Here is a 115343-nt window from a genome sequence, read left to right as displayed (position 1 = left end):
GGAAATTGTTGTCTACTCTCTCCATTTCATCATCTATTTTTTGTTCTCCATCATAGCCTTGTTCAGAAAAAAATGGATCATTCATATACGAATCCCAGTTATTCATATTCCTCTCCCCTTCATTTTTCTTCAGGTATGCCTATGATACATACCCATCCATATTGTATGTGAGAACAAACAAAGGGTGTTTACCTAAACAAAAATGGGTATTTATCCTAAATCGTTATTGCGCTATGATAATGTCTGTCATCACATTCATCGATTGAGGTGGGCAAACGATGGATGAAGCATTAGCAGCTAAGCTTCTTGATGAATTGCGTCACGGGAAGATTTCGGAGCTGCTAGTAAAAAAAGAAGATTTTCTTACCTTTCGCAACGTTCTTGTAAGGCAAAGCGACTTTAAACATTTCCGCGGCATTGCCCAGCGGGGGGGAGACGTTATTTATCACTATCTTCAAACCCCACGAAGCTAACTGTTCATCCATTTCCAATGAATGCCGATTTCCTTATGTGGAAATCGGCTTTTTTTCGTGACGGAGAAATTTCCAGCATGTCTATCAAACTAGTAATATCAATGGATGACGCGATTTTCCAACATTTAGATAATGATAGAATCAAAAATCCTTGTTACTCTAGTAACGAACTCACAAGAAGGAGGGAATTTTATGAAAAAGATAAGGAAATGGATATTAGCTCCTGTTCTCTGCGGCGCCTTTCTATTTGGAGGCCATGCGGATGCAGCGACTACACATACAGTAAAACCAGGGGAAACGCTCTGGAAGATTGCCAAACAACATGGGGTTCCACTAAAACAGTTGCAAAAGCAGAATAATAAGTATACTGATTTGCTATTCCCTGGCGAAAAGCTAGTTATTCCGAATTCCACCATTTCTACGAGTGAAAAAGATTTATTGGCCCGCCTTGTTCACGCTGAGGCGAAAGGAGAGCCGTATGCAGGAAAGGTTGCTGTAGCAACCGTTGTGTTAAACCGTGTCGACCATCCGGATTTTCCGGATACGATTCGTGCTGTCATTTATGAGCGCTCTGGCGGCCATTATGCATTCACGCCGGTCCAAAATGGAACGATTAATGAACCAGCCGACCGTGAATCATATCGCGCCGTTGAAGAAGCCCTTGCTTTTCGCGGTTTAGGAAATGGTTCCTTGTACTTTTATAATCCAAAAACGGCGAAAAGCAAATGGGTAAGCTCAAGACAAGTCACTGTTGTAATTGGAAACCACGTATTTGCCAAATAAGAAAGGAGCTTTTTTGCGAGCTCCTTTCTTTTTTCATAAAAAACTTTACTTAAACAAGAAAATAAGGCAAACTATAACAAAAGAAAAAATATGAAAAGGAGAATATGGATGATGAAAAAAGCGAAAATTGGCGATATTATCGAGTTTAAAAACGGATTGCGCGGGATTGTGGAAAAGGTAAATGAAAACTCTGTCATCGTGGATCTAACGTACATGAAAAATTATCGGGAATTAGATTTGCAAGAACGAACTGTCGTCAATCATAAGAATTACAAAATTATTGAAGAGGCTGCTTTCTAAAACAGCCTCTTTTCGCTTTTAGTTAAAAAATACAAGCTAACTGATCTGATTCATATATATGCGTACCGGCTTGGCAAGAAATCGCGCTGTAAAACATCGCGAGAGCAAGCCGTTTGGCATTGACCTGCTTATATTTTTTCCATTTCCCGGGCTTGCCCCAAGCAATTAAAGCCGTCCTGCGCTCCAAAGCCAATACCTCTAACCAAAAACTTCAATGTTCATTATATATAACTTTGGCCAAAAAGACTACTATTTTTTTCTTGCACAAATTGGCATAACGCTTTATGAATGGAAAATGCCGATCAACGGTTATCGACTTTTTCCGGATACAAATCGTGGTTCATTAAGCGATATTCTGCCATTTTCTCATACTTTGTTCCAGGACGGCCCCAGTTGCAATACGGATCGATCGAAATGCCGCCGCGCGGCGTGAATTTCCCCCACACTTCAATATAGCGCGGCTCCATCACTTTAATTAAATCGTTCATAATAATATTGACGCAGTCTTCATGGAAATCGCCATGATTGCGGAAGCTGAATAAATACAGTTTCAAAGATTTGCTTTCGACGCATTTTTTATCGGGAATATAGCTAATGTAAATCGTCGCGAAGTCCGGTTGTCCGGTTTTTGGACATAGAGATGTGAACTCCGGACAATTGAACTTCACGAAATAATCACGGTCAGGGTGTTTATTTTCGAATACTTCTAACACCTCTGGGCTGTATTCGAATAAATATTTCGTGCCTTGGTTGCCTAATAGCGTAAGATCCTTTAATTCTTCCTCTTTTCTGCCTGACATCGTTTTTCCCCTTTCCTCATCGTTCTTTGAATTTACACGCCACGTTTGTTTCCCCACAGGAGGGTGTGCAACTGCGGCAAGACGCGCACGTCATTCAGTTCGTTCGACTGCGCCACTTTTTCCACGAGCCACTCCAGCCTTGCCAAAAGCTGTGTGCGTAGCGCGGCATCGTCCGCTTCTGCTGTATCGGCATTTCCGACTTGCAAATAAAACGGGATGCCCGGATAGCGCCGGTGCACCCTTTTCGCATAGTCGAAATCGATGTCATCGAACACGACGACCTTTAAGCTCATATGAGACGCCCGTCCCGCGTCCGCCAACTTTTTCACGATGTGATCGAGCATGGCAAAATCAGTATCCATGCCTGAACTTGGCGGTTTTGGCGAAATGGTTACCTCATCGATATGGTACAGCCAGTCCTGCCAACGGCTTCCTTGCGTTTCGACGGCAAGACGAATCCCTTTCTTTTTTAAAAGCAAAACGAGTTCTTCTAGCGCTGAAATAAGAACAGGATTTCCTCCCGAGATGGTCACATGGCTGAAGCGGTCACCGCCAAGTTCATACAGCCGTTCCCAAATTTGCTCCGCCGTCATTGGCCGAATTTCCTCTTTTGCCGACCCGTCCCATGTAAAAGCGGAATCGCACCAGCGGCAGCGGTAATCGCAGCCGGCGGTGCGGACGAACATCGTTTTTTGCCCGATCACCATCCCTTCGCCTTGGATCGTCGGTCCAAAAATTTCAAGCACGGGAATCGTTTTCGCCATTATTGTTCCCCCGCTTTTGGCCGATACACAACATAGCTTGTCGGCGTTTCCCTCACGAACACTTGCAAACACGTTGGTTTATTCGGCAGTGTATCAAGATACGCTTGCACCGTTTCATATATTTTGCGGGCGATGACCTCGCTTGTCGGAAAATCGTTGCTGTTTTTATCATTGAACCAATCTTGGTGTTCATTCATTAACGAATGATCCAGTTTCCCATGAATAAGCTTTTTCAACTCTTGAAAATTTACTAAAAACCCCGCATCATCGAGTTCGTCGCCTGCCACCGTAATGTTCACGGTGTATATATGGCCATGCATGTTTGCGCATTTTCCCGCTTTCTCATGAGGAATAAAATGAGCGGCAGCAATATGCATATCTTTATTCAATTCGTATCGGTAATTGTGAAATACTTGCGGATAAAGTTGATGTATCATAATTGAGTTATCCCTTCCTTTTCTTTCATATACTCTTCAAGCCCTCGTCTTCGCAACACGCAAGCTGGACATTCCCCGCAGCCGTCAGCGATGATCCCGTTATAACAAGTTAACGTTTTTGTTCGCACAAATTCAAACGCGCCAAGCTCATCGGCGAGCTTCCACGTCTGCGCTTTCGTCAGCCACATTAATGGCGTATGGATGACAAATTGGTAATCCATCGCTAAATTCAATGTTACGTTTAATGATTTAATAAATATATCGCGGCAATCTGGATAGCCGCTGAAATCCGTTTCACATACGCCTGTGACAAGATGGCGCGCATCTTTTTGCTTTGCGAGCACCGCGGCAAACGACAAAAACAATAAATTTCGCCCATCGACGAACGTCGACGGCAATTGCCCCTCCTTTTGTTCAATGGCGATCTCGCTTCTTGTCAAGGCGTTTGGCGCTAATTGATTCAATAGCGACATATCGAGCACCGTGTGAGGAACATGAAGCTCCTTGGCAATCGCAGACGCCACTTCAATCTCCAAGCGATGGCGCTGTCCGTAATCAAACGTCACCGCTTCAACTTCCGCAAATTGCTTTAGCGCCCAAAATAAACATGTCGTGCTATCCTGGCCGCCGCTAAAGACGACTACCGCTTTTTCCATTTTCATTTTTCTTTGCACTCCCTTCCGCTTTTTCCAGAAGAAGAGGCATTCTAAAACAAAAAGACTATACCCCCAAGGATATAGCCATCCCTAGTTTTTTATAGAGGGTTGTTCTAGAAACCTCTCCCGTACGTTCGTACGGATTTTTTCTTCTGTTTTCCCTCTTAACTATACCACATTTAGCTTTTTGGTTGCATTATTTTTTTATTTTATTGGCTGCCGTCACATATATATATAAAGCAGGAATATAGAAAACGACGATATACAGGCCGATCGTAGAGATCCATTTGTTTAACCGTTCGATTTGTTCTTTTTCTTCGAACCACAGCGTCCCAATAAATAATAATAACAAAACCATAGGAACAAAACGGCGCTGCTTGATGGAAAACAATTTTTTCGCAATGCGCGAAGCCGACCATACCGCGATGCAAATAATCGGAAATACCACCAACACATAAACGGAAATGATAATGTATTCCATCCTTTCAATAAACGGTACTTCCGGAATTTTCGCCAGTGTTAATGTAGGCCAAGTGATATGCTGGATTTGTTCCTCATTATAAAAAGTAATCGCGATCAGCATCACACTTAAATAGAGAAGAGTCGTAAACGCATTGCCCCATTGCGCCCATTTACGCGACTTTTCCGGCTGTTTGATAAACGGGTAATATACAAGCAGCATTTCCATTCCCAAATATTGCAGTGACATTGCTTTCGCGCCCGAAAAAATTTCACTGATAGAATGATCAAATATCGGCAGCAAATTGCGATAATGGGCGTATTCAAGCGGGAAAAACAACATTGGGAAAATGGTGAGCAACGGAATCACAACGCTCCAAAAACATAACCCCGTGACAACGCGAAATCCTCCTAATACGGCGTAATAAGTCAGCACTAAAAAAATAAGGCTGAACTGCCATGCCCCCATCAGGGGAAACATCCAAATTTTGATAATCTCAATATAGGTTTGCAATACCGTAAACGCCAATAAAGAAAAATAAACAAGCAAAGCGAAACTAAAGACAAAGCCGGCCCATTTGCCGAAATAGCGTTGGTGTATAGAAACGATATCTTCAGCGTTAGGGGAATGAGCGAAAAGTTTATACATGACCCAAATTAATAAATGGGCAATGATTCCTGTTAGGATAACAGCTATCCATGCATCGTGTCCCGCCTCTTTCATCACCAAGCGTTGAAAACTGAGCATTCCAATTCCTACTTGAGTGCCACTGATGAGAAAAAACACCAAAAAGGGCGAGACAAGAAATCGTTCTTTCGTCGCCTGGCTCATATAAATACCTCCCTATCCGCTCGTGTCACTCACCGATCCCTGTTTGTATAATGTCGACAGTTACATGTGGTTTGATTTCTAAATCTTTATATTCACGATAAAACTCGACTGCATTCCAATTTCTTGTTTCGCTGCGAACAAATTCGCCAATGCCAAGCGGATCAATCTCTTTTTCTTGAAAATAACGGAGCAGGCGGCGAATATCGTGCTCCATTTCGTCTTCCATCTTCTTTTTCACCATAGAAAAAATCCTTTTATGCGGTACATCTAGCCAAGATGGATAATCTCTGACAGAAGCGTGAATATGGACAAAAATATGCAGAACATGGCGGTGGCCTTTCCTTTTCCACTCATATTTGGATGTCGCAAATAAATTTTGCAGCATCACCCGGTCTTCGCCTTGTTTTCCCCGATTCCCTACTTTTAACTGATATACTCCATTTTTTGTTTCATTTAATAAAATTTTTACCAAAAAAGAATCACGCAAACTCACTTTTCCCACATATTTCCCATCTTTAAACAACGCAAGCCCTTCTAGTTTTACAAAATTCCCCTTTTTCTCAAAATAAGGCAAAAACGGATCGCTTCCTTTTGAAAAATAGTTGTATAAAAACAAATGTAAATTCGTTTTTGGCAAATTCATCGAACTGGCATTTTGTTCGACTAGATTAGGCAAGTAGAGAGTATCGCTTAAAGTAGTGTTCGTCGTAATATCCAATAGCTCACGTGCGCTTCCTGCTGATACGCCTAACAGCAAATGGCTTCCTACCTTATTGTTGCGGGCCAAACTATGGGCGATTTGCGTAATTCCCCGTTTCGCAAATTCTTTGCCAAACAAAATTAGGCGAAGCTGCCCTTCCTCAATCGGCAATGCCGACTTGGAAGAAAGGCGGGGAATTAAATCATAAACGGTTGGCGAAGACGTCGTTAATAAATTTGGCTTCGTCATCGGCCCTTGTTTAAACGTCGGGTATACCGCCGTTCCCACATATTTTCCGTCATGAAAGTCATAGCCCATTTCTTGAATAATTTGAACTTCATCAATAACGCGCGAGCTTTTGCAGCCGGCAAGCAAGAGCAGCGATGCGGCAATGACCAAAGGCAGCCTCATATTTGACCCCTTTCTTACTCATCGATATCGTCCTTTTGTTTCGCTTTCAACGGATTATAACGGAACAAAGCAAGCGGGCGAAGAAACGTCGGTCGCTCTGCTGTTTGGCTGTATGAGGAACGAATAATACTATCTTTGAAATTGCGAACGCGCAGCGGATAAAACGGAACTAAATATGGATTGCCAAATGATTGAAGCCTTCCTAAATGAATTAATAAGAAACAAACGGCGAAAATAATCCCGACTCCACCCCAAAGCGCCGCAAATAAAATAATTGGAAAGCGGATGAAGCGGATTGTATTAGACATTTTAAAAATCGGCGTCGTAAAGGAAGCTAAAGCGGCGAGTGAAACGATAATAAGCATGATGGTGCTTGTCAACCCCGCTTCCACTGAAGCTTGTCCGATAACAATACCGCCGACAATCCCGAGCGTTTGCGCTACTTTTGTCGGCAGACGCGCCCCTGCTTCACGAAGCAGCTCGATGGTGATTTCTAAAAATAATACTTCCAATATCGGCGGAAACGGCACGTTAGAACGGGAAAAGATAATCGGCCCAAGCAAATCTTTCGGAATCATTTCATAGTGATACGTTAATACCGCAATATAAACCGGCGAGGCCAGCACAGAAAACATAACGCCAAAAAAACGGATCAGCCGGAAAAAGGAGCCAAGCACCCACGGCAAATAATAATCTTCCGGCGAGGTAAAAAAATCGAAAAAAGTCGACGGGCCGATGACAACATACGGCGAGCCGTCGCAAAGAATAACAACTTGACCAGATGCGAGCGCATAAATGGCACGGTCAACCCGTTCCGTTGAGATAAAAAGCGGAAACGGAGAATTCGAGTTATCGGAAAGTATTTGATCAATAAGGGAATTGTCAAAAATGATGTCAAAATTGATATTTTCGAGCCGCTGGATCACGGTTTCAATCGTCTGCTTATTCGTAATGCCATCGATATACGCGACGACAACTTTCGTTTTTGACATCGTACCAAGCAGCATTTCCCGAAACACTAAATTTGGGGTTGCAATTTGCCTTCTGATTAAATGCAAGTTAGTCCCAACGTTTTCGACAAATCCAACTTTCGGGCCGACGACACTAAATTCATTTTCTGAATCATTGTTCGGCCGCAACCCTAAATTTTCATTCGCTACATTAATGAGTGCGACACGGTTATCTGTCTTTTGAAACTGAACAGCCACAAACCCTTTTAATATTTTTTCTTCGATCATCTGCACATCGTTCGTTACTTCAATTCGCTGAATTGGAATGATTTTTTGCAAATCCTCGAGCGTAATAGTTGGATGCTTCGGCACGTCATTTTGCAGATGGCAGAGAATGTGTTGCTGCAGCACCTTCGGATCCACTAGCGAATCAAAATAGTAAATGGCAAGCAAATGTCCGTTTACGTCAAACTCGACTGTTACGAAATCACTAGATTGCCGCAGCTTATTCAATAATTGCTGCAGTGTTTTTTCCTCACCGTTTGTCTTCGTTTCTTTAAAAAAGGAAAAAATGGACATAACGATCCCCTCGTACTTGCCGTTTAAGAGATAGTCTTCCAATCGGACTTGTGTTTTATTCGCTTCATATATATCTAAATATTCTGGATGTATTGAAAGAAACAGATACTAGGAGGAGAGCAATGGTGAGCCAGCTGACAAAACGACGACGGGCGAAACAAGGCTAGAAAAAATCGTACATCGCTTTCATGAATCCTTGGCAAAACAGCCGTTTTCCCGCATGATTGGTGCGGAAAAACGGCTGCTGTTACGGACGCGGCACTTTGCGCGCCCATAATAGAAAAAGAAACGCAAAACTAATGTAGCCAAATAGCGGATACAAAAACGATAAGAGCTCACTGTAGCGGAACAAACTGACAATATATAGAACGATAAACAGCACGGCAAGAAACAAGGTGTTAGGAATAGAAACGAGCGTGCGCGCCTGCCGCTGCAGGCCAAAAATGCCGCCGATAATGGACGTAAAAATTTCCCCGTAAATCACAACGATATACACCCAGTAAAAAACGGCAAAGAACGAACGGATCACTTCCGCCATCGGAATATCGTAATTTATTACATACGGAAACGATAAGAGCACAAGGTGGCTACTTAATAAAATGCCGGTAAGCAGCAGCCCGCCAAGCACCGCGCCACGCCGCACTGTGCGTTCGTCTTCCACCTCGCAAGCCAGCGGCACGAGCACAGGCTGCGCCATCGCCAAGTTAAACGCCGCATACGAAAATGGGGAAAGAAATGCTTTTAATGAATAGTCTGCCGCTTCCAGCCCCCTTCCGTACCATTCGCCCATGGTGATCAGCTTTCCAAGCGCAATGGCGCTAAATAGCACCATCATCGGAACAATCAAGGCGTTTACGCCAAATAGCCCTTTTATATCGTACATCATGACCAGCAGCGATAAACATAACGTCGTTACAATTCCGATTTGCCGCGGCAGCCCAAGCTGCTCCTCAAACACCGCCCCTGCTCCGGCCATCATCACGGCGGTGACTCCGATAATCATCAACGTCATCATGATAGAAATAACAGGGCTCATTGCCTTGCCAAATAAATAGCGGTTAAACTGTTGATAAGAAGCCGCCTTCACTTTCCGCGCCATTACCATCATGCGCGCGCCGCCCCACGTAAACAAGCTGCCGCTAATGATAATGCCGATCGTTCCGGACGTTCCGTATTGCGTAAAAAATTCAATAATCTCTTTTCCCGTGGCAAATCCCGCGCCAACGACGGTGCCGACGTAAACAGCGGCGATTTGCCAAGCATCCGACCATTTTCCAGCCACTTCTGCCATTCCCCTCTCCTTGTCCACTATTCACTCCCATATATATGTCGGCATGATCCAATAAAGACGGGATGACAGTAAAAAAGGATGCCGCTATATGGGCATCCCTTTATTGCACCGTAATTTGCTCTACTTGATGTTCGTGCAGATGTTCCGTTTCCACATGGATTTTTACAGAATATGTCCCTTTTTCTTGAAACGATGTTGCTGCTTCGTATTGGCCTGCTTGTTTTTCGCTTGCCTCGATAAGCTCGTGCTTTCCGTCCCCCTTCCAAATTTCGAAGCGAACCGTCGCTTTCGTCAGCGGCCGGCCGTCATGAGTAATATGCACCGTTAAATGCGCCTCTTTATTGACAGAAAATTGTTTTTCATGAAGCATCATCATGACGTCGGCATGATGGTGTTCATCGCCGTGATGTTCCTCTGCATGATGTTGCGACTGATCGCTTGGTGTGCCAACAACGATATCTTTTTTCGGCATATTATGCATATTGCGCGCTGTCACGTGGCTGACGACGGAATACGTCCCAGGCTCGGTAAACGTTTTTTTCACAGCATATTTGCCATCTCCAACATTTTTGGCGGTTAACATCTCATGCTTCTCGCTTCCGTGTTTCCACACTTCAAACTTTACTTCGTCCGCGTCATCCACTTTTTCCCCACCGTATGTCACGATACAAGAAAGTGTCGTTTCCTTATTTAATTCAATATGATCCGGTGTTTGAAGTTGAACTTCAAGTATTGCAGGTTTGTCCTCTTGCTTTTCCTGGCTGCAGGCGGCAAATAAAAACAATATTAACATCAATGCCAAAAACAGCGAAAGCTTTTTCATTTTTCTATTCCCCTTTACTCTATTTTTCTAGACTTAACTATATCATAGCTTTACCTTATCCATAGCATTATTCACTATTCTTTCAAAAACATTTCACGGTTACAACAATTTTTTATAAAAAACACTTGAAAGTCAAAAAAGGTCAAAGTATAATAAAATCAGAAAGTCAAAGTTAGTCAAAGTCAATTGACAAAAAGGAGGTTATGCCTCATGCTTTGTCAAGTATGCCATCAAAACAAAGCGACGGTATTTGTCAATTTGCAATTCAATCATGAGAAAAAGCAATTGCATCTTTGCCACGAATGTTATGAAAAACAAAAACAAGAGCTTTCCATCCCAATAAACTTCGGGTTTGGAGGCTTTTCGCCATTCCCATTTGATGATTTCTTTATGGATGGATTTTCGCCAATTTCGGAAATGGACACGCCATCCACAAATATGGCGCAACCATCCAAATGGAATCGGAAAGGTAAAAGAGGCGGCGGTTTCTTAGATCAATTCGGCCGCAACTTAACACAGCTTGCCAAAGCCGGTCTCATCGACCCGGTCATCGGCCGTGATAAAGAAATAGAACGCGTCATCGAAATTTTAAACCGCCGCAATAAAAACAACCCGGTATTAATCGGGGAACCTGGTGTCGGGAAAACAGCGATTGTCGAAGGGCTTGCCTTAAAAATTGCGGAAGGGCAAGTTCCAGAAAAACTATTAAATAAAGAAGTATATTTGCTTGATGTCGCCTCACTTGTCGCCAATACAGGCATTCGCGGCCAATTTGAAGAACGCATGAAACGGCTCATTTCTGAATTGCAGCGCCGGAAAAACGTCATTTTGTTTATCGACGAAATTCACTTGCTCGTCGGCGCTGGTGCGGCAGAAGGCTCGATGGACGCCGGCAACATTTTAAAACCAGCGCTTGCGCGTGGGGAATTGCAAGTTGTCGGTGCTACAACGTTAAAAGAATATCGACAAATTGAAAAAGACGCCGCGCTTGAACGCCGTTTCCAACCTGTCATCGTCCATGAACCAACAGTCGAAGAAGCGATTACGATTTTAAAAGGCATTCAACCGAAATATGAACAATTCCATCACGTCAAATATACGGACGAAGCGATTGAAGCGTGCGTTAAATTGTCGCACCGTTACATTCAAGACCGCTTCTTGCCGGACAAAGCGATCGACTTGTTAGACGAAGCCGGCTCCAAAGCGAACTTGCGCATCGGTCCGACAGATGAAAAACAAATTCAAGAACGCCTTGCGCAAATCGCCAAAGAAAAAGCAAAAGCAGCGCAAGAAGAAAATTACGAACTGGCGGCAAAATTACGTGACGAAGAGTTGAAATTGGAAAAACAATTACAAAACGGCGTAAACCAAGAACGCCCAGTCGTCGATGTTGCCGATATCGAGCGCATCATCGAAGAAAAAACAGGCATTCCTGTCGGCAAACTGCAAGCTGATGAAAAAGAGAAAATGAAACATTTAGAAGAAAACTTGGCGAAAAAAGTGATCGGCCAGGATGAAGCAGTCAAAAAAGTCGCAAAAGCAATCCGCCGCAGCCGCGCAGGCTTAAAAGCAAAACATCGTCCAGTCGGTTCGTTCTTATTCGTCGGTCCAACTGGCGTCGGGAAAACGGAGCTGGCGAAAACGTTGGCGGAAGAATTGTTCGGCTCAAAAGACGCGATGATTCGTCTCGACATGAGCGAATACATGGAAAAACATTCGGTATCGAAATTAATTGGTTCGCCTCCTGGCTATGTCGGTCACGAGGAAGCCGGTCAGCTTACAGAAAAAGTGCGCCGCAATCCATACAGCATTATCTTGCTTGACGAGATTGAAAAAGCGCACCCGGATGTTCAACATATTTTCCTGCAAATTTTAGAAGACGGCCGTCTCACTGACAGCCAAGGCCGTACCGTAAGCTTTAAAGATACCGTTATTATCGCAACAAGCAACGCCGGTGTAACGGACAAAAAAATTACGGTCGGCTTTGAAAAACAAGGGACAACGCACACAAGCATTCTTGATTCGTTAAACGCCTACTTCAAGCCAGAGTTTTTAAACCGTTTCGATGCGATTATCGAATTTAAATCGCTGAAAAAAGAACATATGCTGCAAATTGTTGACCTCATGCTCAACGACGTAAAAGCAGCAATGCGCGAACAACATATCGACCTTGACGTTTCGCAGGCAGCGAAAGAAAAATTGGCGGAACTCGGCTACCATCCAGCGTTCGGCGCTCGTCCGCTCCGCCGCGTCATCCAAGAACACGTCGAAGACAAAATCGCCGATGTCTTGCTTGACACAAGTGAACAAGTCCAAGCGATTCGCATCGATGTCGAAAACGATGCGATCGTCGCAAAACCTTTGCATAAACAAACCGCCTAATCCCTTAATGGGAAAGGCGGTTTTTTTTGGCGCAAAGCGAAATAAATTTTTTCAGGTGTTCAATCCAGTCCCTGCGGCTCAGCCGCTCTCCGCAAACCGATTGGCGTTATGCAGCGTCCCTTCGCTTACCAGCTTTTTCTTATAAACCATGCCGGACAGTGCTACGCTCACTTCATAAAGCACCAGCAAAGGAATGATAACAAGAATATCCGAAAGCAAATCCGGAGGCGTGATAAGGACGGAGATGACAACCAGAAAAAAATAGGATATTTTCCTTGCCTTTGCCAGTCTTTTCGGATTTAGGATTCCTAGTCTCGTTAGAAACATGACCGCAAGCGGCATTTCAAAGAGAAAGCCAAATGGAAGTGTCAGATGGATCATGAACCGAAAATATTTTTCCGCTGTGAATATTGTTTCGAATTGCCCTACTGACAGGTTTGTTAAAAAACTGAGCACGGCCGGGAAAAGCACAAAGAAACCAAATGAAATCCCCGCTATAAATAATAGAAACAACCATGGGATAAACCGCAAAGATACTTTCCGTTCTTCGGGATTCAGCGCCGGAGAGACAAACCGCCATGTCTGGAAAGCAGCGACAGGTATCGTTGCTGCGATCGCAAACACGGCTGCGATCATCATGTATACCCAAAGGATGTCACTCGGGCCGAGAATCGCAAGTTTCCCATCGAAGTCCTTGACAAGCCATTTATAAATATCCTGTACAAAAACGAAACTCCCAACGAAGAATGCAATAAACGCTAATAACGTAATAATCACCCGTTTGCGAAGCTCTTCTAAATGATCTATCAGACGCAAATCTTTGTTTTTCATGCTGGCTGCCTCCTTTTTTGGAAACAAATGCTGTTAGTTTGTAGTTACTAAACTTTTGGGAAATTGGACAGAAGCTATATTTAACAAATCAACTTTTTCACGAAAAAATTTTTCGATACCACATCATTTCAAGCGGTCATCTGCTAACCAAGGCGGGACTTTTTCTTTCCGAGCCGTGTCGTCCATAAAATGAAGATTTTTTGTCCATGAATGGAAAGTTGAATCTTTTTACCAAAAAAAGAACCCGAAAAACCTTATGCAATGCCAGAACAACTGTTAAAAAGAAGTTTCTGACCCACTTGAAGCAAAAAACTTTATGAATTCCCCTCTGAAAAAATTCGTTGATCGGTGGGTCCATAAAGCCGATAAGAAGAAGCAGACAGGCTGCCCCGTCTGCTCTCTTTTTTACTAAACCGCCAATTCAGCTGTCTTTTTTCACAGCCGATAATGCAGGTTTTTTCGTTTCCTCATTATGATCATCAGACACCAGTTCCTTCGTGGCACTTTTGAATTCAAACAGCGTGCGGCCAAATGCGCGGCCGATTTCCGGCAGCTTGGAAGGCCCAAAGATGACCAGAGCAATGACGAGTATTAAAATTAAACCTGGTATACCGATATTGTTTAACATTGTAGGTTCATCTCCTTTGCGGAAAATTTGGCATCCAGACCGGTAAAGATGCCCGGATGCCAAATGCGGCATTGATATCGTTCAGCATGCGTGGACGGAATTAATTCGTAACCTTTCCTCTCTTTTTCTCCATTTGTTTTTCACGGGCGCGTCTGTGGGCACGGTGGCGGTCTTCTTCCACTTCCCTTGACATTTGGACACCCATCGGCACCATAGTGGATGATACTTCTTTTAGTCCTTTCTGATCTTTTTCATAAACCAATGATGCTCTCGTCCAAATATCCGCTCCCGGCTGAGTCACATACGGAACGACACGGTAATCCGCACGCCACTGTTCCGGAGTAACTTGACAACGGACATAGCCACGGTAATTGTTAAAAAATTTGATGTGCGGGTTTTGCGCTAAAATTTTCTCCGTGTCTGCACGCCAATCAGAACCATTTCCCCCAGAAGTAATCGAAGTGCCGACAAACTCAGCGCCAAAAATCGGGGCATCAGGATCGTTATAATCAGTCGTCAAGTTAGAGGCCCAGTTCGCATGGACATCCCCGGTTAGAACAATCAAGTTGTTAATATTCTTGGCTGCAACAAAATCCATAATGCGTTGGCGCGCGGCCGGATATCCGTCCCAGGCATCCATGCTGTATTTTGGCGCTTGGCTTGTCCCAAAGTTCCGCTGGGAAAAGAAAATCTGCTGTACCAGCACGTTCCATTGCGTTTTGGAGCTTCCAAGACTGTCAAGAAGCCATTTCTCCTGTTCTGCACCGAGAAGAGTGCGCTTAGGATCCAAAGATGCCGGGGAATGCGGCTTGATTCCATCACCGTTCGCCTGGTCATCGCGGTACTGGCGCGTATCAAGAACAAAGAAAGAGGCTAAATCTCCATAAGCGAAAGCCCGGTATAATTGCATGCCGCCTTCGTGCGGAAGCGACGATCTGCGGAGCGGCATATGCTCGTAGTAAGCCTGGTACGCGGCGGCACGGCGCTTGATAAACGCTTCGACCGATTGGCCGTTTTCTGGAATAGTGCCCGCATAATTGTTTTCCACTTCATGGTCATCCCATGTGACAACCCACGGGAAGGCAGCATGAGCTGCTCTCAGATCTGCGTCAGATCGGTATTGGGCATAACGGTTTCGGTAATCCTCAAGTGTGACAGTTTCCGGACCGCTATGGGTGCGGACATTACCAGTGAATGAAACATATTCGTTCGGTCCGTATTCATATATGTAATCGCCAAGGTGGAAAACTAGATCAAGATCCTCTTTCGCCATGTGCTTATACGCCGTGTAGTAGCCGTGCTCAAACTGCTGACAGGAGGCGAAAGCGAACGCCATTCCAGATATCTTTGAGCCTGCTATCGGAATGGTTTTTGTTTTTCCAACAGGGCTTAATTCATTTCCGCATTTAAACCGATAAAAATAAACGGTGTTCGGTTTCAGGCCATTCACTTCCACATGGACCGAATGCGCGAGGTCAGGCGAAGCCATTTCGGTACCGCGCCGAATCACATTGCGGAAATGTTCATCTGTTGCAAGCTCCCAATGGACAGGAACGATATGGGGAGGCATTCCGCCGCCATTTAGCGGATCCGGGGCCAATCTTGCCCATAACACAACACTGTTTGCTAAAGGATCTCCGGAAGCAACGCCGAGTTTAAATGGATAATCGCTGAATTTTGGGGCGGCATCCACTTTAAATCCTCCTAGGGATTGGGCGATGGCTAGACCGAGCGAGAGCCCCGCAATCTTGCCGGCTCCATGAAGAAGGCTGCGGCGGTCTATATTCTTTTTCAAGATTTCTTCATTAAAATTCTTGATTAATTCGTCTAAAAGCCTCTCATTTCTCATGATTTTTTCCCTCCCTGAATAAAATCTTTCACTGAGCGTGATTATAAATGGAAATTTTTAACTCACTGTAAAGATATGTAAAGAGGAAAAATAGCATAAACGTAGAGTATAAGCATTTGTTAATAGATCTAAAGAAATAGTGAAGAGGTAATTTTCAGAATATTACCGATTATTTTTTTAACCCCTCGACAAATTACCCGTATGATCATAGTTCTTTTTTCCTTCGTTTTGTTACATTTTCTTCATGCAAATTTTACAAACAAAAACTTGAGGGGAATTTTTTCTATCGTATAAACGCAGCTGTTTTTAGAGAAAAAATGGTATTCGTTTGAAAAAGGCATATAGATTTGCGATAAAAGCCGGCCTTAGGCCTTCTTCCAAATAGCTGATCGATGAACTTCACTCGATTTTGGATAGACTGGTCCCGTAAAAATTTTTATATTGAAGGTTGGACTTTTTCCATGATAAAATGGTTACTTCCGTAAACGCCTAAAATTCGGACCACGGACGGATTACATCGACACATATACTAGGCGTGTGCGTCACAAAAAAACCGCCTAATCCGTCAGTGGATAGGCGGTGCTTTTTTATTTTTTTGCTAATCCGTGCATTAAACATTGAACCGTCCGCTCCATTTCCGCTTCATCATCCCATTCATAATCCGGCAGCACGATAAACCGTGCCGCCAAAAATCCGGCAATCGCTATAATCGTCATACGGATGACCGAATCAGCGGGAATCGCGGCAAGTTCCCCGTTTTCTTGAAAATACTCCACGATTCGCTTAAATTTTTGATATACGTGTGCTGTGAAAATGCGCTGAAGTTGCTCCTTAATTTCCGCATGAAACGCGATCTCCTGCCAGAAAACGCGAATTGCCGGCAGGTATTTTTTCACAAATTCATAACGGTTTTTCAAAAGAGCGCGAATGAAATCTTCATAGCTTTCATATTGGCTTTCGAACACTTCTTTGACAAACTCTTTCGCTAAAAATGGGGCGACGGACTTAAATAGCGTCGGAGTGACAATCGCTAGCAGCAAATCTTTTTTCGTTTTATAATGGCGGAAAATCGTCCCTTCGGCTACGCCAGCCTTCTTGGCGATTTCGCTTGTCGAAGTGGCGGCATATCCTTTTTCCGCAAACATTTCAATCGCCGCTTCTAAAATTTTGATTTGTTTTTCACTAAGCTTCACATCTTCCCCATTTAGTTGTAACAGTTCTTTCAGCCACTGTTCCTCATTCATCATGTGACAACTCCTTACTCACTGCTAAATTTTTCGGTATTTTTTCAAGGCAAACACGTTTAGGGTAATAAAAAGAAAGGCAAATCCGAACAAGACGAACAAATCCATGCGTATGTCGCCAAGCCCCACTCCTTTATACATTACACTTTTAAGGGCATCTCCACCATAATACATTGGCATCGCTTTGGCAATCATCTGCAGCCAATTGGCCATTCCTTCAACTGGAAGGATGCCTGCAAAAAACACTTGCGGGATGATGACAATCGGAATAAACTGCATCATTTGGAACTCTGAATTTGCAAATGCGGATAACAAAATTCCTAAAGATAACGCAACAAGCGCCAGCAGCAAATTAATGATAATCACGTGCCATAAAGACCCTACCAGCATAATACCTAATACTTTCACGGCAAAAATGACAACAATCACTGTTTGAATCACGGCAAACAATCCATACCCTAACAAATATCCAAAAACAATGTCGCTTCGTCGTATAGGCGTTGCCATTAACCGTTCGAGCGTGCCTGTTGTGCGTTCGCGCAATAAAGCAATTCCAGAGATAAGAAAGACGAAGAAAAAGACAAAAAATCCAACTAATACAGGGCTCAATACATCAAAAAAGGAAGTGTCTTTATTACCGTATACATAAGCGATGTGCGTTTTTGGCGATGATATTTGTTCCATTTTTATTTTCGGAGCATTCAACGTCTTTTGCAAATGCTGAATCCACTCTTTCATGACGGATGCTTGCTTTTTTGCTGATTGTGCTGCGATCACTTGCTGTATTTTCATTTGTAATGCTTTTGTTTTGGATGGATCTGAATTTTCAAACGTTAATTGGATGTTTTCTCCTTTGATTTGCATAAATCCATCCAGTTGATCATCCACAATCGTTTTTTTGACATTTCCCACTCGTTCATATGTTATAACGGTAATATCTTTGTCTTTTAATTGCTTTACTAAGGCATCATCGGCATTGACAACGCCTAGTTTTGGATTCTCGGCTGTGTCGCTAGTAAATAAAAAATAAAACAACGTTAAGATCAATAACGGAGCAACGAACATCAATGCAAGTGTCCGCTTGTCGCGCAGCATTTGCTGAAAAATTCGTCTGACAACAGCGATCGTTCTCATATATTTTTTCCTCCCGCCTTGACAAATACTTCTTCTAAATGGTTAACAGCATATTGATTTTTCAGTTCGAATGGCGATCCGCCTGTAATTATTTTTCCATCCCTCACCATAGACAGGCGGTCGCATTTTTCCGCTTCATCCATCACATGGGTTGTTACGACAATCGTTTTTCCCTCGTTTTTTAATCGGGATAATTCGTGCCAAATCGATAATCGTAATTCTGGGTCAATCCCTACTGTCGGCTCGTCTAATACGAGTATTTGCGGATTGTGAATGAGAGCGATCGCAAGGGATAAACGGCGCTTCATTCCTCCTGAATAAGCCATCACTTTTTTCGAAAGATGAGGAGTAAGCTTCACTAAGTCTGCCGCATAAGCGATGCGCTGTTTCCGTTCTTCTTTTTTTAACTTATAGAGTGAAGCGAAAAATTGTAAATTTTCTTCTCCCGTTAATTCTGGATATAAAGCATCCGATTGCGCCATATATCCAATTTTTGACAAAACACTCATATTTGGCATCGCAGCGCCCAACACTTCCACTTCTCCTTGAAAATCGCTGTCCATTCCTACTAAGATTTTCACTAACGTTGTTTTTCCCGAACCAGAAGGACCTATTAAACCGTATATTTCTCCTTCCTTCACCGTTAGATTGATGTTGCTCAATACTTCTTTCTTCCCGAACGATTTACTTACTCGCTTAGCGACAATGATGGAACCCATGGGAACCCCCCTCTATCAATGTTGACTTTTATAAAAAATCTAACCCCCAAGGACTAAGTTGCATAAATTTCCCAGAGGGTGTTTCCATTAGCTTCCCTGAACCTTCTATTCTTGCAGGCTGCCTATTTCTTGTTTCGCATTGTTTTTAACACGGAAATCAATCATAGAACCATGAGCCGGTTCATGTGGCGACAGGAGAATTTCAACTGATCCCTTTCCCTTTATCAAAATCAAAGAAAAAGAGTTCTCGAAGCCCAGCAACCATGAAACGCCGCGGTAGCCAAGAGTCAATTCAATCGCGGCAAAATGGCAGCATAAGCTCTGGCACCATTGTGAATAATGGTGCTCCAAAGAAAACGAGGAGAACAAAAATCGTCATCTATAAATATGAGTGATTACTCACATCAATTATATACGGAAATAACCTTCCGTTTCAAGTGAGTAATCACTCATTTTACACTTTTTTTAGCTGTCCCCCTTTGCACTGCGGACAGCCGGAATTTCTTTTTCCTATATTTCATCTATACATACATAGTTGAAAGCCATAGCACCATTCCGTCAGCTTTTTCCCGCCGATGTCAATGATCCCCTCGGCAATTTTCTCGCCCCCTAGCCGCTCATAAAACAGGCGTGACGGATTATCTGCAAGCACCCAGACGACCATCGAACGAACTCCATCACATTGAAAATCATCAACCAGCGCTTTGACGAGCTTTGTTCCGTATCCTTTTCCCTGTACTTCTTTTAATAAATAGATGGCGTATATTTCCCCTTCATACTTCGCTTCTTTTCCATGTGTGGCGCGGTTTTTTCCCCCGGAAATAAACCCGCATACCTTTCCATCTTCTTCAACGACAAAAATCGAATGTTTTGGTTGATTTAATCCGCGTTGCCAGAGCTGTTCTTTTTCGCTTACGCTTAATTGTGCCAAATACTCTGCAGGCACAATGCCTTGATACGTTGTCTTCCAGCTTTCCACATGAACGGTCGCAATGGCTTTTGCATCCTTCATCGTTGCTTTCCGAATATTCATCATTTCACCCCTCATTCGTACGATAATGCTATTTTATTCAACAAAAGAGGAAGAAGCCCTTCGTTGACTTCTTCCTTTTGGTTGTTAAAGTTGTTTGTCATCGACGCTATTCAGCCACCGCTCAATCTCGCCGACTACCGATCGGACGCAACCGTCTTCAAACGGCGAAATAAGGTTGGCGGCACGGACTAATTCGGTAAATGGCTTGCTTCCGCCTTGACGGCATAATGTCAAATAATCGTTCCACGCCTCTTCATAGTTTTCACGCGAACGTTTCCAAAATTGGAAGGCGCAAATTTGTGCTAATGTGTAGTCAATATAATAAAACGCCGTCGTGTAAATATGGCTTTGCCGCTGCCAAAATCCGCCGCGTTCCAAATAAGCGTTGCCATCATAGTCTCTTGTCGGCATATATTTCCGTTCGATTGACCGCCATGCCTGCTTCCGTTCCGCCGGCGTCGCGTTCGGATTTTCGTATACGAAGTGCTGAAATTCATCCACTGCTACGCCATACGGCAAAAATAACAGTGCATCGCTTAAATGATAAAATTTATATTTTTCCGCATCTTCTTGGAAGAATAACTTCATCCACGGCCATGTGAAAAACTCCATGCTCATCGAATGAATTTCGCACGCCTCCAAGGTCGGCCAGTTATATTCCGGAATTTCGTAATGGCGGCTTTCGTAAACTTGAAACGCGTGCCCCGCTTCATGGGTAAGCACATCGATGTCTCCGGATGTGCCGGTAAAGTTCGAGAAAATAAACGGCGCTTTATAATTTTCGATATATGTACAATAGCCCCCGCTTGCTTTTCCTTTTTTCGCGATAAGGTCCATTAGTTCATGCTCGATCATATATCGGAAAAATTCGCCCGTTTCCGGCGACAGTTCTTCATACATCTTTTTCCCATTTTCAATAATCCAGCTTGCGTCCCCTTTTGGCGTTGGATTCCCTGTTGGAAAAACAAATGCTTCATCATAATATTTCAATTTCTCGACGCCAATGCGCTCCCGTTGCCGCTCGCGGAGCTTGACAGCAATCGGAACGATGTGCTTTTCGACTTGCTTGCGGAATTTCGCAACCATCTTGGCGTTATAATCCGTTCTACCTAAACGGGCATAGCCAAGTTCCACGAAGTTTTTAAATCCGAGCTTTTGCGCAATGGCGGTGCGCACTTTCACAAGCTGATCGTAAATCTCGTCAAACTTTTCTTCATGCTCTTGGAAAAACGCAAAGCGCGCTTCGCTTGCCCGTTTGCGCATCTCGCGGTCCGGTGATTCGACAAACGGCTGCAGCTGCGCTAACGTCCGCTCTTCTCCTTCAAAGAAAATTTTCGCCGACGCGACCAATTTCGTATATTCGCTCGTCAGCTTATTTTCCAGCTGCAGATCTTCCACCACGTCCGGAGAATATGTTTTTAATTCCGTCTCGGCGAGCGCAAACAATTGTTTCCCCCATTTTTCCTCGAGCTGTGAGCGGAACGGGGACGAAACAAGCACCCGGTAATAATCGTTCACAAGCCCTTTGACAATTGGCTCGACTTCATCGAAAAAGTCTTGTTCTTGTTTATAAAATTCATCGTTCGTATCAATCGTATGGCGGATATAACAAATGTTTGCCATCGTGCTGAAATGGTTGCGAAGCCGATTGATTTCCTGCATCGCCTCATTCTGTTTTTCCGCGCTGTTTGCCTTCTGAAACGATTGCAACGCTTGTTGAAACGATGCTTTTAACTTCTCCACATCTGGCCGTTCATAGCGAAACTCGGAAAATTTCAATGAAATCCCTTCCTTTTCTTTCAATTTCCTTATCTTAGTTTGTATTCCATCTTAGCACGGAAAATCCTTTTTTTCTATCGAGAAAGGCTGTTGACGGTTTTTGTCGAAAAACGTATAATAATAACGTCAATTGAATATTTTTTCTTCTCATCCACATCGATGAGATAGAGGTTGCAATGAACAAGAGTAGTAGAAACGAGACACATAGAATCGACGAGTTTCCACGTTAGGGCTCATGGCCAAAGTTTGTGGCGAACTCTGACGCCATAAGCCGTGCCTGTATCCGAACAAGGACAGGACTGTCATCGTTGTAACAAACGATAAGAAGTTGGATACGATGTCTCATGCACCCGTTAAAACTTTTGGGTGTATTTTTTTTGAAAAAAAACAAACTAAAGCAAATCAGCATCAGGAAGGAGCTATCAACTGTGCAACAGCAAAAACTCGGACTATGGTTATTAACGGCGCTTGTCGTTGGCAATATGGTTGGTTCAGGCATTTTCATGCTGCCGCGCTCGCTTGCGGAAGCGGCAAGCCCGCTCGGTGTTATTTTCGCATGGCTGTTAACGGGCGCAGGCGTCTTAATGACGGCGCTTGTCTTTGGCAACTTAGCGATCCGCAAGCCGGAATTAAACGGCGGGCCGCAAATTTATGCAAAAGAATTGTTTCCAAAAGGATCGAACATCTCGATTCTATCTGGCTTTATGTCCTCATGGGGATATTGGATCGGCAACTTCGCCGGCAACGTGGCGATTATTACGACATTCACCAGCTATTTATCGACGTTTTTCCCCATTTTAACAAGCAAACAAACGCTATTTGCCATCGGTTCGCTTGACGTAAAACTAGGAAACTTGCTCACCTTTGCCGTTTGCACGGCGCTGCTTTGGGGCATGCATTTCATCATTTTGCGCGGCATTGAAGATGCAGGAAAACTGAACTTTCTTGCTACGGCGGCAAAAGTGCTTGGATTTTCCCTATTTATCGTCATTGCTTTATTTGCGTTTGAAAAAAGCAACATCGGCTCGTTCGTTGCTCCGCGTTATGATGAAGCTGGCCATTCTATTGGTTTGTTAGGGCAAATTAATAACGCGGCGGTATCGACATTATGGGCGTTTATCGGCGTCGAATCAGCGATTGTTTTTGCATCGCGTGCGCGCAAACAAGCCGACGTCAAACGTGCGACAATCCTTGGCTTGTTGATTGCCCTTGCGATTTATATCGGCATTAGTGTGCTTGTCATGGGTGTATTGCCGCAAAAAGAACTCATTCAGTCGGAAAAACCGCTTGTTGACGCGATTGTTACGATTTTAGGCCCAAGCGGCGGCTACATTCTTGCGGGGCTCGGTTTAATCAGCTTGCTTGGCTCCACGCTTGGCTGGGTGCTGCTAAGTGCTGAAGTGCCATACCAGGCGGCAAAGCAAGGTTTGTTTATTCCAGCATTTTTAAAGGAAAATAAAAAGAGAGTGCCAAGCTTTTCTTTAGTTCTTTCGAATGGATTAGCACAAATCTTTATTTTTTCAACAGTTTCCAACTCGATGTCAGCGGCGTTTGACTTTGTCATTTACATCGCGACATTAGCGTATCTCGTCCCGTATTTTATCGCCTCTGTCTTCCAATTAAAGCTGACGCTGACTGGCGAAACGTACAAAGATGCGGCACGGGGCCGCATGATCGATGGGATCGTTGCCGTTCTGGCAACCATTTATTCCATCTGGGTCATCATCGCCGGCACCGCCGATATCAAAACGTTTATGCTTGGGGTTGCCCTGCTTTTAAGCGGCATCATCTTCTACCCGCAAGTGAAAAAAGCGGCGCAGCAAACAAAAGAAAAACAAAAAATGTCGGCATAACGAAAGCGAACGTCCGAAAGCCGCGGGCGTTCGCTTTTTATATTTTTCTCTTTTCTTCTCCATCAATCACTATTACCTCCGAATCTATCAGCCTTGTCACGCGGCATGAAATTTGTGCTTCAAATGTTTGCAGCCGCTCTTCTATGGAGCAATCGACCGGAAACACATCCTCTCGGCCTAATGCGGAAAGATTATTCGTCCGTTAGGTGGTTACCTTATCATACCATTATTTTGCCATGTTTTAGAAGGAAAAGTAGTTCGTTTATCGAAATACTATAGAGAAAATTTTTAAAAAAGGAAGTGTCTTCGATGACTGTACGGGACGCAAAGAAAAAACATCGCGGCATCACCTCAGAAGATTTGTTTCGCATCCGCTTTGTGAGAGACCCACAATTCTCCCCAGATGGCGAGAAAGTCATCTTTGTGCAAAAAACGATTGATGACGAACGGGAATATCGCTCCCACCTTTTTCTCCTGACATTAGCGGATGGCAAAGTGAGACAATGGACGTTTGGAAAAGTAAAAGACTCTTTTCCGCGTTGGTCCCCAAATGGAAAAATAATCGCGTTTCTTTCCAACCGCTCCGGCAAAACACAAATTTGGATTCTTCCGACAGACGGCGGGGAAGCGCGCCAGTTAACCGCATTAAAAAACGGAGTGCGCCACTACTGCTGGTCGCCGGATGGGCGGTTTCTCGTAGCACTCATTTCGCTTGGCAAGGAAGAAACGCCGGAAGAGCGCGAGGAGCAAAACAAAAAAGAGAAAGAAAAACACGAGCTGACACCGCTTGTCGTAGAGCGGCTGCAATATAAATCCGATACAGCAGGATTTCGCGATGATAAACAGGATTTGCTTGTCCGCATCGATGTAGAAGCAGGCAAGATTCAAGCTCTGACAGACGGCGATGACGAAATCAGTTCATTCGCCATCTCTCCTGACGGCAAAACAGTCGCATTTGTCGCCAATCGGAGCGATGAACCTGATTTTACGTTTGCGCGCGATATATTTCTTCTTGACATCGACAGCGGAAAAACAACAAAAATCACAGATGGAAACGGGTTTTTCACTTCGCTGTCCTGGTCTCCGGACGGAAAAACGCTCGCGGCGATTGGACATGAACTCGAATATTTAGGCGCTACGCTAAATCGAGTGTGGATTTTCGATCTCGCTGGTGGAAAAAAACGGCCGCTTACCGCCAATTGGGATGTCCATGTCGGTGATGCGATGGTAGGTGACATGCATTCCGATGCGCCAGGTCCTGGACTCATTTGGGATAAAGAAGGAAACGGTGTGTATTTTCTTGCTTCCGAACGAGGGCGCGTTAACCTTTATCATGTAGCGTTGGACGGAACCATTACACCATCTGTAGTCGGCGAATTCCATCTGTATGGATTAACGATTCACCCGCATCAACATATAGCGATTGCGGCAATTAGCGATCCAACACATATTGGTGACTTACATACTATTTCTCTTCATGATGGGAAACGAAACAAGCTGACAAATGTGAATAAGGAGTTGGAAGAAGAGATTATCCTTTCCAAACCGGAGACATTCACCTATCCATCCCGTGATGGCTGGACCATTCAGGGCTGGCTGATGAAGCCCCCTCATCTCGAACAAGGGCAAGAAGTGCCGCTCATCGTCGAAATTCACGGCGGTCCGCACGCAATGTACGGTTTTACTTTTTTCCATGAAATGCAGGTGCTTGCGGACAAAGGATATGCGGTGCTGTTTACGAATCCGCGCGGCAGCCATGGCTATGGGCAAACGTTTGTCAACGCGGTGCGCGGCGATTACGGCGGGATGGACTATGCAGATATTATGAGCGGCGTCGATTATGTGCTTGAGCATTTTGATTTTATCGATGAAACGCGCCTGGGCGTCACTGGCGGAAGCTATGGAGGATTTATGACCAACTGGATCGTCGGACATACGGACCGCTTTAAAGCAGCGGTAACGCAGCGCTCGATTTCAAACTGGCTCAGCTTCTATGGTGTGAGCGACATCGGTTATTTCTTCACAGAATGGGAAGTCGGCTGCAATGTGTGGGACGATCCGGAACGGCTTTGGCATCATTCTCCGCTGAAATACGTAAAAAACATTCAAACTCCGTTATTGATTCTCCATAGCGAAAAAGATTACCGCTGCCCGATCGAACAAGCTGAGCAGCTGTTTATCGCGCTGAAACATTTAAAGCGGGAAACGAAGCTCGTCCGCTTCCCGGAAGCAAACCATGATCTTTCCCGCAGCGGCCCTCCGGCGCTTCGCCTTGAGCGGCTCAATCATATTGTCGAGTGGTTTGAACAACATTTGACATAAAACAAGAGTCCCGTAACTGGGACTCTTTATGGCGATGAATATTTATGGAATTAACTCGACATAATCCCCTGTCTTCAGCCCTGCCGCATTCGCTTCATCTGTATCAATATGCATATCGAGCGCAAAGTTTCCACTGACGCGGACGATGACTTCATCAAAAATTAAGGCTCGCTTCCCTTGTGTTTTTACTTTTACCCAGATTTTTGAAAATAAGTGGCTGCTTATGGCAGCCACTTCCACTTATGTTAAACGATCGCAAATTATTCCCTTTTTGCTCCGTATCCCAACTTTTTCAATAACGAAATCGCCTGTTCCTTTTCTTCCGCAGTTAAGCCGGAAACGGTTTCGTGAATCGTCTGCGCATGCTCCGGAAAAACCTTTTCGATAAACGCTCTTCCCTTTTCCGTGATCGAAGCATACGTGACGCGACGGTCTCTCTCGCATGCTCTTCGTACAATCAACCCTTTGCTTTCGAGCTTATCGACCACATAGGTAATGCTTCCGCTCGCGAGCAAAATTTTCTCCCCGATTTGCTGCAGCGGCTGATCCCCTTTATGGTAAAGCAGCTCTAATACGGCAAACTCGGTTGGATTGACGCCGAACGATTGAATCGATTTATTCACTTGGTCATTAACAGACCGATAGGCTCTTGATAAAACGATAAACAATTTTAATGATTGTTTAATGTCCTTCTCCCTCGCCATTTGCAATCAAATCCTTTTGTCGCTAAATATTTATAAAGGCATGTCCCGTTGCTTTCCGCAAAACACCGTTTTCTTACTTGCATTATACTTTAACTATTTGATACGGCGCAAATGTTTTTTAAAGCAACATGGGCGGTATCATACTCGTAACTTGGTGACTTTTGTTTATTATATTAATGTATGAATATGTTCTGTTTATGGTTTGGGCGGTTATCACATTCGAGCGGAAAACGCATATGGTAAAAATACAGGAGGCACGGAAAGGGTGATTCGATGAAACAAGTATTAATCGGCAGTATATTGTCGGCGTTATCGACTGGGCTGGGAGCAGTACCGATTTTATTTTTGGCGAAATCGATTACCCACCGCTGGCGCGATATATTGCTGGCGTTTTCGGCAGGCATTATGACAGCGGCTTCGATGATGAGTTTAATCCCCGGAGCATTGCAGGCAGGAGGCTTTGCCGCCTTAACGGTTGGACTTTTTCTTGGCGTTCTTATTTTAACAGTTTTAGAAATGACCGTGCCGCATATCGATTTAGAGCATACGCAAAAAGAAATCCAGTTTGATGAAAAGGCGTTGCTGATTATCGCGGCGATTACGCTACATAACCTTCCCGAAGGATTGTCGGTCGGGGTCAGCTACGCCTCCAATGCAGCGGAGACTGGTAATTTAATTGCGCTGGCGATTGGCTTGCAAAACGCGCCGGAAGGATTTTTAGTCGCTCTTTTTTTGATTAACCAGCAAATCGGAAAATGGAAAGCGTTTATTATCGCCACGTTAACCGGTGCAGTGGAAATTGTCACTTCTTTGCTCGGCTTTTATTTAACCTCCATCTTTCACGGGCTGGTTCCGTATGGACTTGCCTTTGCCGCGGGGGCGATGCTGTTTATTATTTATAAAGAATTGATTCCGGAAAGCCACGGGGACGGACATGAGCGAACATCCACCTATTCGTTTATCATCGGCATATTATTTATGATTTTTTTAGTCGAATCGTTTTAGTCAACTACCCCTCCACTTAAAGCCTAGAGGCTTTTGAAGAGGGGGCTTGTAACTCCCCAGAAGTGCAATGCTTTACTCAAAAGAAAGGAGGAAGGCGCATTCCTTCCCCACTTACTCATTTCATTCATTAAAGTGGGGTCTCCTGCGCTAAAACGATGAAACACCCCCCTGTCTAAAGAAGACAGGGGGAGATCGCCATTACTGGCCTACCTCTTCTTTTTCTTCATACGGATGGGCGACCCAGCCGGACGGATCGATAAACAGGCGGACGGCGACGACTTGGCGGTCGTCCATTAAGGTGAAATAATGCGGGTTTCCTTCCGGCACGGAAATGACATCACCCGCTTCAAGTTCGACATCAAAATAACCCGTTTCACTGTCCCCTTTGATGATAAAAATGCCATGGCCAGCAGTAATAGCGCGCACTTCGTCTTCCGTATGAATGTGCACTTGTTCAAACTTTTTCAACAGTTCATCCAAATTCGGCGTCGCATCCGATAAGGCGACGATATCCCACGTTTTGTAGCCTCTTCTCGCCGCCAAATCTTCAATTTCTTCTTTAAACGTCGCCAAAATTTCCTCTTTTTCTTCGTCGGTCAATACATATTTGTCGCGCAAATGTTCCGGCAGTTTGTTAATGTCCCAATGCTCATACAACACGCCTTGTTTATTTAAAAAGCTGCGGACATTTTCATCCCCTTCAATCACTTCTCCCGTTTTTTTCACTTTGATTACTGCCATTGGAATTTCCCCCTCTATCAATTTTATGATTTAATCAACCGGCAGCACAGCGGTCTGCTTCAGCAGCAGCCACTTGACGTGCCAGCTGAACAAAAACTCCCACGCTTCTAAAAACTTCTTTGCCTCAAACGCATCCCGCCCCCAGACGGTAATGCCGTGATTGCGGATCAACACTGCGCCGGCATCCTCGTTGACATGCTTGGCGAATTCCTTAGCCAGCGTCGGAATGTGTGCGTAATTTGGAATAATCGGGATGCGGATCATCGCATCTTCTTCCCACAGCCCGAACGCTTTAATGATTTCTTGGCCGGAAAATGCGGCTTCCCCTTTATTTCCGTACAGCTCGGAAATAATATTATTGTCAACTGTATGGACGTGGAGGATGCAGCCGGCATTGGTCCGATTATAAATTTCCACATGCAGCAGCGTTTCTGCGGACGGCTTTAAATTTGTATTCTCGACTGGCTTTCCAAATGCGTCAACAAGCAAAAAATCCTCGTCGGTCTGCTTGCGCTTGTCTTTGCCGCTTGCGGTGACGAGGAAAGTAAGCGGCTCATCCGTCACCTTGATGGACAAGTTGCCGCTCGTAGCGAAAAACCAATCGCGCTCTGCCAGCTCTGCCTTGACTTCGGCCAGCTCCCTCCATTTTTTTACAACGATGCTCATACGTTTACCTCCATCGTCTGCAAAAAATGAATGACATCGAAAAACGTTGTAAACGGCGTGTGCGGAAGATCGAGCTCCTGACACTTGTCTAGCAGGAAATCGCGGGCAAAGACGTGGTCAGCCCGCTTCGCTACTTCCAAATCCGTAATCGAATCGCCGATCACGATATGAAATGCATCCGGCACCGCCAGTTTTCTCAACAAAGACGGCTTGCAGCAGCCGCAGCCGTTTTGACACTGGTCATCGCACGCATGCGGCCAGGTGATGCGGATCGTCTCGCCGCTGAAATCAGAGCCGTTGCAAAAGATGCGCTCTTTGTCGACCAGCCCTTTTAATAGCGGATAGACAAAGAAGTCGATGCCGCCGCTGACGACATAAAGCGGAATATCATGCTCCTTCGTAAATGCGACAAATTCGCGAAACCCGTCGCGAAGACGGGCGGTCTGCAAAATGAAATCCGTAATTTCTTCCTTCCGACTCGATGGGAGCAGGGAAAACATTTTCCCCACCCCTTCCTGCACGGAGATGCGCTGCGCCAATATATCGTCTTTTAACGTTTCCCACTCGGGCGGCGCAAACTGCTTCATAATCGCGATAATGTTATCATTGTCCGTAATCGTTCCGTCAAAATCGCAAAAGATCACTCGTTTAGTCATGATGTCACCTCTACTGCACCCCATAAGTCGATCGCTTTTTGCAACGCCTCATTTTCGCGGGCTGCCTCGTGCAAAGATTTGCCGGCAAGTGCCGCATCGATGGCAGCTCGGAACGCTTTGCCGCCGCCTGCCGCTCCGTCTGGATGGCCGTGGATGCCGCCGCCGGCGTTGACGATGCTATTGACGCCGAAATCGCGGAACAGAAGCGGCACCAGCCCTGGGTGAATGCCCGCTGACGGCACCGGAAACGCCTGTTTCAACGGCTCCTTCTCATCCGTTAATTCTTTGGCGATGCCAAGCGCCTCTTCTTTGTCGAGCGCGACGCTTCCGTACGGCGATGGGAAAAGGACAAAGTCGGCCCCGGCAAGACGAAGCAGCTTGCCAAGCAGTAAGGACGCTTTAACACCGTAAAATTCCGACGGGGTAAGCGCGCCGCTGAACGCCGGATGAGCCATAATCGGAATGGCGATCTCTTCATCCTCGCGCAATCCTTGCAATACGTCCAAACCATAGGTAAAGACGTTAAACAGCAATACATCGGCGCCTAGCTCCACCGCACGCTTTGCTTTTTCTTTCAATTCGAACGTTTTGCCGGTTAAATTGACGGCATATAACGTCCGTTTCCCCGTCTGTTCGTACACTTCGTTGAGCACCGCTTTGCCTGCTGTAATCCGTTTTTCAAACGGCAGCAAATCGCTGTCAAATACAATTTCATCATCCTTGACAAGATCGACACCGCCAAGAGCCTGCTGCTTCAGCTGTTCGGTTAAATACGCTAAATCGCGGCCGATAATGCCTTTAAAAATGCTCATGAGAAGTGGACGGTCATATACATTGGCTTTTCGGCGAATCCCGTCGATGCCAAAGCGCGGTCCCGGAAATTGTTTCTTCCAAGCGTCAGGGAGCGTTACATCTAGCAATTTTACCTCACCGTCTAAAGACAGCTTGCCGAACACCGTTGCCAAAAGCGCCGGAATGTCAGCGCTGAAATTGACTGTCGGATAAGCGATTTGCACGATCGCGCGCTTCAGCCGTTTGCCAAAATACTGATTTGCCCGTTCGCTTTCTTCCAGCTCTTGTATATGGACGACTTCCCCCTTGTGTTTGCGCAGCTGCTCTTGTTCCAGCAGAGGCAGGTCGGTCCATGTTCCGACCGTTAAGCCAAGAGCGATTCCTTCTGCTTTTTTCTTTATGTCTTTCTCGTCATGAATAACATAGGTGGCAATGACTTGACTCATGTTCATCCCTCTTTCTCTTCATCAAAAAAGCCTCTTCATAAGAAGAGGCATTGAAATGGACACTCTTCTTATCTCTCAGCGTTTCCGCTGCAAGAATTAGCACCGTGCTTCGCGATCACCGCCAAGCCGGTTGCCGGGCTTCATTGGGCTTGTCCCTCCGCCTACTCTTGATAAGAATGCTTTGCAATATTGTATTCACTTTTCAAACAATTCGTGCTCACAAATTTTCACAAATTTTATAGTAAGAATGCTTACAATATTGTATTCGCTTTTCAAACAATTCGTGCTTGCAAATTTAATTTGAATTATGACAGTATTTTTTGACGTTGTCAATCACTTTTTTCGCTTTTGAAAAGACAAAGCTTGCCAATCCGCTCCGCTGCTTCCTGCAGACGGGCTTCGCTCGTCAATAAGCCGACGCGCACGTAGCCTTCCCCATGCTCGCCAAATCCGATTCCCGGCGCGACAGCCACATGCGCTTTTTCAAGCAAATAATCGGAAAAACGTTCCGACGTCCACCCATGTGGCACCGGCAGCCACGCGAAAAATGAGCCTTTTGGAGGCGCAACATCCCAGCCGATTTGCCGCAATGCCGCTATAAACGTATTGCGCCGCGATTCATACAAGGAGACAAGCTCTTCAACGCAGCGCTGTGAGGAAAGAAGGGCGGTTGCTGCCGCTTCCTGAATCGCACCAAACAGGCTGACGTATAAATGATCCTGAAGCAAATTAATCGCCGCAATCACGCTTTCATTCCCGACGGCAAATGCGACACGCCAGCCCGCCATATTATACGTTTTCGAAAACGTATAAATTTCCACGCCGATGTCTTTTGCCCCTTCTGCTTGAAGGAAGCTAACCGGTTTTCTTCCATCAAAGCCAATCGCACCGTAAGCAAAATCATGGACGACGCAAATCCCGTGCTTGGCGGCAAACGACACCGTTTCCTCGAAAAATTCCTGCGAAGCAGTCGCTCCGGTTGGATTATTTGGGTAATTTAAAAACATAAGTTTGGCTTTTTCTGCAATATGGCGAGGAATGTCACTATAATCAGGCAAAAATTCGTGTTCGGCACGCAATGGCATCATCACCATTTTTGCACGCGCCAGCGCAATCCCCGACCAATAGTCAGGATACCCCGGGTCAGGAACGAGCACGATATCACCAGGATTCACGAGGCATTGCGGAATCTCGACAAGCCCCGCTTTACCGCCGAACAAAACGGCGACTTCTTTTTTGGGGTCAACGGTCACGCCGTATTCCCGTTTGTAAAACTCGGCAACTGCCTGTTTCAAAAAAGAATACCCTTGAAACGGCGAATATTTGTGATATTTCGGGTTTGCCACCGCCTTTTGCATCGCTTCGACGATATGCGGCGGTGTCGGCTGATCCGGATTTCCTTGCCCTAAATTGATGACATCGTATCCTTCCGCGATTTTTTTGGCTACTTTCGCGACTAATGAGGCGAAAAACTGCTTTGGAAGCCCTTCTAACAGGTCGGATAACGGAAATTGTTTTGTCATGCTTAACACCTTCTCAAAAATTTCTTGAAATTCTAGTGCAACATCATATATCGTAAAAATCAAAATGTAAAGTAAAATTTTTTGAGGTGAATACGAATGACATTAAAAATTGCCTGCCTGCAGCTGGATATTGCCTTTGGCAACCCGCACGAAAACGAACAGGTTGTAGAAAGAGAAATAGAAAAAATTGCAAAAGAACGTCCGGATGTCATCGTTCTTCCTGAACTATGGACGACCGGTTATGACTTAACCCGCCTCGATGAAATCGCCGATGAAAACGGCGAACGCGCGAAAACGTTCATGACAAAACTGGCAAAATCGTACCGCGTCCATCTTGTCGCCGGTTCAGTCGCCAAAAAAACGGCAAAAGGCGTGACAAACACGATGTATATCGTCGACCGAAACGGCACGGTCGTTGGCGAATACAGCAAACTGCACCTCTTTCAGTTGATGGATGAGCATCTTTACCTCCAGCCTGGGGAGGATACCGGCTTATTTACGCTCGAAAACACCTTATGCGCCGGTGTCATTTGCTATGACATTCGTTTTCCGGAATGGATCCGCGTCCATGCGGTCCAAGGGGCGGAAGTGTTGTTTGTCGTTGCCCAGTGGCCGCTTCCTCGCCTTTCCCATTGGCGCACGCTGCTCGTGGCGCGCGCCATTGAAAACCAATGCTACGTCGTCGCTTGCAACCGCGCCGGCAGCGACCCGAACAACGTGTTTGCCGGCCATTCCATGATCATCGATCCATGGGGAGAAATCATTGCCGAGGCGGGCGAGGAGCCTTGCGCACTCACCGCGCAAATCGATTTGCAAAAAGTGCAGGAAGTGCGGGCGCGCATCCCGATTTTTGCCGATCGCCGTCCCGAATATTATCAGACAGCAGAAAAAAATTTTTTAAAAAAGTATTGACAAATGAATTCGTTAGCGTGTATGATTCGAATCAAACGCACAAATATTTTCTAACATGAGCAAAAATTCGAAAAATGAATATACTGAAAATACTCTTATCAAGAGTTGGCTGAGGGAATTGGCCCAATGAAGCCCAGCAACCGACCGTAATACTATCGTGAGATAGGGCGCACGTTTTTTCGGCGCCGGAAGTTTCATCTTCCGCAGGGCACGGTGCTAAGTCCAACAGAAAGACTTGTTCTTTCTGGAAGATAAGAGGTGCGAAGACTTGGAATCTTCAAGCCTCTTTCTATCTATGCAGAAAGAGGCTTTTTAATTTATTTGCTGAAGGGGGATTTTATTCCAATGTCGATCTCACATTCATCCGTTTATGAACCATTAACAGAACAAGGAGCCGTTTCTTTAGCCGTGCGCCTCGGCCTCTTCCGCGAAGGAGCGCCGCTTGTCTGCAGGGAAATCGGGGACGGCAACCTTAATCTCGTTTTCCGCATCGTCGATAAAGAAGCGAAAAAAGGGATTATCATCAAACAAGCCCTTCCATATGCAAAAGTAGTTGGAGAAAGCTGGCCGCTCACCTTAAAACGCGCGGTAATCGAAAGCAATGCACTACGCACATTTGCCGGCTATGCGCCGCAATATGTACCAAAAGTTTACTATTCCGATGAATCTTTAGCTATTACCGTGATGGAAGACTTGTCGCGTTTGCAAATTGCCCGCAAAGGCTTGATTGAAGGGAAAACATATCCGCTTCTATCCCAGCATATCGGCGAATTTATCGCAAAAACGTTATTTTACACGTCGGATTTCGGCATGAATCAGCAAGAAAAAAAACAGCTGGCGCAAAGCTTTGTCAATCCGGAACTGTGCAAAATCACGGAAGATCTTGTATTTACTGATCCGTTTTTTAATCATGAAACGAACAACTTTGAAGAAGAACTGCGCGATGATGTCGAATCGCTTTGGAACGATGACAAACTTCACTTAGAGGTTGCCAAATTAAAGCGCAAGTTTTTAACCGAAGGGGATGCGCTCATTCACGGTGACTTGCACACAGGCAGCATTTTCGCCAGCGACAAAGAAACGAAAATCATTGATCCAGAGTTTGCGTTTTACGGCCCATTTGGATTTGACATCGGCCAGTTTTTCGCAAACTTGCTGTTAAATGCGTTGTCCCGCCCTGAATCGCAGCAAGAGCCGTTATTTGCCCATATCGACAACACATGGAAAGTATTTACAACCGTCTTTTCTGAACTTTGGCATACGCACAATGTCGAACCGTATGCGAAAACGAAAGGGTTATTAGAAGAGGTGCTGCATCATACCTTTGTCGATGCGATCGGCTTTGCCGGCTGCGAAGTGATCCGCCGCACAATTGGCTTGGCACATGTCGCCGACCTGGACGGCATCGAAAATAAAGAGGAACGTTTGCAAGCAAAACGCCACGCGCTTCGCCTTGGCAGAAACCTTATCTTGCGACGTGAAACATTATCTAGCATCAAAGAAATTCGTTCTCTTTTCGCACAAACAGCGCTAGCACCAACGAATTAACACAATGAAAGGAAGAACCATATGACAGAACCATTTGCAATCCCACGCTCTGTAGAGTGGAACGACACGCATATTACGATTTTAAATCAACAAAAGCTGCCGTTAGTGACGGAATATTTGCAATTGGAAAATATTAGGGACGTTTGGGAGGCGATTGCGTCGCTGAAAGTGCGCGGCGCCCCGGCAATCGGCATTGCTGCCGCTTACGGCCTCGCGCTTGCCGCCCGGCAATATGAAACAGAATCACTGGAACATTTTAAAAAACAGCTGCAAAAAGACCGTGACTACTTAGCAAGCGCCCGGCCAACAGCAGTCAATCTGTTTTGGGCGCTGGACCGCCTTGTTGCCAGCATCGCCCATGCTTCCTCTGTCAATGAAGCAAAAACAACGCTCGTCCATGAAGCGATTCGCATTCAAATTGAAGATGAGGACGTTTGCCGGCGAATCGGGGAACATGCGCTTTCCTTGTTTCAAAACGGCGACCGCATTTTAACGATTTGCAACGCCGGATCGATCGCCACCGCCCGTTACGGCACGGCGCTTGCCCCGTTTTATTTGGCGAAAGAAAAAGGAATGAATCTGCACGTGTACGCGTCGGAAACACGCCCTGTCCTGCAAGGGGCAAGATTGACGACGTGGGAATTAATGCAGGCTGGCGTAGATGTAACGCTTATTACCGATAATATGGCGGCACAAACGATCAAGGCGAAAAACATTACCGCCGTCATCGTCGGCGCTGACCGCATTGCCGCCAACGGCGATACAGCCAATAAAATTGGTACGTTTGGCCTTGCCTTGCTGGCTAAAGCATTCGGCATTCCGTTTTATGTAGCCGCGCCGCTGTCAACGATCGATTTAGCGACAAAAACAGGAGAAGAAATTCCAATCGAGGAACGCAAACCAGAGGAAGTGACACATATCGCCGGAACGCCGATCGCCCCGGAAGGAGTAAACGTCTATAATCCGGCCTTTGACGTTACGCCGCACCATCTCATTACGGCTATCATTACCGAACATGGCATCATTCGCGGCAATTATGAAACGGAACTTCCAGCACTATTTGCAAAGGAGGAACAGCATGAAGCGATTTAGACTTAACTATTTATTGGCACTTCTTTTTTCCGTTATCGTCATCCTTAGCGGCTGCATGAACGAACAAGATGCCGTCAGTCCGAAACCGGCCAAACAAGAAAACGGCACGGCTGAGAAAGCAGCCGAAACGACGGCGGCAACCGAACAAGCAGAAATCCCTGATAAATTAAAGAAACCGATTAAAATCGCCGCCATTATGCAAATGTCGATTGGCACCTTTTCTTCGCAATATATCGCCGGCGTAAAAGAACAAGTGCAAAAATTTGGCGGCGAAGTGCAAATTTACAATGCGGACAACGATTTAACGAAAATGGCTTCTTATGTCGAAACAGCGATTACGCAAAACGTTGATGCGATTCTATTAGACCATGGCCGGGCGGATGCGCTCGAAGGACCGGTGAAAAAGGCGGTCGCGAAAGGCATTCCTGTCGTCGCGTTTGACAACGATTTAAACATCCCAGGCGTAACGGTCATTGACCAAGACGACTACAGCCTCGCCTGGAAGACGTTAAAAACGTTGGCTGAAGACTTAAACGGCGAAGGAAACATCGTCACGATTTGGGTCGGCGGATTTACACCGATGGAGCGGCGCCATGTGATTTACGATGCGTTTAAAAAACGCTATCCGAACATCAAAGAAGTGGCGAAATTCGGTACAGCCAGCGCCAATACCGCCTTGGACACGCAAACGCAAATGGAAGCGATTTTGAAAAAATATCCGAATAAAGGCGATATTGATGCGGTGTTTGCGACTTGGGACGAATTTGCCAAAGGCGCAACGCGAGCGATCGAACAAGCAGGACGCAATGAAATTAAAGTATATGGCATCGATTTAAGCGATGAAGATTTGCAAATAATGCAAAAGCCAAACAGCCCGTGGGTCGCTACGACCGCAACAGACCCGGCGGAAGTCGGCCGCGCCCAAGTCCGCTTTGCTTATCAAAAAATCGCCGGGGAAAGAACGCCAAACATTTATTCGCTAGAACCACATTTAGTCAAACGATCCGATTTGCCTAACCAACAAGTATCGATGAAAGACCTTCACCAATACATCGCCGGATGGGGACAGTCGAATGTGGCGGTTTCCCCTTGGATGAAAACGCTGGAAGCACAGGTGAAGAACAAATGAGCGGTCTTTATATGAATCATATTTATAAATCGTTTGGAACTATCAACGTTTTAAACGGCGTGAGCCTCCATGTTCGACCTGGGGAAGTTCACGCCCTTTTAGGGATGAATGGCGCCGGCAAAAGCACATTAATGAAAATTCTGGCAGGCGATCTTTCCCCTGATCAAGGTACGATTACCATTGATGGGAAAGAGCATCAGTTTTCCTCGCCTGCTGATGCCAAAAAGGCGGGCATTGGTTTAGTGGTTCAGGAAGTCGATACGGCTCTCTTTCCCGCCTTGACTGTCTATGAAAATATTGCCGCCGATGAGATCGCAAAGACAAAACAAAAGCCACTGCTTTCATGGAAACAACAAAAAGAACGGGCTTCAGAGCTGTTGCGCCGAGTCGGCCTGTCGATTTCGCCGGCCAAACTCATTCGCGAATGTTCCCTGCATGAAAAACAGCTGATTGTTCTGGCAAAAGTCCTGTCTTCTTCAGCACGCTACATCATTTTGGATGAGCCGACCGCCGCGCTGAGCGAGACGGAAACAAAGCGGCTGTTTACGATTATCAATGAACTTAAAGCGCAAGGCGTTTCCTTTATCTATATTTCCCACAAATTAAAGGAAATTAAAGAAATTTGCGACCGCGTCACGATTTTGCGCGATGGGAACGTCGTCCACCATGGCGATGTTGCCCCTCTTTCTCTAGAAGAAATGATCCGCTATATGGTAGGACGCTCTTACACAACGGCGCAAAGGGAAACCCGCACATACGGGGATGATCGTCTTTTTGAAGTGAAACAGCTTCATATCGCTAAAACAAATACAACGGTCGACCTTTACGTTCATAAAGGGGAAATTGTTGGCATCGCCGGACTTGTCGGAGCGGGAAAAACGGAGCTGGCGGAAAGTTTAATTGCCAGCAGCAAAACAACCGGCGAATGGTGGATCGACGGAAAACGTTATGCATTTGCTTCCCCAAAAGAGGCGATTGCGGCCGGCATTTGTTTAATTCCGGAAGAACGGAGAAAACAAGGACTTTTTCTTCAGGAACCAGTTCGCACCAATCTTACTGTCCGGCTACTATCTTCATTAACGAAATGGCTGTGGGTGCGGCAAAAAAAAGAAACATCCGTTGCCAAACAGCTTGTCGATTCCTTGCAAATTCACCCTCCTTTCCTGTCGACGAGCGTGCGGCAATTAAGCGGCGGCAACCAGCAAAAAGTCGTGATCGGGAAATGGTTAAAAACCGATGCGCGCATATTCATTTTTGACGAACCGACAAAAGGAATTGACATCAACGCCAAGCAAGAAGTATTTTCAATCATCCGTTCCCTTGCCGACGAAGGGAAAGCGATTTTGTATTTAACAAGCGAATTTCAAGAACTGCTTGATATTGCCGATACGATTTACATCATGGTGGACGGCAAGCTGATCAAACGCGTGCCCGCCCATGACATCACCTATGAACAACTCATTTATTACTGCAGCGGAGGTGAGATGGATGGCACAGCCAGCCGTTTCGGTCGCCAAGAAAAAGCAAGCGCCATCTCTTCTTGAATTTTTATATAAACATGGCACATTGCTTGCCATTCTCGTTGTCATCGCCTATTTTGGCATCACGCAAGACCGCTTTTTTACGTACGAAAATTTCAGCGATATTTTGCGCTCGATTTCCATCGTCACGCTCGTTGCGATTGGCATTACGTTTTCCCTTATTGTCGATGGATTTGATTTATCCGTCGGCTCGACCGTCAGCCTGGCAACCATCGCCAGCGCCGCGGCGCTCGTATTATACCGCCAGGAAATTCTCGTTACTTTGCTTGTTCCGCTTTTACTGGGAATTGCCGTCGGCTTGTTAAACTCGTTATTAATTGTGAAATTAAAATTGCCGGATTTATTGGCTACACTGGCAACGATGTACGCGATTAACGGTGTGCAGCTGACATATACGAAAGGATTTTCCATTTACAACGACATGCCGCTTCCAGACGGAGGAACGGCGCCGGGCAAATTTATTCCTTCCTTTTTATTTATCGGTCAAGGGGAAGTGTTCGGCATTCCGTTTTCCGTTTTGCTTATGTTAATCATTGTCATTGCTTCCCATTTGTTTTTGACGTACACCAAACCAGGGAGATTGTTTTATATGACGGGGGAAAATCTTGAAGCAGCACGGCTTTCGGGTATTCCTGTCAACCGCTATCGCACGTATGCATATGTCATCAGCGGTTTTTTCGCGGCGCTTGGCGGCATTGTTCTCGCCTCTCGCATCGGAACCGGGCAAGTATCGGCCGGAGCTTCCTTTTTAATGGACGGCGTAGCGGCCGCATATATCGGCTTTTCTGTATTTGGCGCCGGAAAGCCGAATGTCATCGGCACGCTGTTTGGCTCGATTCTAATGGGGGTTTTGCTCAACGGATTGACGATGATGAACGTTCCATATTACGCTCAGGATATTATTAAAGGGGTTATTTTAGTAGGAGCGCTCGCTTTATCGCATATACAAAAAAAATAGGAATGTTTCATTCATGCGCATAAAAAACTAGAAGCGGACCGCAGCTTCTAGTTTTTTTCTGTCATACTATACCGTTGCTCGAGCTTGAGCAGCTTCGCCTTGACATCGATGCGGCTGCCAGCGTATCCCGTCAGCGCACGGTTTTTTCCGATCACACGATGGCAAGGAACGATAATGGCCAGCTCGTTGGCGCGGTTTGCTTGTCCTACCGCCCGCACCGCTTTAGGGCGGCCGATTTTACTCGCAATATCACTGTAGCTAACCGTCGTTCCGTACGGAATTTCACAAAGCGCCTGCCATACTTGTTCTTGAAAATCCGTTCCTTTCCATTTCAAAGGCAGGTTAAACGTTTTCCGTCTGCCCCGAAAATATTCATCGAGCTGTAAGACAGCATTTTCTAATAAGGAAGAACGGCTTTTTATCATTTCATATTGCTGGCAAAGCTCGCGCCAATCTTCCTCAAACAGCTGGACACTGACGATCGCTTCACCGTCGGAAACGACATAGATATTTCCGAGCAAATCAGATGGATAGATGCTGAATTCAAATTTCATCATGATCGTCCTCTTTCTCTACTCTTTTGATCGGGAGGGTAATATGGAATGTTGTACCGACACCAACTTCGCTTTCTACATCAATTTTTCCTTGGTGTTCCTCTATGATTTTATAGCTAACCATCAATCCTAGTCCAGTACCGCGCTCTTTTGTGGTATAAAACGGCTCGCCGAGCTTTTTAATTTTATCTTGCGGGATGCCGCAACCTTGGTCAGTAATGGAAATGCGAATGTGGTTGTCGTCGCTCTGCCGGATGCGAACGGTAACATCTCCGCCTTTTGGCATCACTTCAATCGCATTTTTTAATATATTGATAAACACTTGCTTTAGTTGGTTTGGCTCGCAATAAATAGGCGGGAGCTGCGGGACGAAATCCGCGATAATCTGCACGCTGTGCATCATTGCTTGCACGTTGATTAAATCGATCGTATCCTGCATGATTTTGCATATGTCGTTTTGCTGGTATTGAATCGCCTGTGGCTTGGCAAGAACGAGAAATTCGGTAATAATGGATTCAATCCGTTTTAATTCAGACATAATGACGTTAAAATACATCGAATAATCTTCTTTAATGCTTCCTTGCAATAACTGAATAAATCCTTTCAGCGCTGTCATCGGATTGCGGATTTCATGAGCAATGCCTGCGGCCAGTTCTCCCACTACATTCAAGGTATCTGATTTTCTTAGCTGCAGCTCCATCTCCTTTCTTTCGGTAATATCGCGGAGCATCATCATTCCGACGCCAGGGATGATTTCTTTTTTGAGTGCAAATTCGATAATTTTCTGCTTGCCATCATTGGAAAAGTCGACCTCGGCATACGCTTCGCCAACACGCTCGCTTTGTTGAATCAACTTACGGAAATGCTTGCGCGCCTTTTCCGGTATAAATTCTGTAATCGGCCGGTGAAGCAGTTGTTCTTTCCCCGCTTGGAATATTTCGCAGGCAATCGGGTTTACGTCCAAAATACGATACCCTTGGCCCCATAACAATATTCCATCCATCGCATGGTCAAAAATGCTGCGGAATTTTTGCTCGCTTTCGCGCAGTTCCCTTTCTATTTTTCTTCGTTCCGTCACGTTGCGGAAAATCGTCAAATGATATCCATCTATTGCCCCTTTTTTCATCGTAAATTCCAGCTGCTTGTCTTCTCCGTTAGGCATATGAAACGTCAGTTCATCGCGGATTTCTCCATTTTTGCGAAATTCTGCAAAAATGCGCTTTACTTTTTCGTCGTTATGATCAAGGAAATCAAGCAGATTTTTCCGCACAAGCAAATTCAGCGGCAGTTCGAACGTCCGGCTTGCGGCACGGTTGGCATTCAAAATATACCCATAGTCATCCCATATTAAAATCGCCTCGTGCGCCTGCTCGAAAATGGCGCGAAACCTTTCTTCGCTTTTTTGCAGTTTAATCTCCATGTTTTTCCGATCAGTCACATCGCGCATAATTGCCATATAAAAACCGCTATATACATTGGATGTCGTTGTCAGCTCAAACATTTTGACCGTGCCGTCCAAACGGACAAGCGACAGCTCCCCTTTTGCCGTTCCTTTTTCCTTCAGCTCGGCAAGCAGGCGGACAAAATCATCGACATCTTCTTTGGCGATGAACTGCTGAAACGACAAATTCAACAATTTCGCCTTCTCTAGATTTAAACTCATGCAAAAAGCGGGATTCACATCGATAAACCGGCCGAATTCGTCAAAAATAACAATGCTGTCCACAGCCCGGTTAAACACGTCTTTAAACAAAAACTCATGCATAATCCGTTCCCGCTCCAACGCTTTATGTGCGGAAATATCGCGCATAATCACCAAATCGTATTCGTTAAACGCATCTTTTTTCATGGAAAACTCAATATGCTTCACTTTTCCGTTCGCCAGCTTGATCAACAGCTCGTCGCTGAATGCCCCAAACTTATGTAACATCGACTGCTGAAACATTAAAATATCCGGTGGGACTAACTCGAGAAACATCGACAATTTTTTGCCAATAAGCTCGCATTTATCCATTTCAAACAGTTTGCAAGCCGCTTCATTCACATCAACAAACTCACCGTGTTTATTAAAAATGACAATCGCGTCTAATGAACGTTCAAAAATGATTGAATAGCTGTTTAACCGTTCCTTTAACCGTCTATTTTCTTCTTCTAACAATCTTACGTCCACTACTACGTTTTTTTCTTCACGGGGAGAAAGGTTACGGCTCATATTGATCTCTCCTTCTCCATACCATATCAAATTAATATATATTCTCTATGGAAAATTTTACTCCTTCCCTATTTTTTAAAAATTCCACACAAATAAATTTTTGCAATGTTCGACAAGTTTTTTTCCTTTTTCTTTTGTCTAAAATATGATATATTAAAGTGTTGTTTTTTTATGCATTGGCAAAGGGGTTTGTTCCGATGAAAATTATTTGTACAACGCTAAACTCGAAATATATTCATATGAACTTAGCGATTCGTTACTTAAAAGCGTATGCCCAGCCGGAATTTGATATAGAGCTTGTCGAATATACCATTAAGGATCCGGCAATGAATATTGTGACCGACCTTTATCGAAGAAAGCCGGATATTATCGGATTCAGCTGTTATATTTGGAACATTGAAGAAACGATTAAAGTGGTGAAAATACTAAAAAAAGTCGCTCCCGATGTTACGATCGTGGTGGGCGGACCGGAAGTATCCTATGATGTGAGCGAATGGATGAAGACGGTACCGGAGTTTGATTTTATTGTCATCGGCGAAGGAGAAGAGACGTTTAAACAGTTCTTGCTGGAGATGCAAGGAAACCGTGATTTCCGTCATATTCATGGACTCGCGTTCCGCGATAATGGAAACATCGTAATTAACCCGCAGCGAAATAAGATTCGCTTAACGAACATGCCTTCGCCGTTTCGCTTTCCGGAGGATATTCCACATTTGCCGAAACGCATCGTCTATGTCGAAACAAGCCGCGGCTGCCCGTTCAGCTGCCAGTTTTGCCTATCTTCCATCGAGGTCGGCGTGCGCTATTTCGACCGTGAAAAAATTAAAGAAGATATCCGCTATTTAATGAAGCATGGCGCGCGCACGATTAAATTCGTCGACCGCACTTTCAACATCAGCCGCAGCTACGCGATGGATATGTTTCAATTTCTTATTGACGAACATGTTCCTGGGACGGTGTTTCAATTTGAAATTACCGCCGATATTATGCGCCCCGAGGTCATTGAGTTTTTAAATAAAGAAGCGCCGCCGGGGCTGTTCCGCTTTGAGATCGGTGTACAATCGACAAACGATGAAGTCAACCGGCTGATTATGCGCAAGCAAAATTTTGCCAAGCTAACGCGCACGGTCACGATGATTAAAGAAGGCGGAAAGATTGCGCAGCACCTCGATTTAATTGCCGGTCTTCCGGAAGAAGACTATACATCATTCCGCAAAACGTTTAACGACGTTTTCGCTCTCCGTCCCGAAGAATTGCAGCTCGGCTTTTTAAAAATGCTTCGCGGCACCGGTCTTCGCCTTCGCGCGAAAGACTACGGCTACGTATTTATGGACCATGCCCCATACGAAGTCTTGCAAAATAATGTGCTTTCTTTTGATGACATCATCCGCATTAAACAAGTGGAAGATGTGTTAGAGAAATATTGGAACGCGCATCGGATGGATGAGACGATCGAATATTTGGTAACAAGCGTATTCCCATCGCCGTTTGATTTCTTCCAAGAATTCGGCACATATTGGGAGGAACGCGGCTGGGCGAAAATCGGACATCAGCTCGAAGACTTATTTCGCCGTCTATATGAATTTTTGCAGACCAAAAAACTGGATGAACTTCCAATCATTGAAGCGTTAATGAAATATGACTATTTACGCAACCAAAAACATAAACCGCGCAAACCATGGTGGGAAGAAAAAACAGACAAATCGCTACGTTCCTCCCTTTATCGCCAGCTGCTTGAACATCCGGAACAGTTGGGGAACGAATTCGTATCACTGGAACTGAATGAAAAAGAATTATTTAAACATACGGTCATGGAAATGATCGAATTTGACATCGGCCATTATAAAAAAACAAAAGAAATACGTCTTATTCCAACGGTGATGATTGCTTATTTTGATCCCGTTCAATTGCAGACGAAAATTTTTTCCGCACCGCTATCTTCCTTTTCGAATGTGGCAATAAAAAAGTAGGGAGGCGCTTCCCTACTTTTTCTTTTGCTTTTTCTGTTGTTTCATTTCTTCCATTAGCTGAAACGGTTGGTGGGCGTTAAAGTCGCCAAATTCAAACGCCATTTCCTCGCGTGCTTCGTTATATGGACGCTCTCGTTTTTCTTCTCCCGACTTCATTGTCCGTCTCCTTGGCGCCCTTTTTTCGAATTGCGGTTCGCCCCGCGGATCATGTCTTCTTCTCCCGCATACTGGGCGGCAAATTCCGTATCCGGCAAGCTTTCTGTCGGTGTCTTATTATTGTTTTTCGCCGCATCAAATTTCACTTTCCTCTTCATTCTTGATCTCCCTCCTGAGAAGTTTTCTCATGTTTATAAGCGATTAAAACGATTTCTTCCCCTGTTTCTTCACGCAACTGTTTTTCCAGCTCTTGCACTTTTTTTAATGTCCGCTCTTGCAGGCGAGCAACTGGAAATGAACTGCTTTTCATGGGCATCCCCCTTTACCATTTTTCTTATTTTCCCTTAAACACGGCATGGTTTATTCATAAAAAATATATTTTCGTTCACACTACAATAGAGGTGATCAACATGGATAAAGATAAAAAAGCCGAATCGCCAATTCTTGATGAGACCATGCCTCATCAAATCCATGCTCCATCATTCAAAGGAACTGGTATAAACATGCAGGCTCCATTTGTCAATAAATATGGTGTTGTGATTGGCGACAGCAAATATAACTCGCCAAATTCGCCGCTGAATCACTGGAGCGATGATATCGATCCAAGCATGATGGCAGGCGAGGAATGGGTGCATCCAACCAACGACATCGGCTGGAATGCCGAGGAAAATCGCGAGCTTCTCGAAGCAAAACGTCAGTCACAAGGGGTTCCATCATTTATGCACCCAAGCCTTGATACAAGCTATGGGCAAGATTAGCCTAAAGCCTCGCTTTCCTTTTCTCGTTTCGCGACAAAATTTATTGACGTTTTTCAAAAAGCCAAAAAGGGATATCCTCACTATTGTGATATCCCTTTTTCTATGCTTGTGTTGCTATATTTAATCCGTTTACGGGTTTACATCGCTCTTTTCATTAAAAAGTTCTATGCATGTTTCGCGTCATCGAAAGGAAGCCGATGAGTAATCGTATCAAGTCATTGCTTTGCTTTTACATCTTTGCCCCTGGAAATATTACTGCTTTCCTGTTGCTTTCTCTCCTTCATTTTCTGGTTGAATCGCTATGAATGTGATGGCACCGGCAAGAAAACATAATGCAACTAACAGAAACAGCAGCGTGGACGTCTCCCTTTTCATCAGCAGTGCAGCAAGCGGCGGCCCCGCAGCGACACCGATAAATCTTAGTGAACTATAAAACGAGGTCACCGTTCCCCGTTCTTTTTTTTCAATTCCTTCCGTAATCAGCGCATCCAAACACGGCAGCATTACGCCAATGCCAATGCCGGCAAGCGAAAAAAAAGCAACCATCCACCAAAGAGACGGAAAAAACTTGACAGCCATGATCGCCGCTCCGGCAAGCACACCGCCAGCAGCAATTACCCATTTCATTAACGTTTTATTTTCACCGATTTTCTTTCCCGTAATAAACGATGCCGCACAAAGCGCGCCAAGCGGAATGGCGAGCACCCATCCTTTTTTTATTCCATCGATGCCGTAATCTTCAAGACGGCTGGATAAGAAAAAAAGAAACGCAAATAAAACGAGCATTGACAGACCTCCAATAGCAAAAATCGCATATAGCCAACGCCCTTCTCTTTGAAAAATCATTTTTACATTTCGTAAAAATTGCCGAAACGGAAGGGGATGATCCTGTTTCGAAGAAGATTTTATAAAAAAAAGCATCATCGCAAGCGAAAGAGCACAAAATAGCGGAAAGGCGAAAAACGGCAAAAACCAAACGATGCTTGCAAACATCGCCCCTAAGATCGGACTTAATACTTTTCCAAACGTATTTGCTGTTTCAATGGTTCCTAGACAGCTGCTTGCCTCACTATCATTGGGAAATAAATCGCCGACAAGCGGCAGTACAATCGGGAATGCTCCCGCTGCCCCAAGCCCTTGCAACATCCTTCCTGCCACAATCATCCCGTACGGCTCATTCATTCTCCATGATGCCCATCCCGAAATAAGCCCTCCAATAGCCGCCAGCAATAAACTTGGAATAATCACTTTCTTTCTCCCAATCCGGTCGCTTATATATCCAGCAATCGGGATAAAAACAATTGCGACAACCGAATACATCGTAATGAGCAGACTCGATTGGAATGAAGTAATATGCAGTTGCTTTTCGATGGTCGGTAACACTGGTATTAACATCGAATTTCCAAGCGTCATTACCAGCGGTATCGATGCGAGCGATGCAATCATCCATCCTTTTCCTAACGATTTTCTTGCTGGTTTTGGCACTTGCTCTATCCACTCCATTGTTCATTCCTGCCTCTTATTTCATTAATGTTGTATGCTTATCATTTCCGTTTTTTCATGAAGCATGCAAATAAAAAAAGCCTTGCCCCCGGTATTGGACAAGGATATGAAAAATAAATAGTGCAAAAATCAGCTTTCAAAGCGCTTTTTTAAATTGGAAAAACCTTTCCCTTATTGAGAACCCTGAAAAATCCATTCAATGATGGCTGATTCATGATTATAAAGAGGATAACTACAATTCATCGAATAGAAGTAAACCGCCTTCTTCTGTGCAGAAGCTTCTTCGATGGAGATGGTAAGAAACTCCCACCTCTTCATGCAATGAAGGTGGGAGAGGTTCATCGAAAGTCGCTTATATAAGCCGATAAATACGCGCCTCATGCGGCCGCATGTGCAACAAACTGCTATTTTCTTGGATATCCGGATAATTACCAAGCACTATTTCCCCGCTTGTATGCAGCGAGCGATACAGGCAGCTTATAGTCATTTGCATGGCCACAATGGTTAAGAACGATAAACCAGCGAACGTCATCTAGTTCACGTATGTATGCATAAATATACGGCTCGTTTTCCGTATAGTCGTGGAATGTGCCATAATTTCGATAACTCCCTGCAAATCGCCAACACCATCTCCGTTCGAGTCGTAAAAACTGCGTCAATATACCTGATATACAACGCTTCTTTCCACCATGTCCGCTTCATCGTTTTCCCCTTCCGCACTAGGAACTTTACATTCAACATATGCTCCCTTACTTTTGCCGTTGAAACACTGAATGAAAGGCACCAAAATAACTATACAGCTTATCGACTTTGTAGATGGAACGAAAGCCTTTTCCATTAGCAAACAAGATATATAGATTATTTTCCACCTGTAAATGAAATACCTTTGATAAAGTAACGATTGAAAAACGCATAAATGACTAACACTGGTAATGTAAATACCATTGAGGCTGCCATAATATAGTTCCAATAACTGATGTATTGGCCCTTAAAGCTGTTTAAACCGAGCGGCAAGGTGAAAAGTTGCGGATCCGACAAAATAATCAGCGGCCGCATAAAATCATTCCACGAGCCCATAAAGACAAAAATCGCTTGTGCCGCCAAGGCAGGACGGGCAAGCGGCAAAACAATGCGGAAAAAAATGCCGAGCCGGCTCAGTCCATCTAATGCTGCCGCTTCTTCTAATTCTTTCGGGAAGTTAATAAAGAACTGCCGCATCATGAAAATAAAGGTGGCGTTAATCATCGTTGGTATAATCATTCCTTGATATGAATTCAGCCAGCCAAGCTGTTTTAAAATTAAATAGTTTGGAATCATCGTTACTTGTGCTGGAATCATTAATACCGCCAAAATAATGATAAACAACGACTTCTTCCCAGGAAATTGCAACCGCGCTAATGCATAACCTGCCATCGAGTTGAATAATAAATTCAGTATGGTTACGGTCACTGCAATGACGACGCTGTTCAAAAGCCAGCGTGGAAACATTTTTTGTTCAATGAAAATTTGTTTGTAATTATCAAGCGTAAAATGTTTCGGAATAAAGGAAATCGTTCCGCTAACGATTTCCTCCAGCGTTTTAAATGAAGAAGATAACGCCCATAAAAATGGGATTAATGTAATAACAGCATAAGCAATAAGAACTACGTACAAAAACGCTTTTCCAATTCCGATTTTCTTTTTCATTCCCCTTCCCCCTCCTTAATAAAGAGACTCTTCCTTCGAAAATTTTCGCTGCAATAACGTCGCGATTAAAATAATAATCGCTAAAGCAAACGCTAATGCCGCCGCATATCCCATCGTTCCTAACGTTTTAAAAGCGTATTGATAAATGAGAAGAACAACGGTAAGGGTAGAGTTGTTTGGCCCGCCTGAACCAGCGGAAAAAATATATGACTGGTCGAATAATTGGAATGTACCGATAAGCCCCATGATGACGACAAATGATGTCACTGGCCGCAAATATGGTACAGTTACGTACCAAAATTTTTGCAACACATTGGCTCCATCCAGCTCCGCGGCTTCATAAAGCGAATCTGGGATATCTTGTAGTGCTGCCAAGTAAATCACCATGAAGTATGGAGCAGTAGACCAAATGTTCATGATCATAATTGCGTTCAGTGCTACATCTGGATCACCTATCCAGTTATAAGTTGGCAATCCCAACACTTTCAAGACATGATTAATAAGTCCGTTTTGATTATACATCCACATAAAAATAAGGGTTAATACCGCAGAGGAGGTAAGCGTTGGCAAAAAGTATACGATTCGAAAAAACTTTTGTCCTTTCAATCCTGCGTTTAATGTTGCAGCTAACACAAGCGCCAATATGGTCTGACACGGGACTACAATTACAACATACTTAAGTGTATTCCAAAACGCGATTTTTGCCCGTGTATCATGTACAATGCGCTGAAAATTATCCAGGCCGACAAACTCAAATGTTGTTGTTCCAAGCATTTGCACTTTATGAAACGCAAGGAAAATCGCAAAAATAATAGGGCCAACGATGAATAAAAGCAAAACAAATAACGTTGGTGACATTAATAAATAGCCTGCTCCTGTTTCTCTCCACATTTTCTTTGAAAATGTTCGTTTCATCTCTCACATCTCCTTGCAGAGAATCTATTAAGCTATTCCCCTCTTTCTAGTATGGCAAACTTATCGTTACTAGAAAGAAGGGAACAGCCCAATAGGTATATTGGTTCTGGTAGAAGAAATGCCTTCTACCAGAACCTTAACTTTGATTACTTACTTTTGATTTCTTTATTTGCGGTTTTTTCTGCTTCTTTTAGCGCCTTATCCAACGGCCGTTCTCCCAAAAAGGCACTGACAAATTGGTTATTAAAGTTGTTGACGATAATTGGCAAGTTCTTTCCTTTTTGCCATACCGTTGCATAAGAAGCCCCCGCTACCAATGGGGCACGCAATGGATCTTTATCATATCCCAATTCTGCAGCAACGGATTTGCGTGTCGGCAGCGCATATCCTTTGCTGGTCCATGTTTTCATACCTTCTTTTCCTGTCAAATAGGAGATGAGTTCCCAAGCCGCCTTTTTCTTTTTCGAGTCTTTATTCATGACGTACGCCACCGTATAGGCCATCGTCGCCTTTTTGCCGTTAATCATTGGCACTTCAGCCGTTCCAAATTCTAAGTTCGGGAATGTATCTTGTAAAAACGGAATCGCCCAGTTTCCTTCAATCACCATTGCCGCCTTTCCTTGCCCAAACATCTCTCCGCCCCAAGTCGCGCCGACTTCATTAGGCTGTGCCGCTGATTTATCTTTTAAATGCATATCGATAATTGGCTGTAAAGCCTCTACTACTTTCGGATCAGCAAAGCTTGCTTTGTCATTTGTAACAACTTTTCCGCCTTTTGATTCAGCGATATAGTAAAGACGCGCTAACTCCGGCGCTACGCCAAAACCGTATACTTTTGTTCCTTTTGTTAATTTTTTGGCTACCTCGCGCAATTCATCCCATGTTTTTGGCACATCTACGCCTGCTTCTTTAAACATTTTTTTGTTATAAAATAATGCTAATGTGGAATAATCTTTAGGGAATCCGTAAATATGTCCATCTTTTCCTTTAAACGCATCAAGTAACGGTTTTTCGAAATCATTAATGTCAAAATCATCGGTAACATATTTATCAAGCGGTTCTAACGCTCCTGTTTCAATTAAGGCAGGTGCTTCAAAGGCGTCAAGATAGAAAACGTCTGGACCTTCGCCGCCGATTAAACGGGTTTTAATGACATCCATATACTGTTCCGAAATGACTTCCAGCTTCACTTTGATGTTCGGATGTTTCTTTTCAAATTCGTCTAGCGTTTGTTGCAATAGTTTTTGTTCACTCGGATTGCCGCCCCATCCGGCAAGCGTAACCTCTACTTTCTTCCCGCTGTTCCCGCTCGCATCTTGATTTGCGGCTTTCTCATTTCCTCCACCACAGCCAGCCAATACGCTTCCCATCAATACGAACGTAATGCCTAGAGCGGTTAACCACTTTTTCCCTTTCATGCCTTCCTACTCCCTTCCTTAAATTATTGATTTTCTATATAGACAGGGACGGCAATCCCACCCCTGCTATCAAACAATCACATCGTATCCTGTTGTGTTTTCATGAATGTCTACCTTTATCTCTTTTCCTTCACGGAAAACGGTTAATGACAGCCGTCCATTTCCAATCGCCATATTTTCTACTTTGAGAACATTCATAGAGTCAAGCAAGGTTGGAGAAAGATGAATCTCCTTGCGCAGACCATTTGGAAACAGACCTAGCATCGCCTGAATAAAAACAAGTGGCGTTCCTGCCGCCCATGCTTGCGGTGAACAAGCAACTGGATACGGGATCGGTTTTCCAAACGAACGACTATATCCACAAAATAATTCAGGAAGGCGATCATATTCGAAATGGGACGCCGCTTCGATTAGCCCTTCCATTATCGTCAGCGCTTCCTTTGATTTTCCCAGTTTGCTTAGTCCTAATAAAATAATGCTGTTGTCATGTGGCCAGACGCTGCCGTTGTGATAACTCATCGGATTGTATCCTGCTTCTCCTTCCGCCATCGTCCGAATCCCATATCCGGAAAACATGTTCGGTGAGAGAAGCATTTGAATAACAGCATTTTGTCGCTGCGTATCTAACATACCAGCAAACAATACATGACCTGGGTTCGAAGTGATCGTGCCAACTTGTTGTTTTTTTCCGTCTAATGCAATTGCGTAAAATTGCACCTCTTCCATCCAAAATGCCTCATCAAACTTTTCTTTTAATTCCGCTGCCTGTCGGCGAAGCAGAGACGCGCGATCCGGCTCACCAAGCTTCTCAAAAATATCAGCTAATCCTATTTTTGCCTGATACACGTATCCTTGGACTTCTACAAGCGCAATCGGAGGTTTTGCATACTCCCCATTTCGATGCACAATCGAATCCCTGGAATCCTTCCATCCTTGGTTGGCAATTCCTTTGCTTGACTCTTGATGATACTCGACAAATCCGTCTCCGTCGCGGTCTCCGTATTTATCAATCCATTGAAGTGCCGCCTCAATATGGGATTTCAACTGGCGAACCATATGATAATCTCCCGTCCATTTGACATATTCCGTAAGTAGAACTAAAAATAACGGAGTCGCATCAATCGTGCCATAATACGGCGTGAACGGAATTTGATTGGTGTTTGCCAATTCACCGAAACGAAGCTCATGCATAATTTTTCCCGGCTGTTCATCGCGCCAAGGATCCAATTTTTTTCCTTGATACTGTGCCATCGTTATTAAAGTTCCTTTTGCCACTTGCGGATAAAATGGCAGCATTTGCAACGCGGCGATGAGACTATCACGACCAAACGGAACGCCAAACCATGGGAGTCCGGCGACAGGAAACGGTCCATATCCCAAATCGGTTAATAATACCCGCAAATCAGCAATACCACGGTCTATCAAGCGTTGAAGCGGTTTATAATCCGTTGTTACTTTCGTAATTTTTTGGTGCCATTCATGGTAGGAAGCCTTAAGCCGGCGCAGCGCATCGTCTTTATCTATCATGATTTTTTGTGCAGTTTGCCCACCGATTTGCGGTTGAATCATGAAAGTAACCGCCTGTTCTTCGCCATGGCGAAGTGAAAAAGAAAAGACTACTTCTCCTCTATCATCAACGGATACGGCGGGACGATCCCATGTAATAACCGTTGCCCGATGAATGTTATCCGCCCCTATGTAATGAAACGTCAATTTATTTCCATCAATGGTTTGGCCTGTACGATTGCCGACTTTTCCCGTTTGGAAGCCGCGGACAATAAACATATCCGCGAAGTCGACATCGAATGAAACACTCATTTCAAATGCAATTGGTTTCGGAAAATAATTATTCAATTTGATCGTTTCATATAACACACCGTTATAAATAAAGCGTTTTCGTTCAATCTGTACGGATTCCCGCCATAAAACTGTTTGTCCTTCTTTTTCGATAGGCGGGTTGGTTAGCAAAATGGTTGCCATATAATTTTCAGCAGCGTCCGAGGAAAGTAATACTGGCTCTTCTCCATTGATACACAGCGAAAATTCACTTAAAAATCTTGTGTCTTTTGTATATAGACCTAACCCATAAGGATGGGATTTAGGAATATTCCCTTTTTCGTCTGTCAAAAAAAATACGTCGTTTTCTTTAATCACTCGATAGTCCATAGCAATCCCCCATTTGATCCGAAACGTTTTGGATTTTAGGTAAATCCAAAACGTTTTCATTTTTGGCACTCCTCTGCGAAACGAAACAAAGTGGATATATTCTGAATCCAAAACGTTTCCGATTATGCGCGGTGAAAAACCACAATGAAATTAATCGTAGTTTTTCACCGTCGACTCACGTATTTTTAATTCTGTTTCTAAAATCTTCACATGGGATGTCGCTTTCCCCTCAAGCATATGAATAAGCAGCTTCGCCGCTTCATATCCCATGGCAAATTTATTTTGGGCAATCGTTGACAATGGCGGGGTAGCATACGAAGCAAGAATAATATCATCATATCCGATGATTGCAACATCATTCGGAATCCGCTTTCCAAGCCGTTTTGCCGCTTTTATCACGCCCAGAGCCATTAAGTCACTGGCGCAAAAAAACGCGGTAATATGCGGATAGTTTGTTAACAAACGCAACGCTTCCCGTTCTGCATTATCCTCGCGAAATTCCCCATCTGCAATCCATTCTTCATGAATTGGCAATCCTGCTTCCAACAATGCCTCTTTAAATCCTTTTAGCCGCTGTTCGCTAACAAATGCATAACTGTATCCATTGATCATTGCAATGTTCTTATGTCCCAATGATATTAAATGCTCTACCGCCTTTTTTGCACCAAGCACGTTGTCAGTTGTCACGTATCCAACTGTTTCGGACTCAATTGGAATATCAATTAAAACACACGGAATATCACTTTCTACTACTTCTTGCAAATATGGATCGTCGCTGCGAATTCCTTGCAAAATCGCCCCATCTACTCGCCTTTCCCGGCATAGCTGTGTGTATGTTTTTTCCCTCTGTTTCGTTGAAGTGGTACTGAATAGTACCATATCATAATCAACTTCGCTGACATATTGGTTAACTCCAGCCAGCACTTCAAATGTGAAATTATCCTTCGCGCTTTCCCTTGTTAATCCTGAAACAAGCAAGCCAATCGTTTTGGACTTGTTCATGACAAGACCGCGGGCAAGCGTATTTGGACTATAGTTTAACTGTTTAGCAATTTCAATGATTTTTTGTCTTGTTTTTTCATTAACGTCCGAATATCCATTTAGTGCACGCGAAACTGTCGTAATGGAAACTCCGGCAACTTTAGCAATATCTTTAATCGTTGTCACAACTCTTCCTCCAAAACGTTTTGGATTGTTTTGCTGATTAAATTATAACCCACATCAGAAAGCGCTTGCAATATATTTTTTTGCCGACTCATGTCAAAAACTCACAGCAACCACTTCAATTCCCATCTATATAGGATTTGCAATCTACATATACTAAACTTGCCAAACAAATTACATTATGTTAGGAGGCTAAAAACAATGGCAAGATCGAGCAATAAACTTCTTGTTCCAGGAATTGAACAGGCATTAGAACAAATCAAATATGAAATTGCTCAGGAATTTGGTGTGCAATTAGGAGCAAATACAGTTTCTCGTGCAAACGGATCTGTTGGCGGCGAAATTACAAAACGCTTGGTTGCTCAAGCACAAAGCCAACTTTCTGGATCTGGCTTCCAAAAAACAGAATAACGTGGCACTCAAAGCCGAGTGGATTCACTCGGCTTTATTACATGGATTTGTTATTTCTCTTTTCGTAGTGATCACGTTCGGATGATTTTTGGAAGTTCTTATCATCCTTTCGTTTTCCATAATGTTCGTTCCGGCTATTGTTCTTTTTTTGATAATGTTTCAAGTGATCATCATAGGATCGATGAAAGTGATGATATTGACTGTTTTTTGTGGGTAATTTGCTATTTTTTTCAAATTCCTCATCGTTACTTTTTTTTTGTTCATCTTTTTCTTCAAATGGATAATGATGGTTTCGTGTTACTTTTTTTTCATTACTATTATTTTCTTCCCATTTCTGTTCATCTTTATCTTTCTTTTGTAATGAATGGTTGATCGCCTGTTGTTCATTTTTTTCATGGCCACTATCTTTATTTTTTTTGTCATTCTGTTCATCTAATGAGTGATCGTTCGCCTGCTGTTCATTCTTTTCACGGCCAATATTTTTGTGATCCTGCACATCTTTTTTGTTTGAAGAATGGTTCGTCTGCTGTTCATTTTTTTTATTCCCATCTTTTTGTTTCAGCGGTTTTTCTAATTTTTTCGCTTTTGGCGGCTTTGGTGAAACTGCTTTCATTTTTTGTTCCATTTGCAACAGTTTTCCCGTTGTCATTCCCTTTTCTACCGCTTTATTTCGTACTTCCATCGTGCTTTCTTCTGTCTTTACGATAATGTTTTTCTGCTGATACGAATGTTGAATTTTCATTAACTCTGTAGAAAGTTTCCGTGAAGATGCAGCACGGTGTTTTCTCTCCACCGTTGTAATCAATACTTGTCCACCTTTTTGCAAATATCCTTTTTTCATACTTAATTCGATAATTTCCTTGGTAATGACAACAAACGCTTCATTCTTCCAACGAGAAAGCTGTGAAGCAATCTTCTCTCCTTCCTCGTTATATGCCTTTAATTTTAGCACCTTTAGCTGTTCATCCACTCCAACCTCAATGCTTGGATTAATGTCAATGGACATATAAGCGTATACTTCATTGGAAGGAAAACGAAACAATGTGGCAATTAAAAGTACCGCTGCCGCAATGAGACTCACCGCAGCATATCGAAATGAACGGTGACGAACATAGGGTTTTTTCACCATCTTCGCTTCGATTTCTTCTCCTATTTCATACTCATCCTCTTTCTTTACTTGAATAAATTCCCCCTCTGGCGTCAATAATGTTACAAATTCTTCGTCTAGTTCTAATACAATCCCTTTTTTCACGATGGAAGCACCCCTTTTATATAATCCTTTAAATAAACGTAATCTCCCGCTAAAATAATGGCCACCGCAATAATGTATTTTCTGTTTCTCTCTATTGTCTTGCGGCTCACTTCGGCCATATTTTCCAATTGCTTAATGGGCAATTGCTTTTTTTGAAAAAGCTGCTTTAACAGCTCCTCATTATCAACCAACAACTTCGCGACGTTGATCGCGTTAATGCGGGCATCTTTATGCTTCGGCGATTGCTCAACAAGGTCGTGAAAATGAATGCCAAATTCCTTGAGCACTTGCTGGTAATGGATAATTTCCTCGCGGCGTTGCTCCTGCTCGATTTGTTTGTAAAATTCGTCTATCGACAATTTTGTATCTAAATATGTTTGCACAGCATTTTCATCTTCCTCATCCGTATGTAATACAACCTCCCTAACCTTGGCTTCTTTGCGGATGTAATCAATTAAACGTCTTTTAATAAGCAGCTCGGCGAAAGAAATGAAAGAGCCGCCTTTATGCGGCGAATATTTTTCAATCGCTTCATTAAACGCAATCAATCCGATACTCAGCTCATCATCTTCCTCACGAATAAACCGCTTGCACACGCTGGAAACGGTTTTTATAATAAATGGTTTATATTGCTGAATAAGCTGATTATGCAGCGTTTGATTACCTTTTTGAATTTCACATACCTGCTGTTCGATCGTTCTCTCCTTTTTTAACGAAAATAATATGCTAAACATGGATTTCACCCCATTTATCCAAGAGACGAACTAACGCTCCCTAGAATATCATTCGTAAATGTTAACGAAAATCTGATGGTTATTCAATCGGAAATTTGTTACATTTTTAGCCCCGCGTATAAGAAAAAAGACCTTTGCTGTAGGACAAAGGTCTTTGTCGCCCGATCGATTATCCCGCTTTTTCCTCCGACGATTTCTCTATATAGTTGAGCGTGCTGTGTTTGCGACCGTATACAAAGTAAATGACAAGACCGATTGCAAGCCATGATACGAAGCCAATCCATGTCAATCGCGGAAGCTGAAGAATTAAATACCCGCAAAAGGCAACAGCCAATAATGGAACAACCGGAACGAACGGTACGCGGAACGCACGTTTTAAATGAGGCTGTGTTTTTCGTAAAACAAGAATACCGATAGAAACAGTGATGAAAGCAAATAATGTGCCGATATTAGTAAGTTCTGCAAGTTTATTCAAAGGAATTACTCCTGCAAATACCGCAACAATAGCGCCTGTAATCCAAGTATTTACAAACGGCACTTGACGAGTCTGATTCACTTTCGAGAACACCTTCGGCAACAAGCCATCGCGGCTGATTGCGTAAAACAGACGGGTTTGCCCATACATCATTACAAGCAATACCGTTGTGATCCCAGCAATCGCTCCTAATGAAATAAAACCCGCAACCCAATCTTGGTGAATATAGTTTAACGCAAACGCAACAGGGTTTTTCACATCCAATTGTTCATATGGAACAATTCCAGTCAACACTAATGAAACCGCGATATATAATAACGTACAAACAAGCAGTGAAACAATGATTCCGATCGGCATATGCCGCTGCGGGTTACGCACTTCTTCCGCCGCAGTCGACACCGCGTCAAAACCGATGTATGCAAAGAAGACAGTCGCCGCACCGGTTGCTACCCCGGAAAACCCAAACGGCATAAATGGCGACCAGTTTTCCGGCTTCACGTACCATATACCAACAGCCAGAAACAGTAATACGACAGCGATTTTAATCACAACAATAATGGCATTAAAACGAGCTGATTTTTTTACACCAAGGTTTAACAAAAAGGCAATAAAAAGAACAATCAAAATTGCCGGTAGATCAATAAACGTTCCCTTCACCGGATCATAGGCATTCGTCAACACCTTTGGAAGCTCAATGCCAAATCCCGAAAGCAGTCCTTGGAAGTAGCCGGACCAGCCGACCGCAACGGCTGAAGAGGCTATACCATATTCTAAAATTAAATCCCAGCCTAAAATCCAGGCGATTAATTCTCCAAATGTCGCGTAACTATATGTGTAAGCGCTTCCAGATACCGGAACCGTTGAAGCAAACTCCGCATAACAAAGCGCCGCAAACACACAAGCAAGACCAGAAAGAACGAAAGAAAGAACCAATGCCGGACCGGCATGCTCTGCCGCTGCAACTCCAGTTAATACAAAAATTCCCGTACCAATAATCGCCCCAATACCGAGCATTGTTAAATCAAACGCACCCAAATCCTTTTTTAAGGAAGCGCCTTTTTGATCAGCCCCACTTAAAAGCATTTGTATCGTCTTTTTTCTAAATAAATTCATATAATGTCTCTCCTTGTCGTTTTTTGCGGAAAATTGTCGAAGAATACAATTAGGATTTTACATGATTCATTAATTTTTGTAAAGTTAGAAAATAATAAAAACGACAAAAAATTTTTGCCATTTTGTACGATGAATCTCTCCCACCTTTATTCTATGAAGTGGCGGGAATTTCTTGCCGCCTTCATTGAAGAAGCTTCTGTATAAAAAAAGCGGGATCATACTCTTTCCATTGGCAAGATCTTTTTACATTGGGATAGACTCCGCTGGATCTTCGCCGGCTTTTTATTCTGCAATCGGTGCAGGAAGCGTATTTTTTCCCTGTAATGAGAAGGGCTTGGCTGTTTTCGCAAAATGCTCCGATCGTATACACTTCCCCACGTTCAATTCGCCAGATATCTTTTCTCCTTCTGTTCATTTCACGGAGGGAGACTTATCCGGAAAAATGTTAAAACCACGGAATTATTTTCTTTAATCATAAATATTTATAATTTACAAATTTTTCAGATAAATATATAATAAATTTGTGTCAATTTTTTGAACAGCGAAAGGGGGAAGGTTTTGTTTTCTTTGATCATTCCAACTAAATAATAAGGAGGGACTATTTTTCTATGGCAATACGGGAACATTCTCTCATGGAGCACACATCAATCGATTATACGAAAATTACGCAATCTTCTTCTTTCCAGCAACTGATGCGCGCAAAGAAAAAGTTCATTTTGCCGTTAACACTATTCTTCCTCATTTTTTATTTTGCTCTCCCGATTTTGACGTCTTATTCTAACGTGTTAAATTCGCCTGCGATCGGTCCGATCAGTTGGGCTTGGTTGTTTGCATTTGCTCAGTTTATTATGACGTGGGCATTATGTACGCTTTACTCTAAACGGGCAGCCAACTTTGACGAAATGGTTGAGCAAATTAAACAAGAAGTGAAGGAAGGGGGAAGCGTATAATGCACGGCTTAGCCTTTTTTTTATTCTTAATTATTGTAGCGTTGACGCTGATCATCACCTACTTCGCTTCCAAACGAACCAGGACAACGAGCGAATTTTACACAGCCGACAGCAGCTTGACCGGCTGGCAAAACGGCCTGGCGATCGCAGGAGATTACATGTCTGCCGCTTCGTTTTTAGGCATTGCGGGGATGATTGCACTCGCTGGTTTTGATGGTTTCTTTTATAGTATAGGATTTCTTGTTGCCTATTTAGTCGTCCTTTATATTGTTGCAGAACCGTTGCGCAACCTTGGAAAATACACAATGGCTGATATGATTGCCGCAAGGTTCGATGATAAAAAAGTACGCGGTATTGCTGCCTTGAATACGATTGCTATCTCCACGTTTTACATGATTGCTCAGCTTGTCGGCGCCGGAGGCCTCATTAAGCTATTATTAGGAATCGATTATGTATACTCCGTCCTCATTGTTGGTGTGCTAATGACGATTTACGTCGTTTTCGGCGGCATGATGGCAACAAGCTGGGTACAAATCGTAAAAGCAGTTCTATTAATGGTGGGCACGTTTATTATTTCGGTCATGGTCTTAGTAAAGTTTGACTTCAGCGTCATCAAAATGTTTAACGAAGTAAAAACGGCTACGCCGCTCGGCGAAGCGTTTCTGAATCCAGGCAACAAATTTAAAGACCCGCTTGATACCATCTCGCTAAATTTAGCACTCGTTTTAGGAACAGCAGGGCTTCCGCATATTTTAATCCGTTTCTTTACAGTAAAAGACGCACCAACGGCGCGTAAATCGGTCGTCTATGCCACATGGATTATCGGCATTTTCTACATTTTAACAATCTTTTTAGGATTTGGCGCCGCCGCATTTGTTGGTTACGACAAAATTGTCGCCGCCAATCCTGCTGGAAACATGGCTGCTCCATTACTAGCCGAAGCGCTCGGCGGGGATGTCCTATTTGCCTTTATATCCGCCGTTGCATTTGCTACGATTTTGGCGGTGGTTGCCGGTCTGGTCTTATCAGCGGCATCCGCATTTGCCCATGATTTCTATAGCCATATCGTTCGCCGCGGTCAAGCGACAGAAAAAGAACAGATGGTTGCCGCCCGTTGGGCATCGATTGGTGTAGCAGTATTATCCATTCTTCTGGCATTATTCGCGCAAAAAATGAACGTTGCCTTCCTTGTTTCGCTGGCATTTGCCGTCGCAGCAAGCGCCAACTTACCGATTATCGTCTTTACTATTTTCTGGCGGCGTTTTAATACAACCGGTGCCATTACAGGAATGATCGTTGGTCTATTCAGTGCATTGTTGCTCGTATTCTTCAGCCCGAACGTCTGGTCACCGCAACCTGGTGCTGCTATTTTGATCGGCGAACCGTTCTTTAAGCTTGCCAATCCTGGCATCGTTTCGATTCCGCTAGGGTTCATCGCCGCGATTATCGGTACACTTCTTTCTTCGCAAAAAGAGGACAATAAAAAATTTGATGAGATTCTTGTGAAAGCAAATACAGGAATCAGCCAATGACAAACTAAATGGAAAAATGAAATTCATCATTAGAAGCGCTTCCTTTAGAAGAATGAAGACTTCTCCTTGTGGCGGCACCGAAATGCATAAAAGGGCTGAACGGTAATGTTCCGATCAGCCCTCTTCTTTATTGGGCACGATACGTTTTCGCAAATACCATATAACTGTCCACTTGCCGGCGATCGACCTCATAGCCGATCCCAGGCGCCTCTGGTACCGCAATCGTTCCATCATGCACAACCACTTCCGGAATAATAATGTCTTTTTCCCAGTAGTGGGAAGAAGCGGCTGTATCTCCTGGCATCGTAAAGTTTTCCAACGTCGTCATTGCAATATTATGCGCCCGGCCAACCCCCGCTTCAAGCATTCCGCCGCACCAGACAGGAATGCCGTTTGCTTGACAAAGGTCGTGAATTCGCTTCGCCTCCGTCAAGCCCCCGACCCGTCCAATTTTTATGTTCACAATTTGGCAGCTGCCCAGCTGAATCGCTTTTCTTGCGTCTTCCGCGGAGTGAATGCTTTCATCTAAACAAATCGGCGTGCAAATCTGCCGTTGAAGTGTCGCATGGTCAACGAGATCATCCGCTGCCAGCGGCTGTTCGATCATCATCAGCTGAAACTCGTCGAGCGCTTTTAAACGGTCAATGTCTTGCAAGGAGTAGGCAGAATTCGCATCCGCCATCAACGGGATGTCTGGAAAACGGCGTCGGACTTCGCGGACGACTTCAACATCCCATCCGGGTTTAATTTTTATTTTAATGCGGCGATATCCCTCCTGTACGTACCGGTCGATAACCCGTAACAACTCATCCACATTTTTTTGAATGCCGATGCTCACTCCTACTTCAATGCTGCTCTTCATTCCACCGAGGACTTTATGTAATGGCAGCTGCTGTTTTTTCGCAAATAAATCCCATATCGCTCCTTCAATCGCCGCTTTCGCCATTTGATTTTTCCGAATGGCGGAAAAGCGTTGCTGCAGTTCTTGCGGATAGGCAACGGGCGCCTGGAACAAAAGCGGTAACAAAAAGTCCTCTAACATATGCCAATTTGTTTTTACCGTTTCCTCATTATACCAAGGGAACGAAAAGGCAACCGATTCGCCCCATCCAGACACACCATCTTCATCGATTGCTTCCACTAAAATAAACTCTTTGTTCCGAAACGTGCCAAAACTTGTAGCAAACGGTGATTTCAGTTCCATTTGCAAATGGCGCAGTATTACTTGTTTTATTTTTATTTCCATAAAAAACTCCCCCTACTCTTATAACGGCAGTTGGTCACGCCTTACACACACATAATATAAAACAGGTTCATGTTCGCGGCGAAGGACATGCGCCACCGCCCATCCATGGCGAAAGAGGCGGGTGAAAACAGCACGGGTTTTGTAGCGCCAATCAAGCGCCAATGAAGGATTTCTTTCTTTCAGCGCCTGAAACTGAAGCGGAATCGCTACAAACAAAAAAGAGGAATGATCTGCATCTTGCTTCTGCCACACTGGCTCTAGATCATCATTGTGATGTTGCCGCCAGCCAAGCACGACGTTTTCTGGCGTCCACCGCAGCTCAGAGAAAACGCGGCCTCTTTCCTGTAAATATCGGCTTTCAAGCAGCCACTCAACTACAAAACGGTCGGACGGCAAATGTTTATTGAACGCATCATCCATTTCGCCATAGCAATTTTCAATATACTGCGAACAAATCGCCCCCAGTTTTGCAATATTCACGTAACCATTTCTGCTTTCGAGCGGATCATAGGTCCAGCGGATTTTGCGATATCCTCGTTGGATTGCTTCCTGTGCCTGTTTCATTTTTAGCATGTATCCGATTCCGCGGTCGCGAAATGGTTTGGCAATCCCCATCATATGGGAACAAAGATACACTTCTCCATTTTCGTATCCGGGAAAACTATAGACAAATCCAACCATTTTCCCCCCAACAAACGCTCCGATAATAATGCCGCCGTTTTTCGCCACCGTCACCGTCTGATGGGTTGGAATCGGAGACGTTCCCCATATTTCCGCTTCTAACCGCGCCATCTCCTCCAGTTGCTCCATCGTTTCAATTTTTTGCAGCGAAATACTCACTTTCTGTCTCTCCTTGCAACGCAAAATAGTCAAATGTTTCCATAATGGTTCTTGCCAATATTTCAATGCCTACTAATAAATCTTCGCGTCGGAATGTCATTTGCGGATGATGCAATCCTGGTTTTAAATCGCAGCCAAGCCCTAACATCGTCGTTTTTAGCGTTGGTTTTTTAAAGGAATAAAAATGAAAATCTTCTCCGCCCGATGTTACAACCGGCGGCAGGCATCTTTCTTTCCCAAGCGTGGCGATAATCGCCCGTTCCATGAATTGCTGCGCCTGTGGATGCGGATTGGCGGCGACAATGCGCGCATTGGCACGCAGCTCAATCTCGGCGTCATAAATAGCTTCAATCCCTTTCACCACGTGATTCAATCCTTCCACTAACTGGTCCATCGCTTCATTGGTTTGCGAGCGTAAATCAAGGGTAAACTCGGCGTAATCCGGTATGATATTCGCATTCTTTTCTCCGGCATGAAACCTCGTCATTTTAATCGACGCCGGAACTTGCGGATCGATATGAACTTTGCTTAGCTCTTGTACGATCGCGCTGCCCACTTCAATGACGTTGACGCCAAGATGCGGTCTTGCCGCATGCGCTGCCACTCCTCTAATCCGTCCCTCAATGCATTGCGCTGCCCCGTGCAAAATAGCTGGAGCTGCATAACCGCTTTTCACTTCTTGAATCGGCCGCAAATGAACACCGTACAGAAAGTCAATGTCATCGACAACGCCTTTTTCTACAAATTTTAATGCTCCTGTCCCTTTTTCCTCGGCCGGTTGAAAAAGAAGTTTCAGCTTCCCTGGCGGCTTATAGCCAATGCGATTAAACAGTTTTGCGACCCCTAACACCATTGTCATATGGGCATCATGTCCGCACGCATGATTCGCCTGCCAGACGCCGTTTACTTCCTGCCAAAGTGCATCCATATCGCTGCGAAGTCCAACCGTCAACGGTCCATTTCCGATTTCGCCAACCACACCAGGGCAATCGGAAAACGTGTGAACGCGATATCCTTCCTGCTGCAACTGTTGCTTCATAAATTGTGTTGTCTTCCACTCTTCCCAGCTAATTTCCGGATGACAATGAAGATAGTCAAAAATCTCTAATATCTCTGCTGCCATCTCGTTGATAATATTCCTCATTATGTTCTTCTCCCCCGCTGATATCATAGTCAACTTTTCGAAACATTGGGCGCTTCGAAAAAAGTTATTACACATTATTATAATATTCAAAAAAAATGTTGCAACCTTAGGCATATTGATTAACCTAGGAGAAAACTACTGACAATTACGATAAAAAAATCCTAAACTTCGCGATTCGAAGTTTAGGACGCATCATGACCGCCGACGTTTGATCAGCTGATTGACGACTTCGGAAAAAATCAACCCCATCGCAATCGCTCCGGAAATCATAAACGCTTTGGCCGCAAGCGATATCGCCGCATTGTAGTCATTGAGAACGACGTGGCGCATCGCCTCAAACGCCGTTCCCCCCGGCACGAGCGGAATGATCCCAGAAACGCTGAAAATGGTAGCTGGCGTCTTATAAAGGCGCGCAAACAAATTGCTGAGCAGCGCCACGAAAAAAGCGGCAATAAACGTCGCCAGCACGTTGTTTAAATGGTGTTCGGCAAAGACAAAATAGACCATCCAGCCGACCATCCCGACAAACCCGCTATTGATTAATAATTTTTTTGGAATGTTAAAAATCATCCCAAACAAAGCCGAAGCAATAAAACTGAGCAATAGTTGCTGAACAATCATCGATGTTTCCCCTTACTTTGTTAACGAATCGATAAAATAAGAGCAATCCCCGAGCCGATCGCAAATGCCGTTAAAAACGCCTCCGCCCCTCGGGACAACCCGGCAATAAGATGCCCTGCCATTAAATCCCGCACCGCGTTGGTAATCGCTAATCCTGGTACTAACGGCATCACCGACCCGATCATCATTTTCCCTAAATCCTCTCCCAATCCAGCCATCATCATTAACAACGCCATCCCACCGGCGACAAACGAAGCGAAAAACTCGGCGAAAAAGCGGATTTTTATCAGGCGATGAATCATCTCAAAACAGTAAAATCCTGTTCCTCCGGAAAGAAGTGAAGGAAGAAAATTGCTCCACCCACCACCAAGCATTACGGCAAAACAGCCGCTCGCTATCGCTGCCGCAATCACTTGCAGCCAAAGAGGATAGGCAAACTTTTGCGCTTCCACTTCTTTTAACTGTTCATACGCTTCCTCAAGCGTCAGCTCTCCGTTGCTAATTCGGCGAGAAATGCTGTTCACTAGAGCTACTTTCTGCAAATCGGTCGAGCGCTCCGAAATGCGGATAAACTGCGTCGAATTCTTCTTATCAATCGAAAAAATAATCCCGGTCGGCGTCACATAGCTATGCGAACGGGGAATACCAAAAGAAGCGGCGATGCGCATCATCGTATCTTCCACGCGATACGTTTCCCCGCCGCTTTCGAGCATAACTTTTCCCGCGAGCAGACAAACTTCGACAATCTCATTCGTCCGGTCTGAATAAGCTGACATGTTTCACCTCTCCATCTATACTTTACTTTGAGATATTACAAAAAAATAGATCCTTACACAATAGTATTTTCCTTCTTTTACATTCCTGCCGCTTTCATGCCAAGAAACGCGAGCAATATGCCAAGCATATAGCTGGCCAAAAGATAGAGAATGAGCAGTTTCCATTGCTTATTCAAATACAATGTAACATTCTCAAGTTTAAAGGTTGAAAAAGTCGTAAACGCCCCCATAAACCCTGTTCCGAACAGAAGGTTCCATGAGTCATTCCATCCTTTTCCAATCATATATCCAAGCAAAAAAGATCCGACTAAATTGACCAATAACGTAGCGATCGGAAAAGACGAAGGATATTTCTGTTTGATCCAATTGCTGACGCCAAAGCGCGCGATTGCGCCGAAAAACCCGCCGATCGCGACAAGTGCGCTATTCCATAACATAAGACTTCCTCCCCTTACTCCGCCGTTTCTTTCTGGGTACGCAAGCTGCCTTGTCCAAACCGAAATCCCAGCCATGACATTGCCAACCCTCCGCATAGGCTGAGGACAACATAAAACAACGCCATTTCCCAATGGGATGTGCGCAGCAACTGAACAGTCTCGACGCTGAACGTAGAAAACGTCGTAAACGAACCTACTAATCCTGTTCCGAGCGCTGTTGCTACATAAGAAGGCAGATTGTTTAGCCGAGGCAAATACACAGTCAGCCAGCCTAACACAAAACAGCCAATCATATTGGCCAGCCATGTCGCCATAGGAAACAATCCGCTCCACCACCCGCTGACGAACAAACCTAGATAATATCGCAGCAATGCGCCGACAATCCCGGCGAGGCCGACAACGACATAAACCACTAAACCCACTCCTTGTTCCCAATTTATCAAAAACAAACTCCTACCAATTAATGATTCATTGGTAGGAGCCATCAGCCCGAAAGGAAGTTTAGGAGAACTCCATCGCCTATTACACTCTGTTCGTTATTATAATATTGTAACAAAAAAGATATCTCACTGCCAATTTGCACAGTTTTTTCCTTGACTATTCTAAATAATTAGCTATGCTCCCTCCACCATCTGTTTTTCGTTCTTATTCTTCTACACGGATCGCGTGTGAAAACGTCTATTGCAACAAACGCAGACTTTGGCCATCCTCCTTCCCGGTTCATCATCGAACCGATGACATGGTTCCTCTCCTTTCTTTTCCATCTTTCTATGTCTCTGGAATGATTCTTTTTTCTTTGCTCCTTTTTTAGACAGAAACAGCGGATTTCTTTACGAAGCATATATAGCGAAACCAAAAATGGACATGTTTCAGGAGGGGGACATATGAACAAACGAAAATCGATTTATCGCGTCCTATCTAGCGGTGCGCTGGCTGCTATCGTTGCTTTTTCCTTCAGCGGCTCTCCTACATTCGCCAGCACGGGCACCATGCAGACAAGCACCGCGAAGCAAGTCAATGCCAACACGGAAGCTCCATCACTTTTACCTAGCGACTTTTTCTACTTCGTCAAAACGATGATGGAAAAAATGGAGTTGGCCCTCACTTTCAATGATGTTGAAAAAGCGAAGCTGCTTGCGGAGTTTACCGAAAACCGCATCAATGAAGCAAAAGCACTTCTAGAAAAAGGCGAAACACAATCGGCGAGAGAAGTGCTAGAAAAAGCATTGCAGCAGCAAGAAGAAGCATTAAAAGCATATGAGAAAAGCAAAAAAGAAGACCGAAAAGATACAGAACAAAAAGACAAAGAAACAACAACCAACATAGATGCGTTGCGCAAGCAGCTGGAAGAAAAATTCTCGAAAAATATTCTTGCCTTACAGGCAGCGTTAGAAAAAGTCAAAAATCCCCGTGCAAAAGAAGTGTTAGCCCGCAATATTGAAAAGGCAAAAGAAAAGCTAGAAGCGAAAATGGAAAAACGTTTAACAAAATGGGAGGAAAAACAACAATCTTCTAAAGAAACGACAGACGCTGACCAACAACCAACTGATGAAACAACAGAAAACAACAAAACAACCAACACGAATGAGCAACCAACCAATGATACAGCAACGCCAGACAAATCCACCGATACGGCTGAACAACCGACAGCAGATACAACAAATACAAATCAAATGTCAGCAAAACCTGCGGCGGTAAAACCTCATTCGGCACAAGCAAGCACGACAAACAAAGCAAACGCCGCAACGCAAGCAAACACACAAAAACAGCCAACGACAAACGCTAAACCAGCAAAACATGCATCATTCGCTAAACATATAACAGAACAGCCGCGCCATCACGTTGAAAAACAACCATCCGCAAAATTGCAAATCGGGGTAACAAAAACAAAAGAAGAAAAAGCAGTGAATCATGACGCCAAACTGACAAAACATGCACCATCCACTGAACATGTAACAGAACAGCCGCACCATCACGTTAAAAAACAACCATCTGTAAAATTGCAAACCAGGGTAACGAAAACAAAAGAAGAAAAAGCAGTGAATCATGCTGCCAAACCTTTTCAAGACAAACAAGATAAAAAGGAAAAAAGCGGGAAGTAATTTAATGATTAGAGGATACGATGCTCAAATAAGAGCATATATCCTCTTTTTTCATGCATACATTATATATTGATGGTGTTGTTTACGAAAAGGTTTATAAACTATAGGCACATAACATGACTAATATGTGCTTTAAGTTTTTATATTTAGGGCTTGATAAAGACCTCTCCTGCCTTTTATAACGAAATGGTCATCCCTTTTCCGTTCTCCACCGCTTTTTTATACACTCCCATGGCGACGGCAAGATCGAATGAAGCGACACCGACACATTTGAATAGAGTGATCTCTTTTTCATGTTGCCGGCCGCTTTTTTCGCCTGTTACCAATTCACCAACTTCAGCGTCGATTTGTTCAAACGACCATCTTCCAGTGTTTTCCGCCTGAATAAGTTCGCCTGCTTCGTGCTTGACTCCCTCCTTTGTATCCACGACAATGCGGTCCGCTCGAATAATCGTTTCTACGTCCAATTCCTGCATATGTGGAAGATAGGAGCCAATGGCATTAATATGCGTCCCCGGCTGCAATGCCGTTACCGAAAAAACTGGAGTTGTCGAACGTGTGCTGCAAATAACGATATGCGCTTGACGCACCGCCTCATCTGCATTATCCATCACATGGATCGTCCCTTGCCACTCGGGATGCGCTTCCTGAATATATGCCGCAAATTGCTCCGCTTTTTCTTTCGTTCGGTTATAAAGAAACATTTCTGTAATCGGTCGCACTGCGAGCATCGCCGCTACTTGTTCCCGCGCCATCGCTCCCGTTCCAATGACCGCGAGCCGGGAAGCTTCGCGTCTGGCTAGATATTTCGTGGCAATGGCACTGGCTGCTCCTGTACGAAGTCGTGTTAAATACGTAGCGTTCATCATTGCCAAATGCTCACCCGTTTCCGTGTCTGTCACCACAATCACCCCTTGCGTCGTCGGTCTCTGGCGCTCCGGATTATGCGGGAAAATGCTTACAACTTTCACCGCTGCCATCTTTGTTGCAGCGCTCGGCATATAAAGCACCGAGGCGTCGTGCTCTAAAAAATTCAACACGGTACGCTCTGGAATCTGAATATTCCCGTTTCGTTCCTCGCTTAAAATAGCCTCAACATCAAGAATTGCATCTTCCATCGTATATAGTGATTGAATTTCTTTTTCCGATAAAATAATCATCATGCTTTGCCCCCTTGATAAAAAACGAAACCGCTTATGCGATTCCGCTTTCGTTTGTTACATCTTGATCTAAAACCTCATTTTTACGATCGCACACAACCCAAACAGCGATTAAAGAAATAATCGAGGTAATGATGATATAAAGAGCGACTGGAACATAAGAATTGTCATATTCCGCTAACAGCGCTGTCGCAATAAGCGGAGCCGTTCCGCCTGCAACCGCGGCGCCGATTTGATATCCAAGTGTAATCCCTGTATAGCGCACGTTTGATTTAAATATTTCAGAAAACATCGTTCCTAACACAGCAGTAATCGGCGCCCAAATAATTCCAAGTCCAATTATCGTCGCGATAATCATCAGCGTTACTGAGCCTTGCTGCAGTAACCAAAAGTACGGAAACGCATACAATATCATTAAAATCGTTCCGCCGATATAAAGAGGTTTGCGTCCAATTTTATCGGACCAGCTGCCCATGACCGGAATTAAAATCGTCGTGATCACAGTCGCAATCGTTACCGCATTTAATGCAGCGGTTTTCGAAAATCCTAGATACGTTGTCGCATAAGAAACGATAAACGTTCCAAAAATATAGAATGGAGCTGTTTCAACAACTTTTCCTCCTACCGCGATTAACACTTCTTTCCACTGTGTCTTCAACGTCTCCAATAACGGAACTTTCGCAATTTCTCCTTTTTCTTGAACTTTCTTAAATGACGGTGTCTCATCAATCCCTTTGCGAATCCATAATCCAAAAAAGACAAGCAGTGTGCTTAGCAAAAACGGAATCCGCCAGCCCCATGACATAAAGGCATCATTAGGCATCATCGTCATTAATGACATGACAAAAGTTCCAAGCAACAGTCCAATCGTCACACCCATTTGTGGAATGCTGCCGAAAAATCCGCGTCTTTCTTTCGGAGCATACTCAACCGCGAGCAACAACGCGCCGCCCCATTCACCGCCAAGGCCGATTCCTTGCACAAGGCGAAGTAAAATTAATAAAATCGGCGCCCATACACCTATTGTTTCGTACGTCGGAAGAAGCCCCATCCCCGCGGTTGCGAGTCCCATTAAGCTTAATGTGAAAATCAATGTCTTCTTCCGTCCAATCTTATCGCCAATATGGCTGAACACAACGCCGCCTAACGGGCGAATAAAGAAGGAAAGAGCGAATGATGCATAGGATAAAAGCAGCCCTACGGTCGGATCTTCGCTCGGGAAAAACAACTGATTAAATACAAGCGCAGCGACCGTTCCATACAAGAAATAATCAAACCATTCGATCGAACTCCCGACAAGACTCGCCACTAGCACACGACGTGATACTCCCTTATCCACCGTTATTCCCCCATTCTTTGTTGTCCCTTGACAATAACATTTTATTTTAAATATTAAGAAAATAAAATAAAAAATTAGATTCATGATTAACTTCTCAAACTTGCTTACTCCATCTCCTTAAGAATATGCTCTGGAATCATCACTACTTCTGTCGTGATCACAGGTTCGTTATATTCCTCATCAATACACTCATACCAGAACGCCAAATGTTTTTTATCAATTTCGTGTTCGGACTCTTCTAGGGAAATCCCGCCTTCTCCCTGAACAGAGAACCAGTAAAGAAACTCTCCTTCCTCATTTCGCTCGCGGAAGATTGCTTCGACATGCATTTTTTAATCTTTGAGCGTCAACAGCACCTCGTTCATATGTGTGTTTAATAATTCCATCCATTCATCCACCCGCTTCGATTTTCCTTCCTTTACGCGAAATTTGCTTAATTCTACTTTCATCTCATGCTTCCACCTTTCTATTCATTGATGAACTTCAAAATATAGAAAGAAAGCAGTATATCTTGTATGCCATGCCGAAAACGGTGGAGATAAGCGTCGCATAATAGTCATCAATGTGACCGTGCGCCACAAGACAACTAACAGAAAAATGATATAGCATACTACATCGAGCAGCATCCCTTGCTTAGACGTTCGTTTTTCACCTTATCTTTCTACTCTATTTCGCTTCCTATCTATATCATTCCTTCTATAATTTTACACTTAACTAGTTTGCCTTTGCGCGATCACAGACAGCGCATTCTCTTGCACACAAACAGTAACGCTCCCAGAGCCGATATTTTCCCCATCGGCATGCAAAGGAAGAAGAGAGCTAGTATGTATGTGAATGTGTTTCCCGGCAAACACTTTCACTTCCTTCATTTTTATATGCCCTCCCCAAAAAACCGTCACAAATAACAGCAATATTTTTAACCGCGATATTTGATCAACGACAATGATATGGAACAGGCCATCATCTGATTTTGCGGACGGCGCTATTTTCATTCCTCCACCATAATAGGAATGGTTCGATATCGTGACAAGCCAAGTCCGCTCAAATAAATGCTTCTCCCCATCAATCTGCAAAACTACTTTGGCCGGCTGGTAGAAAATTAATTCTTTCATTAAATAGAACACATAGACAAATTTGCCAAGAGAAAGGCGATTGAACAACGACTTTAGTTTGGAGCGATTTACTTTTCGCGAAATTTGCGCATCAAAGCCGCAGCCTAAATTGTTCACAAACACCCCTTCTTGTACATGCGGACCTGCAAATTGGCCAATATCATAGGCAGAAAAACAATGGCTTTTCAGTAATAAGAGAATGTGCTCCAACGCTTTTCGAGGATGATTCGGAATGCGGATGCCGCGCGAAAAGTCATTTCCCGTGCCTGCTGGTATATAGCCAACAATACCGTGCTTAAATGGAAAGACACCGTTTGCGACTTCATGGACCGTGCCGTCGCCGCCGATGGCAATAATGGCGGCAGTTTCGCTCGTACTCTCAATGATTTGCCTGGTAATTCGTTTCCCATCACCTTGCTTCTCTGTAAAAAATACTTCATATGAAATATGTTTTTTGCGAAGAACTTTCTCTAATCTTTTCCATACCTTTTTGCACCGCCCATTTTTCGCCGCTGGGTTGACAATAAAATAAAGTTTCATCCTTTCTCCCCCATAAAAACTCCGTTATCAATTTTTCTCAAGGATGCTGTATGTTTATGTGCATATACATTAAATTAACGCTATTGTACATTATTTCTTTAATTTTTATGAAGTAATATCCAGCAAATTTACTGCATGCGTGTCATCCTTATCTATCACTTCGAGCTTTTAAATCTAGTTTTGCAATATTCTCATAATAATGTAAAATGATACAATAAACACATAGTTATTTGATAATTTAAAATTTTAATTGAATAAATATAAAAATATATGGTAGTATGGTAATAATCTGCAAACCAATAAGCTACCGTCTATGATCATGCTGCATCATTCGTCATCAGAAGGAGGAAATGCCTATGATTGTAACAAAAGAAAACTTAAATCCGTATGAAATCGTCAAAAAACAAATTGAAACAGCTGCAGCGAAACTAGGTTTAGAACCGCACATCATTGAAATTTTAAAAAGACCGATGCGAGTTCTCTCCGTATCATTCCCTGTCAAAATGGACGATGGTTCCATCCGAGTATTCGAAGGATATCGCGCTCAGCATAACGATGCTTTAGGCCCTACTAAAGGGGGAATCCGCTTTCATCCTGATGTTACACTCGATGAAGTGAAGGCATTATCAATGTGGATGTCGTTTAAATGCGCTGTCGTCGGACTTCCTTACGGCGGCGGAAAAGGCGGAGTCGTCTGTAACCCGCAAACATTAAGCCGTGGAGAATTAGAACGAGTCAGCCGCGGATTTATCGAAGCCATTTCGCAAATCATCGGCCCGGATAAAGATATTCCTGCGCCTGACGTTTATACAAATTCACAAATCATGGGTTGGATGATGGATACATATAGCCGCATCAATCAATCTTTCTCCCCAGGCGTCATTACGGGAAAACCGCTCATCATCGGGGGATCGAAAGGAAGAAATGAAGCAACCGCGCACGGTTGTGTCATTACGATTCAAGAAGCGATGAAAAAGCTTGGACGTCCGTTAAAAGATGCAACCGTCGCGATTCAAGGATTCGGAAACGCGGGAAGAACCGCCGCCAAACTGCTTGCAGAACTGGGATGCAAAATCGTCGCTGTCAGCGATTCCAAAGGCGCTATTTATGACCCGAACGGATTGGATATAGCGAAAGTAGAACATTTGAAAGATCATCACACTTTGCTCGACTACGGTGCGGAATATCAAATCGATCCTTCCGCTTTATTGGAACTGAAAGTAGACATTTTAATTCCTGCCGCTTTGGAAAACGCGATCACATCGGAAAACGCTGACCAAGTTCAGGCGAAAATCATCGCAGAAGCGGCAAATGGCCCAATCTCTCCGGATGCAAACCGCATCCTCACAGAGAAAGGAATTATCGTCATCCCTGATATTCTTGCGAACGCAGGCGGCGTAACCGTATCCTACTTTGAATGGGTGCAAAATTTAATGAACTATTACTGGAGCGAAGAAGAGGTGAACAAAAAATTAACGGACATCATGGTGCAAAGCTTCCACGCCGTTTATGAAGCAGCGGAAGAGTATGAAACCGATCTGCGCACAGCCGCTTACATCATTTCGTTAAAACGAATCACAGAGGCGATGAAAGCGCGCGGCTGGGTATAAAAACTAGAAGCAGCTTTGAAACGAAGCCCCACTTGGGGGCTTTGCTTTTTTCTGTCTATTATTCTCTTTTTCATTTCTTTTCCGCAACAAAAAATCCGAACTCGTTTGTGAGTTCGGACTGAATTTCTGTTATTGTTGTTGCTGTTTTATATCCTCTCCGATAATTTTCACCTCTAATTCAAGATCAACGCCGAATTTCTCTTTTACCGTCCTCCGCACCATTTCAATGGTTGCAATATAATCGGAAGCGGTGGCGTTGTTTTTATTAATAATGAAACCAGCATGTTTCGTCGATACTTCCGCCCCGCCGACTCCTTTTCCCTGCAGGCCGCTGTCTTGAATGAGTTTGCCCGCGAAGTATCCAGGAGGCCGTTTAAATACGCTGCCGACCGATGGGTACTCGAGCGGCTGCTTTGATTCACGCTGGAACGTTAAGTCGTCCATTTTTGCTTTAATTTTTTGCGGATCGCCTTTTTCGAGCTGAAACACGACTTCAAGCACAACGTCGTGCGTCTTGCTGATAATGCTCGTGCGGTAGCCTAATTGCAAATCATCTTTATACATCGTCTTTAGCTCGCCTTTTTGCGTGACAACCTTCACATGGTCCAGCACGTCTTTTACTTCCCCGCCGTAGGCTCCCGCGTTCATCATAATCGCGCCGCCGACAGAGCCAGGGATACCGCAGGCAAATTCGAGTCCTGTCAAGCTATGTTCCAAGGCGAATCGGGAAACGGTTTTAATGTCGGCACCGCTTTGCGCGATAATTTTTTCTCCTTCCACCTTTATTTCCGCAAGATGTTTTAACTGCATAACAATACCGCGAATGCCACCGTCGCGGACGATCACGTTCGATCCGTTGCCAAGCAACGTAAAAGGAATCTGAAATTTTTCTTTTAGTCGAATAACGTCAACGACTTGTTCATACGTCGTCGGCCAGACAAGAAAATCCGCCTTGCCGCCGATTTTCACTAACGTATGATATTTCATTGGTTCATCGCGCAGGACATTTTCTTTCCCGCAAATTTGCACTAATTCTTGATAAATCACATCATTTGCATACATCGCTTTTCCCTCTTTACTTTTCTGTTCATTCATTTGGTGAAATACGTATATCCGCTTCTAATTTCACCTCGACATTTCCTTTTATCGCTCTTGATATCATGCAGCTTTTTTCTGCTTTTTCCGTAAGAAGCGCCGCTTTTTGGACATCTTTGTCCGTCGCTCCAGCAGACAATGTAATCGCAGGACGATGAATGATCGTTTTGTACGTGACCACACCCCGCTCTACCTCCACAATTCCTTCCGATTCCATTGTGAGTTCATCGACCGGAATGGAAGAACGTTCTAACATCGCCGCAAGCGTGATTAAATAACATGTTGCTGCTGCACCTAACAACATTTCATCTGGGTTTGTTCCAATTCCCGGACCATCCATTTCTGATGGAACGGATACTTTCGTCTTCAACTGACCAGCGTCAATAAAGCCGTTGCCATTTCTTCCACCAGCCCATTCCGCTTTTAAATGAAAATGATGTTGTTCCATTACACTCCCCCCGCTTCGCGAAAAATCATCCATTTTATCCGAAAACGTCACATGACAATCCATCGTCTGCTTTTTCATGACGGAACACCATATTTATTTTACAATAAACACCTCGTTTTGGTAACGAACAAAATCTAATAACGTTCCCCAGTCAGTAAGCACTCTTGCCTATTGTAGTAAAATTTTTTTCGCATGGTAGAATAACCACTTTTCCATAACCATTCTATTTATATAGCCAGTCCTTATACAGACTAATGATGAAAAGAAACATAAAAACGATGTCATTACATATTTATTGCAAGACATAATGCATACATCCATCAGCTCGCCATAAAAGAAAAGCTGATTGGCAGAGGAATTGCTGTTTCCCATCAATCAGATATACAATGGCAGTATTGAAGTTTAGGGCTTTCTTTAAAGATTCATCCAAAATCCATTTTGTCCGCCCCAATCTACATCAATCGTTTTGTTCACAGCACCCACTTCAACCATTAAATTTTATCTTCTTCATCTTAACTGAATTTTATTGGGTTCCAATATTCCATGTGCTTTTAGCTCTTGTATTTTAAAACATCCTACCAATGATGAAAAAGAGAATACAAATCGAGATAAAGAAGCAAGAGGCCATTTTATATAAACTAATTTTCGGCATGATAAAATTTTTATAATATAATCATATTAATATTAAAAATATGCTTTTTTTATTCAAATTTTATTCAAATTGTAAGCGCTATATATCATTGAAATTTAGTTTTAATAACTTTAAAATGATAATGTGAGATTATTCACAAATAATTATCAAACAAAAATATTTTTGGAGCATTATGTGAAATATTTCACAAAAACAGAAATTTTCTAAGGAGTGACCGAGATGGGAAAAACAACAAGAAAAGTGGCGATCATCGGTACAGGTCTAGTAGGTTCAAGCGCAGCTTACTCAATCATTAATCAAGGAATCTGTGAAGAATTATTAATGGTCGATATCAACAAGGAACGCGCTATAGGCGAAGCCTTAGATTTATCACATTGCATTGATTTTACAACTTCAAGAACAAAAGTTCGTCCTGCATCATACAACGACTTAGAAGATGTCGATGTGGCTATTATTACTGCCGGCCCACCGCCAAAGCCGGGACAAACTCGCCTAGATACACTTGGAATTGGCGCTAAAATTATGGAAGATATCATTCCACAAATTATGGAGAGCGGTTTTAATGGCATTTTCTTAATAGCTTCCAACCCAGTTGATATTATCACATATCATGTTTGGAAACTATCCGGCTTACCAAGAAATAAAGTGATTGGAACAGGCACTTCGTTAGATTCTTCGAGATTAAAAACCTTTTTATCCGAAATTTTAGATGTCGATCCAAGAAGTATTAACGGCTACATGATGGGTGAACACGGTGATTCGCAATTTGCGGTCTGGTCTCACACTTACGTAGGTGGCAAGCCACTTCTAGAAATTTTAGAGGAACGAAAAGAAGAACTTGGTGAAATCGATTTAGATCAAATTGTCAAGAAAGTTAGAAAAGTAGGTTTTGAGATTTTAAAAAGAAAAGGGACCACTTACTACGGTATCGGAAATGCATTAGCTTTTATTACAAAATCGATTTTCAATGACGACCATAAAATCATCGCCCTATCTTGCGTGTTGGATGGGGAGTACGGTGAAAGAAATATTTGCACAGGCGTTCCTGCCGTTATTACTCGCGAAGGAATTAAAGAAATTGTCGAGCTTCGCTTAACGGAAGAAGAGAAAGCAAAGTTCAGACAATCCAATGCTATATTGCGAAAATACATGGAAAGCATCGGCTATAAACAAGAGGCTTTATCCATTGTGTAAGTTGCTTTGTGAAAAACTTCTGGAAAGAAGGAGTTTCTTATGAAAGTGTATGTGATGCCAAGAATTTTTAAAGCTTCAACAGGAATTGCACAAGGAATTTTTGTTACGCTCGGTATTGGTTTACTTATTAAAAACATAGGAACAAACTTTGGAATTGATGCACTTGAACAAATTGGTACGATTTCGATTAGTCTGATGGCACCAGCAATCGGTGCGGGAATTGCCTTAATGCTGGGTGCAAACGCCCTTGTCATCTTCTCGGCAATGATTGCAGCAGCAGTCGGGGCAGGTGCATTAAGCATTACAGATGCAGGTGTTCTCATTAAATCAGGAGAACCAATTGGAGCACTGCTGACGGCTACGATTGCAACTTATGTAGGCAAACGAATAAGCGGAAAAACAGCTCTCGATATGATGATTGTTCCATTAGGAACCATGTTAATAGCTGGATTGGCCGGGGTATGGTTATCACATGTAATCGCTCCTGTTTTAACAATGGCAGGCGAGATGATTAAATCATCAACTGCAGGTAACCCACTGCTTTCGTCTATCGTTTTAGCTGTCGTTTGGGGATTGTTCTTAATCTCACCGGCATCATCCGTGGCATTAGCGATGGCCTTAGATTTAAACGGCATTGCAGGAGGAGCAGCTTTAGCAGGCTGTGTGGCGCACTTCATCGGATTCTCTATCATATCTTGGAAAGAAAATCAACTTGGCGGGATTTTGGCCCAAGGTGTATGTACTCCTAAAGTACAATTACCTAACATTACAAAAAACCCATACATCTTACTGCCAACAGTAGTTGCCAGTGCGATTGTTGGGCCAATCTCCGCGTTAGTCTTCAAAATTGAAGCAGGAAAAGAGATTGCAGGTATGGGATTAAGCTCTTTTGTAGCTCCGTTACAACTGTTAACAACATATGATGCTGGATTTATTGTTCCAGCAATGCTCGTCACTTACGTACTTGTGCCAGGTGCAATCTCATATGCAATCTATTATATCCTTAAAAAGGCTGGAAAAATTAAAGAAAATGACTTAAGATTGCCGAACTAATATAAAACAGAAGGTGTCCCAAATCGGGACACCTTCTTTCTGTTTCTGATGGAGCATACCGAAATGGCGAACAGTGCCAGCCAAATTCAATATTTTAACGCAACGTTCACCGCAAAAACATACCGTAAAAAAACACAAAACCCGAACTCCACATTTGAGTTCGGGTTTCTTTATGATGATTCCGACTGGGCTCGAACCAGCGACCTCCACCCTGTCAAGATGAAACAGGAGATTTTATGAATTTTACTTAAGAAAGATAAGACCTTTTTACATTCGAAAAATGTTGATATATCAAGGTTTCCCTAATTTCAACATTCACTAGGTTATACCGAATTTATCGAATGGCACCATTTTGGGCACCAAATTTGGCACCAGAATGACACTAACAAAAAATCCTCTAAAGGTTGATGTGACAGGCTTTCTAAGCACATTAAAAATACTGGAGGGCTTAATAAGATGGATTCTACTAACCGTAAGGAAATTCTTGAATATCTTATTGGATTAATTCGACATGAGAAATATCAGATCGAAAGAGAATCGAAATAGGTTCCTGAGTTAGCTGATTATTAACTGCCCTTTTTTAGCCATAAAAATTCCCTTCCCAGATAGACTCCTAAGAACATCATATCAAATGTTCTCTTTTTTACTTTCTACCTGTAGGGGATAATACCAAGCCTCATCTTTCTTTTTTATAAAAAAGATATAGATGTTGGAATATATCCATACCCGTCTGCTTTCTATTAAAAGTCAAAATTATCTGGGTCTGGACCGACTCGATGATTCTGATTCAGGCCATCAATCCGCTCCATATCTTCTTCCGTTAACTCAAAATCAAATACCGATGCGTTTTCAACAATGCGATGTTCTTTTGTAGTTTTTGGAATGGTTACAACGCCGTTTTGTAAGTCCCAACGTAAAACGACTTGAGCAACAGATTTGTTATACTTATTTGCGATCTCTTGTAGAACCTCATTATCTAGTAATTGACCCTGCATTAATGGAGACCAAGCTTCTAGCTGAATTCCATGTTTCTGACAAAACGACTGAAGTTCTTTTTGGGTTAAACGTGGATGGTATTCCACTTGGTTCACCATTGGTTTAATTTCTGCTTCTTTCATCAAGTCTTCAAGATGATGGATTTGAAAATTACTTACTCCAATAGCTTTTACTCGTCCTTCTTTATAAAGAGTCTCTAATGCTCTCCATGCATCTTTATACTTACCTTTTACAGGCCAGTGAATAAGGTATAAATCTAGATACTCTAAACCAAGTTTATTTAAGCTCGTTTCATAGGCTGCGATTGTAGATTCGTATCCTAAATCGGTATTCCAAACTTTCGATGTCACAAATAGATCTTCCCTAGAAATACCAGCTTCTTTCATTCCTTCACGAATACCTTGTCCGACTCCCACTTCATTTCCATAAATAGCTGCTGTATCAACACTGCGATAACCATATTTAATGGCTGTTTTCACAGCATTAACTAACTCGGGACCTTCTTCTACTTTAAACACCCCGATACCAAACCAGGGCATTTTTACACCGTTATGCAGAGTAGTTGTATCTTGTAAATTTTTTGCGACCATAAATTGACCTCCTAATTGTTATGAATTGAAATTGGATTCGAACTGTATTGCTGTCTACGTAAGTATCTGTCACCTCCCTTCAAACAACATTTCATAATTTTGGTTTATCGATTAAATTTTACCGACAAAGAAAGCAAGCATAGTTGATAGCCATTGCATTCTGTAAACGTATGTTGAAAGATCGGGTTTTTCGAATTTCTTTCCTTCTTTATCTAAATTCTACGCTACACTTTTTTTGATCTTTTCGCTCTAGGGCTCGACTCCAATCTGTTAAGATAACAGCTCCTAGAACCATTAATGCTCCTATCCACGGTGTATGAATAAGCCCAATCGAATCGGTGATTACACCACCCAGGTAGGATCCAATTGCGATTCCAGCGTTAAATGCTGCAATATTAATCGCAGAAGCCACATCTACTGCACTCGGTACAAAACGCTCAGCTAGCATTACTACATATACTTGCAGTCCCGGCACGTTCATAAAAGCTAACAATCCCATTAAGATGATCGTAATTAATGCAGCTACTTTAAATGGAACCGTGAATGTTAAGATACAGAGCACAATGGCTTGCACAATAAACATATAAAATAATGCACCAATCGGATTTTGATTAGACAACTTTCCACCCATCACGTTACCAATCGCAATGGCAACTCCATAGATAAGTAGAATAACAGCAACTGTCTTCTCATTAAATCCAGTGATATCTTGAAGAAGTGGAGATAAATACGTAAAGACAACGAATGTACCTCCATATCCTAAAGCCGTAATAATAAATAAAAGTAATAAACGACCATTTGTCAAAAGTTTGAACTGATCGCCAAATGTAGTACGAGCACCTTTTCGTAAATTCGATGGAACAAGAATACTGTTAGCGATGAAAGCAATAATGCCGACAACAACAATAAATATAAAAGCAAGCCTCCAGCCGAACTGCTGCCCAATGAATGTGCCAAAAGGTACACCCGTAATAGTTGCTACGGTGAGACCTGTGAACATAATGGAAATAGCACTAGCTCTGCGATTTTCTGGTACTAAACTTGCTGCGATAGTGGATCCAATTGACATAAACACCCCATGTGAAAAGGCTGAAAGCACACGAGCAACTAGCAAAACACCTATACTAGTAGCACTAACAGCAATGCTATTACCAATAATAAAAATAATCATAATCCAAAGTAATAAAGATTTACGTGACATATTAGACGTCACAGACGTCAGGATAGGTGCTCCAAAGGTTACCCCTAAAGCATATAAGGAAACTGTTAACCCCGCCGTTGAAACAGAAACTTGTAAATCTTGAGATATAAGTGGTAATAGTCCTACACTAATAAATTCTGTTGTCCCAATGGCAAATGCACTCACTGCTAATGCCAGCAATGCCAATGTACTTCGTTTTTTATCTAAAGTCATTTTTTCGCCTCCTAATCATTGTTTCAATCTCTGCAAACAAACTATATAAATAAAAGAGGATGGTTAAAACCGGCCGGCAAATGTTATTATGATATATATAATTCACTTAGGAAAGTACGTACTTTTAAGTAATATAGATACTTAAAAGTGCTATAGATACTTTTTAGTACCTATTGATTAGGAGGAAGAAATATGCAGAAAAAGAAGTACAATATTCCCGTTGAAGCAACACTAGAAGTGATAGGTGGAAAATGGAAATGCGTGATCCTTTGCCATCTAACACACGGTAAAAAACGTACAAGTGAGCTAAAACGTCTTATGCCCGGCATTGCACAAAAAATGTTAACTCAACAATTACGTGAGTTAGAAGAGGATGGAATCATTAATCGTATTGTTTATAACCAAGTTCCTCCAAAAGTGGAATATGAACTTAGTGAATATGGGTGGAGTTTAAAAGATATTTTAGACTCTTTATGTGCATGGGGAGAAAAACATATTACCAAGGTATACGGTGATAAATTTGCTGTGTTAGAAGATAGCGTTTTAAATGATAATCTGAAATAACGTACATTGAATAGATGGAACTCTTTCATTCAGTAAATCTTAAATCATCGTATTGGTGTAATCAACGGAGATAAAATTGGTTCTCCCGCAATTTTGATGAAGAAGTCGAGGATAGATTTATGTGGTTCACTAATATTTTTGTAGAAAAGTATTAAACGAATTGGTAAAGGACTTTTTTGCTCAGTAAATCGAACTTGGCTCGCCCATACATTTGCCGTTTGATGACCTTTAGCCGGTTTACTTGTCCCTCTACAATGCCGTTGTTCCAAGAGTAGGATAATGCGTGTTTGACCGATTCTATATCAGATCGTATGTATGTGATAATTTGTTGTATTTCATGTATCTTACTGTCTTGCGCTGTAGGAGCCATTCCTGAAGTGCTTGTTCATTCTTTTGTTCGTTCATCAGCTTCTGGAAGGCTTGAATAACGGATTTTAGCCGATGCAAAGCTTCATGTTGTTCAAATAACTTGTCAAAGACGATTTGTTCCTCCTGTGTAGGGAGAAGTTGGGACCACAAGTATGCTTGCAGTTTATATCTAGAAATACGAATCTTGTTTGTGTTTTTTTCATTCATTTCCCTTTTTCTTAGCCTTGCAATAAGTCCTTTAATGTAGAGAATGACTTATCATATCCCTGCTTTTGTATCACAGAAAAGATATGCTGGACCGTTGCCTTTGCTTGCAGAAGCTCTAGGATTTCCGAACGGTAGGGATCGGCACTATGCCTGCCGCGCCATGTATGTTTTGGGGGCTTTTTCATCTGTAAGTATTTGGCTAATGTTTTTCTATCTATGCAAAACTCCCTTATGATGTCTGCTTTACGTTGACCTTCCTTATACCGTAGGTGTACTTGCTGAATCAGCTCCCATTTTCTCTTCTCACTAGCGGTGAGAGGATGGTACTTTTGTCTAGAAGGTCTGTGACCATCTAACTCTGCAACACCAATAGAAATATGGCGAGGAAAGCTTTTTTTAAAAACTGCTCCACCTTTTGCGTTAAATTGTGAAAGAGATGCCAACGGTCTGTAATTTGTACTGCGTGAGGACATCCTTCACGAATTCCTTTTGCGTATTCTGTGGAACCGTCACGAGTGACAACTTGAATAGAAGGATATTTTCGCAGCCAGTTAGACACCTCTTGTACTGTTCGATTTTCCAATAACACAATCGGCTTTTGGGTTTGTAAGTCACAAACGATACTTCCGTATCGTTGCCCTTTTTTCATCGCCCAGTCGTCAATTCCAATGATAATAGGTTGTGTGATGGGAGGTATTTCTTCCTTACGAATCAAATACAGAAAACTATCTGCACTTGCAGGAATCCCATACTGTTTCGAAACTTTACTTGCAGTTTCTGCACTTAGGGAAAAGGCAAGATGTTTGAGAAAGGTGGTCAAGCGATTGGTACGTCTAGCATAAGGAGGCCACCAATCGGAAGGTCGCTCCGTAAAAATGCGTTGTGAACATGCAGAATGATCACAAAAGAATTTCCTTGCACGCACATGCAGAAAGACTTGTAACGATAAAATAGTTATATCCTGAATCACACGCCAGTATCGACTGTGAACATAGGAAGAAGGCATGTTACATGATGGACAAAGATTAGATTTTTGTTGAGATTGGATATACAACTTTACGCACGAACGATCAACAGAATAAAACAGCAGCTTCCAATCCTTATAGAATGTTTGCAGTTCCAAAATAAAACCTCCCATGGTAATAGTTTATTACTATAATGACCACGAGAGGCATTCACCAAAATTGCGGGAGAACCATTTTATCATCAGCTTTAACAGGGGATGCCGCGTATGACAGCGAAAAGGTTCGACAAACAGTCGAACAAGCAGGAATCCTATTCCTTTCCCCCATCAACCGCCGCAATAGCGAGGAACGGAAAGATGCCTATGGCCGGGTTCTTCCTGTCTTGTTGAAAACGAGATTTGGCCAATGGCTGTTTGGGCTTCGCGGCGGGATTGAACGGGTATTTAACGAGTTAAAGAGCGATGGGGTGGAACAACCCCCGATGATATGGATTTCATCGATATTTACTGCATGTGTTATGCTGTATCCTTATGCATAACTTCAAGTTTTTACTCTAGTTTTGCAACACCATCAGTTAATGAGTGAACAACTTGAACTTATTATATTAGTTATTACAATCTTCATGTTTTTCCCTCTTCTTGTTGTTAAATCAACACAATGAAAATCAAATCCCTCTCAGATCGGGTTCCGGAACAGTGTATCAAATGTGTTTCTTTTATTGTCTATTTGTAGGGAGATAAAATACTGTTAATATGTTACTTTTTTACTATTAATTCATAAAGCCGTTTTGAACCAATATATACTACATGGATAGATAAATACATAAGGAACAAAAATAAGGAAACATAAAGACGACCTTTATCTGTCATTACAATTTCATTAGACACAAGAGAATAAATCAAAACATAAAAATAGAAAAAGGCAAGCATCAGAAGCGCTTCAGAAAGAAAACCTAGAATTCCTTTCGAGCGGTTCAAGATTATAGAAAAAATCGTATCTACCACCCCTGTTATGACTAAAGCAGTTAGGAAAAATTTCAGTATAATTTTGATAGACGAAAAGGTTCCGAACGAATTAATACGGACATCGGTTGTCAACGAAATAAGATGCATGACTGAATAAAAAAGTAGGAAAGGCAATGAGATAATAGCTAAGCACATGAAGGACACAACGGTTATTGCAAAGATGTGATCTGAAACAGAATATTTATTTCTTTTTTTTTTCATATCCAAAATTCACCTTTTTTGTAAATTTATATATTGGATAATAGAATTTTATGTGGTAATATAATACATGGAATAAAATACCATAAATTTGAGGAGGTTTCAATATGAAAAAGAAAACTTTAATGAAAACAGTAATTTTTGCAGCTTCATTTTCTGTTTTATGTACTACTTTCACACCTCTCTCATCCGCTTTTGCAGCTGAAAATGATAATACAGCAGTAGTTAATAATCAGGTAACAAACGAAACACCTGAATCTCTACTAGAATATATAGAAATTGAAGGAGCCCCTAGTACTGTAGAAGATACTAGAGACTTTATTCGGTATGCTGCGACTACAGAGGAATTTCAAAGCTATATCGGTGAAGAAATAGCTCAAGACGATGTAGCTCATGCTTCGGGAGTCGTAGGCGGAACACTAAAAGCTATTAAAGCATTTGGTTGGATTTGTAGAGTTGGTGGAAAAACTCTAAAATATGCTCTTAAACCTCTATCTCCTTCTAAAGCAAAATTAATTGATCAATATGCTAGAAAAATAGCCTATGCAACTGAAAGATTAGAGTCGGGAACAAAATCAGCATTAATTTCAGCGTTAAAGAAAGCAGGGGTTCCTGGTAAAACTGCTGATGCTTTAGCGGAAATTATTTTATGGCTAGTGTAAATAAAAATAAAATTAAAGTTAAATTAAAGATGACTCAGATGTTAAGAATAATTTGGGTCATCTCCTTTTTTTGATATTCAATAATACTTAATAATTAATAAAGGGGGTTAAGACCATACTAAAGAAAAATTTTCCAAGAGCTCTGTTATTAACAATCATTTTATTAATTTTCTTCTTTTTATTAAATAACTTCAAAAGCCATGATAATCCGCTAAAAAAAGAAGTTGGTAATTTAAAAATAAAGCAAAGAGAAGATGGTGATTTAAATTATAAGCAAACTATTACGTGGGGAGTTAAAGACACAGTAATTAACAAAATAAATAGTAATACAAAAGATATAATTAAGGTTGCAATTCTAGATAGTGGTATCAACAAAAATCATCCAGATTTAAAAGGACAAGTTGTTAAAGAATTCAATGCAATAAATCCTCAGGAACCAGTAATAGATAAGTTAAATCATGGAACAGCTGTGGCAGGAATCATTGCTGCTAAGGATAATTCTATTGGTATCAAAGGAGTTGCTCCAAACGTAAAAATATATTCAGTGAAGGTTCTGAACGATGATGGAGAGGGTACTATAGATAATATTATTAGAGGTATTAACTGGTGTATTGATCAAAAAGTTGATATTATGAACATTAGTTTTGGGTTTAAATCTAATAATCCAAAATTGAAATCAATTATTGACGAGGCAAGGAATTCAGGAATTATTATTGTGGCATCAAGTGGGAATAACTATATTAGAGAGGTTGATTATCCGGCTAGATATGAAAATGTTATTTCAGTTGGCTCTATTAATAAGGAACATCAAAGAGTTAGGTTTTCTCCTAGAGGAAAAATCGATTTTGTTGCTCCTGGTAGAGGGATATTATCTACAAACAATAAAAATGGTTATTCACTATTTGAGGGAACATCTTATTCAGCTGCTTTTATAACTGGTTTAATTGCTTTATATATGACTGACAATCCAGAATACAAATTATACAAAAATCAAGATGAACTAATTAGATTATTACAGGATAAATCTTTGGATCTCGGTGTTAAAGGAAAAGATAATGTATATGGATACGGACTTTTACAATTTAAATAATTGGGTGTAAACGAGTAAATTTCATTACAAAATTGAATAAAAGTTTCGTCTTTGCAATTCATTAAGAACATCGAGTCGTTCATTTGTTTTACTAAACTGATAGACGGGCTGTTATTTGAATGAGCCCGTCCTTACAAATAAGGATAGTTTTTTATTGATACAGTAAATGATCTTCAATACCTTAGAAATATGTTAAAAAATTATGTTAACAAGAACAATGAAGAATATATAAATGAGTTTAAAGCACATATTGAGAAAATTAAAAACAAAAGAAAAACGTCGTTATGATCCTGCCGTGTTTAGGCAGTTTTTCTATAAAACTAAAAAATCCCCCACCTGTTTGTGGCAATTATTAATGTAGTGTATGGCAATTAATTTATGTAGGCCCCAGCGGCCATACATAAATAAAAAAACCACTTGCCAACATTCCCTAAATACCATACCCTCCTAGTTGGGCAACTTGTTCAACGGGAGGTAATTAGGGAGATGTTAGCAGTGGCTGAAATAGATTATATCAGATATGGGGCGAATCAAAAAGGACGTTCATACTTCAGATATTGCCAAAAGAACGAATCATGATCCTAGAGCGATTAAGAAGTATGCAGAGATGGAGGACTTTAGCCCAACGAAAAGAAAACAAAACCGGAAAGCTAGAGTAATGGATCCAGTGAAACCTATCTTATATCTTAGATAAGTGGATTCAAGAGGACTTAACGAAAAAGAAAAAGTTTAGAAAACTGCAAAAATAATGTATGAAATGTTAAAAGAACAATTTGATTTCAAAGGGCCAGATCGTTCCGTTCGACTTTATGTAGCTAAACGGAAAAAAGAGTTACAGGAACAGAGTGAATCAGCAGCTCTTCCTTTAGAAACCAAGCCGACGACAGCACAAGTAAATTTTGGAGAAGCCCCTTTCGTCTACAAAGGGGAACGTGTCATTCTTCCTTTTTTAGCTCTTTCGTTTCCGTACAGCAATGGCTTTTATTTTCAAGTCATGCCTTCTCAAAACAGAGAATGCTTTTTGGAAGGATTAAAACGAATGTTTCATTACATGGGCAGAGTACCGAAGGTGATCCGTTTCGACAATTTATCACCTGCGGTGAAAAAGATCCTGCCTAATGGAGAAAGAGAACTGACAGAGGAATTTCAACGGTTTGTTTTACATTACGCGGGTTTGAATGTGAATTTTGTAATCCAGCAAGTGGAAATGAAAAAGGGCACGTGGAAGCAAAAGAGAATTACATTCGGAATAACTCTCTTCTTCCAGAATTAACGATATATGATTTGGAGCCTTGAATGACTCCTTATGGGAAAAGTGTGAAAGAGACTGGCAGAGGCCCCATTATCAAAAAGGAAAAACGATTGCCGAATTGTTTGAGGAAGAGAAGGAATGCTTTCTACAGTTGCCGGCAAAAGAATACGAATGTGTTCGGTATGAACAAGTTAGGGCGGATAAATATGGCTACATCCGGGTAGAGAATAAACTTTATTCCACTTCTCCCCGTTTTGCCAAACAAATGGTTTTGGCAAAAATCTCATATCAAGAGATTGAGATTTTGACAGAGGACTATGAACTCATCGTGAAACATGAGCGTTTGTATGGAACAAAGCAAAAATCGATGAAATGACTACCTTACCTTATCCTGATGGCTAAAAGGCCAAATGCATTAAAGTATACGGATTTTTACGAGAAAATTCCTTCAGAATGGCAAGATTATTTTTCACATTGTACCATTCAGGAAAAACAAAAAACGTTACAATTACTGACCGTTTTACTAAAAGAGCACGATTTTGAATTTCCACGCAAGCCTTACGGCTCGCTTCGCAATATGGGCATCCGAGTGTAGATTCCATTAAGCAAGTATTCTATCAGTTAATCAATGGAAGAGGGATAAGGGAACCCATCCAGCCAAAAATAAGCGTTCCCACTATGCCTGAAGCCTCTAGAGGACTTAGTCATTATGATCGATTTTTCGAATCCACTGAAGGTGAAAGATAAGTGGAAACGCAAATTAAAGAGTATGCCAAAAAACTAAAACTAAGTTGGATCCCAGCGAATTATCAAACGATTCAAGCAGAAACACATGAGGAATATTTACTGAAGCTGTTTGAGCACGAAGTGCAACACCGAGAGGAAAGAAGAATCAATTTATTACTGAAACAAGCAATATTACCAAAAATTCCGGATAAGCCTTTTGATTGGAAGGATATTCAGTTAGCCCCAGGCATGACAAGGGAATATATCCTTCAAGGCGATTTTATCGAAAACCAAGAAAACCTTATTTTTTATGGTGGAGTCGGAACGGGAAAGACGTTCCTTTCCACTCTCATTTCCATGAATACCATTAAGAAAAAGGGAAAGAAGTTGAAGTTTTACACTGCAGCTGCGCTAGTGAATGCGTTATTAGAAACAAATGACAAGGGATCACTAGGCAAATTTTTCAAACAAATCGAGAAATTAGACCTCTTGGTTATAGACGAATTGGGCTACATCCCATTGCATAAACAAGGAGCAGAATTGTTATTTCAAATCATTTCCATGTGTTATGAAGCTAAAAGTATCATCGTAACGTAACGACAAATTTACAATTTAGGCAATGGAATAATGTATTTGGTGATCCAATATTAACAGAAGCAGTGATTGATCGATTGATACATCACTCCCATTTAATCATTTTTAAAGGCGATAGTCATCGCTATAAAGATTCAATCTCACTCAACCAATGAAGGAATTTGGCAAGTGGCATTTTTAATTGCCATTTCATGCATTTTTTACTTGCCGAAAACATCCATATCGCCTCATAATCCGTAAGTTAGCAAGAAATTCATGCTCTATGTTTTTTGTGAATTATCTTCGTACCAGAACCCCTTTGTTTAACTATCCTGCCCGTTTGTAATAGGAAGGAAAAAATAAATACAAGAGCCTCCTACCGAAAAGTTTTTGTCAGGAGTCATTTTATGTAATCACTACCCCAATAACAGCCGTTCAAAATTCTCCAAACATACAGTCGTTTTCAAGAAAAATTTAACGGCCTTTCCCTGATTGAATATCAAGAAAAGACCGCAATAAACTCTTTTTTTCATTGTCTACTTGACAGGGTTATGTGCAAAATCGCCCCCTTTTTACTCAACATTAGTCTTATCTGATTAAAAAGTCTTCTTCTTTCAAAAGATGCTCTGGATTGCTGCCAATGCTATCACTGTGGAAGTAGTTTCGAATGACACCATCCAATAAATAGTTTGCTATAGATACCATTATAGAAATTTATGATGGTTTCTTTTTTTGCTCCTCTCATTTTCAACAATTGAGTTCCTCGTATGTTTCTATTTCTCTTTACGTTTGTAACACTACCTCCGCACTTAGGCTTCTCATCCTTTTCAAGCTGTGCATGATTGGATACTTTTCACGACCAAAATAATCATGAAGTTCTAGGTAGTACTTATAAAGCTCATCATAAATGCGTACGTGTTCTGGGATCGGAACGAAAGTTTCTTCCTTCACTCTTGCCATGTTTTCAGCTGCTTCGAAGATCGTATCGTAGCCACCATTCTCTTTCCCTGCGGCAACCGCTGCATACATAGCAGCACCAAGAGCTGCCGTTTGTTTCGAATCTGCAATTTTAATTTCCCTATTGGTAATATCTGCATATATTTGCATTAGCAATTTATTTCGTTGCGGAAGACCGCCGCATGCGAAAATTTCATTGACCGCTACCCCTGCTTCTGTAAAGCTTTCGATAATTTTTCTCGTTCCAAACGCGGTTGATTCTAGTAGGGCTCGATAAATTTCTTCTGGTTTCGTCGCTAGTGAAAGACCTACCAGTAAACCAGACAAATTGGCATCTACTAAGACAGAACGATTTCCATTCCACCAGTCGAGGGCGATGAGCCCGGATTGTCCCGGCTTATAAGTAGAGGCTTTTTCCTCTAAAAACTGGTGCACACTTATTCCTGCTTCTTCTGCTTGTTGGATCACATAGCTTGGTACTGCCTGTTCTACATACCAGGCAAAGGAGTCTCCTACCGCTACTTGACCAGTCTCGTAACAGTAGTAACCTGGAATAATGCCGTCTTCTACTACTCCACATATCCCTTCAATCGCTTCTTCTTTATCTGAAATCAACATATGACAAGTAGAAGTTCCCATCGCCATGACCAATTGTCCTGGACGAACGGCCCCAACAGCTGGAACGCCGGCATGAGCGTCAATAATCCCGACCGCTACGGCAATTCCAGGTAAAAGTCCTAAACGTCGTGCCATTTCTTCCGTTAGTTCTCCTGCTTTTTCACCGATCGAACGAACAGATCCACGCATTTTGGTTTCTAAAATATTCTCAAGGCGATCATCTAGCGCTTTAAAAAAAGAGGCCTCTGGATACCCTTTCTCTTTATTCCAAAACGCTTTGTACCCGCACGTATTACTACTGCGAATTAGATTATTAGTTAATCGATACGTCACCCAATCACAGGCTTCCATGAAGAGGTCTGTCTCCTCAAAAATTTCTGGCGCTTCCCTTAAGATTTGGAGGATTTTGGGAAACATCCATTCAGAAGAAACTTTGCCTCCATAACGACTTAAAAATGCCTCTCCTCTTTCTTCTGCTATGCGTGTAATGTAATCTGCTTCCTCTTGCGCTGCATGATGTTTCCATAATTTCACCCAACTATGAGGATTGTTTTCCCATTTTGGATGGAAGCATAATGGATTTCCGTTCTGATCTAAAGGTAAGATAGTGGAAGAGGTGAAATCAATTCCTATTCCAATGACATCTTTTGGATTGATCCTAGCCATACGGATGACTTCAGGAACGGATTGGTAAAGAACATCTAAATAGTCTCTTGGATGTTGTAATGCCCAATCAGTTTCAAGGCGTCTTCCGTTCGGCAATGCTTCATCTAGGACCCCGTGTTCGTACGGAGTGACATGAGTGGCGATTTCTTCGCCAGTTGCCACGTCAACAAGTAACACCCTTCCTGATTCCGTTCCATAATCAACCCCAATTACATATTTTCTTTCCAAACTATTTTCCTCCTTTCTACATATCGTAAAACAACTTTTTATTAAACTTTATTTATATAAAGGACCGTAAGCTTGACAAGCACGATAATCAGCTCCCATTAAGTCTGCCGTTCCAAAAGCACTCCAAGCACTAGGACGGAAGATACGTTCTTCTTCCACGTTATGCATGGAAACCGGAATGCGAAGCATGGATGCAAGAGTAATGAAGTCCCCTCCAATATGTCCATAGCTCAATGCACAATGATTGGATCCCCAATTGTACATGACCGAATAGACATCTTTGAACACGCCTTGCCCTGTTAATTTAGGGACAAACCATGTCGTTGGCCATGTAGGGTTTGTTCTTTCATCTAATGCATCATGAACATCTTGAGGTAATTCAACTGTATATCCTTCTGCAAGTTGAAGAACAGGTCCTAATCCTTCCACAAGATTGATACGTGCCATTGTCACTGGCATTCCACCACGAGTTACGTAATCAGTCGAGAATCCTCCACCGCGGAAGAAGTCAACGGCTGGACACCATTCTGTAGCTTCTAGACATTTCTTCACTTCTTCTTCCGAGATTTCCCAGAATGGTTTCATCGCAGGCTTTCCGTCTTTCTGTTGCTGTCCAGTTCCATCTAAAGCCGCAGGTCCTGAGTTAATCAGATGAATGATTCCGTTTGATGCCATTCCCGTCAATTCCTTACCGGTGACTCGCTTCACCGCTTCGGGACTCCAGTACGTACGAACATCTGCAAAAATTTGAGCAGCATTTGTTAAAAGGTGCCCCAATAACATCGTTACTCCGTTTAAGGTGTCGTTTTCAGTCGAAATGATAAATGGCTCTCGTATCCCATTCCAATCAAAGGATGAAGACAAAATCGCTTCCATAAAATCTCCATTTGGCATAAAGTCAGTCCATGCTCGCTGCCCTTGGAAACCAGCTGCAATCGCATTGTGTCCTAATGCTTCTTCACCGAATCCTTTTTCTGCTAACTTGGGATTCCCGATCATGAGATCTCGTGCAATCAGGGTCATTTTAACGACTGTTTTCCAGTCTTCTTCTTTCTGTTTCGCTGTTCTTCGTAAATGAGGCGGATTGACATCACGGCCTTCTTTACAATGTTTCTTTACCCAAGCAAGTGCTTTTTCAAATTCTTCTTCATCATAAATATTCAATTTCATTCTTCGAATAAATTCACTCATATCCACATATTCGTTTCTCATGCCGAGATAATGTTGGAAAAACTCTTCATTCACAATACAACCTGCTATCCCCATGGAAACAGAACCCATCGAAAGATAAGATTTTCCACGAATGATACTTACTGCTAGGGCTGCTCTAGTAAATTGCAATAACTTCTCTTGTACATCTTCGGGAATCGATGAATCAGTCATTTCTTGTACATTTCGACTATAAATACTAAAAACAGGCAATCCCTTCTGATTGTGGGCTGATGAAGCTGCCGCTAAATACACAGCTCCTGGTCTTTCCGTCCCATTGAATCCCCAAATCGCTTTAATGGTAAGAGGATCTTGATCCATTGTTTCGGTTGGATAACACCAGGAAGGAGTGACAGTGATCGTAATGTCAACCCCTTCCCTCTTGAATTTTTCAGCCGCCTGGGCAGCTTCAGCTACACCCCCAATCGTCGTATCAGCAATGACACATTCAACTGGAGTACCATCCGGATAGCGTACATGTTCTTGCAAAAATGTAGAAACAGCAATTGCCATATTCATCGTTACTTCTTCTAATGATTCACGAATGCCACCTCGACGTCCGTCAATTACCGGACGAATTCCAATTCGTGGAAATTGCCCTACCCATCTTTTATTATTTTGTAATGTTAAAGTTAAGTTACTTGTTTTCACTATTTTTCCTCCTCTACCTTATTTTTTCTATTCCAAATTCTTTTATTGTTGCACTACACCGACTGTTAGCAATACATTCGCATATATCCTTTGCTCCCCCGTCACAATTGCTAACTTTACATTTTCTTCTTTACAAGCTTCATAATAAGCAAGCTGTTTTTAACAAGATTCTTCACCACCGATAATTAACAATTTTAGAAAAACGCCGCAGCTGATCCCAACATCCATTAGAACCTACTTAAGTATTTCATAGATTATCCACCAATTAATGGTATAATGGATTTTTAAATCATTTTTTAATCTTTCAGGCCTCATACTAGTAATACTTGGTACGGGACTTTTTATTTATTTGGGAAGAGAAGTTTCTGAACTTCTGGATCATTAAAATTATCCTTTGTTACAACTGTAACTCCCGTATCGATACGTTTTTCTACCTGTTCACCTTTGATAGCTTTTACAACATTTTTAACTCCCTCGTATCCCATTTTAAAAGGATTTTGTACAATAAGTGCCTTAATTGTGCCTTTTTTTAATTCGTTAATTTCGTCTGGATCTGCATCAAAAGCAACTAAGTGAACTTTATCCTCTAGCCCTTTTTGTTTAATAGCTTGTGCAGCCCCTAACGCTGATTTATTGTTAGCTCCGAATATTCCCACAATATCAGGATGAGCTGTAAGGATATCTTCTGTAACAGATAAAGCTTTTGCTTTGTCGCTTTGACTATATTGGATTGCTACAATTTTCATATCAGGATATTTCTTGATACCGTCTTTAAATCCATTTTCACGCATTACAGCTGTAGCTGCTCCTGGAACAAAGTTAACAACAGCCACTTTTCCTTTTTTACCAGTCATTTCAGCCAATACTTTGGCTGCTTCCTCTGCCGCCTTTTCATTATCTGTTGCAATAAAGCTTTGAGGTTTATCAGAATCAATACCAGAATCTACTGTTACAACCGGAATTCCAGCATCTATTGCTTTTTCTACAGGTGCAACCAATGCTTTTGTATCAGAAGCCGCTAATACAATCCCATCCATACGCTGATTGATAGCATTTTCAACAATACTGATTTGTCCTGCAATATCTGTTTCTGTCGGCGCTCCTTTAAAAATTAAGTTAACTCCTAATTCTTTAGCAGCCTTTTCTGCTCCAGCTTTCACAGTTAACCAGTATTCAGAGTCTACAGACTTTACAATTAAGGCTACGTTTAATGGCTTACTACCTTCACCTGAGTTATTATTTTTACTTTCATTTATCGAGGATGAAGATGAACAACCAGATAAAATAACTATGAAAGCCAACATCATTACAAATGTTAAGTTAACAAATCTTTTCATTTCTTAATCCTCCTTTTATGAATCTAATAAAAGTATTTTATTTAGAATATTCTGTAATATATAGATGTAATTTCTCCTCTATCACCGCTTTCAAACCTCACTATTATTTACGTCTCATTTGATCAAGGTACACTGCTAGAACAATAACCACACCAATTGCTATTTGCTGCCAGAATGGTGTAACATTTAGAAGGTCTAGTCCATTTCGCAACACTCCCATAATAAAGGCACCTATAATTGTTCCTCCTACAGTTCCGACTCCACCCATTAAACTCGCTCCCCCAATAACACCAGCAGCAATTGCATCCAATTCATAACCCGTACCAGCTGAAGGTTGCGCAGAAACTAATCGAGCTGTCAGTAACACACCTGCCAAACCTGATAACAATCCACATACTACATAGATCATTAACTTGTGAAAGTTCACATTAATGCCTGATAATTGTGCCGCCTCTTCATTACTACCGATCGAATACACATAACGCCCAAAAATAGTTCTAGATAAAATAAAAGATGAAATAATCGCCACAACGATTAGAAAAATGACTGGAATCGGAATATAAAATATTGTTTCATTGCCTAGTTTCGTGAAAGTTTCAGGGAGCCCTGATACAGGGAGTCCATCTGTAAGTACAAGTGAAAGCCCTCTAGCCACTCCCATCATACCTAGAGTGACAATAAACGGCGGCAAATTACCCTTAGTAATGACAAGTCCATTAATAAAACCAAGAAGTGCTCCTGCAAGTATACCAGCAACAATCGCCAAAGCTGTCGGCCAACCACTAACAAGCAATTGCGCACTAATAACTCCTGACAGAGCAAGTATAGACCCTACTGACAAATCAATTCCTCCGGATATAATTACATATACTTGACCTAAAGCTAAAATTGCAATAATCGCTGTTTGCAGCGCAATACTTAATAAATTATCAATTGTCAAAAAGTATGGTGATAAGATTGTTAGAGTGACTGATAGTAAAACTAAACCTAAAAGCGCATACATTTTTTCAAATACAGCTTTTTTCGATTGTTTATTCTTAATTACAGCCCTCTCTTGACTTCCTATCATACTATTACCATTCATAAATAAATCCCCCTTTCAATTATTGACCTGTCGTCGCATAATACATCACTTTTTCTTGAGTTGCCTCTTTTCTATCTAAAATTGCTGTACACTTCCCATCATTCATGACAAGAATTCGATCACTTAATCCAAGAATTTCTGGCATCTCAGATGAAATAATAATAACTGCATTTCCTTCTCGAGCTAATTTATTAATTAGTTGATAGACTTCAATTTTAGCTCCGACATCAATTCCTCGAGTCGGTTCATCAAAAATAAAAATCTTGGCTTTGGTATGTAACCATTTTGCAATAATAACTTTTTGCTGGTTTCCGCCGCTTAAAAACTTTACCTTCTGTTCCATAGAAGGTGTTTTGATGTTCAAATTTTTTATAAACTCTTCTACGGTATTTATTTCATGCTTCTGATTAATAACCCCGCCACTAGAAATCACTTTCAAATTAGCCATTGTAATATTTTCTCTTATTGATAAGTTCAGAGCTACACCATTCTTTTTTCGATCCTCCGATAAATACGAAATCCCTCTTTCAATTGCTTCCCTTGGTGAATTGATTTTTACTTTCTCTCCATCTATATAAATTTGTCCCTCGGATATCGGATCAGCCCCAAAAATAGCCCTTGCAAGCTCAGTTCTCCCAGATCCCATCAATCCTGAGATTCCTAGAATTTCTCCCGCATGTAATGAAAAACTAACTTTTTTGAGTTTGTCCTTTGTCGAGAGATTTTCAACTCTTAAAATTTCTCTTCCCTTTTTAATAGTAGTATCTTTTGGAAATTTATCTTCTAGAGATCTTCCTACCATTAAACCAATTAACTCATCAATGCTTGATTTATCAAAATCTACTGTCGTAACATATCTTCCATCTCTCATTATGGTTACTCTATCGGCAATACGAGCAAATTCCTCTAAACGATGTGAAATATAAATAATTCCGACGCCCTTTTTCTTTAAGTCATGAATTCTTTCAAAAAGCTTGTCAATCTCTTGTTCTGTTAAAGCAGCTGTTGGCTCATCCATAATTAAAATTTTAGAGTTAATAGAGAAGGCTTTAGCTATTTCCACCATTTGTTGTTCTGCAACCCCTAAATCTTTCACAAGTGTTTTAGGTGATATATCCAGTTGAAGTTCATTTAAAATTCTCGTTGTATCTTCAAACAATTTTTTTCGATTAACTATGCTTGATAAAAATCTTGGTACCCTTCCAAAAAAAATATTTTCAGCCACTGATAAATGAGGAATGAGATTGAACTCCTGAAATATAATCCCAATCCCATGCTTTTGTGCATCCTTTGGGCTTTTGATATCAACTTGTTTTCCTTCTATATAGATGGTACCTTTATCAGCTTGATAAACCCCTGCTAAAATTTTCATTAGAGTTGATTTTCCAGCACCATTCTCTCCAAGAAGAATATGCACCTCACCAGCTCTTACGTTAAGCTGTACATTATCGAGTGCTTTTACTCCTGGGAATGTTTTATGGATGTTTTTCATTTCCAATAAAACACTCATTTACTTCACCACCTACCACCGTTTCTAATTAAGTACATTTTGTTCAGGTATAACTAATTTAGGTTTAAATATTTCAATAAAAGGCCCTTGTTCATTATTTAAACGTTTCAATAAAATATTACCTACCTTCTTTCCCATTTCATAAGGTTTTTGAACCACGGATATGATACCAGGTGATTTTAATAATTGAGCTGCTTCAATGTCACCAAATGAAGCAACAACTATATCTTCAGGGATAGAATATCCTCTCCGTGTTAATTCAAGAAGGACACCGAATGTCATTATATTGTTAAAAGATAGAATAGCTGATGGTTTTTTAGAAAAATTAAGGAAATAATCAACTGCTTTCCTTCCCCCATCTTGTGTGAAGGCTCCATTGAAAATATATTTTGTATCTTCTTCAATGCCATACTCTTCAAGAGCTTTTTTATATCCTTCATAACGTTCTCTACCAGTACTAACTTCTAATAACCCATTCACAACACCAATAAATCGATGTCCTTGTTCTAAAAGGCATTTCGTTAATTCATAAGTACTTTGAATATTATCTTCTCCAACAAAATCAAATTTTTGATCTTCAGCATCAATACTTCTATCAACTAAAATAATCGGTACCCCAGCTTGATTGATTTTCTCAACCATGTTTTCACTTCCACCAGCGGTTGCCAATACAATAGCATCCACCCTTTGTTCAAACAACAACTGTAACAATTTTTCCTCTTTTTTAGGATTTTCATCACTACTACAGAAAATTAAATTATAACCTTTTTGTTGAACAATATCTTCAATACCTTTCGAAATTTTCATAAAATATGGGTTTGAGATATCTGGAATCACAATACCGATTGTATTTGTTTTATGTTGTTTTAAACTTCTAGCAATCGCATTTGGTTGATAATTAAGTTTTTTTACAGCCAAATAAACCCGTTCTTTAATGTCATCACTTACAAAACCACTTTGATTTAACACCCGGGAAACTGTAGCTGTAGAAACTCCTGCTTCCATTGCTACATCTTTGATTGTGTATTTTGCCATTTTATCACCTCCTGTGAAATTACAAGTAATCGTTTACACAAATCCCTATAAAAATACCGATATAATCCATGTAAACGTTTACTTTTAATAAAAATATAATATAAAAAATTAAATTTTGCAATTAAATTTTCACAAAAGAAATAATAATTATATTATTATTATTTTTTTATATTTTTCGTTTATGTTGTAAATCTCATAAACTCGAAAAACAAAGGGTTATGGTGCAAAAATGCGTTTTATTTTTTACCTCCTTCCCAAATACGCTCCTTCCTTTGCCTCACCCCATTATAATTTTTGCTTCTGGAATTTTCGGACGCATAAAAAAGGGGTAGAAGGAGAATCGGTCGATGCTCCTTCTACCCCTATTATTTTTGTTCCACGACTGCTATTGTACATCGAGAAACACAAATCAGTTTCCCATCTTCATCAGTAACTTTGATATCCTAAACCATTGTTCTACGTCCCTTATGTAACGGTGTTGCTACTACCGTTACAATTCCCTCTCGTTTGCTTCGGATATGGTTCGCATTAATCTCCATTCCAACCGCGGCATACTTTTTCATGTCAATATTCAACATAGTAGCCATTGTTGCAGCAGTTTCCGCTAGTACGACAGATGCACCACCATGAAGAATTCCAAAAGGTTGCCAAGTCTTAGGACCAACCGGCATGCTCATTACTACTTTGTCTGGTGTCAGTTCCACGTAATCAATATCAAGTAACCCTATCAACGTTTCCTTGCTGCGTTCTTTTATCTGCCGAATAATCTCTTCTTTTTCATCTCTACAATATCTTGATCCGCCATTTCAATCCCTTCAGTACGATCTTAGTACTTACGTTGGTCTTTCCTGAAAGCACTGTAAAAGTCGTCAATTTAGGTGATTTTCTTTCGGAAGAGGGGCCCACTACCGCCGAGAGCCAAGATCCCAATTGCAATTGCTGTCCGGATAAAGAGCACCTGAATCCTATGGTGCTGTTCCTGCTACGGGCTCCATAAACTAAAACAAATCCACAAACAATACCCCCGGAATATACGAACCTAAAGCAGAACCTACTTGGTGGCTCATAAACAGCCATCCCGTAAGTAAGCCAACAGACTGGCCTTTATAGTATTCTGAAAGCAATTTAATTGTTGGGGCTACTGTTGCAAAGCCAACTAATCCAATGGATATTGAGAAAAACAGTAATAAAACAGGATAATTCAACAAGATCTTCAATCCAATTTCACTTGAGAAAAGTAAAAGAAAAACAATGGTTATAGCTCGAGCAAAGTAAAGGAATGATAAGATTTTTTTATTGTTCCAGCGATCGGCGAGAATTCCTGAAACCAGTGTTCCAATAATATTAAAAGCGGCCAATGTGCTAACAGCAGCGCTTGTAACTATAGATGAAAACCCACAGAGTTGGGTAAATGGAATGAGATGTGTATCCACATTAAACATGTAGTAGTAAATCCACAAATGAAAAAAGGATAAGTAAAAACAAAAATTTTCGTTCCAGTATGTTCCTTCAATTTATTGGCTGTTGATCTATTACTTTAGGCTTTTCATCAAAGGTATTTTCATATCCTAGTGCAGTTAATCCCAATTCAGAGGGTTCTAACTTCAAGAAGATAGCAAGAATGGGGCAGACAATAACGATAAGGAAGAAACCTAAAATAAGAATAGTCCCTTTCCATACAAATGATTCAATTAAAAATATAGAGCTAGGAACTAACACTATTTGTCCTGCCCCAAAACCTGCTTGGACCATACCTAATGCTAACCCTTTTTTTAGAGAACCACTTTGTCACAACTACGGAAGCCGTCACACCAGAAGCCCCGCCAAAACCAAGGGGTGCAACAATTCCATATAAAATAAACAACTGCCAAACAGAGGTGGCATAGAAGCTTAAAATGGTTACCATTCCTACAATAAACGTACTGAGAACAAAAATCTTCTTGACTCCGATTTTGTCAATCAGTTTCCCAACGATTGGCTGGGAGACTGCAAATACTAAAAAACTGACAAATGATATAGCAGAGATCGTACCTCCGGTAGTAGAGAAATACTCTTCCCATGGCTCCATAAAGGCTCCAAAAGAGTAACGTACTCCTTAAGAGGCTAAAACACCTATAAAAGAAACAGCTAATATAATCCAAGCATAATGAATTTTGCTATTTAATTTTTTCATCTATAGATATCACCTGCCAATTATTTCGGTTTATTTGATGATGTATAAAATTTTGTGTAAAGTATTTTGCTAGAACAAAAGAAAAAAGGTAGGGTATTCTCTGATTTGGCCATAATACATTCCAGAGAAAAGGGAACCCTACCTATGTCTAAAAGTATACCGAATGTCGACTGGGCTCATTAACTGGAAAGTGCGATTCGCCAGTTTATAAAGGAAAAATTAGAGCTGACTATGCGTGAAGAAATAAAAAATTTCCTCGAAATAGAACAGGCTGGAACGTCGAATATGAGAAACGGCTACTATCAACGAAATCTAGATACGCAATATGGCCGGATTGAAGGTCTTTTGGTCCCAAGAGGCCAAAACGGAGAATTTCAAACGCAATTGTTTGCCCCTTACCAACGCCACACCGGCTGGCTCGAGGAAGCCATCATCAGGATATATCAAAGTAGCATGAGTACGCGTGAAATTGGTAAGTTTATCGAACGAATTCTAGGAAATGCCTACTCCCCAACAACGATTAGTCATATCACGGATGTGGTAAAGGAAGACATTGTGAAATGGCATACACGTCCCCTACCCAAGCGATATTCGGTCTTATATTTGGATGGCTTGTACGTGAAACTTCGTCGAGATACGGTAGAAAAAGAGGTCATTTATGTCGTGTTAGGTGTAAACGAAGAAGGGTATCGTGAAATTCTCGATTTCTTCGTAGGTGGACAAGAAAGTGCCTACGGATGGCAAGAGATTCTTCAACAGCTCTACAAAAGAGGGATACAAGAAGTGCTTCTAGGCGTATTCGATGGCCTTCCGGGGCTGGAGGAAGTCTTTAAGGCCGTTTATCCGAAAGCTGATGTACAGCGTTGTATCATTCACAAAGTCCGTAATACCTTAAATCGTGTTCGGAAAAAAGATCATTGGAAGTGGCAGAGGATCTCAAACTGATTTATTGCGCACCGAATAAGAAAATTGCGTTACAGATGTTTCAACAGTTTGAATCGAAATGGTCCAGCAAGTATCCGAGAGAAGTTCAATCTTAGGCCAATGAGTGGGATGTCCTCCTTACATTTATGGATTATCCAAGCAGTATTCGAAGTGTGATTTATACAACGAATGCCATCGAACGAACAATCAAGGAGATTCGGAAACGTCTAAAGCCGATGAACAGTTTGAGCAGTTTAGAAGCCGCGGAAAAAGTCGTATAATTTGACCATCCAAGACTTTAATGAGAAATGGGCAGGACGAAAGTTAAGAGGATTTGCCGAAGCACAGGAAGCCCTCCAGCGAATGTTTGAAGAACGTTACAATTAGCCATATATTGTAAATAAACAAAATAAGGGGATTCACCCTTTCCACACAGGAGACTGAATATTCAGTCTCCTGTGTGGAGGAAACAGCCCCACTCTTTTCTAAATCCATTTCAGAGATACCCTATCTATCTTACATTACACAAAATTCTTGACGGTACCAAGATGATCTATGTGTTAAAGAGCTTTGAAAAAAGCATTCAGAAAAATAAATAAAACAACGATAGCAACGACAATAAGTACCTCTGCTTTACTGTTTTTTCCCTCTTCTTTTCTTTGCTGTTTTATCTCTCTGTATTTTTTTTGTACCTGTTTTTGTATTTGTTTCTTTTTATCATTCAATTTTATGCGCACTCCTTTAATTAAAAATGAGTACCAATTAATTATTACAAAAAAACAGTGTAACAAAACACTACTGAAGATACTAAACCTAATTGTATTTCACTAGATAATCCGAATAACCAAAAAATAATACGTGACACAGTAGACACATACTGCGTAATAAGTAAGGATAAAGCAAAAAAAAGATTACTCTCTCTTATCCTTTTCAAGTAACTCAATTATTCTATCAAGCTTTTGTTCAATGTTATTAGACTTGTTCGGGTGTTTTGTAACGAGTGAACGAACAAAGAGATAAAAACCGAAAAATATCCCAAAAATAATAAAAACGAACATAATAAACTGAAATATTAGATCGCCCATATTCATAATATTTCCTTTCTTTACTAGTTTTTGGATTATTATACCATAATATGTTGCTACGCAGTACGAAAAAATAGCGTAACAAAACACTAGAAGATACTAAACCTAAATTGTATTCCACCAGATGATCCGAATCCCCCTTTTTAATAAGTTAAATCCACACTTGTAATATTAGTTATACGGATGTATAGATATATCCCGTTACAAGACCGGAATGTATGCTTTTTCATATTAGTGGATACCCACTTTTATAGTTTAACGCTCCCTAAAAAGTATTATTTTGATAGTATTTACTTAGCCACATACTACACACTATTCCAGTTTCAAACTAGGAATGGGGTGTAATAATGAGTTTTGACAAGTTAATTAAAGAAAAGAAAAAGGATTTTATTTTCGAATTGATGTAGGAAAAGATCCAGCTACTGGTAAGAGAAAGCAAGCAAGTTTCGGACCGTTTCGTACAAAGACTGAAGCGAAGAAAGAACTTCTTAAAATTAAAAACCAAGTCGATGATGGAAGTTATTTTAAAGTACAGAAGATTTTTCAATGTTCATGGAGCGGTGGTTTAACACTTCTTATAAAAGAACAGTAGAAATAACTACCGCAAAAAGCAGGGAATATGTAATCAGAAATCATATTATAAAATATTTCCAACATAAAAAAATTAACGAAATTACAACATTTGATATTGACAGTTTTTATGCAGACAAGTTAGACAACGGGTATTCAGGCGCATATATACGACAAATGCATAATTTGCTCAATCAAGCATTTGATCAAGCTGTAAGATGGTCGTTGGTTAAAGTGAATCCTGTAAAGAATGCTAAGCCACCAAAAGTGAAAAGTGAAGAAAAAATAACATGGACAGTGGATGAGGTAAATCGATTTCTGAATCTGATTAAAAATAGCTCTACGGAGATACCTTACCTTCTTGCGATTTTCACAGGAATGCGACGAGGAGAAGTTTTAGGACTAAAATGGGATGACGTGGATTTTGAGAATAAAAAAATCCGCATCAAGCGCAGCTTATGCTTTGTCTCAGGCAAAGGATTAATTTTTAAAGAGCCTAAAACAAAAAAATCGAAAAGACAAATTTCAATTTCTCAACATGTTGTAAATGTATTAAAGAAACATAAACAAAAACAAGAATTTCAGAAGGAGAAATTGGGTACTCAATACCAAGACAACAATTTAATTGTCTGCACTGACGACGGAAAACCTCTTGATCCACGAAACTTGTTACGACAATTTTATCGCTTGATCGAAGAAGCAAATGTACCGCGTATAAGCTTCCATGATTTGCGGCATACACATGCAACCATCTTAATGCAGCAAGGCGAAAATCCAAAAGTGGTCAGCGAGCGCTTGGGACATTCTCGCGTCGGTATAACTTTAGATTTATACTCACATGTCAGTGATGATTTACAAGAGCAAGCGGCAGAGAAATTTGAAAATGCCCTGTTAAAACAGATTCAAAACCCTTTAGTTGACTAAAGGTGCAAGTTTTGTGCAAATTTTTAAATCCCGGAGATTTTAACACAATTGCCAATAAAACAAAAAAGCTTGAAACCCTTGATACGCAAGGATTTCAAGCCTCTCACCTTAGTGATTCCGACTGGGCTCGAACCAGCGACCTCCACCCTGTCAAGGTGGCGCTCTCCCAGCTGAGCTACGGAATCATGCTGTCCTGTTGAACACATTTTTTATTATATGGACGAGCAGCGGATTTGTCAAATACTTTTTTAAAAATTTTTTAGCGGTGATGAAAACGGACGAAAACAACATCATTCAAAAAAGGTATGCGCCCATTTTTTTGACGCATACCTTTTTCTTTCAACGCGCGGAAACGGCAGACGATGTTTCTTTGACATAGGATAACGCCTGCTCGAAATCGGCGATTAAATCTTCAACCGCCTCCAGGCCGACGCTAAGCCGCAGCAGGCCATCTGTAATGCCGCGCCGCTCCCGTTCCTCTTTCGGCATTGCGGCGTGCGACATTTTCGCTGGATACGATAAAATTGATTCAACCGCTCCTAGGCTGACGGCAAATACAGGGAGGCGAACGTGCTTCACAAACGTCCGGACCGCTTCTTCATCGGCAAGACGGAACGATAATACCGCGCCAAATCCCGATGCTTGATAACGTTGAATCGAATGGCCAGGGTGATGCGTGAGCCCTGGGTAATACACTTCCTCCACTTTCGGATGGCCAGATAAATAGCGGGCGATGGCGAGCGCTGATTCGGACGACTGCTTGAGGCGGACGTGCAGCGTCTTTAATCCCCGCAACACCAGCCACGCATCTTGCACCCCAAGCACGGCGCCAAACGCGTTTTGCAATTTATACAGCTGTTTCGCCAACTCCTCGTCTTTCACCACCGCAAGCCCCGCTACGACATCGCTATGCCCTGCTAAAAACTTTGTCGCGCTATGAAGAACGACATCGACGCCAAGGTCGAGCGGGCGCTGGAGCGCGGGAGTCATAAACGTATTGTCTAAAAACGTCAAACAGCCATTGGCTTTCGCCAGTTTGACAATTCCTTGAATATCGGTTACCTTTAAGAGCGGGTTGGACGGCGTTTCGACATAGATCACTTTTGTATTCGGACGAATATGAGTGGCCACTTCATGCAAATCGGTCATATCGACAAACGTATATTCAATGCCAAAACGGTTTAATACTTCGGTGATCATGCGATACGTGCCGCCATAAACATCTTCGGTCACGAGGACATGGTCGCCTTTGGACAAGAGAAGAAACGCAGTCGAAATCGCCGCCATCCCTGAGGAAAAAGCGAAGCCGCGCACGCCGCCTTCCAGTTCGGCAATCGTTTCTTCGAGCGCCTCGCGCGTCGGGTTTCCAGAGCGGCTGTAATCATATTTGCCAAATGTGTCAAAATCGAATTGATGGAACGTTGAAGCATGCTGAATCGGCACGCTTACTGCCCCTGTTTGCCGATCGATTTTCCATTTGTTATGAAGCAGTTTGGTTTGAAAGGAGATACGTTGTTCCATATCCTCTTACACCTCTTTCATATTTTTCAGCGCTTGCGCTAAATCGGCAATTAAATCTTCGGCATGTTCGATGCCGACGGAAAAGCGCAGCAGCCGGTTACAGACGCCGTTGGCAATGCGGACTTCCTCCGGAATGTCGGCATGCGTTTGCGTCGCCGGATATGTAATAAAGCTTTCCACACCTCCTAAACTTTCAGCGAACGTAATTAAGCGCAAACTTTGTAAAAAGCGGTTGACCCACTTTTCCTCGCGCAAGCGGAACGACAACATTCCCCCTCTTCCTGGATATAATACATCGGTAATATCTTCGTGAGACGCTAAAAACTCACTGATGCGCTTCGCGTTTTCTTCATGCTGGCGCATCCGTAGCGCCAACGTTTTCATGCCGCGAATCAATAGCCACGAATCAAACGGAGAAAGCACGGCGCCAATTGCGTTATGATATTCCGCAAGCCGTTGACAAAGCTCCTCTCCCTTGGCAACAACGAGACCGGCTAACACATCGTTGTGTCCTCCTAAATATTTTGTCGCACTGTGAATAACGATATCGGCTCCTTGCTCGATCGGACGCTGGAGAACCGGCGTGTAAAACGTATTGTCAACAATGAGAAGCAGTCCGTGTTTTTTCGCAAGTTTTGCCACTTCGGCAATGTCTGCTTCCTGCATGAGCGGATTGGTCGGCGTTTCCAAAAAAATCGCCTTCGTTTTTTCCGTGATCATGTTCTCTACTAATCGTATGTCGCGAAAATCTACATAATGAAAAGACAATCCGTATTTTCGCCAGCCACGTTCAAATAAGCGATATGTACCTCCATATAAATCGGCAGAAACGAGAAATTCATCCCCGCTTTCAAATAAAGCGAGAACTGTCTGAATGGCTGCCATGCCCGAACTGAATGCATAGCCTTGATCGCCTCCCTCGAGCTTGGCGATCGCCTCTTCGACGATTTTGCGCGTCGGATTGCCGGTACGGATGTAGTCAAACCCGGTCGACTGTCCAATTCCTTCATGACGGTATGCCGTCGAAAAGTAGACAGGCGGATTGACCGTCCCCGTTACTGTTTCGCTGCGGTTTCCGATTTGCGCTAACAATGTCTCCAGTTTCTCCACTTCTCTCTCTCCCTCTTTTATAAAATAAAAAAAGTCTTCTAAGAAGAAGACTTTTCCATACGTATGTCAGTGCTTCTTCTTATCTGCCGAATTGAAAAAATTCAATTCGCTGGATTTAGCACCTGGCCAATACTTGGCTGGTTGCTGAAGCTTCACAGGGCCAGTTCCCTCCGCTTCTCTCGATAAGAAAGCATCTTGCCGATATTCATTTTTCTGATTATCTTAAAATTTAACTCATTCATAATAATTTTGCAAGTAATTTTTTTAAAATTGAGTTATTTATTTATATAACATCGGAAAAACTTATCATGTTTTTCGCGCTGTCCGTTTTCATATGTTTGGACCAATTCCAGTATATTTCGTTATTTTACCGAAACAGTTTTTTGACAAAAATAGCAAAAAAAAGCTTTATTTTTTCAAAAACTTACACAGTTTAGCGGCGTTTATTAACATGTTTTAGCAAAAATATGTTACAATAACAAGTGAATCGTTGTTTTTATGGAGGATGCACAACATGGCGACACCAAAAGGAACGATGCATGATTATACGATCTACAGCAATGAGCTCGAAGAAGAAATAACGCTGCTTGCTTATTTGCCAAGCACGTTTTCTCCGCTTCATAAGTATTCTCTTCTTATCGCACAGGATGGGAAAGATTATTATATGTACGGGAAAATCAAAAGCGTTATCGAACAACTGATGGAAAGCGGCGAGATTGATCGCACCATTGTCATCGGAATCCCGTATCATGATGTTAAAGACCGCTACGAGAAATATCACCCAAGCGGAAAGAAAAACAGCCGTTATTTGCGTTTTTTGGCACATGAGCTCGTTCCGTTTTTAGATCAAACGTTTCCTACGTACCAAATCGGGAAAGGGCGCGCGCTCATCGGTGATTCCCTCGGCGGCACCGTCTCGCTGATGGCTGGATTGTTGTATCCGCATACATTTGGAAAAATTGCGATGCAGTCGCCATATATCGATGAAGGGATCATCGAAAAAATTTTACATTTTCCGGAACCACCATTATTGCAAATTTATCACTCGGTAGGTACAAACGAAACAGCAGTAAAGACGACGGACGGAAACGTGCGTGATTTTATCACTCCGAATCGAAAGGCACGTGAAGCGTTTATCCAAAAAGGATTTTTGTATGAGTACAACGAATTTGACGGCGGTCATGCATGGACATATTGGCAGCCTGACGTTCCGCGCGCAATTGCGCATCTCCTTTCGTTGTAAACACTACCATACTTTTCGGAATTTTGTTATAATTAAGTACTACTTATCATAAGGAGGGGTTTTTATGAAATATGGTATTGCTTTATTTCCTTCGAAGCGAATACAGGATTTTGCCAATTCCTATAGAAAGCGTTATGATAGCCATTACGCCCTCATTCCGCCGCATTTAACCTTAAAAGAACCTTTTGAAGCCGACGACCAGCAAATTAAAGAAATGGTGAAAGAATTGCGCAAAATTGCGGCTGAAACAGATCTCATCCCGTTAAAAGTGACAAAATTTAGCTCGTTTTATCCAGCAAGCAATGTGATTTATTTAAAAGTGGAGCCGAACGAAACGCTACAGCGCCTTTATGAACGGCTTCATAGCGGAATTTTTGACGGTAAACCAGAATACGTATTTGTTCCTCATATTACCATCGGCCGTGATTTGCCAAGTGCTGAATATGCTGATGTATACGGACAATTACGGATGCAAAACGTCCATTTTGAGGAAACGGTTGACCGCTTCCATCTTCTCTATCAATTGGAAAACGGCTCATGGACAGTATACGAGACTTTTCTTGTTGGAGGAAAGGAACAGGAGTAACATGAACGTGGTGGTCGGAAGAAAAAGCGATTCGTCATTATATAAGGATGCCTTGCTTGTTCGGCGAATCGTGTTTATTGAGGAGCAACGTGTTCCGGAAGAGGAAGAAATCGATGAATTTGAACAGGAAGCTATGCATTTTGTTTTGTACGATGGAGAAAAACCGGTTGGTGCTGGCAGATTTCGCCTGATCGATAACGGTCTCGGTAAGATCGAACGAATTTGTGTTTTGCCGTCATATCGCGGCCGCGGGGCAGGAAAACTGATTATGGAAACGATTGAGCAGTTTGCGAAAAAACAGGGTGTCCCAAAAGTAAAGCTGAATGCGCAAACACATGCAGAGCCATTTTATCAAAAACTTGGATATCAAACAGTTTCCGATGTGTTTATGGATGCTGGAATTCCCCATGTAACGATGGTAAAATCGCTTTAAGACCGTATCAAACGATGGTACGGTCCCTCACCTCATTTTCCCGGCAATCGATAAAGAATGGCTTCGTATGTTGATTGCTGTCTTCCCGTCTTGAACGAGCCCTGTTAAAGAAAAGCGATTATTGCCGTACGATATAGCAGCCAAGAGGAAATACAATTCCATTCGCTTCCCCAATAGATGCCCATTTCATGAATTTGCTCCGTACTTTTTAAGCTCGTTTCATGCATCTGCGCTTCGGCCATATAACCTTCATAATGTCTTTTTTCAGACTCTACAGGTATGGACAAACATGTTGATTAGCCAATAATCTCGCTCAATACACTATTTTGCCAATATGAACGGCCACTCTTTCCAATAACTTCACCGGCATTTTCAGTGTGATGACCATCATTTCTTGAAACAAATAAATGATAAATGGCAAAAGGGAGCTCCGATTTGGAAGGCTCCCTTTCGCCTATTTTTTGTTGTTCAGCATGTTGGCGATCGTGCTGAAGTCAAGCTGTTTTCCGTTTTGAATGATCGTTTTCACAATTTGGTCTTCCAATTCTTTCGGCACTTTCCGGTTCGCGATTTGTGCGACGCGCTGAATCACATGACGTACCGTTTTTTCATCTTTAAAGTTTGCATGTTGTAAGGAGTTTGCCAATTCCAATATGTCTTTCATGTTTACGCCTGTTTTCTTTTCAATATTTTTAAAAAACTGATTATCCATTTACCAACTCCTCCTTTTCCTTCTATATGGTATGAAATGAAAAAAAAGAAGTGCATACATGTGAAAGAAAAAGTACGAGCTGCCCGCCGAATAGAACAGCCCGTACCCGTTACATGGACATTAGCCGATAATTGAAGTACCGACAATAATTAACAAAATGAACAATACAACAATCAACACAAAGCTACTGCCGCCGCCAAAGCCGTAGCCGTAACCTCCGTAACCGTAACCTCCAAAACCGCAGCATCCAAAGCCCATAGTGGTGCACCTCCTTACGCTTTGTTACTTCATCCTATTCATCGTACTTGCAACCGGTATAGGCACATGTGGAAATATGTTAGCCAAATATGCGGAATAACTTGGCAAATTCATTTTCTTTTTTGGCAAACCACTTGTTGATATAATCCAAATTTCCTTGCACATCCTTTAAAAATTGATTGTTTAACTTTTCGATTTCCTGGATTTGCTTATCGAAATTTTTTCCCCATTGTTCAAATAGCTGAATAAACTGCTCATGCCCTTCTTTTCGCGAATTGACCCATGTTTCAAGCGCCTTTTCCAATTCTTTACTCACTCCTTCTCCCTCCTTCCTTACCATTTGTGTATGCAGCATATACATTGGTGTGCCAAGGCGTTTCAATTCTTTCTTTCGGACAAAATATGATAAAGTATAAACGACATCATTTTGTTCAAGGAGGAAAGGGCATTGAAAGAAATACAAACGGCCGAGCAATTCCAACAAATTATCTCCAGCGATAAACCGGTGGTTGTCAAATTTTATACAACGTGGTGCCCAGACTGCATGAGATTGAATATGTTTATCGATGACATTGTGAAGGAATATTCGCAATACGATTGGTTTGAAATCAATCGCGACAATTTTCCAGGGCTTGCTGAAAAATACCAAGTTATGGGCATCCCAAGTTTACTCATCTTCCGAAATGGAGAAAAAATGGCCCATCTCCATAGCGCCAATGCGAAAACACCAGAAGAAGTAAAAGCGTTTTTGCAGTCATTAACCGTATAAATTTCTACAAAAAGAAAAAGCCGCTTGTCGGATAAATATCCGCAGCGGCTTTTTCCATAAAAAGCTCTATTATAACGGTCGATGACCGCACCACCATACGAAATACTTCCTCATACTCCTGTTAATACTCAATCTCTTCATAATCTTTTGGCTGATGCGTAACATTGTTCCCACTGTGCATAAATTCGATCGATATTTCTTCATCCGTCGTATTTGCCCTTTGCCCGCGGTCGCTTTTTTTCAGTTCGATCGTAATTTCTTCATCGGTTGTTCGAGTTCGTTTTTGTTCCATGATGATGCCTCCCTTAGTTTCTTAAAAACGGCTCCACTTTTTGCAATAACGTTTGCAATTTTTCAGCATTTGTTTGATATAGCTCTTTTGCTTCTTTTGACTCTGTCTGCAAAGCGAATAATTCAAAGTCCGCTTGCACTTTTTTGATCGCTGCTAGCAGCAGTTTTTTCTCCTGCGGCTCGGAAACTTGAATTTTGTCATCATACAAATCCAATGTCAGCTGTCCGTAAGAATCAACTTGCGCCAAAAATACGTTTTCGATGGCAACCCCTTGCTTGTCTAGCTGCTGCTTGAGCCAGCCGCGGCTTAGCCCCATTGTCGCTAACGGCTCGTCTAAAATCATGCCATCCATAATAACCGTTTGCGGCTCTTTTTCTGATGGCGGATTTGGAAATACATCGCCGACCGTTAGCGGCTGTTTTTCCCGTTTCAACAGTACGTTTAAATCGCCGTTGGGCTCCAAAACGGCAAATTCGACATCGGCCACGCGAAATACATCTTTTTTGCGGAGTTGTTCAAGAAGTTCATCTACTGTATACTTTTCGCGCTTTAAATTTTCCTCTAATATTTTTCCATTCTTGATAAAAATAGTGGAGTTTCCTTCCACAAAATTACGGAATTTTTTATTTCGTAGTGAAATGCGAGAAGTGAGCACGGGAAACAACGACCAAATCAAAATGCTGGTAATGCCTTCCTCCAAGCTAATACCTAAATCCATTGACAATGTTCCAGCGATATCACCGACAGTAATACCGATGATATACTCAAAAAATGAGAGCTTGGATAGTGGCTTTTTCCCCAGTATTCGCGTAATGATAAACAAGCCAATGATGATGGAAATCGAACGAATTGCTACTTCTAACCATACAGGCATCGATCATGCTCCTTACTTTCCATGATATTGTGGCTCCTCTTGCTCCAGTTTGCCGATGCGATTTTTAATATCGGCAATGATTTCTTCCGTCATCATCATCGCTTCATGAAATGTTCGCTGCGCTTCTGCATCCTGCGAAACGAGGGCGAGATCCTGCAATCCGGCATGAATGCTTTTTAAGCTTGCCAAACTTTGCTTTACTTGCGAAGCAACAGTCATCGTTCTCCCTCCTATCCTTTCGGGCGGAATAATAGCGCGCCGATAAAACCGAAAACAATGGCTGCGGAAATGCCGGCGCTCGTCACTTCAAACATTCCCGTCAACACCCCGATAATCCCGTGCCTATCTGCTTCTTGCAGCGCCCCATGGACAAGGGCGTTTCCGAAACTGGTGATCGGGATCGTTGCGCCGGCGCCGGCAAAATCAATAAGCGGCTCGTACAAACCGAACCCATCCAAAATAGCGCCAGCGACTACCAATATGGTCAGCGTATGAGCAGGCGTTAATTTAAATACATCCATTAAAATTTGCCCAATGACACATATAAGCCCGCCGACAACAAACGCCCAAAAAAACGTCGCCAGCATCTTACGCTTCACCTCCATACTCAATTGCCACTGCGTGGGCAATGCACGGGATCGTTTCGTTTTGCTGGAACGACAGCGGCGATAACAGCGCGCCGGTGGCAATCGCGAGAATGCGTTTAAATTCCCCGCGTTTCATGCGATTTAATAAATGTCCGTATACAACCACCGCAGAACACCCTGCACCGCTTGCTCCCGCTAGCACCGGCTGTCCTTCTCGGTAAATAATCAAACCGCAATCCTGATAACGTTCTTCTTCTATGTTCACTCCGTGCTGGCGAAGCAAATCGAGCGAGATATCACGGCCGATTTTCCCTAAATCGCCTGTGACAATAAGATCATAGTAAGAAGCATCAATTTGCATATCGCGCAAATGCGCCTCGATCGTATCCACTGCCGCCGGCGCCATGGCTCCTCCCATATTAAACGGATCGGATAGTCCCATGTCGACGACGCGGCCGATCGTTGCTGCGGTGATACGCGGTCCGTCTCCTTTCGGGCTCACAAGCGCGACCCCTGCTCCTGTGACGGTCCATTGAGCTGTCGGCGGCTTTTGTCCCCCATATTCCGTCGGGTAGCGGAATTGCTTTTCCACTGCCGTGTTATGGCTTGCCGCTCCTGTCAGTATATAGTCTGCCCCGCCGTAATTCGTAATAAAAGCGCTTAATGCCAGTCCTTCCATCGAAGTAGAACAGGCGCCAAACACGCCGAGGTAGGGAGCGCCAATCGTTCTTGCCGCAAAATTAGTTGGAGTCATCTGATTAATAAGATCCCCGGCGATTAAAAATTTCACTTTTTCTTTTTCTATTCCGGCCTTTTCCAGTGCTTTAAACATCGCTTCTTCCAACAGTACTTTGTGGGCCTTTTCATAAGAATCTTCACCGAGCCATAAATCTTCATGCAACAGGTCGAAATCGTCGGCGATGCGGCCGTTTGCCTCAAACGGCCCGCCGACCGTTGCCGTCGAGATGATGACCGGTTTGTTGTCAAATACCCATGTCCGATGCCCTTTTAACATTATAAACCACCCCACTGTGTGGCGATTGTTTTGACTAAGGCAACGACAAAAGCAGCAAACGTGCCGAATAAAATGACCGAACCGGCAAGTTTGAACATGTTGGAGCCGACCCCAAGCACAAATCCTTCTGTCCGGTGCTCAATCGCTGCTGAAATCACTGCATTCCCAAAACCGGTAACTGGGACGGCGCTGCCTGCCCCAGCAAATTGGGCAATGCGGTCATATACCCCAAGTCCGGTTAAAATCATCGAAATAAATACCATCGTTGCTACCGTCGGGTTTCCTACCGTTTGTTCGGTAAAATCAAAAAAATACATATAAAAGTATGAAATCGCTTGTCCAACCATACAAATGAGTCCGCCAACAAGAAAGGCGCGAAAGCAGTTTTTTATGACGGGACGCTTCGTTTCCCGCTCTTTTTCAAATAAATGGTATTCTTGTTGCACAGGAGTAAGTTTTTTTCGTTTTTCGTTTGCCATGGTGCCACCCCTTATGCGGAATCTTCGCTTAACCGCTTAATTTTTTGGATTTGCTTGTTCGTTTTTGTTTCATCCCATTTTTTATTTCCCAGATTATCCGCCAACTCCTTTGTTTTCCAAAATATTTTCAAATCACTGGATGAAATAATTTGATAATCTGGAAATAAGCGTTTTAGATGATCGTGTATTTCTTTTTCAATTTGTTTGCGGTAAAAGCGATCCATGTGCTTGATTTGATAAGCAACGAGCAGCTTCTTCCTTGTGTTGACGGCAACGGCATCTTTAATGTCATCCCGTGAACGCACATATGCCACTGCCCGTTCTGCCGGCCGCTGATCTATACTGGCTTGTTTTGCTGTTCCATCCGTATTTGTGCGAATTAGATTCGTTCCTTGCATGGATTGTTGTTTTACTCCTTTTTCTTTGGCGCAGCCGCCCATCACCATGACGATGGCCAGCGCTATGAACAACCACTTTCTCATGTTCATCAACCCATTCCTTTATGTATTTATTTTCAAAAAGGTTGGCCGGTGACCAACCTTTTCCCATCCATGACTCCAACACTTACTCTTCTTACGTTATTGTTGTTTATATTGTGGCTCTTCGTTTTGAATTTCTTGTACGCGCGAGCTGACTAAATCAACGATCGCTTGTGTTTGTTGTGCTGCCTGTTGATAAAGTTGTTTTGCAGCTTGGTTTTCTGTCTGCAATGCGAATGTTTCAAAGCTTGCTTGTGCTGCTTTTAAACCTGCCAATGTTTGTTGTACTTGTGTTGCAACTGTCATGTTTAATTGACCTCCCGATTGTTCAAAAATGGTGATTACAATTGTTAGAATGGTTTTTTAGCGGGAAAATATAAATGTAACTTTTTACAAAAACAGGCTGTCCGTTGGATTGGACAGCCTGCGTTTTACCCATTTTTCTGTATTCACCTTATCGGAGTAGCCGCGGCCAAGGGACGGGTTTTGATATCCCTGCCGTGACAAGAATGCTTAAAAACGCTTCGTATAGCCGCTCATATTTCCCTAAATCGGTATCAACGCCAAGTATTTGCAAAGCCAAGATGGCAAAAGAACCAATGGCAAGCCAGAACCCATAGTTTTTAAATAAAGCGTTCCAATTACGCTTTCCCATCCGTTTTTACTAATGCTTAAATCCACGAAAAAGGTCTTCTTTCCTCTTCACGATCATCATGTTCATGATCATCACGCGGTGATTCTTCATGAACATCTTCGATTGCTTCTACATCGGTACGATGCGGAAACAACCATGGATCGCGAATGCGGCCGCGCGGAACAATGACCACATCGTCAGCGTGAATAATTAACTTATCGACACGAATAACACGAGATTTTTTACGATCAGACACGCCCATTCCTCCTTCCTGTCGACTTGTTGCATTGTTAGACTATGCAACTGGGCGAATGGAGGTATAGGCATTTTTCACAGTTCAGCCATTATTTCTTTTTTATGGTTTTGACGCAGCCACATCCTCCTGCCCGCTTCGCAGGCGTCATTTTTGGGGAAAGCACCCTTTTTGCCTTAATTTGTTTGGGAGATTGAATTGTTTTTTTCATCGCTATAACCTCCAAGCTGTGTAGTGTATTATTAGTTTATGTAATGCAAACAGAATGCGTTTCTCTTTTTTCATCACGTTTTGCTTTTTCGGATATCACCAGTATTTGCCAAAAAAAAAAAAAAAAAAAAAAAAAAAAAAAAAAAAAAAAAAAAAAAAAAAAAAAAAAAAAAAAAAAAAAAAAAAAAAAAAAAAAAAAAGCT

Annotated in this window: 110 protein-coding genes, 1 tRNA gene, 10 pseudogenes and 6 riboswitches (1 of these 127 only partly in view); of the genes and pseudogenes, 34 read left to right on the top strand and 87 right to left on the bottom strand. The window is 42.4% G+C overall.

The features are described from left to right. Positions 1–106 carry the beginning of a hypothetical protein gene (locus HT574_RS02010; RefSeq protein WP_175243290.1) on the bottom strand. 539 nt of this gene lie to the left of the window's left edge, so 106 of the gene's 645 nt are visible here — the first part of the coding sequence; it begins with the start codon at positions 104–106; its stop codon lies beyond the left edge, outside the window. Between the two features lie 172 nt (positions 107–278). Between HT574_RS02010 and HT574_RS02005 the strand changes: the two genes are divergently transcribed. The 3 genes from HT574_RS02005 to HT574_RS01995 all read left to right on the top strand — a co-directional run bounded on the left by HT574_RS02005 (position 279) and on the right by HT574_RS01995 (position 1556). Further along, on the top strand, positions 279–473 hold the full coding sequence (locus HT574_RS02005; protein ID WP_017434575.1) for a hypothetical protein: 195 nt from the start codon (positions 279–281) through the stop codon (positions 471–473). Between the two features lie 192 nt (positions 474–665). Continuing rightward, positions 666–1256 carry a cell wall hydrolase gene (locus HT574_RS02000; RefSeq protein WP_175243289.1) on the top strand — a complete coding sequence of 197 codons (591 nt, stop codon included), beginning with the start codon at positions 666–668 and terminating at the stop codon, positions 1254–1256. 111 nt (positions 1257–1367) lie between these two features. After that, positions 1368–1556, top strand: a complete 189-nt coding sequence (locus HT574_RS01995; RefSeq protein ID WP_175243765.1) for a YkvS family protein — start codon at positions 1368–1370, stop codon at positions 1554–1556. Between the two features lie 302 nt (positions 1557–1858). On the opposite strand, the gene queF is transcribed toward HT574_RS01995, so the two are convergent. The 9 genes from queF to HT574_RS01950 all read right to left on the bottom strand — a co-directional run bounded on the left by queF (position 1859) and on the right by HT574_RS01950 (position 10258). Next, positions 1859–2356 (bottom strand): preQ(1) synthase, encoded by a 498-nt coding sequence (gene queF, locus HT574_RS01990; RefSeq protein WP_175243288.1) that lies wholly within the window; start codon positions 2354–2356, stop codon positions 1859–1861. A 32-nt stretch (positions 2357–2388) separates the two neighbouring features. Further along, entirely contained in the window at positions 2389–3120 is a 732-nt protein-coding gene (gene queE, locus HT574_RS01985; protein WP_017434570.1) for a 7-carboxy-7-deazaguanine synthase QueE, read from the bottom strand. Next, entirely contained in the window at positions 3120–3557 is a 438-nt protein-coding gene (gene queD / locus HT574_RS01980; RefSeq protein ID WP_175243287.1) for a 6-carboxytetrahydropterin synthase QueD, read from the bottom strand. Before queD ends, queE begins: the two co-directional genes overlap by 1 nt. Further along, positions 3554–4219, bottom strand: a complete 666-nt coding sequence (gene queC / locus HT574_RS01975) for a 7-cyano-7-deazaguanine synthase QueC (RefSeq protein WP_175243286.1) — start codon at positions 4217–4219, stop codon at positions 3554–3556. Before queC ends, queD begins: the two co-directional genes overlap by 4 nt. A 78-nt stretch (positions 4220–4297) precedes the next feature. Then, a riboswitch (PreQ1 riboswitch) is annotated at positions 4298–4343 on the bottom strand. Positions 4344–4409: 66 nt separating this feature from the next. Then, positions 4410–5504, bottom strand: a complete 1095-nt coding sequence (locus HT574_RS01970; protein WP_175243285.1) for a GerAB/ArcD/ProY family transporter — start codon at positions 5502–5504, stop codon at positions 4410–4412. A gap of 25 nt (positions 5505–5529) precedes the next feature. After that, positions 5530–6615 carry a Ger(x)C family spore germination protein gene (locus HT574_RS01965; protein WP_175243284.1) on the bottom strand — a complete coding sequence of 362 codons (1086 nt, stop codon included), beginning with the start codon at positions 6613–6615 and terminating at the stop codon, positions 5530–5532. Positions 6616–6629: 14 nt separating this feature from the next. Beyond that, positions 6630–8144, bottom strand: a complete 1515-nt coding sequence (locus tag HT574_RS01960; protein ID WP_175243283.1) for a spore germination protein — start codon at positions 8142–8144, stop codon at positions 6630–6632. Between the two features lie 247 nt (positions 8145–8391). Continuing rightward, the gene (locus HT574_RS01955) at positions 8392–9435 is read right to left on the bottom strand and encodes a YkvI family membrane protein (RefSeq protein WP_175243282.1); all 1044 of its coding nucleotides are present in this window, start codon (positions 9433–9435) and stop codon (positions 8392–8394) included. 100 nt (positions 9436–9535) lie between these two features. Next, positions 9536–10258 carry a FixH family protein gene (locus HT574_RS01950; RefSeq protein WP_175243281.1) on the bottom strand — a complete coding sequence of 241 codons (723 nt, stop codon included), beginning with the start codon at positions 10256–10258 and terminating at the stop codon, positions 9536–9538. A gap of 210 nt (positions 10259–10468) precedes the next feature. Between HT574_RS01950 and HT574_RS01945 the strand changes: the two genes are divergently transcribed. Then, on the top strand, positions 10469–12640 hold the full coding sequence (locus HT574_RS01945; protein WP_175243280.1) for an ATP-dependent Clp protease ATP-binding subunit: 2172 nt from the start codon (positions 10469–10471) through the stop codon (positions 12638–12640). 78 nt (positions 12641–12718) lie between these two features. Here HT574_RS01945 and tatC read toward each other — a convergent pair whose 3' ends face one another. From tatC to HT574_RS01905, 8 genes are all read right to left on the bottom strand, one after another. After that, the gene (gene tatC / locus HT574_RS01940; RefSeq protein WP_175243279.1) at positions 12719–13471 is read right to left on the bottom strand and encodes a twin-arginine translocase subunit TatC; all 753 of its coding nucleotides are present in this window, start codon (positions 13469–13471) and stop codon (positions 12719–12721) included. A gap of 421 nt (positions 13472–13892) precedes the next feature. Next, positions 13893–14099 carry a twin-arginine translocase TatA/TatE family subunit gene (locus tag HT574_RS01935; protein WP_175243278.1) on the bottom strand — a complete coding sequence of 69 codons (207 nt, stop codon included), beginning with the start codon at positions 14097–14099 and terminating at the stop codon, positions 13893–13895. 100 nt (positions 14100–14199) lie between these two features. Beyond that, the gene (locus HT574_RS01930) at positions 14200–15948 is read right to left on the bottom strand and encodes an alkaline phosphatase D family protein (RefSeq protein WP_175243277.1); all 1749 of its coding nucleotides are present in this window, start codon (positions 15946–15948) and stop codon (positions 14200–14202) included. A gap of 587 nt (positions 15949–16535) precedes the next feature. Beyond that, a complete protein-coding gene (locus HT574_RS01925) occupies positions 16536–17192 on the bottom strand; it encodes a TetR/AcrR family transcriptional regulator (protein ID WP_175243764.1) in 657 nt (218 codons plus the stop codon). 24 nt (positions 17193–17216) lie between these two features. Then, the gene (locus HT574_RS01920) at positions 17217–18326 is read right to left on the bottom strand and encodes an ABC transporter permease (RefSeq protein ID WP_175243276.1); all 1110 of its coding nucleotides are present in this window, start codon (positions 18324–18326) and stop codon (positions 17217–17219) included. Next, positions 18323–19045 (bottom strand): ABC transporter ATP-binding protein, encoded by a 723-nt coding sequence (locus tag HT574_RS01915; protein ID WP_175243275.1) that lies wholly within the window; start codon positions 19043–19045, stop codon positions 18323–18325. The genes HT574_RS01920 and HT574_RS01915 overlap by 4 nt, the downstream gene beginning before the upstream one ends. A 517-nt stretch (positions 19046–19562) precedes the next feature. After that, entirely contained in the window at positions 19563–20078 is a 516-nt protein-coding gene (locus HT574_RS01910) for a GNAT family N-acetyltransferase (RefSeq protein ID WP_175243763.1), read from the bottom strand. Positions 20079–20162: 84 nt separating this feature from the next. Further along, positions 20163–21857 carry a M3 family oligoendopeptidase gene (locus tag HT574_RS01905; RefSeq protein ID WP_175243274.1) on the bottom strand — a complete coding sequence of 565 codons (1695 nt, stop codon included), beginning with the start codon at positions 21855–21857 and terminating at the stop codon, positions 20163–20165. Between the two features lie 157 nt (positions 21858–22014). After that, positions 22015–22196, top strand: a riboswitch (Lysine riboswitch). Positions 22197–22285: 89 nt separating this feature from the next. Between HT574_RS01905 and HT574_RS01900 the strand changes: the two genes are divergently transcribed. Together HT574_RS01900 and HT574_RS01895 are read left to right on the top strand one after the other, a co-directional pair. Beyond that, the gene (locus tag HT574_RS01900; RefSeq protein ID WP_175243762.1) at positions 22286–23710 is read left to right on the top strand and encodes an amino acid permease; all 1425 of its coding nucleotides are present in this window, start codon (positions 22286–22288) and stop codon (positions 23708–23710) included. Positions 23711–24019: 309 nt separating this feature from the next. Beyond that, positions 24020–26032, top strand: coding sequence for a S9 family peptidase (locus tag HT574_RS01895; RefSeq protein WP_175243273.1), 2013 nt, complete (start codon positions 24020–24022; stop codon positions 26030–26032). A gap of 42 nt (positions 26033–26074) precedes the next feature. On the opposite strand, the gene HT574_RS01890 is transcribed toward HT574_RS01895, so the two are convergent. Together HT574_RS01890 and HT574_RS01885 are read right to left on the bottom strand one after the other, a co-directional pair. Beyond that, positions 26075–26266: a PduL/EutD family phosphate acyltransferase gene (locus HT574_RS01890; RefSeq protein WP_175243272.1), complete on the bottom strand. Its 192-nt coding sequence runs from the start codon at positions 26264–26266 to the stop codon at positions 26075–26077. 26 nt (positions 26267–26292) lie between these two features. Next, entirely contained in the window at positions 26293–26736 is a 444-nt protein-coding gene (locus tag HT574_RS01885; protein ID WP_175243271.1) for a MarR family winged helix-turn-helix transcriptional regulator, read from the bottom strand. A 273-nt stretch (positions 26737–27009) separates the two neighbouring features. Here HT574_RS01885 and HT574_RS01880 point away from each other — a divergent pair, with 273 nt between their 5' ends. After that, on the top strand, positions 27010–27741 hold the full coding sequence (locus HT574_RS01880; RefSeq protein WP_175243270.1) for a ZIP family metal transporter: 732 nt from the start codon (positions 27010–27012) through the stop codon (positions 27739–27741). 198 nt (positions 27742–27939) lie between these two features. On the opposite strand, the gene HT574_RS01875 is transcribed toward HT574_RS01880, so the two are convergent. The 5 genes from HT574_RS01875 to HT574_RS01855 form a co-directional block, all read right to left on the bottom strand. After that, positions 27940–28482 carry a 1,2-dihydroxy-3-keto-5-methylthiopentene dioxygenase gene (locus HT574_RS01875; RefSeq protein ID WP_017436214.1) on the bottom strand — a complete coding sequence of 181 codons (543 nt, stop codon included), beginning with the start codon at positions 28480–28482 and terminating at the stop codon, positions 27940–27942. 30 nt (positions 28483–28512) lie between these two features. Beyond that, on the bottom strand, positions 28513–29148 hold the full coding sequence (locus HT574_RS01870; RefSeq protein ID WP_175243269.1) for a methylthioribulose 1-phosphate dehydratase: 636 nt from the start codon (positions 29146–29148) through the stop codon (positions 28513–28515). After that, positions 29145–29804: a 2-hydroxy-3-keto-5-methylthiopentenyl-1-phosphate phosphatase gene (mtnX, locus tag HT574_RS01865; RefSeq protein ID WP_042407459.1), complete on the bottom strand. Its 660-nt coding sequence runs from the start codon at positions 29802–29804 to the stop codon at positions 29145–29147. Before mtnX ends, HT574_RS01870 begins: the two co-directional genes overlap by 4 nt. Further along, positions 29801–31042 carry a 2,3-diketo-5-methylthiopentyl-1-phosphate enolase gene (mtnW, locus tag HT574_RS01860; protein ID WP_175243268.1) on the bottom strand — a complete coding sequence of 414 codons (1242 nt, stop codon included), beginning with the start codon at positions 31040–31042 and terminating at the stop codon, positions 29801–29803. Before mtnW ends, mtnX begins: the two co-directional genes overlap by 4 nt. 65 nt (positions 31043–31107) lie before the next feature. Beyond that, positions 31108–31219: riboswitch (SAM riboswitch) on the bottom strand. A gap of 152 nt (positions 31220–31371) precedes the next feature. Then, on the bottom strand, positions 31372–32565 hold the full coding sequence (locus HT574_RS01855) for a pyridoxal phosphate-dependent aminotransferase (protein WP_175243267.1): 1194 nt from the start codon (positions 32563–32565) through the stop codon (positions 31372–31374). Positions 32566–32661: 96 nt separating this feature from the next. On the opposite strand from HT574_RS01855, the gene HT574_RS01850 reads away from it, so the two are divergent. The 6 genes from HT574_RS01850 (at position 32662) to HT574_RS01825 (ending at position 39745) form a co-directional block, all read left to right on the top strand. Next, positions 32662–33477 carry a carbon-nitrogen family hydrolase gene (locus tag HT574_RS01850; RefSeq protein WP_175243266.1) on the top strand — a complete coding sequence of 272 codons (816 nt, stop codon included), beginning with the start codon at positions 32662–32664 and terminating at the stop codon, positions 33475–33477. Positions 33478–33569: 92 nt separating this feature from the next. After that, positions 33570–33735: riboswitch (SAM riboswitch) on the top strand. An 87-nt stretch (positions 33736–33822) separates the two neighbouring features. After that, the gene (gene mtnK / locus HT574_RS01845; RefSeq protein WP_175243265.1) at positions 33823–35025 is read left to right on the top strand and encodes an S-methyl-5-thioribose kinase; all 1203 of its coding nucleotides are present in this window, start codon (positions 33823–33825) and stop codon (positions 35023–35025) included. A gap of 21 nt (positions 35026–35046) precedes the next feature. Further along, the gene (gene mtnA / locus HT574_RS01840; RefSeq protein ID WP_175243264.1) at positions 35047–36117 is read left to right on the top strand and encodes an S-methyl-5-thioribose-1-phosphate isomerase; all 1071 of its coding nucleotides are present in this window, start codon (positions 35047–35049) and stop codon (positions 36115–36117) included. Then, positions 36104–37246, top strand: coding sequence for a sugar ABC transporter substrate-binding protein (locus HT574_RS01835; protein WP_175243263.1), 1143 nt, complete (start codon positions 36104–36106; stop codon positions 37244–37246). The genes mtnA and HT574_RS01835 overlap by 14 nt, the downstream gene beginning before the upstream one ends. After that, the gene (locus HT574_RS01830; protein WP_175243262.1) at positions 37243–38790 is read left to right on the top strand and encodes a sugar ABC transporter ATP-binding protein; all 1548 of its coding nucleotides are present in this window, start codon (positions 37243–37245) and stop codon (positions 38788–38790) included. Before HT574_RS01835 ends, HT574_RS01830 begins: the two co-directional genes overlap by 4 nt. Further along, on the top strand, positions 38735–39745 hold the full coding sequence (locus HT574_RS01825; RefSeq protein WP_017436224.1) for an ABC transporter permease: 1011 nt from the start codon (positions 38735–38737) through the stop codon (positions 39743–39745). Before HT574_RS01830 ends, HT574_RS01825 begins: the two co-directional genes overlap by 56 nt. 47 nt (positions 39746–39792) lie before the next feature. Here HT574_RS01825 and HT574_RS01820 read toward each other — a convergent pair whose 3' ends face one another. Together HT574_RS01820 and HT574_RS01815 are read right to left on the bottom strand one after the other, a co-directional pair. Beyond that, the gene (locus HT574_RS01820) at positions 39793–40299 is read right to left on the bottom strand and encodes a methylated-DNA--[protein]-cysteine S-methyltransferase (protein ID WP_175243761.1); all 507 of its coding nucleotides are present in this window, start codon (positions 40297–40299) and stop codon (positions 39793–39795) included. After that, entirely contained in the window at positions 40289–42511 is a 2223-nt protein-coding gene (locus HT574_RS01815) for a PAS domain-containing sensor histidine kinase (protein ID WP_175243261.1), read from the bottom strand. The genes HT574_RS01820 and HT574_RS01815 overlap by 11 nt, the downstream gene beginning before the upstream one ends. Positions 42512–42708: 197 nt before the next feature. On the opposite strand from HT574_RS01815, the gene HT574_RS01810 reads away from it, so the two are divergent. Next, the gene (locus HT574_RS01810; protein WP_175243260.1) at positions 42709–44481 is read left to right on the top strand and encodes a B12-binding domain-containing radical SAM protein; all 1773 of its coding nucleotides are present in this window, start codon (positions 42709–42711) and stop codon (positions 44479–44481) included. Between the two features lie 12 nt (positions 44482–44493). Here HT574_RS01810 and HT574_RS01805 read toward each other — a convergent pair whose 3' ends face one another. From HT574_RS01805 to HT574_RS01795, 3 genes are read right to left on the bottom strand one after another with little or no spacing between them, the layout of a single operon-like run. After that, on the bottom strand, positions 44494–44637 hold the full coding sequence (locus HT574_RS01805; protein WP_175243259.1) for a hypothetical protein: 144 nt from the start codon (positions 44635–44637) through the stop codon (positions 44494–44496). Then, positions 44634–44795, bottom strand: a complete 162-nt coding sequence (locus HT574_RS01800) for a hypothetical protein (RefSeq protein WP_017436229.1) — start codon at positions 44793–44795, stop codon at positions 44634–44636. The genes HT574_RS01805 and HT574_RS01800 overlap by 4 nt, the downstream gene beginning before the upstream one ends. Further along, the gene (locus HT574_RS01795) at positions 44792–44947 is read right to left on the bottom strand and encodes a hypothetical protein (protein ID WP_017436230.1); all 156 of its coding nucleotides are present in this window, start codon (positions 44945–44947) and stop codon (positions 44792–44794) included. Before HT574_RS01795 ends, HT574_RS01800 begins: the two co-directional genes overlap by 4 nt. 100 nt (positions 44948–45047) lie before the next feature. On the opposite strand from HT574_RS01795, the gene HT574_RS01790 reads away from it, so the two are divergent. Further along, the gene (locus HT574_RS01790) at positions 45048–45395 is read left to right on the top strand and encodes a DUF3905 domain-containing protein (protein ID WP_175243258.1); all 348 of its coding nucleotides are present in this window, start codon (positions 45048–45050) and stop codon (positions 45393–45395) included. Positions 45396–45647: 252 nt separating this feature from the next. On the opposite strand, the gene HT574_RS01785 is transcribed toward HT574_RS01790, so the two are convergent. The 8 genes from HT574_RS01785 to HT574_RS01750 form a co-directional block, all read right to left on the bottom strand. Then, the gene (locus HT574_RS01785; RefSeq protein WP_175243257.1) at positions 45648–46898 is read right to left on the bottom strand and encodes an MFS transporter; all 1251 of its coding nucleotides are present in this window, start codon (positions 46896–46898) and stop codon (positions 45648–45650) included. A gap of 352 nt (positions 46899–47250) precedes the next feature. After that, on the bottom strand, positions 47251–47430 hold the full coding sequence (locus HT574_RS01780; RefSeq protein WP_254698545.1) for a hypothetical protein: 180 nt from the start codon (positions 47428–47430) through the stop codon (positions 47251–47253). Positions 47431–47435: 5 nt separating this feature from the next. Beyond that, entirely contained in the window at positions 47436–47600 is a 165-nt protein-coding gene (locus HT574_RS01775; RefSeq protein ID WP_175243028.1) for a hypothetical protein, read from the bottom strand. A 156-nt stretch (positions 47601–47756) separates the two neighbouring features. Continuing rightward, positions 47757–48584 carry a carbohydrate ABC transporter permease gene (locus tag HT574_RS01770; RefSeq protein WP_175243256.1) on the bottom strand — a complete coding sequence of 276 codons (828 nt, stop codon included), beginning with the start codon at positions 48582–48584 and terminating at the stop codon, positions 47757–47759. A 15-nt stretch (positions 48585–48599) separates the two neighbouring features. Then, positions 48600–49499 (bottom strand): carbohydrate ABC transporter permease, encoded by a 900-nt coding sequence (locus HT574_RS01765; protein WP_175243255.1) that lies wholly within the window; start codon positions 49497–49499, stop codon positions 48600–48602. 146 nt (positions 49500–49645) lie between these two features. After that, positions 49646–50917 carry an ABC transporter substrate-binding protein gene (locus HT574_RS01760; RefSeq protein ID WP_175243254.1) on the bottom strand — a complete coding sequence of 424 codons (1272 nt, stop codon included), beginning with the start codon at positions 50915–50917 and terminating at the stop codon, positions 49646–49648. Positions 50918–50986: 69 nt separating this feature from the next. Further along, the gene (locus HT574_RS01755) at positions 50987–53083 is read right to left on the bottom strand and encodes an amylo-alpha-1,6-glucosidase (protein ID WP_175243760.1); all 2097 of its coding nucleotides are present in this window, start codon (positions 53081–53083) and stop codon (positions 50987–50989) included. A gap of 150 nt (positions 53084–53233) precedes the next feature. Continuing rightward, positions 53234–54250 (bottom strand): LacI family DNA-binding transcriptional regulator, encoded by a 1017-nt coding sequence (locus HT574_RS01750; RefSeq protein ID WP_175243253.1) that lies wholly within the window; start codon positions 54248–54250, stop codon positions 53234–53236. Between the two features lie 198 nt (positions 54251–54448). Between HT574_RS01750 and HT574_RS01745 the strand changes: the two genes are divergently transcribed. Further along, a complete protein-coding gene (locus tag HT574_RS01745; protein ID WP_017436240.1) occupies positions 54449–54658 on the top strand; it encodes an alpha/beta-type small acid-soluble spore protein in 210 nt (69 codons plus the stop codon). A gap of 37 nt (positions 54659–54695) precedes the next feature. On the opposite strand, the gene HT574_RS01740 is transcribed toward HT574_RS01745, so the two are convergent. From HT574_RS01740 to bcaP, 3 genes are all read right to left on the bottom strand, one after another. Beyond that, complete coding sequence (locus HT574_RS01740; protein ID WP_175243252.1) at positions 54696–55910, bottom strand: anti-sigma factor domain-containing protein; 1215 nt, start codon at positions 55908–55910, stop codon at positions 54696–54698. Beyond that, on the bottom strand, positions 55907–56653 hold the full coding sequence (sigI, locus tag HT574_RS01735; protein WP_026078553.1) for an RNA polymerase sigma factor SigI: 747 nt from the start codon (positions 56651–56653) through the stop codon (positions 55907–55909). The genes HT574_RS01740 and sigI overlap by 4 nt, the downstream gene beginning before the upstream one ends. A gap of 160 nt (positions 56654–56813) precedes the next feature. After that, a complete protein-coding gene (gene bcaP / locus HT574_RS01730) occupies positions 56814–58232 on the bottom strand; it encodes a branched-chain amino acid transporter BcaP (RefSeq protein WP_175243251.1) in 1419 nt (472 codons plus the stop codon). 608 nt (positions 58233–58840) lie between these two features. On the opposite strand from bcaP, the gene HT574_RS01725 reads away from it, so the two are divergent. Together HT574_RS01725 and HT574_RS01720 are read left to right on the top strand one after the other, a co-directional pair. Further along, entirely contained in the window at positions 58841–59182 is a 342-nt protein-coding gene (locus HT574_RS01725; RefSeq protein ID WP_175243250.1) for a DUF485 domain-containing protein, read from the top strand. After that, positions 59182–60714, top strand: coding sequence for a solute symporter family protein (locus HT574_RS01720; protein WP_175243249.1), 1533 nt, complete (start codon positions 59182–59184; stop codon positions 60712–60714). The genes HT574_RS01725 and HT574_RS01720 overlap by 1 nt, the downstream gene beginning before the upstream one ends. Before the next feature lie 127 nt (positions 60715–60841). On the opposite strand, the gene menC is transcribed toward HT574_RS01720, so the two are convergent. The 7 genes from menC to crcB (HT574_RS01685) form a co-directional block, all read right to left on the bottom strand. Continuing rightward, positions 60842–61960: an o-succinylbenzoate synthase gene (menC, locus tag HT574_RS01715; RefSeq protein WP_175243248.1), complete on the bottom strand. Its 1119-nt coding sequence runs from the start codon at positions 61958–61960 to the stop codon at positions 60842–60844. Between the two features lie 18 nt (positions 61961–61978). After that, positions 61979–62800 carry a GNAT family N-acetyltransferase gene (locus HT574_RS01710; protein ID WP_175243247.1) on the bottom strand — a complete coding sequence of 274 codons (822 nt, stop codon included), beginning with the start codon at positions 62798–62800 and terminating at the stop codon, positions 61979–61981. Next, complete coding sequence (locus HT574_RS01705; protein WP_175243246.1) at positions 62775–63944, bottom strand: M20 peptidase aminoacylase family protein; 1170 nt, start codon at positions 63942–63944, stop codon at positions 62775–62777. Before HT574_RS01705 ends, HT574_RS01710 begins: the two co-directional genes overlap by 26 nt. Before the next feature lie 192 nt (positions 63945–64136). After that, positions 64137–64565, bottom strand: a complete 429-nt coding sequence (locus HT574_RS01700) for a threonine/serine exporter family protein (RefSeq protein ID WP_175243245.1) — start codon at positions 64563–64565, stop codon at positions 64137–64139. A gap of 20 nt (positions 64566–64585) precedes the next feature. Continuing rightward, positions 64586–65341, bottom strand: a complete 756-nt coding sequence (locus tag HT574_RS01695; RefSeq protein WP_175243244.1) for a threonine/serine exporter family protein — start codon at positions 65339–65341, stop codon at positions 64586–64588. A 77-nt stretch (positions 65342–65418) separates the two neighbouring features. After that, on the bottom strand, positions 65419–65778 hold the full coding sequence (gene crcB / locus HT574_RS01690; RefSeq protein WP_175243243.1) for a fluoride efflux transporter CrcB: 360 nt from the start codon (positions 65776–65778) through the stop codon (positions 65419–65421). A gap of 14 nt (positions 65779–65792) precedes the next feature. Further along, positions 65793–66191, bottom strand: a complete 399-nt coding sequence (gene crcB / locus HT574_RS01685) for a fluoride efflux transporter CrcB (RefSeq protein WP_175243759.1) — start codon at positions 66189–66191, stop codon at positions 65793–65795. A 55-nt stretch (positions 66192–66246) separates the two neighbouring features. Then, a riboswitch (Fluoride riboswitch) is annotated at positions 66247–66307 on the bottom strand. 355 nt (positions 66308–66662) lie between these two features. Here crcB (HT574_RS01685) and HT574_RS01680 point away from each other — a divergent pair. After that, positions 66663–67880, top strand: coding sequence for a DUF5667 domain-containing protein (locus tag HT574_RS01680; protein ID WP_175243242.1), 1218 nt, complete (start codon positions 66663–66665; stop codon positions 67878–67880). A gap of 176 nt (positions 67881–68056) precedes the next feature. Here the strand turns inward: HT574_RS01680 and HT574_RS01675 are convergent, their stop codons facing one another. The 4 genes and pseudogenes from HT574_RS01675 to HT574_RS01660 form a co-directional block, all read right to left on the bottom strand. After that, a complete protein-coding gene (locus HT574_RS01675) occupies positions 68057–69040 on the bottom strand; it encodes an ornithine cyclodeaminase family protein (RefSeq protein ID WP_175243758.1) in 984 nt (327 codons plus the stop codon). Between the two features lie 34 nt (positions 69041–69074). Next, positions 69075–70379, bottom strand: coding sequence for an MFS transporter (locus HT574_RS01670; protein ID WP_175243241.1), 1305 nt, complete (start codon positions 70377–70379; stop codon positions 69075–69077). A gap of 104 nt (positions 70380–70483) precedes the next feature. Beyond that, positions 70484–70828: pseudogene (locus HT574_RS01665) on the bottom strand (DUF6176 family protein). A gap of 261 nt (positions 70829–71089) precedes the next feature. Beyond that, positions 71090–72031 carry a diacylglycerol/lipid kinase family protein gene (locus HT574_RS01660; RefSeq protein WP_175243240.1) on the bottom strand — a complete coding sequence of 314 codons (942 nt, stop codon included), beginning with the start codon at positions 72029–72031 and terminating at the stop codon, positions 71090–71092. A gap of 350 nt (positions 72032–72381) precedes the next feature. Between HT574_RS01660 and HT574_RS01655 the strand changes: the two genes are divergently transcribed. Continuing rightward, entirely contained in the window at positions 72382–73641 is a 1260-nt protein-coding gene (locus tag HT574_RS01655) for a Glu/Leu/Phe/Val family dehydrogenase (RefSeq protein ID WP_175243239.1), read from the top strand. Positions 73642–73770: 129 nt separating this feature from the next. Here HT574_RS01655 and murB read toward each other — a convergent pair whose 3' ends face one another. Together murB and HT574_RS01645 are read right to left on the bottom strand one after the other, a co-directional pair. Then, positions 73771–74703, bottom strand: coding sequence for a UDP-N-acetylmuramate dehydrogenase (murB, locus tag HT574_RS01650; RefSeq protein WP_175243238.1), 933 nt, complete (start codon positions 74701–74703; stop codon positions 73771–73773). 25 nt (positions 74704–74728) lie between these two features. Further along, entirely contained in the window at positions 74729–75184 is a 456-nt protein-coding gene (locus HT574_RS01645; protein WP_026078556.1) for an OsmC family protein, read from the bottom strand. A gap of 871 nt (positions 75185–76055) precedes the next feature. Here HT574_RS01645 and HT574_RS01640 point away from each other — a divergent pair. Both HT574_RS01640 and HT574_RS01635 read left to right on the top strand, forming a co-directional pair. Then, the gene (locus HT574_RS01640) at positions 76056–77030 is read left to right on the top strand and encodes an L-lactate dehydrogenase (protein ID WP_175243237.1); all 975 of its coding nucleotides are present in this window, start codon (positions 76056–76058) and stop codon (positions 77028–77030) included. A gap of 39 nt (positions 77031–77069) precedes the next feature. Next, positions 77070–78083: a PTS sugar transporter subunit IIC gene (locus tag HT574_RS01635; protein WP_175243236.1), complete on the top strand. Its 1014-nt coding sequence runs from the start codon at positions 77070–77072 to the stop codon at positions 78081–78083. 740 nt (positions 78084–78823) lie between these two features. On the opposite strand, the gene HT574_RS01630 is transcribed toward HT574_RS01635, so the two are convergent. After that, positions 78824–79669, bottom strand: a complete 846-nt coding sequence (locus HT574_RS01630; RefSeq protein WP_175243235.1) for an aldo/keto reductase — start codon at positions 79667–79669, stop codon at positions 78824–78826. A 208-nt stretch (positions 79670–79877) separates the two neighbouring features. Beyond that, entirely contained in the window at positions 79878–81083 is a 1206-nt protein-coding gene (locus HT574_RS01625) for an MFS transporter (RefSeq protein WP_175243234.1), read from the bottom strand. Between the two features lie 192 nt (positions 81084–81275). Between HT574_RS01625 and HT574_RS01620 the strand changes: the two genes are divergently transcribed. After that, a complete protein-coding gene (locus tag HT574_RS01620) occupies positions 81276–81647 on the top strand; it encodes a winged helix-turn-helix transcriptional regulator (RefSeq protein ID WP_175243233.1) in 372 nt (123 codons plus the stop codon). A gap of 151 nt (positions 81648–81798) precedes the next feature. Here HT574_RS01620 and HT574_RS01615 read toward each other — a convergent pair whose 3' ends face one another. Beyond that, complete coding sequence (locus HT574_RS01615; RefSeq protein ID WP_175243232.1) at positions 81799–82017, bottom strand: transposase; 219 nt, start codon at positions 82015–82017, stop codon at positions 81799–81801. Between the two features lie 558 nt (positions 82018–82575). Next, positions 82576–83346, bottom strand: a complete 771-nt coding sequence (locus tag HT574_RS01610) for an ISL3 family transposase (RefSeq protein WP_175243231.1) — start codon at positions 83344–83346, stop codon at positions 82576–82578. A 95-nt stretch (positions 83347–83441) separates the two neighbouring features. On the opposite strand from HT574_RS01610, the pseudogene HT574_RS01605 reads away from it, so the two are divergent. The 5 genes and pseudogenes from HT574_RS01605 to istB form a co-directional block, all read left to right on the top strand. Beyond that, positions 83442–83745 (top strand): annotated as a pseudogene (locus HT574_RS01605) (transposase); the annotation flags it as partial. A gap of 773 nt (positions 83746–84518) precedes the next feature. After that, a complete protein-coding gene (locus HT574_RS01600) occupies positions 84519–85073 on the top strand; it encodes a hypothetical protein (RefSeq protein ID WP_254698543.1) in 555 nt (184 codons plus the stop codon). Between the two features lie 97 nt (positions 85074–85170). Next, a complete protein-coding gene (locus HT574_RS01595) occupies positions 85171–86163 on the top strand; it encodes a S8 family peptidase (protein WP_309138278.1) in 993 nt (330 codons plus the stop codon). A 486-nt stretch (positions 86164–86649) separates the two neighbouring features. Continuing rightward, positions 86650–88162, top strand: a pseudogene (gene istA, locus HT574_RS01590) (IS21 family transposase). Then, positions 88163–88890, top strand: a pseudogene (gene istB, locus HT574_RS01585) (IS21-like element helper ATPase IstB). A 607-nt stretch (positions 88891–89497) separates the two neighbouring features. On the opposite strand, the gene HT574_RS01580 reads toward istB, so the two are convergent. The 11 genes and pseudogenes from HT574_RS01580 to HT574_RS20385 form a co-directional block, all read right to left on the bottom strand. Further along, complete coding sequence (locus tag HT574_RS01580) at positions 89498–91183, bottom strand: ribulokinase (RefSeq protein WP_175243230.1); 1686 nt, start codon at positions 91181–91183, stop codon at positions 89498–89500. A gap of 48 nt (positions 91184–91231) precedes the next feature. Then, positions 91232–93043: an L-fucose isomerase gene (locus HT574_RS01575; protein ID WP_309138263.1), complete on the bottom strand. Its 1812-nt coding sequence runs from the start codon at positions 93041–93043 to the stop codon at positions 91232–91234. A 42-nt stretch (positions 93044–93085) separates the two neighbouring features. Next, positions 93086–93181, bottom strand: a pseudogene (locus HT574_RS20390) (RbsD/FucU domain-containing protein); the annotation flags it as partial. Between the two features lie 203 nt (positions 93182–93384). Further along, positions 93385–94380 (bottom strand): ABC transporter substrate-binding protein, encoded by a 996-nt coding sequence (locus HT574_RS01565; RefSeq protein WP_175243229.1) that lies wholly within the window; start codon positions 94378–94380, stop codon positions 93385–93387. Positions 94381–94483: 103 nt separating this feature from the next. Continuing rightward, a complete protein-coding gene (locus tag HT574_RS01560; RefSeq protein WP_305798061.1) occupies positions 94484–95464 on the bottom strand; it encodes an ABC transporter permease in 981 nt (326 codons plus the stop codon). 19 nt (positions 95465–95483) lie between these two features. Beyond that, entirely contained in the window at positions 95484–96974 is a 1491-nt protein-coding gene (locus HT574_RS01555; protein WP_217499352.1) for a sugar ABC transporter ATP-binding protein, read from the bottom strand. 24 nt (positions 96975–96998) lie between these two features. Continuing rightward, positions 96999–98009, bottom strand: coding sequence for a LacI family DNA-binding transcriptional regulator (locus HT574_RS01550; protein WP_175243228.1), 1011 nt, complete (start codon positions 98007–98009; stop codon positions 96999–97001). A gap of 365 nt (positions 98010–98374) precedes the next feature. Then, positions 98375–98773: pseudogene (locus HT574_RS01545) on the bottom strand (hotdog fold thioesterase). A gap of 234 nt (positions 98774–99007) precedes the next feature. Continuing rightward, positions 99008–99451 (bottom strand): MFS transporter, encoded by a 444-nt coding sequence (locus HT574_RS01540; protein WP_254698542.1) that lies wholly within the window; start codon positions 99449–99451, stop codon positions 99008–99010. 67 nt (positions 99452–99518) lie between these two features. Beyond that, a complete protein-coding gene (locus HT574_RS01535; RefSeq protein WP_175243027.1) occupies positions 99519–99761 on the bottom strand; it encodes a hypothetical protein in 243 nt (80 codons plus the stop codon). Continuing rightward, positions 99715–100086, bottom strand: a pseudogene (locus HT574_RS20385) (MFS transporter); the annotation flags it as partial. The gene HT574_RS01535 and the pseudogene HT574_RS20385, both read right to left, overlap by 47 nt. 279 nt (positions 100087–100365) lie before the next feature. Here HT574_RS20385 and HT574_RS01525 point away from each other — a divergent pair. Then, a pseudogene (locus HT574_RS01525) lies at positions 100366–101493 on the top strand (IS256 family transposase). Positions 101494–101666: 173 nt separating this feature from the next. Here the strand turns inward: HT574_RS01525 and HT574_RS01520 are convergent. After that, positions 101667–101831 (bottom strand): hypothetical protein, encoded by a 165-nt coding sequence (locus HT574_RS01520; protein ID WP_013401418.1) that lies wholly within the window; start codon positions 101829–101831, stop codon positions 101667–101669. Positions 101832–102017: 186 nt separating this feature from the next. Beyond that, complete coding sequence (locus HT574_RS01515) at positions 102018–102191, bottom strand: DUF4083 family protein (RefSeq protein WP_256410207.1); 174 nt, start codon at positions 102189–102191, stop codon at positions 102018–102020. Between the two features lie 344 nt (positions 102192–102535). Between HT574_RS01515 and HT574_RS01510 the strand changes: the two are divergent. After that, a pseudogene (locus HT574_RS01510) lies at positions 102536–103685 on the top strand (tyrosine-type recombinase/integrase). 112 nt (positions 103686–103797) lie between these two features. Here the strand turns inward: HT574_RS01510 and HT574_RS01505 are convergent. The 3 genes from HT574_RS01505 to HT574_RS01495 all read right to left on the bottom strand — a co-directional run bounded on the left by HT574_RS01505 (position 103798) and on the right by HT574_RS01495 (position 106316). Continuing rightward, positions 103798–103870 (bottom strand) — tRNA-Val (locus tag HT574_RS01505). Between the two features lie 154 nt (positions 103871–104024). Next, positions 104025–105206, bottom strand: a complete 1182-nt coding sequence (gene metC / locus HT574_RS01500; protein ID WP_017436274.1) for a cystathionine beta-lyase — start codon at positions 105204–105206, stop codon at positions 104025–104027. 6 nt (positions 105207–105212) lie between these two features. Beyond that, a complete protein-coding gene (locus HT574_RS01495; protein WP_017436275.1) occupies positions 105213–106316 on the bottom strand; it encodes a methionine biosynthesis PLP-dependent protein in 1104 nt (367 codons plus the stop codon). Between the two features lie 76 nt (positions 106317–106392). Continuing rightward, positions 106393–106505, bottom strand: a riboswitch (SAM riboswitch). Positions 106506–106830: 325 nt separating this feature from the next. Here HT574_RS01495 and HT574_RS01490 point away from each other — a divergent pair. The 3 genes from HT574_RS01490 (at position 106831) to HT574_RS01480 (ending at position 108578) form a co-directional block, all read left to right on the top strand. Further along, positions 106831–107559, top strand: a complete 729-nt coding sequence (locus HT574_RS01490) for an alpha/beta hydrolase (protein WP_175243225.1) — start codon at positions 106831–106833, stop codon at positions 107557–107559. Positions 107560–107623: 64 nt separating this feature from the next. After that, positions 107624–108145: a YjcG family protein gene (locus HT574_RS01485; RefSeq protein WP_175243224.1), complete on the top strand. Its 522-nt coding sequence runs from the start codon at positions 107624–107626 to the stop codon at positions 108143–108145. A gap of 1 nt (position 108146) precedes the next feature. After that, positions 108147–108578 carry a GNAT family N-acetyltransferase gene (locus tag HT574_RS01480; protein WP_175243223.1) on the top strand — a complete coding sequence of 144 codons (432 nt, stop codon included), beginning with the start codon at positions 108147–108149 and terminating at the stop codon, positions 108576–108578. 454 nt (positions 108579–109032) lie between these two features. On the opposite strand, the gene spoVIF is transcribed toward HT574_RS01480, so the two are convergent. The 3 genes from spoVIF to HT574_RS01465 form a co-directional block, all read right to left on the bottom strand. Further along, the gene (gene spoVIF, locus HT574_RS01475) at positions 109033–109290 is read right to left on the bottom strand and encodes a sporulation-specific transcription regulator SpoVIF (protein ID WP_081160891.1); all 258 of its coding nucleotides are present in this window, start codon (positions 109288–109290) and stop codon (positions 109033–109035) included. 120 nt (positions 109291–109410) lie between these two features. Further along, the gene (locus HT574_RS01470) at positions 109411–109548 is read right to left on the bottom strand and encodes a YjcZ family sporulation protein (protein WP_175243222.1); all 138 of its coding nucleotides are present in this window, start codon (positions 109546–109548) and stop codon (positions 109411–109413) included. Positions 109549–109627: 79 nt separating this feature from the next. After that, positions 109628–109864, bottom strand: a complete 237-nt coding sequence (locus HT574_RS01465) for a hypothetical protein (RefSeq protein ID WP_175243221.1) — start codon at positions 109862–109864, stop codon at positions 109628–109630. Between the two features lie 132 nt (positions 109865–109996). Between HT574_RS01465 and HT574_RS01460 the strand changes: the two genes are divergently transcribed. Then, positions 109997–110317 carry a thioredoxin family protein gene (locus HT574_RS01460; protein ID WP_175243220.1) on the top strand — a complete coding sequence of 107 codons (321 nt, stop codon included), beginning with the start codon at positions 109997–109999 and terminating at the stop codon, positions 110315–110317. A 121-nt stretch (positions 110318–110438) separates the two neighbouring features. On the opposite strand, the gene HT574_RS01455 is transcribed toward HT574_RS01460, so the two are convergent. From HT574_RS01455 to HT574_RS01410, 10 genes and pseudogenes are all read right to left on the bottom strand, one after another. Next, complete coding sequence (locus HT574_RS01455) at positions 110439–110609, bottom strand: hypothetical protein (protein ID WP_017436285.1); 171 nt, start codon at positions 110607–110609, stop codon at positions 110439–110441. 13 nt (positions 110610–110622) lie between these two features. Continuing rightward, a complete protein-coding gene (locus tag HT574_RS01450) occupies positions 110623–111483 on the bottom strand; it encodes a DUF421 domain-containing protein (protein ID WP_175243219.1) in 861 nt (286 codons plus the stop codon). A 12-nt stretch (positions 111484–111495) separates the two neighbouring features. Then, entirely contained in the window at positions 111496–111702 is a 207-nt protein-coding gene (locus HT574_RS01445) for a DUF1657 domain-containing protein (protein WP_175243218.1), read from the bottom strand. Positions 111703–111713: 11 nt separating this feature from the next. Then, the gene (spoVAE, locus tag HT574_RS01440; protein WP_175243217.1) at positions 111714–112070 is read right to left on the bottom strand and encodes a stage V sporulation protein AE; all 357 of its coding nucleotides are present in this window, start codon (positions 112068–112070) and stop codon (positions 111714–111716) included. 1 nt (position 112071) lies between these two features. Next, complete coding sequence (gene spoVAD / locus HT574_RS01435) at positions 112072–113085, bottom strand: stage V sporulation protein AD (RefSeq protein ID WP_175243216.1); 1014 nt, start codon at positions 113083–113085, stop codon at positions 112072–112074. Then, complete coding sequence (spoVAC, locus tag HT574_RS01430) at positions 113085–113564, bottom strand: stage V sporulation protein AC (protein WP_175243215.1); 480 nt, start codon at positions 113562–113564, stop codon at positions 113085–113087. The genes spoVAD and spoVAC overlap by 1 nt, the downstream gene beginning before the upstream one ends. An 11-nt stretch (positions 113565–113575) precedes the next feature. Continuing rightward, on the bottom strand, positions 113576–114052 hold the full coding sequence (locus HT574_RS01425; protein ID WP_175243214.1) for a YhcN/YlaJ family sporulation lipoprotein: 477 nt from the start codon (positions 114050–114052) through the stop codon (positions 113576–113578). A 90-nt stretch (positions 114053–114142) separates the two neighbouring features. After that, complete coding sequence (locus HT574_RS01420) at positions 114143–114349, bottom strand: DUF1657 domain-containing protein (RefSeq protein WP_175243213.1); 207 nt, start codon at positions 114347–114349, stop codon at positions 114143–114145. An 84-nt stretch (positions 114350–114433) separates the two neighbouring features. Beyond that, a pseudogene (locus tag HT574_RS01415) lies at positions 114434–114698 on the bottom strand (phage holin family protein). Between the two features lie 16 nt (positions 114699–114714). Further along, entirely contained in the window at positions 114715–114933 is a 219-nt protein-coding gene (locus HT574_RS01410; protein ID WP_175243212.1) for a hypothetical protein, read from the bottom strand. Positions 114934–115343 lie beyond the last annotated feature (410 nt).

This window comes from Parageobacillus sp. VR-IP, from assembly GCF_013357975.1.
Taxonomy (GTDB): domain Bacteria; phylum Bacillota; class Bacilli; order Bacillales; family Anoxybacillaceae; genus Saccharococcus; species Saccharococcus caldoxylosilyticus.
Note: the sequence above shows the minus strand (reverse complement) of the source record. Positions and strands in the feature narration are given on the sequence as shown.

Bases quoted from the DNA above. Each gene is read 5' to 3' on its own strand.
- HT574_RS01630 (WP_175243235.1), bottom strand. From the start codon at position 79,669: ATGGTCGCAAAAAATTTACAAGATACAACTACTCTGCATAACGGTGTA.
- HT574_RS01540 (WP_254698542.1), bottom strand. From the start codon at position 99,451: ATGTTTAATGTGGATACACATCTCATTCCATTTACCCAACTCTGTGGG.
- menC (WP_175243248.1), bottom strand. From the start codon at position 61,960: ATGGAAATAAAAATAAAACAAGTAATACTGCGCCATTTGCAAATGGAA.
- HT574_RS01695 (WP_175243244.1), bottom strand. From the start codon at position 65,341: ATGTCAGCTTATTCAGACCGGACGAATGAGATTGTCGAAGTTTGTCTG.
- HT574_RS01880 (WP_175243270.1), top strand. From the start codon at position 27,010: ATGAAACAAGTATTAATCGGCAGTATATTGTCGGCGTTATCGACTGGG.
- HT574_RS01470 (WP_175243222.1), bottom strand. From the start codon at position 109,548: ATGGGCTTTGGATGCTGCGGTTTTGGAGGTTACGGTTACGGAGGTTAC.
- queD (WP_175243287.1), bottom strand. From the start codon at position 3,557: ATGATACATCAACTTTATCCGCAAGTATTTCACAATTACCGATACGAA.
- HT574_RS01655 (WP_175243239.1), top strand. From the start codon at position 72,382: ATGCCTATGATTGTAACAAAAGAAAACTTAAATCCGTATGAAATCGTC.
- mtnA (WP_175243264.1), top strand. From the start codon at position 35,047: ATGACAGAACCATTTGCAATCCCACGCTCTGTAGAGTGGAACGACACG.
- HT574_RS01965 (WP_175243284.1), bottom strand. From the start codon at position 6,615: ATGAGGCTGCCTTTGGTCATTGCCGCATCGCTGCTCTTGCTTGCCGGC.
- HT574_RS01795 (WP_017436230.1), bottom strand. From the start codon at position 44,947: ATGAAAAGCAGTTCATTTCCAGTTGCTCGCCTGCAAGAGCGGACATTA.
- HT574_RS01725 (WP_175243250.1), top strand. From the start codon at position 58,841: ATGGCAATACGGGAACATTCTCTCATGGAGCACACATCAATCGATTAT.
- HT574_RS01895 (WP_175243273.1), top strand. From the start codon at position 24,020: ATGACTGTACGGGACGCAAAGAAAAAACATCGCGGCATCACCTCAGAA.
- HT574_RS01760 (WP_175243254.1), bottom strand. From the start codon at position 50,917: ATGAAAGGGAAAAAGTGGTTAACCGCTCTAGGCATTACGTTCGTATTG.
- HT574_RS01425 (WP_175243214.1), bottom strand. From the start codon at position 114,052: ATGAACATGAGAAAGTGGTTGTTCATAGCGCTGGCCATCGTCATGGTG.
- HT574_RS01450 (WP_175243219.1), bottom strand. From the start codon at position 111,483: ATGCCTGTATGGTTAGAAGTAGCAATTCGTTCGATTTCCATCATCATT.
- HT574_RS01535 (WP_175243027.1), bottom strand. From the start codon at position 99,761: ATGGTCCAAGCAGGTTTTGGGGCAGGACAAATAGTGTTAGTTCCTAGC.
- HT574_RS01885 (WP_175243271.1), bottom strand. From the start codon at position 26,736: ATGGCGAGGGAGAAGGACATTAAACAATCATTAAAATTGTTTATCGTT.
- HT574_RS01785 (WP_175243257.1), bottom strand. From the start codon at position 46,898: ATGGAGTGGATAGAGCAAGTGCCAAAACCAGCAAGAAAATCGTTAGGA.
- bcaP (WP_175243251.1), bottom strand. From the start codon at position 58,232: ATGAATTTATTTAGAAAAAAGACGATACAAATGCTTTTAAGTGGGGCT.
- HT574_RS01645 (WP_026078556.1), bottom strand. From the start codon at position 75,184: ATGGAACAACATCATTTTCATTTAAAAGCGGAATGGGCTGGTGGAAGA.
- HT574_RS01765 (WP_175243255.1), bottom strand. From the start codon at position 49,499: ATGAAACGAACATTTTCAAAGAAAATGTGGAGAGAAACAGGAGCAGGC.
- HT574_RS01830 (WP_175243262.1), top strand. From the start codon at position 37,243: ATGAGCGGTCTTTATATGAATCATATTTATAAATCGTTTGGAACTATC.
- queE (WP_017434570.1), bottom strand. From the start codon at position 3,120: ATGGCGAAAACGATTCCCGTGCTTGAAATTTTTGGACCGACGATCCAA.
- HT574_RS02000 (WP_175243289.1), top strand. From the start codon at position 666: ATGAAAAAGATAAGGAAATGGATATTAGCTCCTGTTCTCTGCGGCGCC.
- HT574_RS01490 (WP_175243225.1), top strand. From the start codon at position 106,831: ATGGCGACACCAAAAGGAACGATGCATGATTATACGATCTACAGCAAT.
- HT574_RS01600 (WP_254698543.1), top strand. From the start codon at position 84,519: ATGAAAAAGAAAACTTTAATGAAAACAGTAATTTTTGCAGCTTCATTT.
- tatC (WP_175243279.1), bottom strand. From the start codon at position 13,471: ATGAAAAACAAAGATTTGCGTCTGATAGATCATTTAGAAGAGCTTCGC.
- HT574_RS01825 (WP_017436224.1), top strand. From the start codon at position 38,735: ATGGCACAGCCAGCCGTTTCGGTCGCCAAGAAAAAGCAAGCGCCATCT.
- HT574_RS01820 (WP_175243761.1), bottom strand. From the start codon at position 40,299: ATGAAATTTGAATTCAGCATCTATCCATCTGATTTGCTCGGAAATATC.
- HT574_RS01445 (WP_175243218.1), bottom strand. From the start codon at position 111,702: ATGACTGTTGCTTCGCAAGTAAAGCAAAGTTTGGCAAGCTTAAAAAGC.
- HT574_RS01960 (WP_175243283.1), bottom strand. From the start codon at position 8,144: ATGTCCATTTTTTCCTTTTTTAAAGAAACGAAGACAAACGGTGAGGAA.
- HT574_RS01775 (WP_175243028.1), bottom strand. From the start codon at position 47,600: ATGAAGCGGACATGGTGGAAAGAAGCGTTGTATATCAGGTATATTGAC.
- HT574_RS01835 (WP_175243263.1), top strand. From the start codon at position 36,104: ATGAAGCGATTTAGACTTAACTATTTATTGGCACTTCTTTTTTCCGTT.
- spoVIF (WP_081160891.1), bottom strand. From the start codon at position 109,290: ATGGATAATCAGTTTTTTAAAAATATTGAAAAGAAAACAGGCGTAAAC.
- mtnK (WP_175243265.1), top strand. From the start codon at position 33,823: ATGTCGATCTCACATTCATCCGTTTATGAACCATTAACAGAACAAGGA.
- crcB (WP_175243243.1), bottom strand. From the start codon at position 65,778: ATGTTATGGAATAGCGCACTTGTCGCGATCGGCGGGTTTTTCGGCGCA.
- HT574_RS01420 (WP_175243213.1), bottom strand. From the start codon at position 114,349: ATGACAGTTGCAACACAAGTACAACAAACATTGGCAGGTTTAAAAGCA.
- HT574_RS01480 (WP_175243223.1), top strand. From the start codon at position 108,147: ATGAACGTGGTGGTCGGAAGAAAAAGCGATTCGTCATTATATAAGGAT.
- HT574_RS01935 (WP_175243278.1), bottom strand. From the start codon at position 14,099: ATGTTAAACAATATCGGTATACCAGGTTTAATTTTAATACTCGTCATT.
- mtnW (WP_175243268.1), bottom strand. From the start codon at position 31,042: ATGAGTCAAGTCATTGCCACCTATGTTATTCATGACGAGAAAGACATA.
- HT574_RS01560 (WP_305798061.1), bottom strand. From the start codon at position 95,464: ATGAATGGTAATAGTATGATAGGAAGTCAAGAGAGGGCTGTAATTAAG.
- HT574_RS01615 (WP_175243232.1), bottom strand. From the start codon at position 82,017: ATGGCTCCTACAGCGCAAGACAGTAAGATACATGAAATACAACAAATT.
- HT574_RS01850 (WP_175243266.1), top strand. From the start codon at position 32,662: ATGACATTAAAAATTGCCTGCCTGCAGCTGGATATTGCCTTTGGCAAC.
- HT574_RS01950 (WP_175243281.1), bottom strand. From the start codon at position 10,258: ATGAAAAAGCTTTCGCTGTTTTTGGCATTGATGTTAATATTGTTTTTA.
- HT574_RS01485 (WP_175243224.1), top strand. From the start codon at position 107,624: ATGAAATATGGTATTGCTTTATTTCCTTCGAAGCGAATACAGGATTTT.
- HT574_RS01790 (WP_175243258.1), top strand. From the start codon at position 45,048: ATGGATAAAGATAAAAAAGCCGAATCGCCAATTCTTGATGAGACCATG.
- HT574_RS01870 (WP_175243269.1), bottom strand. From the start codon at position 29,148: ATGAGCATCGTTGTAAAAAAATGGAGGGAGCTGGCCGAAGTCAAGGCA.
- HT574_RS01810 (WP_175243260.1), top strand. From the start codon at position 42,709: ATGAAAATTATTTGTACAACGCTAAACTCGAAATATATTCATATGAAC.
- HT574_RS01635 (WP_175243236.1), top strand. From the start codon at position 77,070: ATGAAAGTGTATGTGATGCCAAGAATTTTTAAAGCTTCAACAGGAATT.
- queC (WP_175243286.1), bottom strand. From the start codon at position 4,219: ATGAAAATGGAAAAAGCGGTAGTCGTCTTTAGCGGCGGCCAGGATAGC.
- spoVAD (WP_175243216.1), bottom strand. From the start codon at position 113,085: ATGTTAAAAGGGCATCGGACATGGGTATTTGACAACAAACCGGTCATC.
- spoVAE (WP_175243217.1), bottom strand. From the start codon at position 112,070: ATGCTGGCGACGTTTTTTTGGGCGTTTGTTGTCGGCGGGCTTATATGT.
- queF (WP_175243288.1), bottom strand. From the start codon at position 2,356: ATGTCAGGCAGAAAAGAGGAAGAATTAAAGGATCTTACGCTATTAGGC.
- HT574_RS01640 (WP_175243237.1), top strand. From the start codon at position 76,056: ATGGGAAAAACAACAAGAAAAGTGGCGATCATCGGTACAGGTCTAGTA.
- HT574_RS01910 (WP_175243763.1), bottom strand. From the start codon at position 20,078: ATGAATATTCGGAAAGCAACGATGAAGGATGCAAAAGCCATTGCGACC.
- HT574_RS01455 (WP_017436285.1), bottom strand. From the start codon at position 110,609: ATGGAACAAAAACGAACTCGAACAACCGATGAAGAAATTACGATCGAA.
- metC (WP_017436274.1), bottom strand. From the start codon at position 105,206: ATGGAACAACGTATCTCCTTTCAAACCAAACTGCTTCATAACAAATGG.
- HT574_RS01550 (WP_175243228.1), bottom strand. From the start codon at position 98,009: ATGGCAAAATACACAATCAAAGATGTAGCAATGGAAGCAGGAGTTTCT.
- HT574_RS01700 (WP_175243245.1), bottom strand. From the start codon at position 64,565: ATGATTGTTCAGCAACTATTGCTCAGTTTTATTGCTTCGGCTTTGTTT.
- HT574_RS01515 (WP_256410207.1), bottom strand. From the start codon at position 102,191: ATGGGCGATCTAATATTTCAGTTTATTATGTTCGTTTTTATTATTTTT.
- murB (WP_175243238.1), bottom strand. From the start codon at position 74,703: ATGTATGCAAATGATGTGATTTATCAAGAATTAGTGCAAATTTGCGGG.
- HT574_RS01620 (WP_175243233.1), top strand. From the start codon at position 81,276: ATGCAGAAAAAGAAGTACAATATTCCCGTTGAAGCAACACTAGAAGTG.
- HT574_RS02005 (WP_017434575.1), top strand. From the start codon at position 279: ATGGATGAAGCATTAGCAGCTAAGCTTCTTGATGAATTGCGTCACGGG.
- HT574_RS01720 (WP_175243249.1), top strand. From the start codon at position 59,182: ATGCACGGCTTAGCCTTTTTTTTATTCTTAATTATTGTAGCGTTGACG.
- HT574_RS01970 (WP_175243285.1), bottom strand. From the start codon at position 5,504: ATGAGCCAGGCGACGAAAGAACGATTTCTTGTCTCGCCCTTTTTGGTG.
- HT574_RS01555 (WP_217499352.1), bottom strand. From the start codon at position 96,974: ATGAGTGTTTTATTGGAAATGAAAAACATCCATAAAACATTCCCAGGA.
- spoVAC (WP_175243215.1), bottom strand. From the start codon at position 113,564: ATGGCAAACGAAAAACGAAAAAAACTTACTCCTGTGCAACAAGAATAC.
- HT574_RS01925 (WP_175243764.1), bottom strand. From the start codon at position 17,192: ATGAATGAGGAACAGTGGCTGAAAGAACTGTTACAACTAAATGGGGAA.
- HT574_RS01995 (WP_175243765.1), top strand. From the start codon at position 1,368: ATGAAAAAAGCGAAAATTGGCGATATTATCGAGTTTAAAAACGGATTG.
- HT574_RS01770 (WP_175243256.1), bottom strand. From the start codon at position 48,584: ATGAAAAAGAAAATCGGAATTGGAAAAGCGTTTTTGTACGTAGTTCTT.
- HT574_RS01625 (WP_175243234.1), bottom strand. From the start codon at position 81,083: ATGACTTTAGATAAAAAACGAAGTACATTGGCATTGCTGGCATTAGCA.
- HT574_RS01945 (WP_175243280.1), top strand. From the start codon at position 10,469: ATGCTTTGTCAAGTATGCCATCAAAACAAAGCGACGGTATTTGTCAAT.
- HT574_RS01660 (WP_175243240.1), bottom strand. From the start codon at position 72,031: ATGAAACTTTATTTTATTGTCAACCCAGCGGCGAAAAATGGGCGGTGC.
- HT574_RS01705 (WP_175243246.1), bottom strand. From the start codon at position 63,944: ATGAGGAATATTATCAACGAGATGGCAGCAGAGATATTAGAGATTTTT.
- HT574_RS01780 (WP_254698545.1), bottom strand. From the start codon at position 47,430: ATGACGTTCGCTGGTTTATCGTTCTTAACCATTGTGGCCATGCAAATG.
- HT574_RS01915 (WP_175243275.1), bottom strand. From the start codon at position 19,045: ATGGGTTCCATCATTGTCGCTAAGCGAGTAAGTAAATCGTTCGGGAAG.
- HT574_RS01955 (WP_175243282.1), bottom strand. From the start codon at position 9,435: ATGGCAGAAGTGGCTGGAAAATGGTCGGATGCTTGGCAAATCGCCGCT.
- HT574_RS01805 (WP_175243259.1), bottom strand. From the start codon at position 44,637: ATGAAGTCGGGAGAAGAAAAACGAGAGCGTCCATATAACGAAGCACGC.
- HT574_RS01745 (WP_017436240.1), top strand. From the start codon at position 54,449: ATGGCAAGATCGAGCAATAAACTTCTTGTTCCAGGAATTGAACAGGCA.
- HT574_RS01815 (WP_175243261.1), bottom strand. From the start codon at position 42,511: ATGAGCCGTAACCTTTCTCCCCGTGAAGAAAAAAACGTAGTAGTGGAC.
- mtnX (WP_042407459.1), bottom strand. From the start codon at position 29,804: ATGACTAAACGAGTGATCTTTTGCGATTTTGACGGAACGATTACGGAC.
- HT574_RS01930 (WP_175243277.1), bottom strand. From the start codon at position 15,948: ATGAGAAATGAGAGGCTTTTAGACGAATTAATCAAGAATTTTAATGAA.
- HT574_RS01565 (WP_175243229.1), bottom strand. From the start codon at position 94,380: ATGAAAAGATTTGTTAACTTAACATTTGTAATGATGTTGGCTTTCATA.
- HT574_RS01875 (WP_017436214.1), bottom strand. From the start codon at position 28,482: ATGGCAGTAATCAAAGTGAAAAAAACGGGAGAAGTGATTGAAGGGGAT.
- HT574_RS01680 (WP_175243242.1), top strand. From the start codon at position 66,663: ATGAACAAACGAAAATCGATTTATCGCGTCCTATCTAGCGGTGCGCTG.
- HT574_RS01855 (WP_175243267.1), bottom strand. From the start codon at position 32,565: ATGACAAAACAATTTCCGTTATCCGACCTGTTAGAAGGGCTTCCAAAG.
- HT574_RS01675 (WP_175243758.1), bottom strand. From the start codon at position 69,040: ATGATTATTTTATCGGAAAAAGAAATTCAATCACTATATACGATGGAA.
- HT574_RS01920 (WP_175243276.1), bottom strand. From the start codon at position 18,326: ATGAGAACGATCGCTGTTGTCAGACGAATTTTTCAGCAAATGCTGCGC.
- HT574_RS01800 (WP_017436229.1), bottom strand. From the start codon at position 44,795: ATGAAGAGGAAAGTGAAATTTGATGCGGCGAAAAACAATAATAAGACA.
- HT574_RS01755 (WP_175243760.1), bottom strand. From the start codon at position 53,083: ATGGACTATCGAGTGATTAAAGAAAACGACGTATTTTTTTTGACAGAC.